This window comes from Domibacillus mangrovi (genome assembly GCF_001906925.1).
In the GTDB taxonomy this organism is placed as follows: domain Bacteria; phylum Bacillota; class Bacilli; order Bacillales; family Domibacillaceae; genus Domibacillus; species Domibacillus mangrovi.
This window is the reverse complement of record NZ_MRWQ01000001.1, coordinates 343,235-458,577: the sequence shown is the minus strand read 5'-3', so window position 1 is coordinate 458,577 and position 115,343 is coordinate 343,235. Positions and strand designations below refer to the sequence as shown.

119 protein-coding genes, 1 tRNA gene, 1 other RNA gene, 2 pseudogenes and 3 other annotated features (2 of these 126 running past the window's edge) are annotated in these 115,343 nt (G+C 42.1%); of the genes and pseudogenes, 113 read left to right on the top strand and 10 right to left on the bottom strand.

Annotation, left to right across the window (positions count from 1 at the left end; genetic code table 11):
* The 14 genes from sdhB to yihA form a co-directional block, all read left to right on the top strand.
* Nucleotides 1–57, top strand: partial view of a succinate dehydrogenase iron-sulfur subunit gene (sdhB, locus tag BLL40_RS02350; protein ID WP_073710282.1) — the final stretch only. 711 nt of this gene lie to the left of the window's left edge; only the last 57 of its 768 coding nucleotides appear in the window; its start codon lies beyond the left edge, outside the window; its stop codon occupies nucleotides 55–57.
* Between the two features lie 208 nt (nucleotides 58–265).
* Nucleotides 266–472 (top strand): helix-turn-helix domain-containing protein, encoded by a 207-nt coding sequence (locus BLL40_RS02345; protein WP_018394100.1) that lies wholly within the window; start codon nucleotides 266–268, stop codon nucleotides 470–472.
* A 175-nt stretch (nucleotides 473–647) separates the two neighbouring features.
* Nucleotides 648–1,442, top strand: coding sequence for a glutamate racemase (gene racE, locus BLL40_RS02340; protein ID WP_073710281.1), 795 nt, complete (start codon nucleotides 648–650; stop codon nucleotides 1,440–1,442).
* Between the two features lie 75 nt (nucleotides 1,443–1,517).
* Nucleotides 1,518–2,537 carry a GerMN domain-containing protein gene (locus tag BLL40_RS02335; RefSeq protein ID WP_159434178.1) on the top strand — a complete coding sequence of 340 codons (1,020 nt, stop codon included), beginning with the start codon at nucleotides 1,518–1,520 and terminating at the stop codon, nucleotides 2,535–2,537.
* Nucleotides 2,538–2,607: 70 nt separating this feature from the next.
* Nucleotides 2,608–3,363 (top strand): ribonuclease PH, encoded by a 756-nt coding sequence (rph, locus tag BLL40_RS02330; RefSeq protein WP_073710391.1) that lies wholly within the window; start codon nucleotides 2,608–2,610, stop codon nucleotides 3,361–3,363.
* A complete protein-coding gene (locus BLL40_RS02325) occupies nucleotides 3,360–3,968 on the top strand; it encodes an XTP/dITP diphosphatase (protein WP_073710279.1) in 609 nt (202 codons plus the stop codon). The genes rph and BLL40_RS02325 overlap by 4 nt, the downstream gene beginning before the upstream one ends.
* Complete coding sequence (locus tag BLL40_RS02320) at nucleotides 3,965–4,474, top strand: metallophosphoesterase (protein WP_073710278.1); 510 nt, start codon at nucleotides 3,965–3,967, stop codon at nucleotides 4,472–4,474. The genes BLL40_RS02325 and BLL40_RS02320 overlap by 4 nt, the downstream gene beginning before the upstream one ends.
* A 161-nt stretch (nucleotides 4,475–4,635) precedes the next feature.
* Nucleotides 4,636–4,712, top strand: a tRNA-Arg gene (locus tag BLL40_RS02315).
* A 405-nt stretch (nucleotides 4,713–5,117) separates the two neighbouring features.
* Nucleotides 5,118–6,272, top strand: a complete 1,155-nt coding sequence (locus tag BLL40_RS02310; protein WP_073710277.1) for an aminotransferase class I/II-fold pyridoxal phosphate-dependent enzyme — start codon at nucleotides 5,118–5,120, stop codon at nucleotides 6,270–6,272.
* Nucleotides 6,273–6,518: 246 nt separating this feature from the next.
* Complete coding sequence (locus tag BLL40_RS02305) at nucleotides 6,519–7,490, top strand: tetratricopeptide repeat protein (protein WP_073710276.1); 972 nt, start codon at nucleotides 6,519–6,521, stop codon at nucleotides 7,488–7,490.
* Between the two features lie 120 nt (nucleotides 7,491–7,610).
* Nucleotides 7,611–8,897 carry a trigger factor gene (gene tig / locus BLL40_RS02300; RefSeq protein ID WP_073710275.1) on the top strand — a complete coding sequence of 429 codons (1,287 nt, stop codon included), beginning with the start codon at nucleotides 7,611–7,613 and terminating at the stop codon, nucleotides 8,895–8,897.
* A gap of 194 nt (nucleotides 8,898–9,091) precedes the next feature.
* Nucleotides 9,092–10,357, top strand: a complete 1,266-nt coding sequence (clpX, locus tag BLL40_RS02295; protein ID WP_073710274.1) for an ATP-dependent protease ATP-binding subunit ClpX — start codon at nucleotides 9,092–9,094, stop codon at nucleotides 10,355–10,357.
* A gap of 155 nt (nucleotides 10,358–10,512) precedes the next feature.
* Nucleotides 10,513–12,837 carry an endopeptidase La gene (gene lon / locus BLL40_RS02290; RefSeq protein ID WP_073710273.1) on the top strand — a complete coding sequence of 775 codons (2,325 nt, stop codon included), beginning with the start codon at nucleotides 10,513–10,515 and terminating at the stop codon, nucleotides 12,835–12,837.
* Nucleotides 12,834–13,460 (top strand): ribosome biogenesis GTP-binding protein YihA/YsxC, encoded by a 627-nt coding sequence (gene yihA, locus BLL40_RS02285; RefSeq protein ID WP_073710272.1) that lies wholly within the window; start codon nucleotides 12,834–12,836, stop codon nucleotides 13,458–13,460. The genes lon and yihA overlap by 4 nt, the downstream gene beginning before the upstream one ends.
* Nucleotides 13,461–13,534: 74 nt before the next feature.
* Here yihA and BLL40_RS02280 read toward each other — a convergent pair whose 3' ends face one another.
* Nucleotides 13,535–14,041, bottom strand: a complete 507-nt coding sequence (locus tag BLL40_RS02280; RefSeq protein WP_342743108.1) for a hypothetical protein — start codon at nucleotides 14,039–14,041, stop codon at nucleotides 13,535–13,537.
* A gap of 311 nt (nucleotides 14,042–14,352) precedes the next feature.
* Here BLL40_RS02280 and hemA point away from each other — a divergent pair, with 311 nt between their 5' ends.
* From hemA to hemL, 6 genes are read left to right on the top strand one after another with little or no spacing between them, the layout of a single operon-like run.
* Nucleotides 14,353–15,699 (top strand): glutamyl-tRNA reductase, encoded by a 1,347-nt coding sequence (gene hemA, locus BLL40_RS02275; protein WP_073710271.1) that lies wholly within the window; start codon nucleotides 14,353–14,355, stop codon nucleotides 15,697–15,699.
* Between the two features lie 13 nt (nucleotides 15,700–15,712).
* Nucleotides 15,713–16,546, top strand: a complete 834-nt coding sequence (locus BLL40_RS02270) for a cytochrome C assembly family protein (protein WP_073710270.1) — start codon at nucleotides 15,713–15,715, stop codon at nucleotides 16,544–16,546.
* A gap of 31 nt (nucleotides 16,547–16,577) precedes the next feature.
* The gene (hemC, locus tag BLL40_RS02265) at nucleotides 16,578–17,504 is read left to right on the top strand and encodes a hydroxymethylbilane synthase (protein WP_073710269.1); all 927 of its coding nucleotides are present in this window, start codon (nucleotides 16,578–16,580) and stop codon (nucleotides 17,502–17,504) included.
* A gap of 2 nt (nucleotides 17,505–17,506) precedes the next feature.
* Nucleotides 17,507–18,274, top strand: coding sequence for a uroporphyrinogen-III synthase (locus tag BLL40_RS02260; protein WP_073710389.1), 768 nt, complete (start codon nucleotides 17,507–17,509; stop codon nucleotides 18,272–18,274).
* A gap of 5 nt (nucleotides 18,275–18,279) precedes the next feature.
* A complete protein-coding gene (hemB, locus tag BLL40_RS02255) occupies nucleotides 18,280–19,257 on the top strand; it encodes a porphobilinogen synthase (RefSeq protein WP_173799876.1) in 978 nt (325 codons plus the stop codon).
* Between the two features lie 18 nt (nucleotides 19,258–19,275).
* On the top strand, nucleotides 19,276–20,565 hold the full coding sequence (gene hemL / locus BLL40_RS02250) for a glutamate-1-semialdehyde 2,1-aminomutase (protein ID WP_073710267.1): 1,290 nt from the start codon (nucleotides 19,276–19,278) through the stop codon (nucleotides 20,563–20,565).
* A gap of 152 nt (nucleotides 20,566–20,717) precedes the next feature.
* Here the strand turns inward: hemL and BLL40_RS02245 are convergent, their stop codons facing one another.
* Nucleotides 20,718–21,620 (bottom strand): MerR family transcriptional regulator, encoded by a 903-nt coding sequence (locus tag BLL40_RS02245; RefSeq protein ID WP_073710388.1) that lies wholly within the window; start codon nucleotides 21,618–21,620, stop codon nucleotides 20,718–20,720.
* A gap of 190 nt (nucleotides 21,621–21,810) precedes the next feature.
* On the opposite strand from BLL40_RS02245, the gene BLL40_RS17055 reads away from it, so the two are divergent.
* Complete coding sequence (locus tag BLL40_RS17055) at nucleotides 21,811–22,272, top strand: hypothetical protein (protein WP_143180074.1); 462 nt, start codon at nucleotides 21,811–21,813, stop codon at nucleotides 22,270–22,272.
* A gap of 28 nt (nucleotides 22,273–22,300) precedes the next feature.
* Here the strand turns inward: BLL40_RS17055 and BLL40_RS02235 are convergent, their stop codons facing one another.
* Nucleotides 22,301–23,284 (bottom strand): EAL domain-containing protein, encoded by a 984-nt coding sequence (locus BLL40_RS02235; protein ID WP_073710266.1) that lies wholly within the window; start codon nucleotides 23,282–23,284, stop codon nucleotides 22,301–22,303.
* A 179-nt stretch (nucleotides 23,285–23,463) separates the two neighbouring features.
* Here BLL40_RS02235 and BLL40_RS02230 point away from each other — a divergent pair, with 179 nt between their 5' ends.
* The 4 genes from BLL40_RS02230 (at nucleotide 23,464) to BLL40_RS02215 (ending at nucleotide 27,514) form a co-directional block, all read left to right on the top strand.
* Nucleotides 23,464–24,780 carry a globin-coupled sensor protein gene (locus BLL40_RS02230; RefSeq protein WP_095532811.1) on the top strand — a complete coding sequence of 439 codons (1,317 nt, stop codon included), beginning with the start codon at nucleotides 23,464–23,466 and terminating at the stop codon, nucleotides 24,778–24,780.
* Nucleotides 24,781–24,843: 63 nt separating this feature from the next.
* The gene (locus BLL40_RS02225; protein WP_073710265.1) at nucleotides 24,844–25,911 is read left to right on the top strand and encodes an ABC transporter permease; all 1,068 of its coding nucleotides are present in this window, start codon (nucleotides 24,844–24,846) and stop codon (nucleotides 25,909–25,911) included.
* Between the two features lie 3 nt (nucleotides 25,912–25,914).
* Nucleotides 25,915–26,604, top strand: coding sequence for an ABC transporter ATP-binding protein (locus BLL40_RS02220; RefSeq protein ID WP_073710264.1), 690 nt, complete (start codon nucleotides 25,915–25,917; stop codon nucleotides 26,602–26,604).
* A 295-nt stretch (nucleotides 26,605–26,899) separates the two neighbouring features.
* Nucleotides 26,900–27,514: a hypothetical protein gene (locus BLL40_RS02215; protein ID WP_073710263.1), complete on the top strand. Its 615-nt coding sequence runs from the start codon at nucleotides 26,900–26,902 to the stop codon at nucleotides 27,512–27,514.
* Here BLL40_RS02215 and BLL40_RS02210 read toward each other — a convergent pair.
* Nucleotides 27,474–27,659 (bottom strand): hypothetical protein, encoded by a 186-nt coding sequence (locus tag BLL40_RS02210; RefSeq protein ID WP_083566206.1) that lies wholly within the window; start codon nucleotides 27,657–27,659, stop codon nucleotides 27,474–27,476. The genes BLL40_RS02215 and BLL40_RS02210 overlap by 41 nt on opposite strands.
* Nucleotides 27,660–27,856: 197 nt before the next feature.
* Between BLL40_RS02210 and BLL40_RS02205 the strand changes: the two genes are divergently transcribed.
* The 40 genes and pseudogenes from BLL40_RS02205 to pheA all read left to right on the top strand — a co-directional run bounded on the left by BLL40_RS02205 (nucleotide 27,857) and on the right by pheA (nucleotide 62,945).
* Nucleotides 27,857–30,502: a valine--tRNA ligase gene (locus tag BLL40_RS02205; protein ID WP_073710262.1), complete on the top strand. Its 2,646-nt coding sequence runs from the start codon at nucleotides 27,857–27,859 to the stop codon at nucleotides 30,500–30,502.
* A gap of 69 nt (nucleotides 30,503–30,571) precedes the next feature.
* Complete coding sequence (locus tag BLL40_RS02200; protein WP_073710261.1) at nucleotides 30,572–31,885, top strand: bifunctional folylpolyglutamate synthase/dihydrofolate synthase; 1,314 nt, start codon at nucleotides 30,572–30,574, stop codon at nucleotides 31,883–31,885.
* Nucleotides 31,886–32,064: 179 nt separating this feature from the next.
* A complete protein-coding gene (locus BLL40_RS02195) occupies nucleotides 32,065–32,484 on the top strand; it encodes a type IV pilus modification PilV family protein (protein ID WP_073710260.1) in 420 nt (139 codons plus the stop codon).
* 15 nt (nucleotides 32,485–32,499) lie between these two features.
* Complete coding sequence (locus tag BLL40_RS02190) at nucleotides 32,500–32,949, top strand: PilW family protein (RefSeq protein WP_073710259.1); 450 nt, start codon at nucleotides 32,500–32,502, stop codon at nucleotides 32,947–32,949.
* A gap of 9 nt (nucleotides 32,950–32,958) precedes the next feature.
* Nucleotides 32,959–34,200 carry a DUF7305 domain-containing protein gene (locus BLL40_RS02185; RefSeq protein ID WP_073710258.1) on the top strand — a complete coding sequence of 414 codons (1,242 nt, stop codon included), beginning with the start codon at nucleotides 32,959–32,961 and terminating at the stop codon, nucleotides 34,198–34,200.
* A gap of 191 nt (nucleotides 34,201–34,391) precedes the next feature.
* The gene (locus BLL40_RS02180; RefSeq protein WP_073710257.1) at nucleotides 34,392–34,970 is read left to right on the top strand and encodes a hypothetical protein; all 579 of its coding nucleotides are present in this window, start codon (nucleotides 34,392–34,394) and stop codon (nucleotides 34,968–34,970) included.
* Nucleotides 34,971–34,999: 29 nt separating this feature from the next.
* Nucleotides 35,000–36,319: a G5 domain-containing protein gene (locus BLL40_RS02175; protein WP_073710256.1), complete on the top strand. Its 1,320-nt coding sequence runs from the start codon at nucleotides 35,000–35,002 to the stop codon at nucleotides 36,317–36,319.
* A complete protein-coding gene (locus BLL40_RS02170) occupies nucleotides 36,316–37,974 on the top strand; it encodes a GspE/PulE family protein (RefSeq protein WP_073710255.1) in 1,659 nt (552 codons plus the stop codon). The genes BLL40_RS02175 and BLL40_RS02170 overlap by 4 nt, the downstream gene beginning before the upstream one ends.
* Nucleotides 37,975–37,979: 5 nt before the next feature.
* The gene (locus tag BLL40_RS02165; RefSeq protein ID WP_073710254.1) at nucleotides 37,980–39,029 is read left to right on the top strand and encodes a type IV pilus twitching motility protein PilT; all 1,050 of its coding nucleotides are present in this window, start codon (nucleotides 37,980–37,982) and stop codon (nucleotides 39,027–39,029) included.
* A complete protein-coding gene (locus tag BLL40_RS02160) occupies nucleotides 39,022–40,230 on the top strand; it encodes a type II secretion system F family protein (RefSeq protein WP_073710253.1) in 1,209 nt (402 codons plus the stop codon). The genes BLL40_RS02165 and BLL40_RS02160 overlap by 8 nt, the downstream gene beginning before the upstream one ends.
* A 139-nt stretch (nucleotides 40,231–40,369) precedes the next feature.
* A complete protein-coding gene (locus tag BLL40_RS02155) occupies nucleotides 40,370–40,861 on the top strand; it encodes a pilus assembly FimT family protein (protein ID WP_073710252.1) in 492 nt (163 codons plus the stop codon).
* The gene (locus BLL40_RS02150) at nucleotides 40,858–41,601 is read left to right on the top strand and encodes a prepilin peptidase (protein WP_342743107.1); all 744 of its coding nucleotides are present in this window, start codon (nucleotides 40,858–40,860) and stop codon (nucleotides 41,599–41,601) included. The genes BLL40_RS02155 and BLL40_RS02150 overlap by 4 nt, the downstream gene beginning before the upstream one ends.
* 16 nt (nucleotides 41,602–41,617) lie before the next feature.
* Nucleotides 41,618–42,574: a type IV pilus biogenesis protein PilM gene (gene pilM, locus BLL40_RS02145; protein WP_159434177.1), complete on the top strand. Its 957-nt coding sequence runs from the start codon at nucleotides 41,618–41,620 to the stop codon at nucleotides 42,572–42,574.
* A 9-nt stretch (nucleotides 42,575–42,583) separates the two neighbouring features.
* Nucleotides 42,584–43,195: a hypothetical protein gene (locus BLL40_RS02140; RefSeq protein ID WP_073710250.1), complete on the top strand. Its 612-nt coding sequence runs from the start codon at nucleotides 42,584–42,586 to the stop codon at nucleotides 43,193–43,195.
* Entirely contained in the window at nucleotides 43,196–43,966 is a 771-nt protein-coding gene (locus tag BLL40_RS02135; RefSeq protein WP_073710249.1) for a hypothetical protein, read from the top strand.
* A gap of 184 nt (nucleotides 43,967–44,150) precedes the next feature.
* The gene (locus BLL40_RS02130; protein WP_073710248.1) at nucleotides 44,151–44,732 is read left to right on the top strand and encodes an SPOR domain-containing protein; all 582 of its coding nucleotides are present in this window, start codon (nucleotides 44,151–44,153) and stop codon (nucleotides 44,730–44,732) included.
* A gap of 96 nt (nucleotides 44,733–44,828) precedes the next feature.
* Entirely contained in the window at nucleotides 44,829–45,410 is a 582-nt protein-coding gene (locus BLL40_RS02125; protein WP_073710247.1) for a Maf family protein, read from the top strand.
* 21 nt (nucleotides 45,411–45,431) lie between these two features.
* Nucleotides 45,432–46,004, top strand: a pseudogene (radC, locus tag BLL40_RS02120) (RadC family protein); the annotation flags it as partial.
* A gap of 131 nt (nucleotides 46,005–46,135) precedes the next feature.
* Nucleotides 46,136–47,248, top strand: a complete 1,113-nt coding sequence (locus tag BLL40_RS02115) for a tyrosine-type recombinase/integrase (RefSeq protein ID WP_073710245.1) — start codon at nucleotides 46,136–46,138, stop codon at nucleotides 47,246–47,248.
* Nucleotides 47,223–49,136 carry a tyrosine-type recombinase/integrase gene (locus BLL40_RS02110; RefSeq protein ID WP_073710244.1) on the top strand — a complete coding sequence of 638 codons (1,914 nt, stop codon included), beginning with the start codon at nucleotides 47,223–47,225 and terminating at the stop codon, nucleotides 49,134–49,136. Before BLL40_RS02115 ends, BLL40_RS02110 begins: the two co-directional genes overlap by 26 nt.
* Before the next feature lies 1 nt (nucleotide 49,137).
* The gene (locus BLL40_RS02105; RefSeq protein WP_073710243.1) at nucleotides 49,138–49,503 is read left to right on the top strand and encodes a DUF6262 family protein; all 366 of its coding nucleotides are present in this window, start codon (nucleotides 49,138–49,140) and stop codon (nucleotides 49,501–49,503) included.
* 331 nt (nucleotides 49,504–49,834) lie between these two features.
* Nucleotides 49,835–51,139: a nucleotide-binding domain-containing protein gene (locus tag BLL40_RS02100; RefSeq protein WP_073710242.1), complete on the top strand. Its 1,305-nt coding sequence runs from the start codon at nucleotides 49,835–49,837 to the stop codon at nucleotides 51,137–51,139.
* Nucleotides 51,132–51,617: a Pycsar system effector family protein gene (locus tag BLL40_RS02095; RefSeq protein ID WP_073710241.1), complete on the top strand. Its 486-nt coding sequence runs from the start codon at nucleotides 51,132–51,134 to the stop codon at nucleotides 51,615–51,617. The genes BLL40_RS02100 and BLL40_RS02095 overlap by 8 nt, the downstream gene beginning before the upstream one ends.
* Before the next feature lie 54 nt (nucleotides 51,618–51,671).
* The gene (locus tag BLL40_RS17295; protein ID WP_159434176.1) at nucleotides 51,672–51,830 is read left to right on the top strand and encodes a hypothetical protein; all 159 of its coding nucleotides are present in this window, start codon (nucleotides 51,672–51,674) and stop codon (nucleotides 51,828–51,830) included.
* 119 nt (nucleotides 51,831–51,949) lie between these two features.
* On the top strand, nucleotides 51,950–52,174 hold the full coding sequence (locus BLL40_RS17290) for a hypothetical protein (protein ID WP_073710240.1): 225 nt from the start codon (nucleotides 51,950–51,952) through the stop codon (nucleotides 52,172–52,174).
* A 595-nt stretch (nucleotides 52,175–52,769) separates the two neighbouring features.
* Nucleotides 52,770–52,910: pseudogene (locus BLL40_RS02085) on the top strand (JAB domain-containing protein); the annotation flags it as partial.
* A 134-nt stretch (nucleotides 52,911–53,044) separates the two neighbouring features.
* On the top strand, nucleotides 53,045–54,055 hold the full coding sequence (locus tag BLL40_RS02080) for a rod shape-determining protein (protein WP_073710239.1): 1,011 nt from the start codon (nucleotides 53,045–53,047) through the stop codon (nucleotides 54,053–54,055).
* 104 nt (nucleotides 54,056–54,159) lie between these two features.
* Nucleotides 54,160–55,053, top strand: a complete 894-nt coding sequence (gene mreC, locus BLL40_RS02075) for a rod shape-determining protein MreC (protein WP_073710238.1) — start codon at nucleotides 54,160–54,162, stop codon at nucleotides 55,051–55,053.
* Nucleotides 55,050–55,562: a rod shape-determining protein MreD gene (gene mreD, locus BLL40_RS02070; protein ID WP_073710237.1), complete on the top strand. Its 513-nt coding sequence runs from the start codon at nucleotides 55,050–55,052 to the stop codon at nucleotides 55,560–55,562. Before mreC ends, mreD begins: the two co-directional genes overlap by 4 nt.
* 67 nt (nucleotides 55,563–55,629) lie before the next feature.
* Nucleotides 55,630–56,307, top strand: a complete 678-nt coding sequence (gene minC, locus BLL40_RS02065; protein WP_073710236.1) for a septum site-determining protein MinC — start codon at nucleotides 55,630–55,632, stop codon at nucleotides 56,305–56,307.
* A gap of 1 nt (nucleotide 56,308) precedes the next feature.
* Complete coding sequence (minD, locus tag BLL40_RS02060) at nucleotides 56,309–57,115, top strand: septum site-determining protein MinD (RefSeq protein ID WP_073710235.1); 807 nt, start codon at nucleotides 56,309–56,311, stop codon at nucleotides 57,113–57,115.
* A gap of 83 nt (nucleotides 57,116–57,198) precedes the next feature.
* A complete protein-coding gene (locus tag BLL40_RS02055; RefSeq protein WP_073710234.1) occupies nucleotides 57,199–57,648 on the top strand; it encodes a hypothetical protein in 450 nt (149 codons plus the stop codon).
* On the top strand, nucleotides 57,641–58,456 hold the full coding sequence (locus BLL40_RS02050) for a site-2 protease family protein (RefSeq protein ID WP_073710233.1): 816 nt from the start codon (nucleotides 57,641–57,643) through the stop codon (nucleotides 58,454–58,456). The genes BLL40_RS02055 and BLL40_RS02050 overlap by 8 nt, the downstream gene beginning before the upstream one ends.
* A gap of 47 nt (nucleotides 58,457–58,503) precedes the next feature.
* Nucleotides 58,504–58,577, top strand: a sequence feature (ribosomal protein L21 leader region).
* Between the two features lie 12 nt (nucleotides 58,578–58,589).
* On the top strand, nucleotides 58,590–58,898 hold the full coding sequence (rplU, locus tag BLL40_RS02045; RefSeq protein ID WP_073710232.1) for a 50S ribosomal protein L21: 309 nt from the start codon (nucleotides 58,590–58,592) through the stop codon (nucleotides 58,896–58,898).
* A gap of 12 nt (nucleotides 58,899–58,910) precedes the next feature.
* Nucleotides 58,911–59,243, top strand: coding sequence for a ribosomal-processing cysteine protease Prp (locus BLL40_RS02040; RefSeq protein WP_073710231.1), 333 nt, complete (start codon nucleotides 58,911–58,913; stop codon nucleotides 59,241–59,243).
* Nucleotides 59,244–59,256: 13 nt separating this feature from the next.
* Complete coding sequence (rpmA, locus tag BLL40_RS02035; protein WP_018394054.1) at nucleotides 59,257–59,541, top strand: 50S ribosomal protein L27; 285 nt, start codon at nucleotides 59,257–59,259, stop codon at nucleotides 59,539–59,541.
* 163 nt (nucleotides 59,542–59,704) lie between these two features.
* Nucleotides 59,705–60,247: a Spo0B C-terminal domain-containing protein gene (locus tag BLL40_RS02030; RefSeq protein ID WP_073710230.1), complete on the top strand. Its 543-nt coding sequence runs from the start codon at nucleotides 59,705–59,707 to the stop codon at nucleotides 60,245–60,247.
* Between the two features lie 15 nt (nucleotides 60,248–60,262).
* Nucleotides 60,263–61,552, top strand: a complete 1,290-nt coding sequence (gene obgE, locus BLL40_RS02025) for a GTPase ObgE (protein WP_073710229.1) — start codon at nucleotides 60,263–60,265, stop codon at nucleotides 61,550–61,552.
* Nucleotides 61,553–61,580: 28 nt separating this feature from the next.
* Nucleotides 61,581–62,042, top strand: a complete 462-nt coding sequence (locus BLL40_RS02020) for an ACT domain-containing protein (RefSeq protein ID WP_073710228.1) — start codon at nucleotides 61,581–61,583, stop codon at nucleotides 62,040–62,042.
* Between the two features lie 33 nt (nucleotides 62,043–62,075).
* Nucleotides 62,076–62,945, top strand: coding sequence for a prephenate dehydratase (gene pheA / locus BLL40_RS02015; protein ID WP_073710227.1), 870 nt, complete (start codon nucleotides 62,076–62,078; stop codon nucleotides 62,943–62,945).
* A 43-nt stretch (nucleotides 62,946–62,988) separates the two neighbouring features.
* Here pheA and BLL40_RS02010 read toward each other — a convergent pair whose 3' ends face one another.
* Nucleotides 62,989–63,522 (bottom strand): transcription repressor NadR, encoded by a 534-nt coding sequence (locus BLL40_RS02010; protein ID WP_073710226.1) that lies wholly within the window; start codon nucleotides 63,520–63,522, stop codon nucleotides 62,989–62,991.
* Between the two features lie 20 nt (nucleotides 63,523–63,542).
* Nucleotides 63,543–64,646 carry a cysteine desulfurase family protein gene (locus tag BLL40_RS02005; protein WP_073710225.1) on the bottom strand — a complete coding sequence of 368 codons (1,104 nt, stop codon included), beginning with the start codon at nucleotides 64,644–64,646 and terminating at the stop codon, nucleotides 63,543–63,545.
* A 95-nt stretch (nucleotides 64,647–64,741) separates the two neighbouring features.
* On the opposite strand from BLL40_RS02005, the gene nadB reads away from it, so the two are divergent.
* The 13 genes from nadB (at nucleotide 64,742) to yajC (ending at nucleotide 75,747) form a co-directional block, all read left to right on the top strand.
* Nucleotides 64,742–66,328: an L-aspartate oxidase gene (nadB, locus tag BLL40_RS02000; RefSeq protein WP_073710224.1), complete on the top strand. Its 1,587-nt coding sequence runs from the start codon at nucleotides 64,742–64,744 to the stop codon at nucleotides 66,326–66,328.
* Complete coding sequence (gene nadC, locus BLL40_RS01995) at nucleotides 66,282–67,142, top strand: carboxylating nicotinate-nucleotide diphosphorylase (RefSeq protein WP_073710223.1); 861 nt, start codon at nucleotides 66,282–66,284, stop codon at nucleotides 67,140–67,142. Before nadB ends, nadC begins: the two co-directional genes overlap by 47 nt.
* The gene (gene nadA, locus BLL40_RS01990; RefSeq protein WP_073710222.1) at nucleotides 67,129–68,238 is read left to right on the top strand and encodes a quinolinate synthase NadA; all 1,110 of its coding nucleotides are present in this window, start codon (nucleotides 67,129–67,131) and stop codon (nucleotides 68,236–68,238) included. The genes nadC and nadA overlap by 14 nt, the downstream gene beginning before the upstream one ends.
* A gap of 67 nt (nucleotides 68,239–68,305) precedes the next feature.
* Nucleotides 68,306–68,920 (top strand): LysM peptidoglycan-binding domain-containing protein, encoded by a 615-nt coding sequence (locus BLL40_RS01985; RefSeq protein WP_073710221.1) that lies wholly within the window; start codon nucleotides 68,306–68,308, stop codon nucleotides 68,918–68,920.
* 107 nt (nucleotides 68,921–69,027) lie between these two features.
* Complete coding sequence (locus tag BLL40_RS01980) at nucleotides 69,028–69,252, top strand: hypothetical protein (protein WP_073710220.1); 225 nt, start codon at nucleotides 69,028–69,030, stop codon at nucleotides 69,250–69,252.
* 237 nt (nucleotides 69,253–69,489) lie between these two features.
* Nucleotides 69,490–70,422: a 1-phosphofructokinase gene (pfkB, locus tag BLL40_RS01975; protein WP_073710219.1), complete on the top strand. Its 933-nt coding sequence runs from the start codon at nucleotides 69,490–69,492 to the stop codon at nucleotides 70,420–70,422.
* A gap of 91 nt (nucleotides 70,423–70,513) precedes the next feature.
* Nucleotides 70,514–71,320 carry a uroporphyrinogen-III synthase gene (locus tag BLL40_RS01970; RefSeq protein WP_083566200.1) on the top strand — a complete coding sequence of 269 codons (807 nt, stop codon included), beginning with the start codon at nucleotides 70,514–70,516 and terminating at the stop codon, nucleotides 71,318–71,320.
* A gap of 82 nt (nucleotides 71,321–71,402) precedes the next feature.
* Nucleotides 71,403–72,017 (top strand): Holliday junction branch migration protein RuvA, encoded by a 615-nt coding sequence (ruvA, locus tag BLL40_RS01965; RefSeq protein WP_073710217.1) that lies wholly within the window; start codon nucleotides 71,403–71,405, stop codon nucleotides 72,015–72,017.
* An 18-nt stretch (nucleotides 72,018–72,035) separates the two neighbouring features.
* Nucleotides 72,036–73,043: a Holliday junction branch migration DNA helicase RuvB gene (ruvB, locus tag BLL40_RS01960; RefSeq protein WP_073710216.1), complete on the top strand. Its 1,008-nt coding sequence runs from the start codon at nucleotides 72,036–72,038 to the stop codon at nucleotides 73,041–73,043.
* Entirely contained in the window at nucleotides 73,040–73,246 is a 207-nt protein-coding gene (locus tag BLL40_RS01955; RefSeq protein ID WP_073710215.1) for a DUF2905 domain-containing protein, read from the top strand. Before ruvB ends, BLL40_RS01955 begins: the two co-directional genes overlap by 4 nt.
* A gap of 14 nt (nucleotides 73,247–73,260) precedes the next feature.
* On the top strand, nucleotides 73,261–74,319 hold the full coding sequence (queA, locus tag BLL40_RS01950) for a tRNA preQ1(34) S-adenosylmethionine ribosyltransferase-isomerase QueA (protein ID WP_073710214.1): 1,059 nt from the start codon (nucleotides 73,261–73,263) through the stop codon (nucleotides 74,317–74,319).
* Nucleotides 74,306–75,445, top strand: coding sequence for a tRNA guanosine(34) transglycosylase Tgt (gene tgt / locus BLL40_RS01945; protein WP_073710213.1), 1,140 nt, complete (start codon nucleotides 74,306–74,308; stop codon nucleotides 75,443–75,445). Before queA ends, tgt begins: the two co-directional genes overlap by 14 nt.
* A gap of 32 nt (nucleotides 75,446–75,477) precedes the next feature.
* A complete protein-coding gene (gene yajC / locus BLL40_RS01940; protein ID WP_073710212.1) occupies nucleotides 75,478–75,747 on the top strand; it encodes a preprotein translocase subunit YajC in 270 nt (89 codons plus the stop codon).
* Between the two features lie 45 nt (nucleotides 75,748–75,792).
* Here yajC and spoVB read toward each other — a convergent pair whose 3' ends face one another.
* On the bottom strand, nucleotides 75,793–77,307 hold the full coding sequence (gene spoVB / locus BLL40_RS01935) for a stage V sporulation protein B (protein WP_073710211.1): 1,515 nt from the start codon (nucleotides 77,305–77,307) through the stop codon (nucleotides 75,793–75,795).
* Between the two features lie 98 nt (nucleotides 77,308–77,405).
* Between spoVB and BLL40_RS01930 the strand changes: the two genes are divergently transcribed.
* From BLL40_RS01930 to BLL40_RS01885, 10 genes are all read left to right on the top strand, one after another.
* A complete protein-coding gene (locus BLL40_RS01930) occupies nucleotides 77,406–77,720 on the top strand; it encodes a post-transcriptional regulator (RefSeq protein WP_083566196.1) in 315 nt (104 codons plus the stop codon).
* Nucleotides 77,721–77,835: 115 nt separating this feature from the next.
* Entirely contained in the window at nucleotides 77,836–80,100 is a 2,265-nt protein-coding gene (gene secDF / locus BLL40_RS01925) for a protein translocase subunit SecDF (RefSeq protein ID WP_073710209.1), read from the top strand.
* Nucleotides 80,101–80,381: 281 nt separating this feature from the next.
* Nucleotides 80,382–82,721, top strand: a complete 2,340-nt coding sequence (gene recJ, locus BLL40_RS01920) for a single-stranded-DNA-specific exonuclease RecJ (protein ID WP_073710208.1) — start codon at nucleotides 80,382–80,384, stop codon at nucleotides 82,719–82,721.
* On the top strand, nucleotides 82,721–83,236 hold the full coding sequence (locus BLL40_RS01915) for an adenine phosphoribosyltransferase (protein WP_073710207.1): 516 nt from the start codon (nucleotides 82,721–82,723) through the stop codon (nucleotides 83,234–83,236). Before recJ ends, BLL40_RS01915 begins: the two co-directional genes overlap by 1 nt.
* Before the next feature lie 117 nt (nucleotides 83,237–83,353).
* Nucleotides 83,354–85,552: a RelA/SpoT family protein gene (locus BLL40_RS01910; RefSeq protein ID WP_073710206.1), complete on the top strand. Its 2,199-nt coding sequence runs from the start codon at nucleotides 83,354–83,356 to the stop codon at nucleotides 85,550–85,552.
* Between the two features lie 17 nt (nucleotides 85,553–85,569).
* Entirely contained in the window at nucleotides 85,570–86,013 is a 444-nt protein-coding gene (gene dtd, locus BLL40_RS01905) for a D-aminoacyl-tRNA deacylase (protein ID WP_073710205.1), read from the top strand.
* Nucleotides 86,014–86,122: 109 nt separating this feature from the next.
* Nucleotides 86,123–86,331: a binding site (T-box leader), on the top strand.
* Nucleotides 86,332–86,392: 61 nt separating this feature from the next.
* Complete coding sequence (gene hisS / locus BLL40_RS01900) at nucleotides 86,393–87,670, top strand: histidine--tRNA ligase (protein ID WP_073710204.1); 1,278 nt, start codon at nucleotides 86,393–86,395, stop codon at nucleotides 87,668–87,670.
* Nucleotides 87,671–89,443, top strand: a complete 1,773-nt coding sequence (aspS, locus tag BLL40_RS01895) for an aspartate--tRNA ligase (protein WP_073710203.1) — start codon at nucleotides 87,671–87,673, stop codon at nucleotides 89,441–89,443. It abuts the gene before it with no gap.
* A gap of 92 nt (nucleotides 89,444–89,535) precedes the next feature.
* Nucleotides 89,536–89,722, top strand: a non-coding RNA gene (gene ssrS / locus BLL40_RS01890) — 6S RNA.
* 36 nt (nucleotides 89,723–89,758) lie between these two features.
* The gene (locus tag BLL40_RS01885; protein WP_073710202.1) at nucleotides 89,759–90,520 is read left to right on the top strand and encodes a tRNA threonylcarbamoyladenosine dehydratase; all 762 of its coding nucleotides are present in this window, start codon (nucleotides 89,759–89,761) and stop codon (nucleotides 90,518–90,520) included.
* A 188-nt stretch (nucleotides 90,521–90,708) separates the two neighbouring features.
* Here the strand turns inward: BLL40_RS01885 and BLL40_RS01880 are convergent, their stop codons facing one another.
* Nucleotides 90,709–91,980 (bottom strand): replication-associated recombination protein A, encoded by a 1,272-nt coding sequence (locus tag BLL40_RS01880; protein ID WP_073710201.1) that lies wholly within the window; start codon nucleotides 91,978–91,980, stop codon nucleotides 90,709–90,711.
* 195 nt (nucleotides 91,981–92,175) lie between these two features.
* Between BLL40_RS01880 and cymR the strand changes: the two genes are divergently transcribed.
* From cymR to mtnN, 17 genes are all read left to right on the top strand, one after another.
* Nucleotides 92,176–92,595 (top strand): cysteine metabolism transcriptional regulator CymR, encoded by a 420-nt coding sequence (gene cymR / locus BLL40_RS01875; RefSeq protein ID WP_073710200.1) that lies wholly within the window; start codon nucleotides 92,176–92,178, stop codon nucleotides 92,593–92,595.
* 12 nt (nucleotides 92,596–92,607) lie between these two features.
* Nucleotides 92,608–93,741, top strand: a complete 1,134-nt coding sequence (locus BLL40_RS01870) for a cysteine desulfurase family protein (RefSeq protein ID WP_073710199.1) — start codon at nucleotides 92,608–92,610, stop codon at nucleotides 93,739–93,741.
* 15 nt (nucleotides 93,742–93,756) lie between these two features.
* Nucleotides 93,757–94,869 (top strand): tRNA 2-thiouridine(34) synthase MnmA, encoded by a 1,113-nt coding sequence (mnmA, locus tag BLL40_RS01865; protein ID WP_073710198.1) that lies wholly within the window; start codon nucleotides 93,757–93,759, stop codon nucleotides 94,867–94,869.
* 196 nt (nucleotides 94,870–95,065) lie between these two features.
* The gene (locus tag BLL40_RS01860) at nucleotides 95,066–95,722 is read left to right on the top strand and encodes a tetratricopeptide repeat protein (protein ID WP_073710197.1); all 657 of its coding nucleotides are present in this window, start codon (nucleotides 95,066–95,068) and stop codon (nucleotides 95,720–95,722) included.
* Between the two features lie 8 nt (nucleotides 95,723–95,730).
* Nucleotides 95,731–98,118: an SF1B family DNA helicase RecD2 gene (recD2, locus tag BLL40_RS01855; RefSeq protein WP_073710196.1), complete on the top strand. Its 2,388-nt coding sequence runs from the start codon at nucleotides 95,731–95,733 to the stop codon at nucleotides 98,116–98,118.
* Between the two features lie 50 nt (nucleotides 98,119–98,168).
* Nucleotides 98,169–98,333, top strand: a complete 165-nt coding sequence (locus BLL40_RS17495) for a hypothetical protein (RefSeq protein WP_018394014.1) — start codon at nucleotides 98,169–98,171, stop codon at nucleotides 98,331–98,333.
* A 54-nt stretch (nucleotides 98,334–98,387) separates the two neighbouring features.
* Nucleotides 98,388–98,597: a binding site (T-box leader), on the top strand.
* A gap of 230 nt (nucleotides 98,598–98,827) precedes the next feature.
* Nucleotides 98,828–101,458: an alanine--tRNA ligase gene (alaS, locus tag BLL40_RS01850; protein WP_073710195.1), complete on the top strand. Its 2,631-nt coding sequence runs from the start codon at nucleotides 98,828–98,830 to the stop codon at nucleotides 101,456–101,458.
* A gap of 82 nt (nucleotides 101,459–101,540) precedes the next feature.
* A complete protein-coding gene (locus tag BLL40_RS01845; RefSeq protein ID WP_073710194.1) occupies nucleotides 101,541–101,816 on the top strand; it encodes an IreB family regulatory phosphoprotein in 276 nt (91 codons plus the stop codon).
* Nucleotides 101,813–102,229 carry a Holliday junction resolvase RuvX gene (ruvX, locus tag BLL40_RS01840; protein WP_073710193.1) on the top strand — a complete coding sequence of 139 codons (417 nt, stop codon included), beginning with the start codon at nucleotides 101,813–101,815 and terminating at the stop codon, nucleotides 102,227–102,229. Before BLL40_RS01845 ends, ruvX begins: the two co-directional genes overlap by 4 nt.
* Before the next feature lie 14 nt (nucleotides 102,230–102,243).
* On the top strand, nucleotides 102,244–102,531 hold the full coding sequence (locus tag BLL40_RS01835; protein WP_073710192.1) for a DUF1292 domain-containing protein: 288 nt from the start codon (nucleotides 102,244–102,246) through the stop codon (nucleotides 102,529–102,531).
* Between the two features lie 102 nt (nucleotides 102,532–102,633).
* Complete coding sequence (gene mltG / locus BLL40_RS01830) at nucleotides 102,634–103,737, top strand: endolytic transglycosylase MltG (protein ID WP_073710191.1); 1,104 nt, start codon at nucleotides 102,634–102,636, stop codon at nucleotides 103,735–103,737.
* Between the two features lie 110 nt (nucleotides 103,738–103,847).
* On the top strand, nucleotides 103,848–104,495 hold the full coding sequence (locus BLL40_RS01825) for an O-methyltransferase (RefSeq protein WP_073710190.1): 648 nt from the start codon (nucleotides 103,848–103,850) through the stop codon (nucleotides 104,493–104,495).
* Complete coding sequence (locus tag BLL40_RS01820; protein WP_073710189.1) at nucleotides 104,492–105,421, top strand: peptidase U32 family protein; 930 nt, start codon at nucleotides 104,492–104,494, stop codon at nucleotides 105,419–105,421. The genes BLL40_RS01825 and BLL40_RS01820 overlap by 4 nt, the downstream gene beginning before the upstream one ends.
* A 17-nt stretch (nucleotides 105,422–105,438) precedes the next feature.
* Entirely contained in the window at nucleotides 105,439–106,710 is a 1,272-nt protein-coding gene (locus BLL40_RS01815) for a peptidase U32 family protein (protein ID WP_073710188.1), read from the top strand.
* A 492-nt stretch (nucleotides 106,711–107,202) separates the two neighbouring features.
* Nucleotides 107,203–107,679, top strand: coding sequence for a transcription elongation factor GreA (greA, locus tag BLL40_RS01810; protein WP_073710187.1), 477 nt, complete (start codon nucleotides 107,203–107,205; stop codon nucleotides 107,677–107,679).
* Between the two features lie 106 nt (nucleotides 107,680–107,785).
* Nucleotides 107,786–108,415, top strand: a complete 630-nt coding sequence (locus BLL40_RS01805; RefSeq protein ID WP_073710186.1) for a DUF1510 family protein — start codon at nucleotides 107,786–107,788, stop codon at nucleotides 108,413–108,415.
* A gap of 62 nt (nucleotides 108,416–108,477) precedes the next feature.
* On the top strand, nucleotides 108,478–109,179 hold the full coding sequence (mtnN, locus tag BLL40_RS01800; protein WP_073710185.1) for a 5'-methylthioadenosine/S-adenosylhomocysteine nucleosidase: 702 nt from the start codon (nucleotides 108,478–108,480) through the stop codon (nucleotides 109,177–109,179).
* A gap of 139 nt (nucleotides 109,180–109,318) precedes the next feature.
* Here mtnN and sigK read toward each other — a convergent pair whose 3' ends face one another.
* Nucleotides 109,319–110,083, bottom strand: a complete 765-nt coding sequence (sigK, locus tag BLL40_RS01795; RefSeq protein WP_073710184.1) for an RNA polymerase sporulation sigma factor SigK — start codon at nucleotides 110,081–110,083, stop codon at nucleotides 109,319–109,321.
* Between the two features lie 47 nt (nucleotides 110,084–110,130).
* On the bottom strand, nucleotides 110,131–110,274 hold the full coding sequence (locus BLL40_RS01790) for a sporulation histidine kinase inhibitor Sda (RefSeq protein WP_073710183.1): 144 nt from the start codon (nucleotides 110,272–110,274) through the stop codon (nucleotides 110,131–110,133).
* A 288-nt stretch (nucleotides 110,275–110,562) separates the two neighbouring features.
* Between BLL40_RS01790 and BLL40_RS01785 the strand changes: the two genes are divergently transcribed.
* The 8 genes in view from BLL40_RS01785 to BLL40_RS01750 are tightly spaced (at most 16 nt apart) and all read left to right on the top strand, a layout consistent with a single transcriptional unit that may run on beyond the window.
* Nucleotides 110,563–111,084, top strand: coding sequence for a YqeG family HAD IIIA-type phosphatase (locus tag BLL40_RS01785; RefSeq protein ID WP_073710182.1), 522 nt, complete (start codon nucleotides 110,563–110,565; stop codon nucleotides 111,082–111,084).
* Nucleotides 111,081–112,181, top strand: coding sequence for a ribosome biogenesis GTPase YqeH (yqeH, locus tag BLL40_RS01780; protein ID WP_073710181.1), 1,101 nt, complete (start codon nucleotides 111,081–111,083; stop codon nucleotides 112,179–112,181). The genes BLL40_RS01785 and yqeH overlap by 4 nt, the downstream gene beginning before the upstream one ends.
* Before the next feature lie 16 nt (nucleotides 112,182–112,197).
* Entirely contained in the window at nucleotides 112,198–113,031 is an 834-nt protein-coding gene (locus BLL40_RS01775) for a shikimate dehydrogenase (RefSeq protein ID WP_073710180.1), read from the top strand.
* A gap of 7 nt (nucleotides 113,032–113,038) precedes the next feature.
* Complete coding sequence (gene yhbY / locus BLL40_RS01770) at nucleotides 113,039–113,332, top strand: ribosome assembly RNA-binding protein YhbY (RefSeq protein ID WP_073710179.1); 294 nt, start codon at nucleotides 113,039–113,041, stop codon at nucleotides 113,330–113,332.
* Nucleotides 113,329–113,901 (top strand): nicotinate-nucleotide adenylyltransferase, encoded by a 573-nt coding sequence (locus BLL40_RS01765; RefSeq protein WP_073710178.1) that lies wholly within the window; start codon nucleotides 113,329–113,331, stop codon nucleotides 113,899–113,901. Before yhbY ends, BLL40_RS01765 begins: the two co-directional genes overlap by 4 nt.
* A complete protein-coding gene (gene yqeK, locus BLL40_RS01760; protein WP_073710177.1) occupies nucleotides 113,888–114,457 on the top strand; it encodes a bis(5'-nucleosyl)-tetraphosphatase (symmetrical) YqeK in 570 nt (189 codons plus the stop codon). The genes BLL40_RS01765 and yqeK overlap by 14 nt, the downstream gene beginning before the upstream one ends.
* 15 nt (nucleotides 114,458–114,472) lie before the next feature.
* Nucleotides 114,473–114,808 carry a ribosome silencing factor gene (gene rsfS / locus BLL40_RS01755; protein WP_073710383.1) on the top strand — a complete coding sequence of 112 codons (336 nt, stop codon included), beginning with the start codon at nucleotides 114,473–114,475 and terminating at the stop codon, nucleotides 114,806–114,808.
* On the top strand, nucleotides 114,805–115,343 hold the 5' portion of the coding sequence (locus BLL40_RS01750) for a class I SAM-dependent DNA methyltransferase (RefSeq protein ID WP_073710176.1). 193 nt of this gene lie beyond the right edge of the window; the window shows 539 of its 732 coding nt (coding positions 1–539); its start codon is at nucleotides 114,805–114,807; its stop codon lies off the right edge, out of view. The genes rsfS and BLL40_RS01750 overlap by 4 nt, the downstream gene beginning before the upstream one ends.

The following is a 115,343-nucleotide window of genomic DNA, read 5'->3' as shown; positions in this document are numbered from 1 at the left end:
GAGGCAACAGTCCATTCATTCCGTAGATTCTTTGGAAGTGACCACGCAGTTGATTAATGATCAAAAAACCTTCAGCATTTGCTGAAGGTTTTTTTGTATGTGCAGCAGACGCATTAATGGGTAATAAGGCTTTCACTTCAAAATTTTAAGGAACCCTAATAAGGATAAGTGGAAATGGCCGCGACCAATTGGGAAGCGTAAGCATATGATATGGGTAGCGGCGGCTAACCGATAAAGGCCGACTTGTGAAAGGGTGACATTGTGTGTGGCTGCATCCATCTTAACGAAACGGGAAAAAGAGGTCTTTGACTGGCTTATTGTCGGAAAATCGACATATGATATTGCACAGCTTCTCGGGATTAGTGAAAAAACGGTGCGAAACCATATTTCGAATGGGATTCAAAAGCTAGGTGTAAAAGGACGTGCACAGGCGATTGTAGAACTGCTGCGACTTGGTGAAATTAATTTATGAGCAGTGCTGGTAAGCAGCACTGCTTTTCCTTGTTTCCGTTCTCTTGCATTTTAGACGAAAAACAGGGAAAATATACGTAGAAAGATGAAATTTTTTATGAAGAAGAAGGGAACAGGTTAAATTGTTTTCTTCGTAAAAGTATAAGTTGAAATGAAAGTGGAACGAGGCGGAATTGTTGAACAAACCAATTGGTGTAATTGATTCGGGTGTTGGTGGGCTGACGGTAGCAAAAGAAATGATGCGTCAGCTCCCGAAAGAAATGATTTATTATGTAGGTGATACGGCTCGTTGTCCGTATGGGCCACGGCTTCCAGGTGAAGTAAGGAAGTTCACATGGGAAATGACACGTTTTTTGGAATGTTACGATATAAAAATGCTTGTCATTGCCTGTAATACAGCAACAGCCGTTGTATTAGAAGAGATCAGAAGAGAAATGCCAATTCCGGTTGTCGGTGTCATTCAGCCGGGGGCACGTGCGGCGATTAAAGAAACGAAAAATCGCCATATAGCAGTCCTTGGAACGGTAGGAACGATTAAAAGTGGTGCGTATGAAAAAGCAATTAACGCGACAGATTCAGATGCGAAAATTTATCCGCTTGCCTGCCCAGATTTTGTACCGCTTGTCGAAAGCGGCGAGTATAGAAGTGAACGAGCAAAAAAAATTGTAGCTGCAACGTTGCAGCCGCTGAAAGAAACGCCTGCTGATACGGTTATTTTAGGGTGCACTCACTATCCATTATTAGAACCGATTATTGCTGAATTCATGGGGCCAGATGTATCGGTCATTAGTTCTGGTGATGAAACAGCGTACGGTGTCAGTTCAATTCTTGAATTTAATGATATGATGGCTGAAGGTGAAATGCCGGAACATCGTTTTTTTACAACTGGTCATACAAAATCATTTTATACAATAGCCTCTGATTGGCTTGGAGATACATTGATTCAAATTAAGAACATTAAGCTGGCATAATGCCGGCTTTTTTTGTTCTGCGAAAAAAAGCGGTTCATATACATGTACCATTGCATATTCAGGAGGGCGATCTGTGTGCGTTTATTTCGGAAAGCAGCATTTGTTGCCACGGTTATGGTCATGTCAGGCTGCAGTTATCCATTTGGACAGGACAGCGAAACAGATGAATTGCCGAAGCGCGTTGTCTATTCAGAATCAGAAATGGATAGTCCGGCATCGGCAGACGAGACGATCATGGCCGAACTGTATGTAATCGATGAGAATAATCTTGTTGTCCCACAGGCAGTACCTATTGAACAGGCCGATAACGAAGAAAAAGCAGCCTTACAGTACATGGCTACAGGGGAAATTGGGAATGGATTCCGCACACCGCTGCCTGAAGGGACGGTCATTGAAGATGTGAGGATAAAAGGGAAAACAGCTGTTGTGAGCGTGTCGGGATCGTTTGCTGATTATGCACCAGAAGATGAAGTGAATATTGCAGCAGCGATCACATGGACAGTAACAGGCTTTGAGAAAGCAGACCATGTTCAAATTGAATTAGACGGAAAAAGGTTGCAAACAATGCCGATCGGTGGAATGCCGATTGCAGCATCAGGTATGCAGCGGGAAGATGGTATTAATATGGAAGCAAGCTATGCGAAAACAGGTGCAACGAAACCATTAACCGTCTATTTTTCTGCACAAAATGAACAGGGGCCGTATTATGTACCGGTGACGCGTCGAATTTCGGCTGATACAAAGGATCTCGTTTCAGCAGCGGTAACTGAACTATCAAAAGGACCTGATACGGGAAGTGGTCTTGCTTCGGAATTCATGCCAGGAACGAAACTCGTCGAGGCGCCTACCGTACAAAAAGGACGGGCTGTGCTGCATTTTAATGATGCTATTCTAGAAAATAACGGAGAACCTCTTCTTTCTAGTCGTGTATTGAAGCCTCTTGCGTTAACACTTGCCGAATCAGCCGGCGTCGAGAGCATAGCCATTCAAGTAGATGGAAAATCAAATGTAAAGCTTGAAACGGGTAAACCAGTACCAGCTTCTATCGCAGCTCCATTGTTTGTCAATCAACAAAGTATTATTTCGGCAGAATGAAGATTTGACAGATGCGCGCAAATTCCGGAAAATGGACAACGGACGAAGTAAAAAACGGAGGTTATGAATGATGCGCGTAGATGGACGAACGGAATATGAACTGAGACCAGTAAAGATTGAAACTCATTTTTTAACAAACCCCGAAGGATCGGTTTTAATTTCAGTCGGTCAAACGAAAGTGATCTGTACAGCGAGCATTGAAGAACGCGTGCCTCCTTTTATGCGGGGGAGCGGCAAAGGATGGGTCACGGCGGAATATGCTATGATTCCTCGCGCAACAGGGCAGCGCAACATGCGTGAATCGACGAAAGGAAAAGTAACCGGACGGACAATGGAAATTCAGCGTCTAATCGGCAGAGCGCTCCGGGCTGTCGTCGACCTTGATGTCATAGGCGAACGGACTGTGTGGATCGATTGTGATGTCATTCAAGCAGACGGAGGAACGAGAACAGCAGCCATTACGGGGGCATTTATAGCGATGACTTTGGCACTTCACAGTCTCGCCATTAAAAAAGATTTTCAGGCGTATCCGATTACTGATTTTTTGGCAGCGACAAGTGTAGGAATCGTCAAAGAGCAAGGGGTCGTGGTCGATTTAAATTATGAAGAAGACAGCACAGCTGAAGTTGATATGAATGTCGTCATGACGGGCTCAGGCCAATTTGTCGAAGTGCAGGGTACCGGAGAAGAGGCGACATTTTCGATGAATGAGCTGCAGCAACTACTCGAAGCCGCACAATCTGGAATTCAAGAACTTTTCAAGATTCAGTCAGACGTTCTTGGCGTTGCGGCAGACCTTATCAACGAAAGGAAGACCGAAAAGTGAACGAAGTGATAATCGCCACGAAAAACAGTGGAAAAGCGAAAGAATTTATACAAATGTTCGAATCATATGGAATCACTGTCAAAACATTAATCGACTATCCAGAGCTGCCGGACGTAGAAGAAACAGGCGAAACGTTTGCAGAAAACGCACTCTTAAAAGCAGAATCAGCCGCCCGTTTAACTGGCCGGCCAGCCATTGCGGATGACTCCGGGCTCGTCATCGATGCCTTAGACGGCAGACCAGGCGTCTATTCTGCTCGATATGCAGGGATTGATAAGGATGACAAAGCGAACAATAGGAAAGTTCTTAAGGAAATGGCTGAAGTAGTAGATGATCAACGAAGCGCCCGCTTCAAATGTGTTCTCGCGGTTTCATTTCCAGACGATCGGGAATCTATAATAGTAGAAGGTGATTGTGAGGGCCGCATTGCTTATGAAGAAAGCGGCACAAATGGATTTGGATATGATCCGTTATTTATTCCGGAAGGATTTGATCAAACAATGGCGCAACTCGAGCCAAATATGAAAAATGAGATCAGCCATCGAGCGAAGGCCCTTCGAAAATTACAGGTGTCATTAACTGAATTGGACGGTGGAATGAAATGAAGCTGCTTGTTGTTAGTGATAGCCACGGGTGGAATACAGTGTTAACAGATTTGAAACGCCGCTACGCAAATAAAGTCGATGCAATGATTCATTGCGGGGACTCAGAACTTAGCGCGGATAATCCTGCTATAGAAGGCTATACGATTGTCCGAGGAAATTGTGATATGGAAGATCAGTTTCCAAATGATGTGTTAGAGAGCATTGAAGATGCCCGTGTATTCGTCACGCATGGTCATCGTTATGATGTGAAAATGACACTCTTGAATCTATCGTACAAAGCTAAAGAAAACAGCGCTGATTTCGTTTTCTTTGGCCATACACATACAGCGGGCGTTGAACAGCAGGATGGCATCATCTACTTAAACCCGGGCAGTATCTCGCTTCCTAAAGGCCGCCGTGAAAAAACATATGTCATCGTAGAAGTGGACAAGAAAAAAGCGGATATCCGTTTCTATGACGAAAAACATCATGAAATTGAAGAAATGCACACAAAATTTAGCCGCTGATCGCTGAATTGACTAGAAGTGGATGCCCCGCACGTCACAGGCGGGGCTTTCTATGATTAAGTGGTCGTAATCAAGATAAAATGCTTCCTGCTGTTTTTATATTTAAAAATGTATTGACATATATCCCGCTTATTGCTATTATAAGTATTGTCTTTAAGGATGTCCCAGTAGCTCAGCTGGATAGAGCAACGGCCTTCTAAGCCGTCGGTCGGGGGTTCGAATCCCTCCTGGGACGCCATACATAAGAAATCAAGAAGGCGGTCTGACACGTAATGGTGCGGATCGTCTTTTTTTCTTAAACACTTTCATTCATTTAGCGCAACGGTCAGTATAACGGTTATGTACGAAATTTGCCTGTTATTGACTTCGCTAATGATAGAGGTGTTTTTTTGTTATAAGGAATTGGGAAATTAGTATGGAATAAGTAATGCATCAAGGAGAATTAGTATAAGTATAAATTATTAGGAGAGGATTAAGATAAAAAACCTACCTAAGTAGGTAGTTATTGCTGTTTATGTCATCATCACATTTATATTAGGATATACGATTAGCAAAATTTTACATGGGTTTAGTATTCTTTCTTATTGGCTTATTTTGCATCTCTTAAAATACACAATAATTTGGAAGGGAGTGAGTGTATTTTATGAAAAATTTATTCAATAAAGATGTGCAGTCACTCGAAATTTCTGGGATCATAAAAATGTCTGAAATAATTAAAACATACGATGGTGTCGTGGCATTAACAATAGGCGAACCTGACTTTCAAACACCCTTTTTGATAAAAGAAGCAGGGAAGGCTGCCATAGACAACAATCGTACGTTTTATGCTCCAACGGCGGGGGAACCCGCACTGCGAAAAGCAGCGTCATCATTTATGGAACGGAGATATTATTTATCGTATAACCCTGACACTGAAATTATTGTCACGAATGGGACAACGGAAGCTGTGTTTCTTACGTTGAAGACCCTTTTGTCACCAGGCGATGAAGTGATCCTTGCAACACCCGCTTATCCAGGGTATGAGCCCGTTATAAAATTGTGCGGCGGTGTACTCGTGCCTATTGATGTGAGCGGCACCCGTTTTAAGTTAACAAAAGAACAACTGGAGCAAGCCATTACATCTAAAACAAAAGCAATCATTCTAACGTTCCCCTCTAATCCAACAGGCGCCATCCTAACAAAAGATGAGTTAATGGATTTGGCGAAAGTGATCGAAAAACATAATGTTTTTGTCATTTCAGACGAATTGTACAGTGAATTGGTTTTTGATCAACCTCATCAATCCATCGCTTCATTTCCTTCTATAAGAGAAAAGGTGATTGTTATTAATGGCGTGTCCAAGTCTCATGCGATGACGGGATGGAGAATCGGGTGTACGTTTGCGCCTTCCTATATCACCAATGAACTGTTTAAAGTTCATGAATACCTCAATACAAGTATCTCTTCCATCTCACAAGAAGCCGCTGCCTATGCCTTCAATCACGGAGAAAAAGAAGTGGAACAAATGAAACTAGAATATCAAAAACGGAGAGATTACTTGTGTAAACGATTAAATGCCTTGGGATTAGATACAATTGTGCCTGATGGAACGTTTTATGCGTTTCCAAGTATAAAAAGATTTCATCATGATTCGTATGCATTCAGCATGGAACTGTTGGAGCAAGCGAAAGTAGGTCTTCTGCCCAGTACCGTTTTTACAAAAGGAGGATCGGGTCGACTGCGTATCTCCTTTGCTTATTCGATGGAAAAATTGAATGAAGCGATGAATAGAATCGAGCAGTACTTAAAAAACAAATAAAAAAAGGCATTTAAAATGAAATCTGTTTTAAATGCTTTATTATGAACAGTGTTACAAATAAATGCCTTTGTATGAGCAGATAGACATGTTCAACGTCGGTCGGGGGTTCGAATCCCTTCTAGGACGCCATACGTAAGAAATCGAGAAGGCGGTCTGACACGTAATGATGCGGATCGTCTTTTTTCTGTTCTTTCGATTTATCGCGTGCTACACTTTATTTATTAAAAACACGGAGCGGGTGAAAAAATGAAAAAGAAAAAGCGCGTCAAAGATGGCAATGTGATTCAATTTCCGGGCACGCTAGGTCATCTAGAAAGACAGGGACAGTCGGCACTTGAAGAAAAGCGATTTGATGATGCGATCCGTCTATACACAGAAGCACTCCGTTTTAACACAGACGGCTCCGAAGAGCTCAAAATGGCATTGCTTATTGCGTATCATGAAAGCGGAAGCTATGATGAAGGGATTCAATTGTCAAGAAGTATGCTTCATGCCGGTGAAGGGCACTATTTTGATGTGCTCGATTTGCACGTCCTGATGCTTATTCAAAAAAAATGTTATCAAGAAGTGGCGGATGCGTTAGGTGTTCTTCTTGAAGAAGGGCTGCCCCCAGATCGGTATGAACATTTTGCTCATTTAAAAGCGCTCGCTGATCGGATGAGTGTGAAACAGAATTTTCCGTCAGCCGCCCTGTTTAAACAAGAGGATACGATGCAGGATAAAATGATGAAACTTGCGGAACTTGCGTCGCTGGATGCATCGCTGGATGCATCGCCTTATGAAACAGAATTGATCAAATTACTTGCAAATACGAAAGAGCATCCTTTTGTTCAATCGATGTCGCTTGAACTGCTTCGTGAAATGGGTACTGCTCAACATATAACCGTTCGGAAATTTCATTTTGAAAAAGAGATTATTCCATTGCTGACAGACGAAGTGTTCACACGCCCTTATTATAAGGAAACATCCGCACATCTTGATCAAACGATAGGCCAGGAAAATCCGGTTTTATTTGAGCAAGCAATGGAATTAATCAAGCAGCAGTTGTTTTTAATGCATCCATTTGATCCGGAAGTAGAACCATTTGTTTGGGCGGATGCTGCCGTTCTCCATATTGAATCGAGCTATCGTTCCGTGAACGTGTCCTCTAGTGTTGATCCAGAGACGGGGAAGGCCCTGTCGTTTATGAAAGAACTCGACGAAATTTTATCCTTTTAGTTGAAAGAAAGTAGCTATATGGTATAATGTAAAAGTCGTATTGTGTCCTTTTTGTATCAGAAAGAATATACATAAGGCGAACGTTCATCTTTATTAATAGATTGTTGGAGGGAATTTTTTATGTCTGCAAAGTGGGAAAAATTAGAAGGGAACCAGGGAGTACTCACTGTTGAAGTTGATGCTGAAACAGTTAAAAAAGGACTTGACACTGCGTTCCAAAAAGTCGTAAAAACAATTAATGTACCGGGCTTTCGTAAAGGTAAAATGCCTCGCCCGTTGTTCGAACAACGTTTCGGCGTTGAATCACTTTATCAGGATGCGATCGATGCGATTCTTCCAGAAGCATATGGAAATGCGATCGACGAAGCGGGAATTGATCCTGTTGACCGCCCTGAAATCGATGTAGAGCAATTCGAAAAAGGCAAACCATTTATCTTCAAAGCGACTGTTACAGTGAAGCCTGAAGTGAAACTGGGTGAATACAAAGGCCTTGAAGTAGAAAAAGAGAGCACAGATGTAACAGATGAAGACGTTCAAAACGAACTTCAAGGTCTTCAAAAGCGTCACGCTGAGCTAGTTGTAAAAGAAGATGGCGCTGTTGAAAATGAAGACACTGTTGTAATCGATTTTGAAGGATTTGTTAACGGTGAAGCGTTCGAAGGCGGACAAGCTGAAAACTATTCAATCGTTATCGGTTCTGGTACATTCATTCCGGGGTTTGAAGAACAGCTTATTGGCATGAAAACAGGTGAAGAAAAAGAAGTAGAAGTGACATTCCCTGAAGAATACCATGCGGAAGAGCTTGCGGGTCAGCCTGCTGTATTCAAAGTGAAACTTCATGAAGTAAAAGCACAGGAACTTCCTGAGTTAACTGATGATTTCGCGAAAGAAACAGACGAAGAAGTGGAAACACTTGATGCGTTGACAGAAAAAATTAAAGAACGACTAGCTGAGCAAAAGCAAAGCGCTTCTGAACAAAAGTTGCGTGATGACCTTGTTGAACAAGCGGTAGCGAATGCAGAATCTGATGTTCCTGATGTCATGATCAACAGTGAAATCGACCGTATGCTTCAAGAGTTTACACAAAACCTTTCAATGCAAGGTATGAACCTTGATCTTTATTACCAGTTTTCAGGTCAATCAGAAGCAGACCTTCGTGCACAAATGAAAGAAAATGCTGCAACGCGCGTGCGCACAAGCTTAACGCTTGAAGCAATTGCTGTTGCTGAAAACCTTGAGCCAACAGATGAAGATGTAGAAGCTGAAGTAAATAAAATGGCTGAGCAATTCGGTCTTTCAAAAGAAGATATTCAAAAAGCACTTGGCAGCCTTGATGGCATGAAAGCAGACTTGAAAATTCGCAAAGCAGTTGAATTTCTTGTCGAAAACAGCAAAACTAGTGCATAATAAAAGAACAAACTGACAAGGTACGACTCGATCGTGCCTTGTTTTCTACCATAAAACATGCGAAAAAGGCTTTTTCGTTTTTGTTTTATGGCAAATATGCTACAATGCGATACATAACTTACTTAAGGGGTAGTCAAAAAGTCGGTCTACTGAATTTTTCCGGCTGCACCAACATAGCATAAGGGGTGAACTAAATGTTTAAATTTAATGAAGAAAAAGGACAGCTAAAATGTTCGTTTTGCGGCAAATCACAGGATCAGGTGCGTAAACTCGTAGCTGGGCCAGGTGTATATATTTGCGACGAGTGTATTGAGCTTTGCACAGAAATCGTGGAAGAAGAGCTTGGTACAGAAGAAGAAGTTGAGTTTAAAGATGTACCGAAACCGACGCAAATTCGTGAAATATTAGGTGAATATGTTATCGGTCAGGAACGGGCGAAAAAATCGCTCGCTGTTGCCGTTTATAATCATTATAAGCGCATCAACTCTAACAGCAAAGTGGATGATGTAGAGTTGTCTAAATCAAACATTTGCTTAATCGGACCGACAGGAAGCGGTAAAACACTTCTTGCACAGACGCTTGCCCGTATTTTGAATGTACCATTTGCGATTGCAGATGCAACATCTTTAACAGAAGCAGGATATGTTGGTGAAGACGTTGAAAATATTTTATTGAAGTTAATTCAAGCGGCTGATTATGATGTGGAAAAAGCTGAAAAAGGTATTATTTATATCGATGAAATTGATAAAGTAGCCCGTAAATCGGAAAACCCGTCTATTACACGTGATGTTTCCGGTGAAGGGGTACAGCAAGCGCTTCTGAAAATTTTGGAAGGTACGGTCGCAAGCGTGCCGCCCCAAGGTGGACGCAAACATCCGCATCAGGAATTTATCCAGATTGATACGACAAATATCCTCTTCATTTGTGGCGGAGCATTTGATGGTGTTGAACAAATTATTAAACGCCGTCTCGGTCAAAAGGTGATTGGTTTTGGATCTGATACGAAAAAAGAAGAAGTAGAAGACAAATCACTTCTTTCTCATCTACTTCCAGAAGATTTGCTTCGTTTCGGCCTAATTCCAGAGTTTATCGGTCGTCTTCCGGTTATTTCAAGTCTTGAGCAGCTTGATGAAAGTGCACTTATTGAGATTTTGACGAAACCGAAAAATGCCCTTGTGAAGCAATATCAGAAAATGCTTGAGCTTGATGATGTTGAGCTTGAATTTGAAGAAGATGCACTTCGCGAAATTGCAAAAAAAGCAATTGAACGTAAAACAGGCGCGCGTGGACTTCGTTCTATTATTGAAAGCATTATGCTTGAAGTGATGTATGACCTGCCTTCGCGTGATGAAATTAAAAAGTGTGTCATTACAAGCGAAGCTGTGACCGATCACGTATCACCACGTCTTTTGGACGAAAATGGTAACGAAGTCGGTTCAGCTGATAAAACATCTGCATAATAAGGTGTTTTAAGGAGGGACAGTGCCTATTTAGGCGCTGTCCCTTCTTTTTCATCGACATCATTAGTCATTTTACGATAAGATAAGATAAAAGAAAGAGAAGCACCCCGGTGTTATATATGCTGGGTTGGTTTTTTTGCAGGGAGGGATATGTCATGAAGGCAGAAACAATGTACACAGTACCGCTTTTGCCGCTGCGCGGGATGCACGTGTACCCGACAATGGTACTTCATCTCGATGTTGGCCGCGATCGTTCCATTGAAGCGTTAGAGACCGCAATGATGAATGATCAGCTTGTTTTCTTATCCGCACAAAAGGATCCAGAACTCGATGACCCATCTGGAGAAGATGTATATGAGGTGGGTACTCTGACAAAAGTGAAACAGATGTTGAAGCTTCCGAACGGAACGATTCGGGTTCTCGTAGAAGGGCTCAACCGTGGAAAATTAATTTCCGTCGTTGACCAGACATCTTTTTACGAAGCAGTCGTTGAAGTTCATGAAGAAGAAAACGAAAAAGATGCCGAAATAGAAGCGCTTATGAGAATGCTTTTGAAGCAGTTTGAACAATACGTAAAACTGTCGAAAAAAGGTTCTTCTGATACGTTAAGCTCCGTTTCAGATATTGAAGAACCAGGCAGACTAGCTGATATTGCTACATCGCATATTTCACTTAAAGTGAAAGAAAAACAGGAAATTTTAGCAACATTTTCAGTAAAGGCACGTCTTGAGCGTCTCATCTCACTTTTACAAAATGAACGTGAAGTACTGAATTTAGAGAAAAAAATCGGTCAGCGTGTGAAAACGTCGATGGAAAAAACGCAAAAAGAATATTATTTACGAGAGCAGATGAAAGCAATTCAGCAGGAACTAGGCGATAAAGAAGGCAAAGTGTCTGAAGTGGAAGAGCTGACTGTGCGTATTTTAGCAGCGGCTATGCCGGAACATGTTGAAAAAGCAGCATTGAAAGAACTGGAACGCTATGAAAAAATACCACAAAGTGCAGCGGAAAGTGCTGTCATTCGCAACTACGTAGAGTGGCTTATCGTGCTGCCGTGGTCAAACGCAACTGAAGATGATCTGGATGTAATCAAAGCAGAAGATGTCTTAAACCGCGATCATTATGGTCTTGAAAAAGTGAAAGAGCGCGTGCTTGAGTTTTTAGCGGTTCGTCAATTAACGCAGACGCTGCGCGGTCCAATCCTTTGTCTTGGAGGGCCGCCAGGTGTCGGGAAAACAAGTTTGGCCCGTTCTATTGCCGAATCACTTGGACGTAATTTTGTTCGTATTTCACTTGGCGGTGTTCGCGATGAATCTGAAATTCGTGGTCACCGGCGTACATACGTCGGTGCAATGCCAGGACGGATCATTCAAGGAATGAAAAAAGCAGGTACTATCAATCCGGTTTTTTTACTGGATGAAATTGATAAATTGTCGAACGATTTTCGCGGAGACCCGTCATCTGCGCTTCTTGAAGTACTCGATCCGGAACAAAATGCAAACTTCAGCGATCACTATATTGAAGAAACCTATGATTTGTCGAATGTGATGTTCATTGCGACAGCGAATGATCTAAGTGCAATTCCGGGACCTTTGCGCGATCGGATGGAAATTATTTCGATTGCTGGTTATACGGAAGTAGAAAAAGTTCATATTGCAAAAGATCATTTATTTCCGAAACAAGTAAAAGAAAATGGATTAACAGGTAATCAAATTCGTTTGAAAGAAGAAGCCATTCTTGATATCGTTCGCTACTACACGCGTGAAGCGGGTGTTCGTAGTCTTGAGCGTCAGCTGGCAGCTATTTGCCGAAAAGCAGCAAAGAAAATTGTGTCTGGCGAGAATAAGCGGGTCTCCGTTACGAATAAAAATTTGCAGGAGTATTTAGGCAAACGCATTTTTCGTTATGGTCAGGCGGATACAGAAGATCAAGTTGGTGTGGCGAACGGTCTGGCGTATACGACAGTCGGTGGCGATACATTGCAAATTGAAGTATCCCTTTCACCTGGAAAAGGCAAACTGATTTTGACTGGTAAGCTTGGTGACGTGATGAAAGAATCGGCCCAGACTGCATTCAGTTATGTGCGTTCTAAAGCAACCGAGCTTGGGATTGAAGCGAATTTCCATGAGCATCATGATATTCACATTCATGTTCCAGAAGGTGCAGTCCCAAAAGATGGTCCATCTGCCGGTATTACGATGGCTGTTGCACTCATTTCTGCTTTAACGGGCCGCCCAGTGCGCCGTGACGTCGGGATGACGGGTGAAATTACACTGCGTGGACGTGTCTTGCCAATTGGCGGTGTAAAAGAAAAATCACTCGGTGCGCATCGTGCAGGACTAAAAACAATTATTTTACCAAAGGATAATGAAAAAGATATCGATGATGTGCCAAAAAGTATCCGGGAGGGACTGACATTTTTAACAGTTTCAACGATGGATGAAGTGCTGGACATCGCGATCGGAGGAAGCAATAAATGAAAGTAAATAACGTAGAACTGGTCATCAGTGCAGCGAAACCACATCAATATCCGGATATTGGATTGCCAGAGTTTGCACTGGCTGGCCGTTCAAATGTTGGGAAGTCATCATTTATTAATCGGATGATCGGCCGAAAAAGTATGGCGCGTATTTCATCGAAACCAGGGAAAACGCAGACACTCAATTTTTATAAAATTGAAGACACTCTGTTTTTCGTCGATGTTCCGGGTTATGGTTATGCGAAAGTGGCGAAGACGGAACGAGCATTATGGGGCCAAATGATTGAAACATATATGGCGAATCGTCCGCAGCTTGCGGCATGTATCCACATTGTTGATTTGCGGCATGCACCATCAGCAGATGATGTCGTGATGTATGACTTTTTGAAGCACAACGAAATTCCAGCGATTGTTATTGCGACGAAAGCGGATAAAATTCCAAAAGGCAAGTGGCAGAAGCATTTAAAAGTCGTCAAAGAAACACTTGACTTTGATCCACTTGATGAAATCATTGTCTTTTCATCCGAAACAGGGCTTGGAAAAGAGGAAGTGTGGAAAGCTGTTAAAAGAAGAATGTACAATGACAAAGAATATGAAAAAGCGAATCGTGAAGAAAATGAGTAAAAAAGCTGTTCCCGTTCATGGGGACAGCTTTTTCTTACTGATCAGAAATAAACATAAACAAACGACACAGGTCATCAATATTTCGATGATTTTCCTACACTCTTCTTTATAAATAGTAAATATCCGCCGGCTGCAATTAAAATGAACGGCCAGAACTGCCAGATGGCGAATGCTTTTTCTTCAAGAAGTCCGAACCAGCTCGTGATGGTATCGTAAAACAGCGCTACGGCAGCCAGCATTAAAAAAAGAATGCCATGAAACAAACCGCTGCCTGTTTTTTGATACTGTAATAAAAAACCAAGTGCAATCATTAAAATAAACACGCCAGTGTCATTGGCCCACCATCCGAGGTAGTCGATCACATAAAAATGAAGGCCAAATCCAGTTAACACAGTACCTGACAAAATGCCGTTCCCGTCACTTTTATAGCCTTCTGTCAAAAATGCGATACCTGTAATGAGTAAAAGTGCCGGCCAGCCAAGATAAGGTTTTATCCATAAAATAGCGGACTGCTGGAAAAAAAAGTACAAGCCGAATCCGATTAAAATCAGTCCTGGAAAAATACGCTGTCCATTCATCATCAACGTCCCCGCTTTCCAAATGATTCTGTTGCAAAAATCGTTTCTTTTTGATAATGTTTATAATGTAGAGGCCCACAGGATGTGGGTCACAAAGAAGTTGCGACAGGACGTCGCGGTCTTAGTCTTTGATCTTTTAAAAGGACGTGGGTCACAAAGATGTTGCGACAGGACGTCGCGGTGTTAAGTCTTTGACCTTTTAAAAAAAGTACTTTCTTTAATGTTAGCATATGTTCACAATTCGTGAATGAGAAAAATGATTTAAGTGTGGTATACTAAGAACAACAATGATTCGTTTTCGGGGGTGCAGTAACATGCATATCATTACGGTGGGATTAAATTATAAAACAGCCCCGGTAGCAATTCGCGAGCGTCTCTCTTTTCAAGAAGATGTACTTGCAGCAGCAATGACAGAGCTCCAAAAACAAAAAAGTGTGCTCGAAAATGTCATTATCTCGACGTGCAACCGTACTGAAATCTACGCGGTCGTTGATCAGTTGCATACCGGTCGTTATTATATTAAAGAATTTTTATCTAAATGGTTTCACATCGCACAGGAAGAATTTACGCCTTACTTGTTTATTTATGAACAGGAAGCGGCGGTTGAGCATCTTTTTCGCGTTGCAGCAGGTTTAAATTCAATGGTGCTTGGGGAAACACAAATACTCGGACAAGTTCGTCAAAGCTTTTTGCAGTCGCAGGAGATGAACACAACAGGCACCGTTTTTAATCAATTATTTAAACAAGCCATCACGCTTGCTAAACGTGCACATGCAGAAACAGAAATCGGTGCAAATGCCGTATCGGTAAGTTATGCAGCAGTTGAACTCGCAAAGAAAATTTTCGGGAAACTTGACGGGCGTCATATACTCGTTATTGGTGCCGGAAAGATGGGTGAACTTGCGATTAAAAACTTGCATGGAAGCGGTGCAACAAAAGTGACGGTTATGAACCGGACATTTGAAAAAGCGGAAACGCTTGCTAATCGTTTTGACGGGCAGGCTAAGACGATGAACGAACTGCAATGTGCGCTCGTTGAAGCAGATATTTTAATCAGTTCAACAGGATCAAAAGAATATGTCATTACGAAAGAATTAATGACAAGCGTGCAAAAAATGCGGAAAGGACGCCCGCTCTTTATGGTAGATATTGCAGTTCCGCGTGATATTTCCCCGGAACTTGCCGATCTCGACAGCGTCTTTTTATATGATATTGATGATTTAGAAGGCATTGTGCAGGCGAACCTGGCTGAACGCGAAAAAGCGGCGGCCAACATCGGTCTTATGATTGAAGGAGAAATCGTCGCGTTTAACGAATGGGTTAACCTGCTTGGTGTCGTGCCTGTTATTTCTGCTCTCCGTCACAAGGCATTAGCGATTCAGGCAGAAACGATGGAAAGCCTTGACCGCAAGCTGCCGCATATGAGCGAGCGTGACCGGAAAGTGTTAAGCAAGCATACAAAAAGCATCGTTAATCAAATGTTGAAAGATCCTATCTTGCAGGCGAAGGAACTTGCAGGCGATAAGCGTGCGGCGGAGAAGCTTGATCTATTCATGCAAATCTTCAATATTGAAGAAGATGTGAAAGGATTAAAGCAATCGCAGGCAAAAGAAAAGGAACGCGTTCAGGCAGTTCATGCAAAGCCGTTACTCCAGTTTTAAGTGAGGTTACGCAATGTTTGAACAGGGAATGACACGGCTTCATGAACTAATGATTATTTTATACGCAGTAAGCGTATTGCTCTATTTCCTTGATTTTGTACAACGAAACAAGAAGGCGAATAAAATCGCCTTCTGGATTTTATCGATTGTTTGGAGCCTTCAAACAATTTTTTTATGTCTTTACATGTATAACACTGGAAGACTACCGGTCCTCACATTATTTGAGGGACTTTATTTTTATGCATGGGTATTATTAACAATGTCACTTGTTTTAAATAAGTTACTTCGAATGGACTTTACCGTTCTTTTTACGAATGTGATCGGATTTTTAATTATGACAATCCATACATTTGCCCCGGTACAAGTGGAATCGGAGGCGGCGGCGGAAAAGCTTGTTTCGGAACTTTTACTTATTCATATTACGATGGCGATTTTATCATACGGTGCTTTTTCTCTTTCATTCATTTTTTCAGCACTATATTTACTTCAATATCGTCTGCTAAAAACGAAAAAATGGAATGAGCGTCTCTGGCGTCTTGGTGATCTCGGTCAGCTTCAAAAGTTGTCAGTCGTCTTAAATGCAATAGGTGTACCACTTCTCATGCTCAGTCTTATTCTTGGACTCGTATGGAAAACAATTAAATTGCCGGATGTTAGTTGGTTTGATTTGAAAATTATTGCATCATTTGTTTTACTATTGATATACAGTATTTTTTTATATGTAAAAGTACGAAAAGAATGCTCAGGAAGAACGCTTGCATTTATTAATGCGGCAGCGTTTTTCATTATTTTAATTAACTTTTTCCTCGGAAGCCGGCTGTCCACATTCCATTTCTGGTATTCGTGACATCCGGCTTTCGGTCTAGATGGAGGGTATTATGCGGAAAATTATTGTCGGATCAAGAAGAAGCCGTCTCGCGTTAACGCAGACGAATCAAGTTATCGATCAGTTGAAAACATTGTCACCTGAGACTGAATTTGAAGTGAAAGAAATTGTGACAAAAGGCGATCGGATTTTAGATGTCACACTATCTAAAGTCGGCGGCAAAGGCCTTTTTGTAAAAGAAATCGAGCAAGCAATGTTTGATCATGAAATCGATTTGGCTGTTCACAGCATGAAAGATATGCCGGCTGAACTTCCCGAAGGTCTTGTGATTGGTGCAGTACCAGAACGAGAGGACCCAAGAGATGCTTTTATTTCAAAAGGGCATGTAAAGTTTCACGACTTACCGGCCGGTTCAATTATAGGTACAAGCAGCCTTCGCCGCAGTGCTCAGCTGTTGGCTGTACGTCCTGACATTGAAATTAAATGGATTCGCGGCAACATTGATACGCGTCTTCAAAAGCTAGAAAATGAAGAATATGATGCGATTATTTTAGCAGCAGCCGGTCTTGCACGCATGGGCTGGTCATCTGATATCGTCACAGAATTTTTGGATGAAGGCTTGTCCATTCCTGCGGTTGGGCAAGGCGCACTTGCGATTGAATGCCGTGAAAATGATACGGAACTTCTTAACTTGTTAGCAAAATATACGTGCGAAAACACGAAAAAAACGACGACGGCAGAGCGTGCTTTTTTAGCGGCTGTCAATGGCGGATGCCAAGTACCGGTTGCAGGATTTGCCACAGCAGGTGATAAAACGATCTCTTTAACAGCACTTGTTGCGTCACCAGATGGCAAGACGATTCTAAAAGAAACTGTTGAAGGCCATGACGCAGAGCAAGTCGGTTTAGAAGCGGCTCGTCTATTAAAAGAACGCGGCGCTGTTGACTTAATTGAAGCAGCGAGAGCAGAATCAGAGTGAATATGGATCATCCGTTATCAGGAAAACGAATTGCTGTAACGCGTCCTGCGGGACAGGCGGCATCGTTTATTGATAAAATAGAAAAAGCGGGCGGCACAGCATACGCGGTGCCGCTGATCGCGTTTAGAATGTATGAAAACGTTCGGGACGAAGTTGTATTAAATCAGCTATTTACATATGACTGGATCATCATCACGAGTAAAAATGGTGTTGATTTTTTTATGAAGAAAGTGGAAAAGACAGGCGTGGATATAAAATCCATACCGGCTAAATTTGCGGCGATTGGAACAAAAACGGCTGAATCACTTGAGCGGTACGGTATAACGGTGTCCTATATTCCAAAGCGGTTTTCCGCAGATGATCTAGCAGAAGACATAGAAACAGGCCGGTTTGCGCCCAAAAATGCGCTTATTCCGAAAGGAAATCTTGCCCGTGACGTAATTAGTGAGACAATTCGCAAAACAGGAGCGGCAGCAGATGACTGGATTGTGTACGAAACGTATTTTCCGGAAAAAGAAAAAGCATCATTGCTTCATCTTATCCAGCATGAACAAATTGATATGTATACCTTTACGAGTCCGTCTGCTGTCCGTCACTTTATTCACACGTTAAACGAAGCAGAAGAGCCAATTCCAGAGGCTGACTTTGCCTGTATTGGACCGGTAACAAAAAAAGAAGCTGAGAAATATGGAATGAAAATTTCGATCTGTCCGGAGGAGTATACAACGGCTTCACTTGTTTCTGACATGATCTATTATTACGAGGAGTGAAAACAATGACAAATGAATTTGCAAGACACCGGCGCTTGCGCCAAAGCGCCAATATGCGTGCACTAGTACGGGAAACAGTGTTAAGTGTAAATGATTTTATTTATCCGTTATTTGTTGCAGAAGGAGAAAGTGTCCGGAATGAAGTATCTTCTATGCCAGGTGTGTTCCAGCTTTCCATTGATAACTTGAAAGCAGAATTCGATGAAATCGTCAACTTAGGCATTAAATCGGTCATTTTATTCGGTTTACCGATTGAGAAAGACGATGTTGGGACAGGTGCTTATCACAATCATGGGATCGTCCAACAGGCGACGCGTTATATTAAAGAACAGTATCCAGATTTGCTTGTCATCGCGGATACGTGCCTTTGTGAATATACAGATCATGGCCATTGCGGCATTGTCGAAAGCGGTAACGTGTTAAATGATCCGTCGCTTGATTTGCTTGTGAAAACGGCGGTAAGCCAGGCGGAAGCGGGTGCAGATATTATCGCGCCTTCGAACATGATGGATGGCTTCGTGACGGCGATCCGCCAAGGACTTGATGCAGCGGGCTATGCGCACATTCCAATCATGTCTTATGCTGTTAAATATTCATCTGCGTTTTATGGACCGTTCCGTGAAGCAGCCGATTCTACGCCGCAGTTTGGCGATCGGAAAACGTATCAAATGGACCCGGCAAATCGCCGTGAAGCGATGCGTGAAGCAGCGGCTGATATAGAGCAGGGAGCGGACTTCTTAATTGTTAAGCCGGCTCTCTCTTATCTTGATATTATTCGTGACGTACGCAATGAATTTGACGCACCGGTTGTGGCATACAACGTAAGCGGCGAATACGCCATGGTGAAAGCTGCCGCATTGAATGGATGGGTGGATGAAAAAGCGATTGTACTGGAAAAATTAACGAGTATGAAGCGGGCAGGTGCTGACTTAATCATGACGTATCATGCAAAAGATGCAGCGCGCTGGCTTAGCGAACAATAATTGGAAGGGGAGACATATATGCGTTCATTTGAAAAATCGAAAGCAGCGTTTGAAAAAGCCGTCAACATGATGCCGGGCGGTGTAAACAGTCCAGTTCGTGCGTTTAAATCAGTTAACATAGATCCAATCTTTATGGAGCGCGGCAAAGGCTCACGTATTTATGATATTGATGGCAATGAGTATATTGACTACGTATTATCATGGGGGCCTCTGATTCTTGGCCATACGGACGAACATGTAGTGGAAGCGTTGAAAAAAACAGCAGAAACGGGTACAAGTTTTGGGGCATCGACGTTACTTGAAAATGAAATGGCTGAACTTGTCATTGAACGTGTTCCATCCATTGAAGTGGTCCGTATGGTTTCAAGCGGTACAGAGGCAACCATGAGTGCCCTTCGCCTTGCACGCGGCTACACAGGAAGAAACAAAATTTTGAAATTTGAAGGATGCTATCACGGACACGGCGATTCGCTGTTAATCAAAGCGGGATCTGGCGTAGCAACACTCGGTTTGCCCGACAGCCCGGGTGTTCCAGACAGTGTGGCGAAAAATACGATTACAGTACCTTACAACGATTTAGAAAGCGTTCGTTACGCGTTTGAACAATTTGGAAATGATATCGCTTGTATCATCGTTGAACCGGTTGCTGGTAACATGGGTGTCGTTCCGCCTCAGCCTGGTTTCCTTGAAGGGCTGCGTGACGTCACAGAACAATATGGCGCATTACTCATTTTCGATGAAGTAATGACTGGTTTCCGTGTCGGCTACAACTGCGCACAAGGTCATTTTGACGTTACGCCGGATCTTACATGTCTCGGCAAAGTGATCGGCGGCGGTCTGCCTGTTGGAGCGTACGGAGGGAAAGCAGAAATCATGAATCAAATCGCTCCAGCCGGCCCGATTTATCAAGCGGGTACATTATCCGGTAATCCGATGGCGATGACAGCGGGGATTGAAACACTTCGCCAGCTCACGCCGGAATCGTACGATGAATTTGCGCGTAAAGCAGACTTGCTTGAAAAAGGATTGACAGAAGCAGCGCGAAAACAAGGCATTCCAATTACATTCAACCGTGCTGGCTCGATGATCGGCTTTTTCTTCCATGAGGGACCTGTTCGAAACTACGACGATGCAAAAAACTCTGACCTCGCTTTATTTGCGGATTATTACCGTGAAATGGCACTGGAAGGTGTTTTCCTGCCGCCGTCTCAATTTGAAGGACTATTTTTATCAACAGCTCATTCAGATGAAGACATTGAAAAAACAATTGCAGCCGCTGAAAAAGCATTCAGCCGGTTGAAAAAATAATTTATTAGAAGAGTTGTTTCTATAACGTAGATGTAATGAAATGACCTCGGCGTCTTGTGGCCGAGGTCATTTCGTTTTTGATTTAGATTTTACATATCGCATAGGAAAAAAGAGAACAATCCACAGGCTGCCAATAAACTAGAAGCAAAGTCTTAATTGATAATATCTTCGATTGAGTCGGTCACATGGATTGCACGTAAAGTCATACCTACAGTGTATTGTATGGAGCCGCTGCCGCCAAGATAGAAATCTATTTCCTTATTTTTGGAAGCGAATTCATCAAGGCTTTTTAAAAGATTGGGATCCTTTTCAAAAGGGATCGTCGTTGTGGCAGAGAGCAGGACTTTAGTAGGTTTGAGTTTTCGCACGAGCGATTCGATAGAGCCGGGAGCAGGAGAAGCTCCGATCAATATCGTTTTCCATCCTTTTAACATAAATTGCAGCAAAATGATATGCAAAGGTATTTCATGACGCTCATATGGAAGACATGCGCCTAAAATTAAAGAAGCATCATCCCTGCATTGATAGTTTCGACGGATTTGCACTAAAAAGTCCCGTACGACAAGACTTGAGATAGACTCTTGATATTCATCCCACTCGCCTTTTCCCCATCTATTTCCGACTTCTTTTAAAAAAGGAATGACGACAGATGTTAAAAACATAGCTAATCCTAAATGATGATAGGCTTGTTGTAACACGAGGTGTAATTCTAATTCGTCACAGTGAGTACCTTTTTCGAGAAGTTGAAAGACATAGTCATTCAGCTCTTCATAATGTAGGATCGATTCTTGATCAATCGAGAGATCTATCGTTTCGTTATCCTCTTTAACGATCACAACGGCTTGTCTAATTGAGTATCCCTTCTCGGAAAGTGTTTTGACTTTCAAAAGGATGTTTACATCTTTTTCACTATAAACTCTATAACCATTTGCTAATCTCTCCGGTTGTACAAGTTCATACCTCTCTTCCCATTTGCGGATGACTTGTTTTGAAAGCCCTGTCACATCTGCAACTTGTTGTATATAATAAGGCCCGCTTGCACGAGATTGATTCATGATTTTCATCCTTTCCATCATTGACTCCGATAGTACAAACCTTGTTTCGTATAAGCTTAAGCAGAGCAAATAGACAAATGTTGTACATTGTTAACGAAATAACATTATACAATACTATAACGTTTAAGCGAAACTATGATATAAATAAAAGAAATAATTCAATACGAAATAGGAAAGAAGGGAAGGGTTAATGATGTTGAACGAGCGACTAATACGAAAAGCTAGTCTATCTGGATTGATCGCAGGTATGATTTTAGCTGTATTCTTAAAAATGGTGGAGCAAACAACTCATTATAAAGTATATACACTTTTATTGAATGTCGATTATATCCCTATTCTCAAGCGATATACTTTTTCTGAATTTGTTGAAGTCGCGTTCCATCTCATCATTTCTATCGGATTAAGTGTGTGTCTGTACTTCGCAATAAGTTACATGAACATAACCTCCCATAAAAGAATAATTTCATTGTGCGTGTCTGTTTGTATAATAATCGGTCTCATTCTTTTTCCGACGACAGCTTTATCTGACAGGACACCTTCCATCACAAGTATGCCCGCTTTTTCTTATTGGTTAGCAGGTCACGTTGTGTACGGATATACGTTAGGCTTTTTAGTAGCAAGGTGGAAAACACGACATTTGAATAGAAAATGAGTGGGAGACGTTCAAACTGGCTCCTTTGCTATGCGCGGATGGGAGCCGGTTTTCCGAATAAATAACCTTGAAAGAGCTTATACCCACATTTTTTTAACCATACAAAATCGTCCCTGTCTTCAATTCCTTCTGCAAGAGGAATGGCGCCAACCTGTATGGCTGAATTCCATATCTTTCTAGCAGTCATCTGCTTAACTGGATCTGAAGAAATGCCTTGCACGAACTGCATGTCCAGCTTCATGTAATGTGGAGCCAATTGTTCCAACACTTCAACTGTGCTGAACCCTTCACCGACATCATCTAATGCATAATGAAATCCTTTCTCCCTGTAATACATTAATATTCTTTTTAAATGCTCCAGATCGCTCACTCTTTCTGTCTCCACTACTTCAAATACAAATCGGGAAGGTTCGATCCCGAGTTGGCCAGCGAGCTGAGCGGTCGATTTCAAACAATGTTCCGGTGAGTAAATAGAAGTTGGAATAAAGTTAATAAATACTTTCTTATCGACCATTGCGGCACTTCGAACAGCCGTCATCCGGCAAACACGGTCTAAAGCATACATCCGGTTGCGGTTTTTAGCTGCCGAGAAAACATGATAGGGAGCCACGGCTTGACCTGAATGATCTTCAAAGCGAGATAACATTTCATACGCGTAAACTTGCTCGTTCGTATCCACGATCGGTTGGATATGACATGTCACCAACTGTTCAAGGATGACCGTATCAATCCATTGGAATTCAAGCAATTCTACGACCTCTTGGATTGGTCTCCAATCACGCTCATCAATTCGAAATGAAATGTCCTTTAAATTCATATTGTCAGAGAAATAATCAAACAATCCAGCAACAGCAGCTTCTTTTACAACTAATCCATTATTACTGCCGTTAATCAGCAGTTTGTTCTTTTCGAGATAGGTGCGTATTTGCGGGATGTGATGCAAATTTTCTTGCCCGGAAAAGCGGATTTGATAGTAAAGTGCTGACGGATCACATGCTTTACATTGGTACATGTACGTTCCTCCAAACTATTTTTGTTTTTTTTATCATATAGCAAAATGGTTGATTTGTATAATCTTTTTATTCATACATTATACAAACATTTGACATAAATATAGTTTACTGTTATTAATAAGAGATAAGAAAGAATCATTTCTAGGATCATAATTATAATGAGCAGGAGGGATGAACGTTGGATAGACTTTTTAAATGGAAGAGTAATAGGAAAGAGAAGCAGTCCGTTTTGGGACAAGGACAACTGCTGAAACCAATGCCGACAATTGATTTGCATACGTATCCGGAATTAAAAAAGCAGATGGATTTGATCGAATTAACGGCACAAGATTTAGCACTTGTAAAATCATTTCAGCCGCTTGTAAGAGAACAGATCGATGAAATTGTATCTGTCTTTTATGACAAAGTGTTAGCGGTTCCATCGTTGCGCCAAATAATCGAGGAGCGCAGCACGATAGAGCGATTAAAGCAAATGTTGCGCACATATATTATAGAGATGTTCGATGGAGAGATTGACGAGGCATCGATCCAAAAGCGGATGAAAGTGGCACAGATGCATTTTAAGATTGGTTTAGAACCTAAGTGGTACATGGGTACGTTCCAACAAGTGCAAGAAGCCATTATCCGATTGATCAATAGAGAACTGTCTGTAAACGACATGCAGGAAAAGGCGATGTTAACCGTTTCAAAGCTGATCAACTTTGAAATGCAAATTGTTTTGGAAGAATATGAAAGAGAAAATATCAAATTGCGTGAATCGCAATATGACATTGTGAAAACCGAGCTGAAAAGTAAAATCTCTTCAATTAGCGAAGATTTAGCCAACCTGACAGTAGAAACGAATACATCCGTCAAACAAGTGGACGTACATGCCGGCAGGGTGCGTGAGAGCATCCATTTAAATGTAGAAAGTGTAAGACGAATCCAATCGGATGCTACCGAAGGAAATGAAATGGTTAAACAATTGAAATCACAAATGAAGTTTATTACGGGCGGGACAGAACAGATGGGGGAAATTATAGGGCAGCTTAAATCATCCTCCGATCAAATTATAAACATTATCATCATGGTGAAACAGATCGCCGAACAAACAAACTTATTGGCGCTGAACGCATCGATTGAGGCGGCGCGGGCGGGTGAACATGGAAATGGATTCGCAGTAGTCGCCCAAGAAGTCCGAAAATTGGCTGAGCAGTCTAAACAGTCGGTCGAGCAAATTACCAGTCTTGTTCATATGTCCACTGAACTGACGAATCAGGCTGTTGACACGATCTTTGATGTAAAAAAAAGCGTTGTACTCGGATTAGAAAGCTCTACAGAAACACAAACAAAGTTTAGGGAAATACTTCATTCAATTGAGGAAAATGATCGGCACATTAATCGTGTGGAGGAGGATGTAATGGAACTTGTTCAGGTAATTAAAGCGATTGGCAACGATACGAAGAACGTAGCCACAACTGCTGAAAGTCTTCATCACACGGCCACTCAACTATAAACAGCCATTCCAGATATTTGATGGATCGATCATTAATTTAATAAATTAATAGGATGTGAAACGATGTTTTTAGCTTGGAATGAAATAAAAAAGAATAAATTACGCTTTACGTTAATTACAGGTGTTTTAATGCTTGTCTCGTACTTAGTTTTCTTTTTATCTGGTCTTGCTACGGGTCTTGAAAGTTTGAATAGAGAATCAGTGGATAAATGGGAAGCGACAGCGATCATTTTAACTGAAGAATCGGATAAAAGTTTGCCTCAATCTTCAATGACGCTCGATGAGTTGAACGGTGTCGATGCAAAAGAAAGTGCCGTAATTGGTCAAATAAATGCCATCGCCGCAAATGGTGATCAAAAGAATAATGTGTCAATTTTCGGCATTGAGAAAGATGAATTTATTATGCCGAATGTAACGGAAGGCAAAGAATTTTCGAATACAAATGAAGTCATTGCCAGCGATTCATTAAAAGAAGATGGATTTAAACTAGGCGATAACTTACAACTATCATCTACAGAAGAACGCCTAACCATTGTTGGTTTTACAGATGAGGCACGTTTTAATGGAGCTCCTGTTCTTTATGGGGATTTATCTACTTTTCATCGAGTTAAATATGGCGAAGCCGCTGAACTAAATGCAGATCAAATAAACGGTATTGTTGTTCGGACAGATGGTCTCTCTTCTATTACTCAAAATGATGCACTGGAAGTAAGTGAGATCGAAACATTCATCCGAAATTTACCTGGTTATACGGAACAAAATTTAACGTTAAACTTTATGATTTATTTCTTGTTTGCTATTTCATCTGTCATTGTGGCCATTTTCTTATACGTCTTGACTGTTCAAAAAATAAGTATGTTTGGCGTCATGAAAGCACAAGGTATTTCAAATAGATATTTATCTCAATCGGTCATTGCTCAAACATTTATTTTAGCCGCCATTGGTGTAACGGTTGGTTTTGTATTAACGCTTATTTCAGGCGCTTTTTTACCAAGTGCGGTACCTGTGTCTTTTGATCTTGCAACAATGATTCTGTATGGACTAATACTGATCATCGTTGCAATACTAGGTGCTGTATTTTCTGTACTAACTATTGTGAAAATTGATCCATTAAAAGCGATAGGAGGCTAAATGATGGCTATTTTAGAATTAAATCAAGTAAAGAAGTCATTTGGCACAGGCCATAAAAAAGTAGAGGCACTTAAAGAAACAAATTTTCAAGCGAATAAGGGGGAATTAGTCGCTGTCATTGGTCCGTCAGGTTCGGGGAAAAGCACTTTTCTGACGATTGCAGGAGGTTTGCAAACCCCATCTAGCGGTGACATTATCATTAATAATCAAAACCTCACGGCGTTAAACGAAAAGAAGCGTTCTAAGATTAGGTTAAAAGAGATAGGTTTTATCTTACAGTCTTCTAATTTAATACCATTTCTGACGGTGGATATGCAAATGAAGCTATTAGATAAAGTGAAAAAAGGAAACATGACGAAAGAAGAATTGGAGCAGCTTTATGAAGATTTAGGCATTGGCGACCTTCGCAGCAAATACCCCGTCGATCTATCAGGAGGTGAACGTCAGCGGGCAGCTATAGCAAAAGCATTATACAGCAATCCATCGATTATTCTAGCAGATGAACCGACAGCATCACTTGACTCTGATCGTGCTTACGAAGTGATGGAACTTTTAAAAAGTGAAACAAAGAATAAAAATACAACGACCATTGTCGTCACTCATGACATCCGCTTAATCGGTTATTGTGACAAAGTGTATAATATGACAGACGGTGTCCTGACGTTAGAAAAAGAGAAACAGGCGGTTGAATGAACAAATAAAACAGTATCTAACGTAATGAAAGAAACGTTTTGAACAATCGTGTGAGGCCATCTTGGACAAACCCCATTTAATCGGAATGATACCGCAGCTCCAATCATAAAATAAGAAGCAGGATAAAGTGAAACTTCATTCAATGGGATTTTTCAACATCTCATTGAATGGTAGTTGAACCAATCGGGCTTTTACGGGCAGTTGATTCCCAAAGCGAAGCCTTCTGTTCTTTTTGATATTCTGAAGTGGGAATCTTACTGCCCGTTAATGCGGGATAAAAAAGGAGCTGATTTTGGTGGACGAATTATTTTTCGTATCCATTGAAGAAGGTGTCGTGTTCCCAGATGGAGAAAATGTGGAAGAATTGCTATCGATCTCGCTTGACCCACAAGTGACAATGGACTCAAATGAACGAGGCACGGCACTTACAGGTACAATTGAAGTGACGGGTGAATACTGCATCGCGACGGAAGAAGAAGAAAACATTCGGCAATTTTTCCGGCACATACCTGTTCATGCGTTTATCCCGCCAGATCGGCAACTAGCGGATGACACGGAGATTCAAATTCACTCATTTGATTACGACGTACAAAAGCCCGACCGTTTAGTGCTTACAGCCGAGCTCGCCGTTGCGGTTTCTCTGAAGGAAGAAGAAACGGTGTTTGAATTTGACTCACACGCAAATGAAGAACACGAAGATCATGTAGAAGAAGCGTCTGTCGAAGAGCCCGCTAGTATTGTAGAAGAAGCGTCTGTACAAGTTCAAAAAGGACACACAGAAGAGCCATCTATATTCAGCTGGCTCGAAGAACGGTCTGAACATCAGGCCGAATGGCGATTTTCAATCGAGCCGTCGGGCGATGTTGCACTTATATCCACTCAAGATGAAGTGCCGCCGCAAGAAGAATGAGAAGAGCCAGCAAAATGACGTCCATCGTTGTCGGGAAAAATAACGTGCGGAGTCCTTGAAAGCAGCATAACGGAATAATGATCCCGCATGCGATGCAACGGCAGCGCCGGAGCCAGGGCGGCCACCGATCATAATGACGCATCATAATTTATACACCTGCCTTTTTCATATTGTATGTAAAAAAGGAGGAAACGTGTGTGCAAGCATTGACGGGATTCGTCTATTTCGGATAAGATAATGGTATCAAAAGAAAAGTGTGGACCTGGAAAAGGTGGTACCGTGAACAATCCTCTTCGTCCTTTTCAAGACGAGAGGCTTTTTTTTGTTAAGGAGGAAAAATGAATGTTACAACAAAATGAAACAACGATGCCGACAAAATACGATCCAAAGACAATCGAAAAAGGACGATATGATTGGTGGACAGCCGGCCGATTTTTCGAAGCGAAAAGCGATGAAACAAAAGAGCCGTATACAATCGTTATCCCGCCGCCAAACGTAACAGGGAAATTGCACCTTGGCCATGCGTGGGATACGACACTGCAAGATATTTTAACGCGAATGAAGCGCATGCAAGGCTACGATGTACTCTGGCTACCAGGGATGGATCACGCAGGCATTGCGACGCAGGCGAAAGTCGAACAAAAGCTGAAAGACGAAGGAACGACACGTTATGACCTGGGCCGCGAGAAATTTTTAGAGGAATCGTGGAAGTGGAAAGAAGAATATGCGGCTCACATTCGCGAACAGTGGGCGAAACTAGGCCTCGGCCTTGATTACAGCCGCGAGCGCTTTACACTTGATGAAGGCTTGTCAAAAGCGGTTCGTGAAGTATTTGTGAAGCTATATGAAAAAGGATTAATTTACCGGGGCGAATACATTATTAACTGGGACCCGTCGACGAAAACGGCGCTGTCTGATATTGAAGTCATTTATAAAGACGTACAAGGTGCGTTTTATCATATGAAATATCCGCTAAAAGACGGTTCAGGCTATATTGAAGTGGCGACGACGCGTCCAGAAACGATGCTTGGCGATACAGCCGTTGCCGTTCATCCGAAAGACGACCGTTACAAGCATTTAATCGGCAAACATGTCGTGCTGCCAATAACAGGGCGTATTATTCCGATTGTTGGGGATGATTATGTTGATCAAGAATTTGGAAGCGGTGCAGTAAAAATTACGCCGGCGCATGACCCGAATGACTTTGAAATCGGTAACCGCCACAATTTATCGCGTATTCTTGTCATGAATGAAGATGGCACAATGAATGAGGAAGCAGGCAAATATAACGGTCTTGATCGTTTTGACTGCCGGAAACAAATTGTAAAAGACTTGCAAGATGAAGGTGTTCTATTCAAAATTGAAGAGCATCTTCATTCAGTTGGTCATTCTGAGCGGAGCGGAGCGGTCGTTGAGCCATATTTATCGACGCAATGGTTTGTGAAAATGGCACCGCTTGCTAGTGCTGCTGTTGATTTGCAAAAAACAGAAGAAAAAGTGAATTTTGTACCAGATCGTTTTGAGAAAACGTATTTGCACTGGATGGATAACATTCGTGATTGGTGTATTTCTCGTCAATTATGGTGGGGCCATCGTATTCCAGCCTGGTATCACAAAGAAACAGGTGAAGTGTATGTCGGGCACGAGGAACCGACTGACGCTGAAAACTGGGAACAAGATAACGACGTACTGGATACATGGTTCTCATCTGCACTGTGGCCATTTTCAACGATGGGCTGGCCGGATACAGAAGCGATCGATTTCAAACGCCATTACCCGACGGCCGCACTCGTAACAGGCTATGATATTATTTTCTTCTGGGTATCACGTATGATTTTCCAGGGACTTGAGTTTACAGGTAAACGTCCGTTTAATGATGTGCTAATTCACGGTCTCGTCCGTGATGCAGAAGGCCGCAAAATGTCGAAATCACTAGGCAATGGTGTTGATCCGATGGAAGTCATCGATCAATATGGCGCTGATTCACTGCGTTATTTCCTAGCGACAGGCAGCTCGCCGGGCCAAGATTTACGCTACACAACGGAAAAGGTAGAAGCGACTTGGAACTTTGCCAATAAAATTTGGAATGCCTCCCGTTTTGCTTTGATGAATATGAATGGCATGACGTATGATCAGATTGATTTGTCTGGTAAAAAATCCGTGGCGGACGAGTGGATATTAACCCGTTTGAACGAAACGATTGACAACGTGACGCATTTGTCTGAGAAATATGAATTTGGTGAGGTCGGCCGTACACTTTATAACTTCATTTGGGATGATTTCTGTGACTGGTACATTGAAATGGCGAAATTGCCATTGTACGGAGAAGATGAGCAAGCGAAGCAAATGACGCGTTCTGTTCTTGCATACGTGCTTGATCACACGATGCGTCTACTGCATCCATTTATGCCATTCATTACAGAAGAAATTTGGCAAAACTTGCCGCATGAAGGCGAAACGATTGTGGAAGCGAAATGGCCAGTAGCTGATCATTCTTTAACAAATAAAGAAGCGGCTACGGACATGAAATTGCTTGTCGATATCATTCGCGCTGTGCGTAACATCCGTGCGGAAGTAAACACACCAATGAGCAAAAAAGTGCCCCTCGTCATTAAAGCGAAAGATGAGTCTGTTTTGTCTACATTGACAGAAAACCGCTATTACATCGAGCGCTTTTGTAATCCGGACGAGCTTGTTATTGAACCGAATCCAGAAACTCCGGAGAAGTCCATGACCGCTGTTGTCACAGGAGCTGAATTATTTATGCCGCTTGCAGGGCTTCTCAATTTAGACGAAGAAATTGCTCGTCTTGAAAAAGAAAAAGCAAAATGGCAGTCAGAGGTAGACCGTGTGTTGAAGAAACTTTCGAATGAGCGGTTTATGTCAAAAGCTCCGCAAAAAGTGGTAGAGGAAGAACGTGCGAAAGAAGCAGATTACCGTATGAAACTTGCCGCTGTTGAAGCACGCATTGAAGATTTAAAGAATTAAGAAGCAGAAAAAGGCGGATCGCTCTGCAGAGCGGATTCGTCTTTTTCGTACATAAAGGGAGAAGTTTGAATGGACACATATGAAGAAGCATTATCATGGATACATGGACGGCTCCGCACAGGGATCAAACCGGGGCTTTCACGGATGGAATGGATGATGGAGCGTCTCGGTCATCCAGAACGGAGACTGAAAGCTGTTCATATCGGCGGAACGAATGGGAAAGGATCGACAACAGCCATGCTTCGGTCTATTTTAAGTGAAGCTGGGTATGAAGTCGGAACGTTCACATCGCCGTACATTGAACAGTTCAATGAGCGAATCAGTATAAATGGCAGACCGATTTCTGATGAAGAGGTAACAGGATTGGCTCAAAAAATCCGCGGACTGGCCGATGAAATGGAAGAGATGGCGTTCGGCGGACCGAGTGAATTTGAAATCATTACCGCTATGTCACTTTACTATTTTGCCTGCGTGCGGCCCGTTGATATTGTATTATTTGAAGTCGGTCTGGGCGGCCGTTTAGATTCAACGAACATCATTCATCCGGTTCTGTCCATTATTACGACAATCGGTAAGGATCATATTCAATTTCTTGGTGATACGCTGGCCGAAATTGCCTTTGAAAAAGCGGGTATTATTAAAAATGGAGTGCCTGTCATGACAGCGGTTGAGCAGCCGGAAGCACTTGACATCATTGAACGAGTCGCAAAAGAGAAAAAAGCCTCTCTTTACTTGAGAGGACGTGAATTTAGTGGAACATGGCTTTCATCGACGGAACATGGCGAACAATTCGAGTTTCAATCCCCATTTAGCACACGCGGTCCGATTGAAACGAGTTTAGCAGGGCTGCATCAAGTGAATAATGCCGCACTAGCCATTATGGCTGCCGACTATTTACGCACCTTTTATGCGTTTTTCATTGAAGATGAACATGTCGAAAAAGGACTAGGAAATATACACTGGCCAGGCCGTTTTGAAACACTTTATGAGTGCCCGCTCATTATTGCGGACGGTGCGCATAACGAAGAAGGGATCAGTGCACTAGTTAAAACGATCAATCAGCGGTTTCCCGACCGGAACATCACCATTTTATTCGCGGCGATGAAAGACAAACCGCTTGACGGTATGATTCAGCAATTAAAAGGTGTCGCACATCAATTGTATTTGGCCCCGTTTGATTTTCCGCGTGCGGCGCAGAGTGAAGAGTATGAACCGTATACAGATGAAAAATCTGACATTGTACAAGATTATCAAAAACAGATTAAACGATTCCAAAAAAATGGAAAAGGAACAGATGTTTTCATCATAACGGGCTCTCTTTATTTCATTTCTACTGTGAAAAAGGAGATAAAAACGCCCGGCTTTTTTAGTGAAAATGTATAGATTTGTTGAAAGTTAGAAGAAAGCCCTATTTTAAAAATAAACTTTAAAATAGGGCTTTCTTCTGTATTGCCTACGTCCATTTCACATATTCATCCTTTCTTAAATATGCTAAAATTAAATAATTAATGACTATTAATCTAGTAAAATAGCGGGAATAGAGAAGTGTAGATGGGGTGAGAATGTTGAAGAAAAGAGTGAAAAATCTTATGTCGAATGATGGAATGACTTTAATTGAAATACTGCTCTCCATAGTTATTCTTACGATTGTTGTCCTTTCTTTCTCGGCTATGTTCATTCAATCCGCTCGAACGAACCAACAGACGGAATCAGCAATGGATGCGACGTATGTAGCGCAAACGTGTATAGAAGAAGTGATCCATAAATCGATTGAAAACAGCATGGTATGTCCTGTAACGAAAGCAGTGACACCTGCTGAAGGATACGATCAAACGTACAGAGGAACGATTGATACCTTTTACGTTAATATTAATAAATCAAATCATGATGGAAAAGTGGTTGTGAAAGTATTTAGAAGCGAAGAAGAAGCAGAAGATCCAGAGCAAACCCCACAGGCGCAAATGGAAACGATTATAAGATAAAGGAGGGTATGGAACATGCAACAATGGCTGAAAAATGAGCGTGGTGTAACATTGATCGAAGTCATTGTTGCCTCTGCACTTCTTACTATAGTTCTTTTATTAATAAGCAATGTTCAATTGTCCGGACAGCGGCAGTTTACAGACCAAACGAAACAGATTGATGGCCAAGCAAATGTCCGGCTAGCATTTAAATGGATGACGACCGATGTCCGGAAGCAAGGGAATGTTCATGATGTAAATAAAGTCCAATCATCAATGGAAATTGGAGAGATTTCCTACACATACAGCAAAGCAGAGAAGGTAATTTTAAGGGACGGTGCAGTGATAGCAGAAAATATCGACGTGTTCACGCCAGAATATGATGAACCCCAAAATAAATTGACATTGACGATTAAAAGCGTAGAAACACCCCACCAAAAAAACTTGTCAAAAGAATTTAAAACGGTTATATACATAAGAAAGTAGGTATTACCGATGAAGTCTCCTCTATGTATTCAAAAAGCGATGTATAACGAGCGGGGCATGGCATTAATTATTGTACTGCTTGTGCTGACTGTTTTATCTGTGCTCGGCCTAGCTATTTTAGGGCTGTCGTTGAACAATATGAAAGCAAATCAGACTGAACAAAAATACGAAGCCGCTTATTATATTGCGGAAGCTGGAGCGGCCAAAGCTTATACAAAAATTAAAAACATCGCTGAAGATCTTCACCAGGATCATTTTTATAGAGAAGAGCCGAATCAAGCTTTATTTTACAGTGATTTGGAACAGCAGATTTTAGGCGGAGATCCATATTCATCACCGGTTTTTGAAAAAGCTTATGGCGAAATCCCTAGTGCTGAAATAGCGGTGCAAGGCAGCGGGGGGAACTACATGATCACATCTATGGGGAAAATAGGAAATCAAAAACGGGAAGTTAGACAGGCGATTAGCGTAAATTGGAGTTCTGGAGGAGGTCCAGGAACTCCGGATTCATCTAAGTATTCGAAGGAAACAGCTTTAATCATTAAGTCAACTCTTGATATAGGTGGGAATGTGACGATTAATGGAGACGTGTGGATAGGTGATAAGGCCAATCTTAAAATAGGTGGGAGTTCAGAAATTACTGGGAACGTTTATAGTTTGTCAGAAACAAATCAAGCAATACCGGAATTCCCTGTGTTTCCACAGAAGCCTGCTTTAGAAGAGGCAGAAGATTACAAAGTCAATAAAAATAAAGAACTGCTGCTTTCAAAAAATGTATCATATTTTAACCTTTTTCAGGTTAGCGGCAGCATAGTAACAATTAATACAGGGGAATCAGATAAAGAAATTGTTGTGAATAACTTGAATCTCGGCAAAGATGGGCAAATCTATATTAAAGGTACCGGTAAATTAACTATATATGTAAGCGGTGCATTCACAATGGATAACAAAAGTACAATAAACGACAACACAAAGCAGCCGGAGAAGCTCAAAATCTATTGGAAAGGATCAGGTATACTAAGCTTACAAAATAACCATCAAGAAATTTACGGGTTGCTGTATGCGGAAAATGGGACGATCGATCTTAATGGAGGTTTAATTAAAGGAACAATCGTAGCTGACAAATTCATTTCAAGAGGGAATGCGACAGTGGAGCATGGAACCGAGCTGCCTTTTACAAATGACAATAGCAATCTGTCTCTTCCACCAAATGGAATCGTCAACCCTAGTTCGATCCGCGAAAAAGAATGAAAACAGGTGATCTTCATTAGATACCTATTTTCATTCTTTTTTTCAGTTTCTGATAAAATTCGACACGTTCACTCATTCATTTCTTTCAAATTACACAATTGTACTATACAATAATTTTTAACTAGAACTTTCTTTAATTTGTATAATATAGCAAGTAGATTGACTACTTTTTTTGCTCGGAGGGATTGTAAATGATACATACAATCATGGCTTTTATTGCGTTCCTTCTCCTATTGCCTCTATTAATCTATTTGCCGATCGGATTAATGATGAAAGGAAAATTGATCATTGCGCTTCAATGTTTCGTTGTCGCCATAGGAGCAATCACGCTTTTTCCCTATGTGACGCTCTGGCAAACGGTTCTTCTTGTTTTTCTTGTGCTGCTCGTGGCCGGATACTTGACGGTGAAATATGGTGCTGCACACTGGGCTATTGACGATGGTGTTGATTTGGATGAAGAACGTGTAGAAAAATTTGCTATCGTAGAGCCGCCCCGTGAAGAGGTGAAACAACCGTATGAAGTGCCAGTGACGGATGAGATGGAAGAAGTGATTGAACCGTATGAACCGGTTTCCATGTCTACTCAAGAGGAAGAAGAGGGCTATATCGAGTCGTTGTTTTATGGTGAGGAGGAGGAATCCGAAATGGATGCATCGTCTATCCCGAATGAAGAAACGCATTATTTAGAAGAATTGTTTGATGAAGTGGATGACAGTGATGAAGAAATGGACATTCCGCTGCTTCACTTTGATGATAAGGAAAAACTGTAAAGCGTCACGGCAGATTGGAGCGCCCGCATATGAAGAAAAAAGACACAGTAAAAATCGCCGCTATGTTTACGATGCTGACGTTGTATTTCATCGGCTTTTCGTATTACGGAACAGCCGTGTACGAGAAGTTTTTTCAATCAAACGAGCGTTTTGATGAGGAAACGATGATAGGATCTGAATCGTTTGATCATGCGACAAAAGTGGAAGCGATGCGCACATTAACAGAAAAAGTAACAGCGTGGCAGCTGGACGCGGTGTTAACGTTTCAATACGTTGAAAAATCAGTGAATATAAGCACAAACTTAATCGAGTTTCAAATCGAAAAATCGATTGAAAAAGCCGTTACAGGACAAAAAAATGAATTGTACACGATTGTTTCGCGAGAGCGTCTTCAGGCGGAACTTGATGAACAATTTCCATTGCTTCGTGACACACCACTTGATCTGGAGACGCTCGCATCAGACATTGCAGATATCGGTGATTATTTAAAACCGGAAGAAACGGTGATTGATCTCACTTTATATGTGAATGAAGAAGCGAAGCAATCCATTGCAGCAGAAGTATTAACAGGAACTGTTACGGAGTCGCTTAGGGCATTTATTAAAACGAATCCGTCGATCCGGGTTAAAAGCGGGGGTGTTGTATCGTTTAATCAATGGTTCTCGGCTACCCAGTCAAGAGAGCTAACTAAAGAAAGCATCAATATCCTTTCATCTGCTTTATATCAGCTCGTTATGAAGACAAATTTCGCGGTGCTAGAGAAAAATCAAAGTATGGCGTTGCCTGACAAGATTGATCTCGGGTATGAAGCGAAAGTGGCGGAGGGGAACGGTCAAGATTTTATTTTTTTAAATGAAAACGAAACGAGTTATACCGTCGAGTGGCAAGTGATAGATGGGAAAGTATACAGCGTGTTAAAAGGGATTCCTTTTTATTATACGTACACACCTGTGCTTAAAAATAAAGCGGAGTTACGGCCGAGAACGATTTTGCGATTTGATCCAGATATGCCGTATGGCACGACGCGCGTTGAACAGTTTGGTGAAAGCGGTGTGATGATTGATGTGTATCGACAGACGAGAGAAGGGACGTTGAAACGAAAAGAAGAAAAAGTCGCGGAAGATTTTTATTTGCCGGTCCATCAAATTGAATGGCATAGTTCACAAGATCCACCGCCAGAACCTGAATTACAACCGCTTGACCCAAATACAGACACAACAGACGAAAATAAAGAAGCAAATGAAGAAACAAGTACAAACGCAGGAACAGATTCAATGACAGAACAAAATACAGTTGAAGAAAAACGAGAGCTACGGAGACAATCACAAACTAAGGATGATGGGCAATGAGAACGCAGCGAAAACGACTCGGAGACATACTCGTTGAAACGGGACTCGTAACAGAATCGCAGCTCGAATCGGCGCTGTCGGAAAAACCGTCTGATCAAAAGTTGGGGGATGCTTTGCTGCAACGCGGCTACATTACCGAGCAGCAGCTCATTGAAGTGCTTGAATTTCAGCTAGGCATCCCGCATGTCAGTCTGTACCAGTATCCGATTGATATGAAAATATTAATGCTCATTCCGAAAGAATTAGCGAAGAAAAACTTAATTATTCCGCTTAAAAAAGAAGAAAATCGATTGTTTGTGGCGATGGCAGACCCGATGGATTATTACACAATAGAAGACTTGCGGCTTTCAACCGGTTTTCAAATTGTATCGGCCATTGCATCAAAAGACGATATTATTCGAGCGATCAATAAGTATTATGATATCGATGATTCATTTGAAGAAATGATACAGGCAAATATTGAAGAAGCGGCGATTGAACAAGAAAACACGGACGATGATTCACCAATCGTTCGTCTCGTCAACCAAATTTTTTCTCATGCGCTGTCGGAAAAAGCGAGCGACATTCATATCGATCCTCATGAAACGAAAGTGATGGTTCGTCTTCGCGTGGATGGGATGCTGCACGTTGAACGGCAGCTGCCAAAGCATATGCAAAGTATGCTCATTGCACGCATTAAAATTTTAGCGAATCTTGATATTACGGAGCACCGTATTCCACAGGATGGACGGATTAAAACAAACATTGAATTTCGTCCGATTGATTTGCGCGTATCGACATTGCCGACTGTGTACGGAGAAAAAATCGTCATGCGGATTTTGGATTTAAGCAGCTCACTAAACGATTTGAATCGGCTTGGATTTAATAAAGTCAATTTGCAGCGTGTTGAAAAAATGCTCGAACGGCCGAACGGGATTATACTCATTACCGGTCCGACTGGTTCTGGAAAATCATCAACTCTTTATGCGGGACTGAACAAGCTGAACAAAGAAGAAGTCAATATCATTACGATTGAAGATCCGGTTGAATATCAACTAGAAGGCGTCAATCAAATTCAAGTCAATCCAAATGTCGGTTTAACATTTGCTGCGGGTCTTCGTTCCATTTTACGGCAAGATCCAAACATCATTATGGTCGGCGAAATACGTGATAAAGAAACGGCTGAAGTCGCAATTCGAGCATCATTGACTGGGCATCTTGTATTAAGCACTCTTCATACGAATGATTCCATCTCAAGCATTACCCGTCTCATTGATATGGGTGTCGACTCGTTTCTCGTCGCATCATCCGTAAGCGGCATCGTGACTCAGCGTTTAGTACGGAAAGTATGCCGTGACTGCGGCCGTGATGAAGAAGCGACGAAGCGGGAAATCGATATTTTCAGCAAACGTGGATTAAAGATTGAGAAAATCAAAAGAGGTGATGGCTGTGCTTCCTGCAATATGACCGGCTACAAAGGACGGATTGCCATTCATGAAGTGCTCACGGTAACAGAAGAAATGAAACGAATTATTTTAAATGAAGAACCCCTTTCAAAATTAAAAGAAGCAGCGCAAAAGCAAAAAACGATTTTTCTGCTCGATGACGGCTTGCTGAAAGTGCGGCAAGGAGTTACGACGACAGAAGAAATATTGCGCGCTGTTTTAATGGAGTAGACAGGATGAGAGAAAAACTTGAATTTTTATTACGTTCAGCATATGAATTGCAAGCATCGGACATTCATTTGACTGTAGGAACAGCACCGGTTTTCCGCATTCATGGTGATTTGAAACGGTACGGGAAAGAAGTACTTACACCGGAAGACACGGAACAGATGGCCAAAGCGATTATTTCGGAACGATTGTGGGCGTCGTTTAAAGAGCAAGGAGAAATTGATCTTTCATTCGGTATACCGAAAGTGTCGCGCTTCCGGGTAAATGCGTTTCATCAGCGTAATTGTGTGTCGATTGCGATCCGTGTCATTCCGACGAAGATTCCGTCACTCGAAGATTTATCTATGCCGCCGGTGCTGAAAAAAATCGTCAGTCGGCCGAACGGACTTGTCCTCGTCACCGGTCCGACCGGAAGCGGGAAATCAACGACGCTTGCAAGTATGATTGATTATGTAAATAAAGAAACGAAAAAGCACATTATTACACTCGAAGATCCGATTGAGTATTTGCATAAGCATGGGAAAAGCATCATTGATCAACGGGAGGTCGGATACGATACGAAAAGCTTCGCTAACGGGCTGCGCGCGTCACTGCGGCAAGACCCGGATATCATTCTCGTCGGAGAAATGCGCGATTTAGAAACGATTCAAACGGCAATCACTGCCGCTGAAACAGGCCATCTTGTGCTGGCGACGCTGCATACATCGAGCGCACCGGCGACAATTGAGCGGATTATTGACGTGTTTCCAGCCGAACAGCAGCCGCAAATTCGAACGCAGCTGGCGACCGTATTGGCCGCAATCGTCTCACAGAGGCTATTTCCGACGCCTGATTTGCGAGGCAGACGGGCAGCTGTTGAGGTGCTGATGAATAACCCCGCCGTTTCCAACTTAATCCGGTCTGAAAAAGTACATCAAATTGTGAATGTTATGCAAACGTCAAAAGCATCCGGTATGCAGGTGATGGCCGACCATGTGCACGATTTAGTCGAACAAGAAGCGCTCTCCCGTGATGCTGCTCTCCCTTATTTAAGAGAAAGAGAAAAAGAGAATGGCTAAATTTCACTATAAAGGCCGGGACCGAAGCGGAGCGAGAAAAGGGACAATTACAGCAGAAACGAAAAAAGAAGCACTGGCTAAATTGCAAAAAAACGGGATACGTGTAACCGACATCGAGCAGCAAGCAGAAACGATTTTAAATCGTGATCTTGTGATCGGAAGACAAGTAAAGCTTGAGCATATGGTCATGTTCCTCCGCCAGTTTTCCGCGCTGTTAGCAGCAGGTGTGACGGTTATTGATGCTACAGCGATTTTGTCACAGCAAACAGAAAGCAAAGCATTGAAAAAAACACTTCGTAAAATGGAAGGCGAAATACGCGAAGGAAGGCCACTCTCAGACGCCGCTGCCCGTCAACGCAAAATATTCGAACCGCTGTTTATTAATATGCTACGGGCCGGCGAAGCGACAGGGAATCTCGACGAAACGTTTCATGATATGGCCGAATATTACGAGCGTCAGCACCGGACACGTCAAAAAGTCGTTTCGGCACTTGCCTATCCTGCTGCTGTCGGTGTTGTGGCCGTTGCCGTCGTCATCTTTTTACTCGTCTCGGTCGTACCGACATTTGTCGGGATGTTTGCCGATTTTGGCGGCGAACTGCCGGCCATTACGCAGTTCGTTCTTTCATCGAGTGAATGGATGCAACATTACTGGTATGTTGTGATCGGTCTAATAGTACTTACTGTTTTTTTCTTTTGGGGTGTCAGGCAGCGGAAAGAAACGAAATATTATTATGATTATGCGATGTTAAGAATGCCAATTATCGGAAACCTTATGCAAAAAGCGGTACTAGCCCGGATGACACGAACACTCAGTTCGTTATTTTCAAACTCAGTGCCGATTATTAGAGCGATGGAAATGGTTGGCGAAGTTGTTGAGAATGAAGTGATTGAGCGTGTCATAAAACAATCACGGGACGCATTGGAACGGGGAGAATCATTGACCGGACCGATGAAAAAACATTGGGCTTTCCCACCGCTCGTTCATCATATGATTTCAATCGGCGAAGAAACAGGCTCACTCGATTCCATGCTTTCTAAAGTAGCGGACTTTTACGAACGGGAAGTGGAAGCCACGACCGACCGGCTAAAATCATTAATTGAGCCGCTCATGATCGTTCTGCTAGCGGGGATTGTTGGTACGATCGTCACGTCAATCCTTATACCTATGTTTGAGATTTTTAATAACGTACAGGCATAAAATAAGTAGGGGAATCATGATAAATTCACTAAACATTCATTGATAGTAGACGATAAACGGAGTAAGGTGAAGGTAGAAAGTAAGAGATTCATAGTTTGGTAGAAATGAACAAAATAATAGATATTCAGGAGGAGAAAACATGTTAGCAGTAATGAAACGAAACATGAAAAATGAAAAAGGGTTAACGTTAATTGAATTGCTCGCCGTCGTCGTCATTCTCGGTATTATTGCAGCCATTGCAGTTCCATCTATTGGCGGTTTAATTGATAACTCGAAAAAAGACGCACATGTCGCAAATGCACAGCAAATGGTGAACTCTGCCAAAACGTGGGTGGCGGGAAATGCGAGTGAAATCGCAGCCGGCGGCTCTAAAACGCTCAGTTTAACAGATTTTTATACTGAAGGTTTGGTTGATAATCCAATGAAAGATCCAGATGGCGAAACTTACACTAAAGGGACAGCTGGCACTACTGATGGTTCTTACGTCACGATTACGAAATCAGCAACAAATCAGTATACGTATGAAGTAAAGTTAATGAACGGAACGAGAGGCATTTGGGTAGATGATCCTACAAATGAATTAAAACGTGCTAATGTCGTACCTGTTGCTGGACTAACAGCTGCTAAATGATGTTAACATTAATCTTCCTATACGGCCTCGTCTTCGGCTCATTTTATAATGTCGTTGGTCTCCGGGTCCCGGTCGGGAAGTCCATTGTGAAACCGCGCAGCGCTTGTTCGCTGTGCGGTCATCAATTGACTGCATTCGATCTGATTCCGGTCGTTTCATACATAATATTAAAAGGAAAGTGCCGCAAATGTGGGGCACGTATATCCCCTATTTATCCTTTAACAGAGCTCATGACGGCGCTGTTATTTTTGTATGCGTATCTTTATTTCGGGTTAACGATGGACTTTCTGCTCGCTCTTCTCTTCATTTCGATGCTGATCGTTATCGTCGTCTCCGATCTTGCTTACATGCTGATCCCAGATAAAATAGTGTTGTTCTTTTTTAGTTTGTTTCTCATCGTTCGAATGATACACCCGCTCACATCGTGGTGGAATTCGCTCCTCGGTGCTGCGGCAGGCTTTTTCCTTCTTCTGATCATTGCGATCGTGTCAAAAGGGGGAATGGGCGGCGGGGATATTAAATTGTTCGGTGTTCTTGGATTTATGATGGGGACGAAACTCGTACTACTGACTTTTTTTTTATCGTGTGCATTTGGCGCTGTCATCGGGCTTGTCCTCCTGATTTTTGGTATAGTAAAAAGAGGGAAGCCGATGCCGTTTGGACCGTATATTGCGATGGCAGCGATCACCGTCTATTTTCACGGTGAAGGGCTGCTCTACTGGTATCTCCAGTTTTTTTAAAGAAGGAGAAATGTACATGGCGTTTCGATTATTTTCAAAAAAAGATAAAACGATTAATCTTGTGTTTACCGATTATGCCATCCGCTACGTGGAAATAAAGCAAACGTCTCCGCTTATTATTGAACGTTGTGGTGAACGTTTCATTCCGGATGGACTCATACGAAGAGGGGAAATTGTCGATTTTGATGCGTTGCTGACCGTTTTGGAAAACTGTGTCGACGATTGGAAAATAAAACATCGTATGGCCCGCTTTATCGTGCCCGATCATTTCGTCGCGATGCGAGAAGAAAAAGTCGATGCGGATTTACAGGATGATGAAATTAAAAATTACATTTTCATGCAAATCGGGTCTACCATTCACTTGCCGTTTGAAGAACCGGTATTTGACGTTGCGGTGATTGGAGAACAAGATGGAAAAAAAGACGTACTATTAATTGCGGCGCCAGAAGAAAAAGTACGTGACTATATGAATGTAATGGAAGAAGCGAAATTAAAACCCGTTGCAGCGGATATCGGGCCGCTTAGCTTGTACCGTCTTTACCACCAAGAAGACATTACGAATGCGAAGGCGCACGAGCTTATGATTCATTTAACGGAAAACGTCATGATGCTGTCGATCTTTCATGAACAGCAGCCGAAGTTCATGAAGCCAGTCTTTATCGAAAAAAATGAAGACATCGTAGAGGTGTTAGGAAGAGAAAAGGATGAAGCAGGCGAATTGACGGATGTGCTGAACGAGTTGGAAAAAGTAATCAATTTTTATGAAAATTCACTTCATAAAGGCCGAGTTCGCATTGATAAAGTTTTTTTTAATGGTGATCATCCGCAGTCTGATTTCGTTCATCATCATTTAGAGACGAGACTCGCCCTTCGCGTTTATGACAATGACGCTGTCGAAGCTGTAACGAAAGATGGACGTGCACTGTCCCCCTCTTTTTACGAAGCAGCAGGACTTGGATTAAAAGAGGGGTGACCGCTGATCATGTTAATTGAGATTAATTTATTGCCTCAAAAAGAGAAGAAAAGAGTGCCATTGTTCCTTATCTTCCTTTTCATTGCACTGCTTATAACGGCATCAGCCAGTGCTTTTTTTGTCTTGTATACGAAAAATAAAGAGCTTGACAATGTGGAACAGCAGCTGTCTAATGCCGTACAACTAAGGGAAGCACTTGAAATGAATGCTGCGGGTAACAGCGGAGCAGCTGCGAGCAGCGCTGAAATGTTAAATGAGGCGATTGCTTGGGCAGACCGTATAAAAGTGCCCGTATCGCCGATCATAGCGCATTTAATTGAGCGGCTTCCAGAACGAGGCTTTTTCCAAGCTCTGTCCTATACGAGTGAGGAGTCGCTGATCGTCACGATTCAATTTGATACGAGCCGTGACGCGGCCTATTATTTAAGTGAACTGAAATCATCCAAATGGGTTAACTCAGCGAAAATTTTAACATTGAATACGTCGATTGAAGAAGGCGAAGAAGATGAACAAGCCATTTTGGATGCCACGGAGGTACTGCCCCGTTACGCAGCTGAATATGAAATCGTGTTTAATACGGAAGCGGTCAATGAAACATTAGCGCAGGAGGGAAGCAAATAAATGAGCAGAACACGTCTTTATACAGTACTCATTTTACTTGTTGCCATCGTACTGTTTGCTTATATGTATGTTGTCCTGTATCGACCAGTTGCTTTCAACATTAAGACGACGAATCAGCAGCTGCAGTCAGAAGAAGAATTGATCGCGGTACTCGAGCAGCAGGCCGGATCGACGGTGAGCGGGCCATCTGTTGCAACAGGCACGCTACAACAGAAAGTACCAGTCAAACCGATGAGTGATAGACTTTTGCTTGATTTTGAAAAAGCTGAATTGCTGTCAAGCAGCTTAATTACCGCGATTGTGTTTACTGAAGGCGAAGAAGAAACACTCCCGACGACGCCGGAAGAAGACATTGCTCAATTAGAAAATAGAGAGACGGCGCCAGGGGAAAAATCAATGGATGAAAGGATGACAGATGCAGCGAAAGAGGAGATAGATTCATCTAAACAGTTGGTTCATGAAGAAGTGCTTCCAAAAGGCATACGCAAAATTCGTGCACAAATGACCGTTGAATCGTCGGGGTATGCAGAAATGGACATGTTCATTGACACGCTTGAAAATCAAATGCGCATGTTAAAAGTGGAGCAACTTACATTTACAGGGCCGGAAGAAGCACAACAATTAGCTGGTGAAGCAGAACCGATTACGTACAATATAACAGTTGCGGCGTACTACATGCCAGAATTGCTTGATTTGCTGCAAGATACACCTGAATTTGACACACCGGATCCAGCGAATAAAAAAGACCCGTTCATCACAGTTGAAGAGTGAAAGCAAGTGTGTATTGAATAGGATTACATAAGATAAAAAAAGAACAGAACGCCTGTCGTTCTGTTCTTTTTATGGGGGAAAATCGTATATATAATAAAGTGAAACTTCATTTATCGTAAACGGAGCCTTCTTTTCGATATCTTAAAGCGGGGCCTTATTACAGGATAAATATGGGGGGATGAAGATGGACGAGCTGGACTGGACAAGGCCAAACAGTGATGTTCTCGTCTGGAAAATGCCAGGAGAAGAAGGGCCCGCTGTCTCGGAAAAAAAGAAATCCATCATCCGGCCGGCTACTGGAGTGGCCATTGTCTTATCCGCGCTGATTACCGGTACACTATTTGGCGTGACGATGATTCGCGCTGTAAATTTGGAAGAGGAAAAACCGCCAACAGCTGCTGTGAGTGAGGTACCTGTGCAAGAGGTACCAGTACAGGGAACGAAACGAGTAGACGTAACGTTTTCAGTGATTCAAGGAGGTCTTTTTTCGACAGAGGAAGCGGCGAAAAAAAGTGTTGGAAACGCAAGAGCGAAGAAAATTCCGGCAAACTATGTTTCATCAGAAGGGCAATACATGGTTCTTTACGGTGTGTTTTCGTCGTCGGATGAAGCAAAAAGTGCTGCGGCGCTGTTAGAAGAAAAAGGAACGGCTGTTTATGTGAAAGACGTGACCGCTTCTATGACAGAAAATGCTGAAAAAATGATGACAGAAGAAATCGACCCACAGAAAAAACTAGATCAATTAAAAGAAGCCATGTCGCCATAACCTGCCGAAAGAGGCAGGTTATTATTGTTGGATTTACGTACATTTGATATGATGGATTCGTATTCTCCCAATCCTCCAACAGAAAGGTGATCCTCTTTGACCAATATCGTTCTTGCTTCATCGTCACCCCGTAGAAAAGAACTGCTGTCTCAAGTTTTCATCCCGTATACTGTCCATGCTGCTGATGTGGACGAAACGATTTTAGAAGGAACCATGCCGTCGGATGCAGTTGAACAACTCGCTCTCCGTAAAGCAGAGGAAATTTTTGCCCTTTATCCAGATGCGGCTGTGATCGGTGCAGACACAGTCGTTGTCCATAACGGGCATATTCTTGGCAAACCGGCAGATGCAGTGGAGGCTCGCGCAATGATTACTGCGCTGTCTGGTACGATTCATTCTGTCTATACAGGCGTCGCGATCAAGACACGAAATGAACAAATCATTTTTCATGAAAAAACAGATGTTGAATTTTGGGATCTATCGGAGGAAGAAATAGCTAGCTACATCGAGACGGGCGAACCGTTTGATAAAGCGGGTGGCTACGGCATTCAATCAGCCGGTGCGCTGTTCGTTAAAGCGATTCAAGGCGACTATTTTACTGTTGTTGGCCTCCCTATATCCTCTTTGTACCGCCATCTAAAACGTCTAGGAATCGTAACAGGCACGTTTTCTTCTTAAATGAGAAAGGAGAATGAACGAATGACAAAGGATCAACAGTTGCCAGCGAAGCCTATAATGATTAGAGACGTACCACCCCATGACCGCCCGCGTGAGCGAATGATCGCGAATGGGGCGCGAAGCTTATCCACCCACGAACTCCTTGCTATCCTACTCAGGACAGGAACGAAAGAAGAGTCGGTCCTGCAGTTATCCAACCGCATATTAAACGAATTTGAAGGGCTGCGTCTATTAAAAGATGCTTCTCTTGAAGAAATAACCTCTATACGTGGAATCGGAAGCGCAAAGGCTATTCAATTGATGGCCGCTGTCGAAATCGGCCGCCGAATCGGGCGATTGAAATATGAAGATCGGTTTATGATTCGTTCTCCTGAAGATGCAGCGAATTATATGATGGAAGAAATGCGTTTTCTTAGTCAAGAACATTTCGTTTGTCTATACTTAAATACGAAAAACCAGGTCATGCATAAGCAAACATTGTTTATTGGCAGCTTAAATGCCAGTATCGTGCATCCGCGCGAAGTGTTCAAGGAAGCATTTAGACGTTCCGCAGCATCAATCGTCTGTTTGCATAACCACCCGAGTGGTGATCCTTTAAACATAGTATCCTAAACTAGAGTACTCTAAGTATTCAAAGTTTAGGATTTTTTTATTTTAGAACTATAACTATTAAATATATAGAGGTAATATTCATAGTAGTTAAAGTATTTAAAGGTGGTGGAGAAATGAAGGTTCAGAAAGTATTGGTGGAGGACAAACCATATCCATTATACATATTGCTAGATAAAAACTTTGAAGTGGTGGAACCAGTTAAGAAATTTATAAAGTACCTGGATAATACGGGTAAAGCTCCAAATACGATTAAAACATATAGTTATCATCTTAAACTGTTCTATCAATTTATGAGTCAACAAAGGATTGAATTAGATGACTTACAATTTGAGGAATTAGCGAATTTTGTAGGATGGTTAAGAAATCCGACAGGGGATGTAAAAGTAATTGATTTAAAACCAAAGAAGGCTAAAAGAGAGGAAACATCAGTCAATTCCATACTTAATGCTGTAATTAGTTTCTTAGAGTATTTAAATCGGACAGAAGATTTTAAAGCCATAGAAATGTCTAAAGAGGTAAGGGGAAGAAGCTTTAAGGGGTTTCTTCATCATATAAATAAAGGCAAATCTTATAAAAAAAATGTTTTAAAGCTCAGGGTCAAAAAGAAACTAGTAAAAGCATTAGAGCATGAGCAAGTTATAGTGATATTAAATGCATGTCATACAAAACGAGATAAGTTACTTATTATGCTTATGTATGAGGGTGGCCTTCGAATTGGTGAGGTGTTATCCCTCCGTATCGAAGATATTTCTACATGGGATAACAAGATTTATATCACGCCAAGAGACCACAATGAAAACGGTGCTTATATTAAGCTAAAAAAAGAACGGACAATTGATGTTAGTAAGGAATTAATGGGCTTATATACCGATTACTTAGTTCATGAGTACGGGGAAGATTTAGAGCATGATTATATATTTATAAATCTTAAAAATACTTATTTTGGTCATCCCCTAAAGTATCAAAGTGTATTGGACCTTATAAGGCGCTTAGTAAAACGGACAGGGATTACTTTCACTGCCCATATGTTACGTCATACACACGCCACTGAACTGATTAGAAATGGTTGGGATGCTGCTTATGTACAGAAGAGATTAGGCCATGCACATGTACAAACAACAATTGATACATATGTTCATCTTTCCGATCAAGATATGAAAAATGAATATAAAAAGTATCTACGAGGGAGAGAACATATTAATGAAATTACCAAGCGTAGCAACTAATCGGAAGCTTATTACTAGTACAGCTATTAGTGAGAAAATAGCAGATATGAATAGCGTGTTAAAAGGGTTTTGGGCAGCTGATAGATGGGATATAAGACTCTGTCCACATCCTAGTGCGGTTGAATTAAGTAAAAATCCATCATTAAGAAATCGATGGGTGAATTTCGATAAAGTCGAAAATATATGGTTAAGAACAGAATTAAAATACTTTTATTATGTTCACTTAAATAATGGAACTTGGAATGCAAAATCTGTTTGGATCAGAAAAGGAACGGTGATAAGCCGAATGTTGGGTTTTTTAAATTTAAAATACCCTGGCATTATGTCTATAACTGAAGTTCCCATAGCAAAAGCTTTGACGGAATACCGAACTTATTTAACAGAACAGGGAGTAAGAACAACAACTACAAATTATAAACTTGATATTAATCAACAAAAAACTCCTGTTCTTGCGAACTCTTATTATGTTACTAATCTGAAACAATTTATGGAATTCTATGAAGATTTCTATTTCGATGGAGAAGAATGGGACAAAGATGTTTGGAATAGAAAGAATCTTTCATTACCGGAAGATAAAGTAAATCCAACATCCTATGAATATACAATCAATTTTAGGGGCTTTGAAAATGATTATTTTAAAGAAGTGGTTAAGCGTTTTTGTAAGTTGAAATTAAATACACATAGCTTCTCGCATGTTAGTGATGTAGCCTCAAAACTAAAAGAGTTCTTCAATTTCATATATAAAAACTTTAAAAATATCCGAAAGATAAATCAACTAACCAGAAAAGAAATCGAACTATATTTAACTGAAATTAATTTAAAGGGTTTAAGCCCTAGTACCGTAACTGGAAGAATATCTACTTTAGAAGTTTTTTTCTCCACCATCAAGAGGTTTGACTGGGTAGATTCCCCTTCTAAAACATTAATTTTTCAAGAAGATTATCCTAAAGTGCCGAAGGCACAACCACGATATATCGATGAACATGTGCTTGAACAATTAAACCGGAAATTAGATAAATTGGAACCTTATATAGCTACAATGGTTATGGTATTACAAGAATGTGGAATGCGTATCAGTGAACTTTGTACATTAAAAAAAGGGAGCGTTATAACAGACAAAGAGGGAGATTGTTTTTTGAAATATTATCAATGGAAGATGAAAAAAGAACATATCATTCCTATTTCTAAAGAAATTGCAGCATTAATACTAGTTCAAGAGCAAAGAGTAGCTGATAATTTTGATAATGATTGTGTATATGTATTTCCAAGAAAAGACGGCTCTCCATTGAAGCAAGACACCTTTAGAGTTAAATTAAATGAATTGGCTTATGAAGAAAAGATAATCGATAAAACAGGCAATGTTTTTCGGTTTCACGCCCATGCCTTTCGGCACACAGTTGGAACTAGAATGATAAATAATGGAGTACCACAGCATATTGTACAAAAGTTCCTAGGTCATGAATCTCCGGAAATGACAGCGAGATATGCGCACATTTTTGATGAGACCCTAAAGAAAGAATTTACAAAATTTAAAGAAACCTTGGTGACGAACAACGGTAGCATTCTGGAATTAAATGAAGAAGAGGGTGAAGCTAACAATACAGATCTTCAATGGTTTAAAAAGAATATCAATGCACAAGCACTTCCTAATGGTTACTGTCGTTTACCAGTGATTGCTGGACCTTGTCCTCACGCGAATGCTTGTTTAGATTGTACAAATTTTTGTACGAGCAAACAGTTTTTAATTGAACATGAACAACACTTAGAACGTACTAAACAGGTATTAGATAGAGCTAGGCAGAACCAATGGCAGCGTCAGGTTGAAACTAACGAACGTGTTAAAAACAGGCTAGAACAGATTATTCACTCGTTAAAGGAGACTAATTAGGATGACACGAAAAAATAGCACAACTGCCATAATTAAACTATCAAAAGAGAAGTCGGAAAAAACAAGAATTAGAGTTGAAAAGGCTATTTCAGAAATGGCACTAAAAAATGAGAAAATTAACTTTAATACGGTTTCACAAAAAGCAAATGCTTCAAAGTCATGGCTTTATAAACAAGAAGACATTAGGACTAGAATAGAAAGATTAAGAGGGCAGCAAATTAGTGAATTAATTCCCCGTAAACAAAGTAAAAGTATCCGTTCCGAGGATGTATTAGTAAAGACCTTAAAAACCCGTATTAAGGCATTGGAAGAAGAGAATAAGCAATTAAAAGATCAAGTTCAAAAGTTATATGGCAAGTTGTTTTAGCTTTTTCGTATATTTTTATGATGGTTTTCTTACTTTCATATAGAAGTTCAATGATGAGGTACTATCTTCAGCTCAGTATATCTTTTTTAAAAGTTTGATCAATAACACCGACGGTGTTATTCCAGAAAAGGGCCATTATATGGAATAACACTTTAAAGAAAATTGGATATCTATGTTAGAGTTTAAAAGAGATTGTGAAGGTTTATACTCAAACCAATGTAACCAATTGAATAAGGTATGGTACAATTTATATAGACTTAATAATCAAAATTGAAAAAAAACTAAACTGAAGGAATCGTTTTCCTTTTTATTAAGGTGGATATGGATAAAAATGGATAATTTGAAAAATATATTAGATGATATGTTTACTCAAAAGATGCCTAAAGAAGTGTTACAAGAGTCACATTATGAAGTATTTGAAAAAGCGGCTGCTAATATAAAACTTGAAGCTGTACGGCCTGGTAAAGAACGATTAAGGAATCTATTTGGAAAAGAGGGGCAATGTTTTTCCAGTAAGATTGGTCCTCATCCAGACATGGAGGATTTAGGAGAGGAAGAGTCAAGAAATCAATACATATGCTCTTTGTTTTTGGATATTTCCGGTTCCACTAGACTAGGTTTGAAGTTTCCTTTATCTACTGTGCGTCTGTATAAAAATGCCATTTTAAGGACAGCTATTGAGATATTCCAGGTATTTGATGGACATATACATCGATTACAAGGAGATGCTGTGTTTGCCTATTTTGGTCACAAAGAGATGAAGAAATCTGAAGCCATTATTAATGCGTTAAATGCAGCTTCTGTGATGCAATCTTATAATAAATATACATTAAGCGAGTTTTTTAAAGAAAATGACTTAGAGCCATTAAAAATAAGAATAGGTATAGATATTGGGGATGACCATCATGTTTTGTGGTCTTCTTATGGCTTAGATTATACAAAAGAAATCACCTCAACGAGTATCCATACAGATTTAGCAGCTAAATTACAGAATAGAGCTGCTAAAAATAATATTATGATCGGAGAAAATGTTTACTCTTACTTGGATTTGCCCGACGAGTTCATAAAAGTAAAGACATTTACGAAGGATGGAATTACAGAAGAGGATAAGTATATTTTAAATGTGTCTAACTCAAGCTCTTATTATCAAATGCGGGTTTTTGATTGGCAACAATATTTGAAATCCTTTGCCTTTTTACCGAAGGAAACAAGTTTAAAGTTTACTTCACCAGAGAATTTCGAGATTATTTGTGAAGTGTCAGAGGATTTGAAAACTATTGTTCCTTATAAAAGTAATAGTAGGCCCATTTCAAAAGATGCATCCCTTACTTTTAAATTAGTTCTTAAAAAGCATCTTGCACAATTAAAACCTAGTCAGATTACATGGAAAGTAATTAACAGAGGAAAAGAAGCTCTGGCGGCTGAGGATAGGGTGGAGTACGTTATGGATAAATACCAAAATAAAGGTATTTGTCGGCAAAGTACAGCATATAATGGTCATCATTATATGGAATGTAAATTTTATGATTCGCAGGGTAAATTAATTGGGAAGGATCGTTTCGGTATATATGTAAGCGATGAAAAAAGCGAAATGAAAGAACTTGGGGTTCCGGAGGTAGAGGTTCTAAATGTTTAGTGAAAAAGTTGATTTTATTAAACACCACCACAATTATTTAATTGATCAGATTAAATTTGCTGATGTAAAAGCAGCCGGGTTAATTACCGTAAATGGATTAATCATTAACCTTTTATTTAAGAAAATATCGAGTGATATTTATGAAACTATCCATTTTTTCTCCCTTTTTGGTTGCTTGATGCTTCTTTTAGCTATTGTATTTTCTTTATTAGTAGTGTTTCCAAGAACTAATGCCAAAGCTCCTAAGGGATTAATTTTTTGGGACAATATTACTGCAATGAGTAAAGATGCTTATATTAAAGAGATGAAGGAAATCTCATTAGATGATTTAGCTGAAAAGATGACAGAACAGAACTACTTCTTGGCTAATACAGCAAAAAGAAAGTTCTCAGTTCTTAAAAGGGCTTTTTATGTGTCGTTTTTAGGGTATTTGTTACTAATGGTTGCGGCCATTTTCTGGTTTGTCCAGAGTTCATAATGATTTTGATATGCTAAGGCGAAAAAGTTCCCTTTTTAGAGGGGGCTTTTTTATATGAAAGAGAAGAGTATTAAGTACAGTATGGATAATGAATGGCCGGCTTCTCTTTTTTATTTAATCACTATTTATTCAGATAAAAAATTATCAATATTGCACAAACGGGCGCGAGAATTGCACAATGATGGACTGTTTCAGCAGTCCATTTTTTCTTAATTAGATCTTTAATCAGTTAAAGGTCAGTTTAATGAAATAAGGAGTAAATTACCATTGAACATAGTTAAAATATTCTGAGATAATTTAAGGTATGTATAATGCTTAACTGAGGTGTAAGAATGAATAAATTTCCGATAAAGCCATCAATAGTTTTTTATGCATTTTTTATTGTAAGTACGATAACAACGCTTGTCATTGTGTATATGGATTTGGATAATACAATTGCAAATGCTTTTGTGATTGGATATGTAATATTTATCCTTCTTTTTTTTCTTTATTCCATCATTGTGACTTTGGTTAATTTGGGAAAATTAAAGTGGTTTGAGATAAAAAAAGAATGTTAAAGTTTATCATTTTGTTCTTAGGCATATGTTTTATACAATATCTTTTTAAAAACTTCAGTACTTATTTAAACATAAATGGTTTGAATTTCGGAAATTCATTAGGTGAAACACTAGTACCTCCATTAGTAATTTCATTTACAATAGTGTTGATGGATTTAATGTCAAGAAAAATTAAGAATTGATCGACAATGGGGACGATTGCTGCATGAGGTGATCGTCCTTAAGTTACTCCAGAAAAGGGCGCGAAAATTGAACAAGTGAGCAAGAGTTGACCAACAAGACCAATGTTGAGTCAGCTCTTTTTACTTAATTATTGAGTAGAATAATTTAATAAATTATATGGATTTTTATGGTAATATATAGCAGTGGTTACAAAAATCAAATTATGTTGCTTCACTAAAGGGTACTATAATGTAGAGAGGATTACAGAAATGATCAAACTTTCTTATTAAGTTTCAAATACCGTCCATATTCACGGACGGTGTTATGTACATTATTTTTGATCAGAAGTTCTATAGAAGAGTACACATTAAATATATGTCCTCAAAGTAAGGGTATTGATTTTCATGGTTTTTGTCACATTTACTATTGATAAAACCCCGCACCGAGCAGGGAGGATATCGATGTCACAAAACGACTTGTTGAGTGCGGCAAAATTCTAGGGGTTGATGTGCTTGATCATCTCATTATAGGAGAGAAGAAATATGTGAGTTTGAAAGAAAAAGGTTATTTATAACGCTATGCTTTTTTTTTTCGTTCCGCTATAATATAAGTTATGGTTTTTGAGACGCTTTTCATACAATTTAACAACCATCCATAGAGAATTAATTACGATAAAAAGGATCTGCTGAGGAAAGGGAGATACACTACATGTTTGGAATTGGGAGCCGTGATTTAGGCATCGACCTAGGTACTGCAAATACACTTGTTTATGCGAAAGGAAAAGGCGTCATCGTTCGTGAACCATCCGTTGTCGCATTGCAGACAGACACGAAGCAAATTGTCGCCGTTGGGAATGATGCGCGAAATATGATCGGAAGAACGCCAGGTAATATTATTGCCACACGTCCGATGAAAGACGGCGTTATTGCTGATTACGAAACCACTGCTACGATGATTAAGTACTACATTAAACAGGCAACAAAAGGCACATCGAGTTTTCTTTCAAGCAAGCCGTATGTTATGGTGTGCGTACCATCAGGGATTACAGCGGTTGAAAGACGTGCGGTTATTGATGCGACACGTCAGGCCGGTGCGCGTGATGCGTATCCGATTGAAGAGCCATTTGCTGCAGCAATCGGTGCGAATTTACCTGTATGGGAACCGACAGGCAGTATGGTTGTGGACATTGGCGGTGGGACAACAGAAGTGGCGATTATCTCACTTGGCGGCATTGTGACAAGTGAATCACTTCGGATTGCCGGCGATGAGATGGATGATGCGATCGTGGCATATATCCGCAAGCAATACAACTTGTTAATCGGCGATCGTACATCAGAAATGATCAAGATGGAAATCGGCTCAGCAGGTGATACGGATGATATTCCGAATCTGGAAATTCGCGGCCGTGATTTATTGACAGGATTGCCGAAAACAATTGAAATTACGGCGAAGGAAATTGCAGATGCATTGAAAGATACCGTATATGCAATTGTTGATACGGTGAAAAGCACGCTTGAAAAAACCCCCCCTGAACTGGCGGCAGACATTATGGACCGCGGCATCGTTTTAACAGGCGGCGGTGCACTTCTTCGCAACTTGGATAAAGTGATCAGTAAAGAAACGAATATGCCAGTGATTATCGCTGAAAACCCGCTTGACTGTGTAGCTATTGGAACGGGTCTTGCGCTAGACCATATCCATTTATTTAAAAACAAATAATTTATTGACGGTGAGGCGGGTTCTCCGCGCGTTCTAACCGGTTTTTTCTGGTGCGCTGGACCAGCCTCACCGTTTTGAATGCTTAGAAAACTGAGGTGGAATTCATGCCGCAATTTTTAACAAACAAGCGCTTGATCATTTTGCTCGGCAGCATCATTATTCTTGTGGCATTGATCGGCTTTTCCATTCGCGACCGAGGGAATATTACATGGCCTGAAAAGTTTGTAAAAGATGTGACTGGCTTTGGACAGAACATTATATCGAAACCAGTTAGTGTAGTAGAAGAGTTTTTTGACAATGTCGGGCGTTTGCGGAATACATACGAAGAAAATGAAAAACTGCGAACGAACCTAGATAAATTAGCTCAGTTGGAAAGCGATGTTATCCGCTTAGAAAAGGATAACGTAGAACTGCGAAAGTTACTTGAAAAAGAGGAAAGTTTAGCAGACTACGAGCCGGTACAGGCAACGGTAATTGCCCGCAATCCTGATCGCTGGTATGACTTGATTACGATCGATCAAGGTGAATCAAATGGCATTGAACCAGATATGGCTGTCATGACAGCAAGCGGCCTCGTTGGGAAAGTGAAAAGTACGTCTAAATTCACATCAACTGTGCAGCTGCTATCCGCAAACGACGCACAAAATCGTGTCTCAGCTTTGATACAATCGGATAAATCGAATTACGGATTGATTGAAGGATATGATGAAGAGAAAAGAATGCTCAAAATGACAAAAATCCCATCTGATGCAAAAGTGGAAAAAGGACAGTTTGTGACAACGTCAGGTCTCGGCGGCGTGTTTCCGAAAGGGCTTGTCATTGGAAAAGTAATGGACCTTGTGCCGGATGAATTTGGCTTAACGCAAACAGCACTTGTAGAACCTGCAGCAAGCTTCTATGATCTTGAGCATGTCATGGTGTCCAAACGTACCATGACGGAAGTGCTTCCAAAAGAAGAGAGCCGTCAGCAAGTATTGATAGAGGAGGAAGGGCTGTGAAAAAAGGACTTCTTCCTCTTTTAATGATTGCACTTTTTTACAGTGACAGCATCTTTATGATCTTTTTCCCAGAAAATGCGTTTGATGGTGCATACATACCGGCACCGCATTTCTTTATCATCGGGCTTTTATTTATGTCGGTCTTCTATGACCGGAATGCGGCGATTAAATATGGCTTCTTATTTGGCTTTTTATTTGATCTGTTTTATACAGAGCTGCTCGGAGCCTATTTGTTTTTCTTGCCGTTAATTGTCTATATTACGTCAAAACTAACGAAATGGCTGCAAAGCACGTTCATTACTTTTTTCATTATTATCTTATTTGACATTGCGTTGTTTGAAATGATTGTGTATGGATTGAACCTGCTTGTTCAGCGGACAGAAGTATCATTTGAACCATTTGTTTCTATGCGCCTCTACCCAACACTTGCATTAAACGCACTCTATTATATTCTGTTCGCCATTCCGCTCCGAAATGCCTTTCAAAAATTAAAAAACATATTCGGCTAACTCGTTAAAAAAAGGAACTTGGCATTGTGTTGTCGAATAATGAGACGTACAGAGGTGGAAACTAGCTATGAAAATGGGACAAAATGTAGTTATTAAAGGCACGAAAGACGGCCTCACTCTTCAATTAAATGATAAATGTGCGTATAATGAATTAATAGAAGAATTAGTAGAAAAACTGGATACCGTTACGAATGATAGGCAGGATGCACTTATTACCGTAACGGTGCAGACTGGTAATCGTTACGTAACAGAAGAAGACAAAGAAATATTAAAAAATGTTATTCGAAAGCGTCAGCACCTCGTAGTTGAGGACATTAAATCAAATGTGATAACGCTTGATGAAGCGGTGCGCTGGAAAGAAGAAGAAGAAATTGTCTCTTATGCGGGTCGGATACGCTCGGGACAAGTTCTTGAAGTGCCAGGTAATCTGCTATTAGTCGGGGATGTAAACCCGGGAGGTACGATTAAGGCTGGGGGAAGTATTTATGTGATGGGTGCATTAAAAGGCGTCGCGCATGCCGGATGCTATGGAAACGACAGGGCCGTTATTACAGCGGCGAAAATGATGCCAACGCAACTTCGCATCAGTAATCATTTGACAAGATCTCCTGACCGTTATGACGAAGAAGAAATAACAGAATCTGAATGCGCTTTTATTAATGAAGCGGATCAACTTGTCATTGACCGGCTGCAAGTGCTGAAGTATTTGCGGCCTGATATATCGACGTTTAAAGGGGGATTTTGAAGTGGGTGAAGCAATTGTCATTACTTCCGGAAAAGGTGGTGTCGGCAAAACAACAACGACAGCCAATCTAGGAACAGCGCTCGCGCTGCAAGAAAAGAAAGTGTGCCTCATAGATACAGATATTGGTCTTCGGAATCTCGATGTGGTCATGGGGCTTGAAAACCGCATTATTTATGACCTTGTCGATGTTGTCGAAGGGCGCTGTAAAATACATCAGGCACTTGTGAAAGATAAGCGTTTTAATGAACTTCTGTACTTGCTTCCAGCCGCGCAGACGACGGACAAGTCAGCTGTAGCTCCGGAGCAGATGAAAAAGTTAATAGAAGAATTAAAACAAGACTATGATTACATATTAATCGACTGTCCGGCCGGCATTGAGCAAGGCTATAAAAACGCCGTAGCTGGTGCAGATCGTGCGATTGTTGTGACGACGCCTGAGAAGTCCGCTGTACGTGATGCAGATCGAGTCATCGGTCTTCTCGAAAAAGAAGAAGGTATGGCACCGCCGAAACTCGTTGTCAATCGAATTCGGAGTCATATGGTGAGAGAGGGGGACATGCTCGATGTTGATGAGGTAGCATCGCATTTGTCGATTGAATTAATCGGGATAGTTGCAGATGACGATGAAGTGATTAAATCATCTCATAATGGAGAGCCGGTTGCCCATAATCCGAATAACCAGGCGTCTATTGCATACCGCAATATTGCGCGGCGCATTTTAGGTGAATCTGTGCCGCTCCAGCAGCCGGATCAACAGCAAGAAACCATTTTCACGAAATTTAAACGATTTATTGGCATCAGCCAATAATAAGGAAACCGCTTATTGAAGCGGTTTTTTTCGTATTTTCCCTTGTTTTTGCATACACTTAAGAAAAGGCAGGAGGAGTCATTGTGAGGAAGAAAATAGCGGGTACATTGCTTCTATTTTTATTCGTGTACGCAAATCGAGACCATGCGGCTGTCATTTGGTTGTTTACGGATGATTTCACATTTGCCCGTACTGCTTCTATGTATGAAGAGCATCTCGGTACATTGCTTCCATCCTTAGATAAAGAAACAGATCGAGCTATTATGGCTTCCAATGTTTCAAATGGGTTAAAAGCAGATAGAGAAGGCATAGTCGTACGAATCAATCGAAAAGATCATTTAATTGTGCTCCAGCATAAAGATGATAGCGAAACGGAAGTGAGTGGCCTGTATGTACATGATTTTCGGCTGTTTGAAAAAGTGAATAAAGGGGAATGGATCGGGGAAGCAGCAATAGAATCGGTCCATATTATTGTACGTAAAAATGGAGAGGTAATTTCAGAAAAAGTAATGGAGCTTGAAGAAATTGATTAGCGTTCATCCGCTTACGTGGCTGCTAGCAGCAGCTGCTGCTGGGATAGGAATGTTTGCGGAAGCTCTTTGTTTATTACTAATTGTTTTTATACACGAACTCGGTCATGCGGCAGCGGCAAAATATTGCGGTTGGCGTATTGTAAAAATTGAATTGCTTCCGTTCGGCGGAAAGCTAGAAACGAGTGAACATGCCGGCCGGCCGCTGACAGAAGAATGGCTTGTCGTCCTGGCCGGTCCAATGATGCACATTCCGATGATGGGTATAGCCATTTTGCTTCTGAAAGCAGGTATAATGGAACCGGCGATCTATTCATTGTTTTTTCAATTGAATGCTCTTATTCTTTTCTTTAATTTATTGCCAGTGCTGCCGCTTGACGGTGGGAAAATGGTTTTGCTTCTATTATCGGCCGTTCGGCCTTGTTATGCTGCATATAGGCTGGCCATCCACATTTCTTTTTTTATGCTTGTTTGTCTGTTTGGTGCAGCGGTCTATTTGCTTCCATTTTATATACAATTAATTATGACCGTTTCTTATGTTGCTGTACAGCTTCTCGTCATGTGGAAGGAAAAAGAGTATATGTTCATCCGATTTTTAACAGCGCGTTTTTACGAACCTGTACCCCTTCGAGTGATGCGCATTCATATTGGCAGCCGGCAGTCTTTACTTGAGATGGTTCGTATGTTTCGACGAAATCGAACACATCTTTTTATTGTGAACCGGGAAGAGAATATCACGGAATCGCGGCTATTAGCTTATTATTTTAAAGGCAATAAAAAGGTCGATGAGATCATGGAAAATAACGATTGACATAAAAACCTAAAAGTGATAGAATTCATATGTTATTGTTTGTAGCACCTGTGCTACAACCGCACATAGCAGGTTCAAGTATCGAAAGATCACCTGTCAAGTGGCGAGTCTGAGTAACTAGGGAGGTGCAGGAATGTACGCAATTATTGAAACAGGCGGCAAGCAGATCAAAGTTGAAGAAGGCCAAGAAGTCTACATCGAAAAATTGAACGCAGCAGATGGTGACTCTGTCACTTTTGATAAAGTTCTTTTCGTTGGCGGCGACGACGTAAAAGTTGGAAGCCCGATCGTAGAAGGCGCAACGGTAACGGCGAAGGTTGAAAAGCAAGGACGCGCGAAGAAAATCATCGTTTTTAAATTCAAAGCGAAGAAAAACTACCGCAGAAAGCAAGGACACCGTCAGCCTTACACAAAAGTAGTCATTGAAAAAATCAACGCATAAGGCGATGATCTGATGATTTATGTAAACGTCAAAAAAGATCAATCCGGCTTTATTTCATCATTTACAATGGAAGGACATGCCGGTTACGCTGAAAAAGGCGAAGACCTTGTCTGCGCCGGTGCGTCGGCTGTTTCATTCGGTTCACTGAATGCAGTCATAGCACTGACAAACGTAACGCCTGATATTGATCAAGGCGAAGATGGTGGTCTGCTTTCATGCTTCATCCCGGAAGACTTGCCGGTTGAAGTTAGAGAACAGGTGCAGCTTCTTTTAGAAGGTATGATCGTTTCATTGCAGACGATTGAACGAGAGTATGGACAGTATATTCAAATAAACTTCCAATAGGAGGTGAAAACATATGTTGAAATTAAATCTTCAATTTTTCGCATCCAAAAAAGGGGTAGGTTCTACTCGGAACGGACGTGACTCACAGTCGAAGCGTCTTGGCGCTAAGCGTGCAGACGGTCAATTCGTAACAGGCGGATCCATCCTTTACCGTCAACGCGGTACGAAAATTCACCCAGGTGAAAACGTAGGACGTGGCGGAGATGATACATTGTTCGCAAAAACGGACGGTATCGTTCGTTTCGAACGCGTTGGACGCGATCGAAAAAAAGTAAGTGTTTATCCAGCTGCTCAATAATCAGACTGGCAAATGGAGGTGTTCTGAAAGTCATACTTTCGGAACACCTCCATTTTTTATGCATTGCCGTCGATCTTTCCCGTTCAAACTGTAAATCTTTCTGCTATACTAACAGAAAGGAATTGGTTGTTTTGGATCGGACAAGGGAGGTGCACAAATATAGATGAAAGAAAAAAATTGGACCGTTATAGAAACACTTCGTCATGCGCGGCATGATTGGATGAACGATATACAGCTGATTAAAGGTTTTCTAGCTTTAAATAAAATAGATGAAGCGGCCCGTGCAGCCGATCATATTATTGTCAAAGCTGTGCAGGAATCGAAACTGTGCAATCTTGGTATGCCAGAGATGGCGGAGATGTTTATCACATTTAACTGGAAGAAACATAAATTTGTGCTTGAATTTGAAATAAATGATGAAATCGTTATAGAAAAAGTGGATGATCAACTGGTGACTCGTTTTTTTCAATCCATCTTTTCATTGTTAGACCAGCACATTTCACAATATAGCGGTCAACATGTATATACTGAGTTTTTTGAAAAAGAAGGACGTCTGGCTGTAAGGATTGAATGGGACGGAGAGCTTGTCGACCGATCTTGTTTAATAGAACAGATCCAGCAATTGCTCCAGTCTGGTGCTGGTGTAATGAACGGCGGAATCATGAAATCAGATGATCAGGATATACTAATAGAAGTGAAATTTTAGGAGGAAAAAAACAATATGTTTGTAGATCAGGTCAAGATATATGTAAAAGGCGGCGATGGTGGGAATGGCATGGTAGCATTCCGCCGTGAAAAATATGTGCCAAATGGCGGTCCAGCTGGCGGTGACGGCGGAAACGGAGCAAATGTTGTATTTGAGGTGGAAGAAGGTTTACGCACACTGATGGATTTCCGTTATCAGCGTCATTTTAAAGCACCTAGAGGCGAACACGGCATGAGTAAAGGGATGCATGGTAAAAATTCAAAAGATATGATTGTTAAAGTACCGCCAGGAACAGTCGTGACAGATGATGTAACAGGCGAAGTCATTGCGGATTTAGTGGAGCATGGACAGCAGGCCATTATTGCTCGTGGCGGACGCGGTGGGCGTGGTAACAGCCGTTTTGCGACACCGGCGAATCCAGCACCGGAAATTTCAGAGAATGGTGAGCCTGGTATCGAACGCGACATTACACTAGAATTAAAATTGCTGGCAGATGCCGGTCTTGTCGGTTTTCCGAGCGTTGGTAAATCAACACTGTTATCAGTCGTCACAGCAGCGAAACCGAAAATTGCGGCGTATCATTTCACGACGCTCGTACCGAATCTCGGCATGGTAGAGACGGAAGATGGACGCAGCTTTGTTCTCGCTGATTTACCGGGATTAATTGAAGGAGCACATGAGGGGACAGGCCTTGGACATCAGTTTTTGCGCCACATTGAGCGGACGCGTGTCATCATTCATGTACTGGATATGTCTGGGATGGAAGGTCGTGATCCGTATGAAGATTACATCACGATTAATAATGAATTGAAAGAATACAATCTCCGTTTGACGGAGCGTCCGGAAATTATTGTCGCCAATAAAATGGATATGCCGGATGCGGAAGATAATTTAGCGGCATTTAAGAAAAAAATTGATCCAGATGCAGTTATTTTTCCGATTTCAGCGTTAACACAAAGCGGTTTACGCGATCTATTATTTTCTATTGCTGATAAAGTGGATGAAACACCGGAATTCCTGCTTGATCACGAAGAAGAAGATTTGTCTGTAAACCGTGTTGTATACCGTCACGAAAAACAGGAGGCGGAATTTGTTATCTCTCGTGGTCTGGACGGAGCATTCGAATTGACAGGCAGCAAAATTGAAAAGCTGTTTAAAATGACCGATTTTTCACGCGAAGAATCAATTCGCCGATTTGCACGGCAGCTTCGTTCAATGGGAGTCGATGATGCTTTGCGTGAACGCGGAGCAAAACATGGTGAGATCGTACGTCTTATGGACTATGAGTTTGAATTTATTGACTAACAGCTGACAGCGGTTTGGAAAATGGGGGATGGACTTGGGAAAGAAAGAGCAAAATGAAAAATTTTATCTCGTACGTGAAGATGTGCTTCCAGAAGCGATGAAAAAAACACTCGACGCAAAAGAGCTGATTGAGCGAAAAAAAGCCGATTCAGTATGGGAAGCTGTTCAGAAAGTGGACTTGAGCCGGAGCGCTTTTTATAAATACCGAGATACGGTGTTTCCTTTTCATACGATTGTTAAAGAACGGATTATTACGCTGTTTTTTTATCTGGAAGACCGGTCCGGTACCCTATCTGAACTGCTGGCGCTTGTAGCGGGCTGCGGTGGTAATATCTTGACGATACATCAGACTATTCCACTGCAGGGGCGCGCAAACGTAACGATTTCTTTAAATGTTACCGATATGAAAGTGGGGCTTGATGAACTGTTAGCTCGCTTGAAAAAACTTGAATTTGTCGATACGGTGGAAGTGCTCGGTTCGGGTGCTTAACGTGTTTTAACAGAGACTATAGGAGTGAATGGTTTGAGAAAGATTGCTTTTTTAGGACCAGCAGCGACATTTACTGATATCGCTGTGTCAGACGCATTTCCGCATGATGAACGTATTCCCTGTGTCACGATTCCAGAATGTATGGATTTTGTGTTACAAGGAAAAGCGGATCTGGCTGTGGTACCCATTGAAAATGCACTTGAAGGCACAGTCAATATGACGATTGATCATCTTTTTCATGAAGCAGATTTGACGATTGTCGGAGAGTTGACAGCGCCGATTCAGCAGCACTTACTCGTGCATCCTGATCATGTGCAGCAGTGGAAAGAGGTAGGGCGTGTGCTGTCGCATCCCCATGCTATTGCACAATGTCATAAATTTTTGAATCGTGAATTTTATGGAATACCTTCTCAACAAATGACATCAACGGCCGCTGCCGCGAAATATGTAAGTGAACATCCAGAGCAATGTATTGCAGCTATCGCGAATTCATTGTCAGCAGAAGAGTATGGTCTTGTTATTGTACAGACCGATATTCATGATTATCATTTTAATCATACACGTTTTCTTGTGCTATCGAAAACGCATGAAGAATTGACGTTTCCTTTGCCGCGAACGGGTGGGAAAACGACGATCGTTGTGACGTTGCCGACAGACCGTCCGGGTTCGCTTCATCAAGTGCTAGCTACGTTTGCATGGCGTAACTTAAACTTAGAAAAAATCGAGTCGCGGCCGCTTAAAACGGGTCTCGGTAACTATTTTTTCATTATCGATGTCGCACAGCGAATTGATGATGTGCTCGTTCCGGGCGCATTCGCTGAAATGGAAGCGCTCGGGTGCAAAGTGCAAGTACTTGGCAGCTACTACGGATATGAAGTAGGACAAACTCCAAGCAAAATATAAAATAAGACTGCCTGGAAAATGGCAGTCTTATTTTTTGAATAACTTACTTCAGCAAAAGCCCCGCTTTATCCAGCGCCTGTTCTGCTTCATCAAGTGTCGCTTCATCTTTTGCAGAAATGGTGTGCAAGTGAACACCGCTTGTTAGTTCGGACAAATAAGCAGCGTTTGTTTCATTAATTGTTTCTAAAAAGCGGAGAGCTTCTTTCCGGTTTGAGACCATAATAGAAGCCGTTAAATCTCCATAAACAGGATGTTCAATTTTTACATCTTTCACAAGAACGCCAAGGTCGACAAGCAGAAGCAGTTCTTCCTTTGTCTTGTCTGGTGGATGAACACAGGCGATAATTCGTTCATATCCGGTTTCTTCTTGGTTAGTTAAGTACACATACCCTTGACTCGTTGCCATAATCGGTATACCACGTGCTTTTAATAATGTGATATCGCCAACGATTACTTGACGGCTTACGCTTGCTTTTTTAGCTAACTCACTGCCAGTCAGAGGTTTTTTTTCATGTTGAAGCCAGTTTAAGAGCAACGAACGCCGCTCCTCACCAACGAGTTTCTTCTTATCTATCATCCGTTATCCCTCCGCTATTATCATAACATAGCTGCTTCCGTTGCAACATGAGCGAGTGATCGAGCCAGTACCATCACTTCTTCTTCTGTCGTCCCGTATCCAAGTGAAATACGGAAAAACTGTCGTGCTTCATCGATTGACAGCCCCATTGCGATGGCTGCTTTTGTCCCTGCCGCAGCAGATGTATCGCACGCACTTCCAGTCGATATATGTAGATCTTGTGCATTTAATGTGAGCATAACGAGCTGACCTTCAATGCCAGGTATACACATCCCAATCACACCAGGAAACTGTTCTGCTTCATTAGCTTCAATCCATTTACACATCGTCCCCTTTAGTTCTTTTTTTAACACATTTCTTAAGTAGGAGAGTTGTTTCAGATCAATAGTAAATTGGGAAGCTTCGGCAAATGCAGCGATCGCAGGGGTATCTACTGTACCGCCTCTTACTCCTTTTTCATGTGTTAGACCGGGAAAGACTGGTGTGATTAAACAATGCGGTGACAAATAAATGGCACCGCATCCTTTAGGTCCGCCAATTTTATGAGCTGAAAAGGTCATTGCATCGGCTTCAATCTCCGTTATATCCACTTTTCCAAAAGATTGTACACAATCTGTGTGGAATAAAATACCATGTTTTTTTGCTAAACGAGCGATTTTTTTAATAGGCTGAATGGTGCCGATTTCGGGATTAATGTGTTGAATCGAAATGAGTACCGTATCAGGGCGAATCGCAGCAAGAACATCCTCTACAGAAACAACACCTTTTTCATTCATTGGTAATTTTGTTACTTCAAATCCTTCAGATTCAAGCAACGTCATCGCAGAATGAACGGATGTATGCTCCGCCATCGATGTGATCACATGCATTCCTTGTCGATTTCTAGCCATCGATAAAATGGCCAGTATATTTCCTTCCGTGCCGCTTCCTGTAAAATAAATCCCATCTGCCGGCACACCCGCTTTTTTGGCGAGTTGTTCACGGCATCGTTGCAACAGGAAATGAGCTTTCGTTCCTTCATCGTGAGGACTGGATGTATTCCCAGGAAAATGCAGTGCCGCTTCTCTATATACATCAATCGCTTCTTTTCGCATTGGTGAAGTAGCTGCATAGTCAAAATACATTAATTACACTTCTCTCTATTGTAAATTTAATCTTGTCATATTGTTTATTTTATGTGAAGATAGGTGTCAAGACAACTGTAAAGTGAGGGTAAGCGATGAAATTTACGTCACAGGTCGTCATTATTGGATCAGGCATTGCCGCTTTGCAGGCAGCCAAACATTTAGCAACGCAATTAAATGTGATTATTATCACAAAGTCAACGATCAGAGACAGTAATTCGTATTATGCACAGGGGGGCATCGCTGCTGTGATGTCCATAAATGATACGTACGGTTCTCATATAGAAGATACAGTAAAAGCAGGAGAATATCATCATAGCTTGTCTGCTGTCGAGCAGCTTGTTGAAGAAGGTACACAAGGCGTACAACAACTTTTAAATGAGGGATTTCCAGCAGATCGCCATTCAACTGGCACGCTTTCACTCGGTTTAGAAGGGGCGCACAGTGAACATCGAATTGTTCATTCTGGCGGTGATGCGACTGGGAAAGTAACGATCGAGTATTTATTAAAGTCAATGCCAGATAATGTACGCATTGTGGAACAGGAAATGGCCTTTGAACTTATCGTGTCAAATGAATTATGTACGGGTGTGAAAACGAAAACGATTGATGGTGCGGTACACACATATGAAGCAGATCATACGGTGTTGGCAACAGGCGGAGCAGGAGCACTTTATCCATTTACGTCAAATAGGAAAATGTTGACGGGTGACGGGATTGCGCTTGCTTACCGTGCAGGAGCTGTCGTGACAGATATGGAGTTTGTACAGTTCCATCCGACTCTTTTATATATAAATGGTGAAGCGAAAGGGCTTGTATCAGAAGCGGTTCGCGGAGCAGGAGCAGTACTTGTGGATGAAACCGGGCGCCATATTATGGAAGGAGTTCATCCGATGAAAGATCTTGCTCCTCGGCACATTACCGCGTTTGAACTATACAAAGCACGCCAAAACGGTCATGATGTGCTTCTCGATATTTCCATGATTGATCATTTTGAGGAGTGTTTCCCGACTATTACTGCTCTGTGTACTAAAAATGGGATTGATATAAAAAAAGGCTTCATTCCTGTTGCACCAGGCAGCCATTTTTTAATGGGGGGAGTAAAGGCAGATTCATGCGGAAAAACGTCGATTAATGGCTTATACGCAGTCGGTGAAACAGCCTGTACAGGTGTGCATGGAGCCAATAGGCTTGCAAGCAATTCTCTTTTAGAAGGAATCGCTTTTGGAAAACGGATGGCCGCGTATATATTGTCTTGTGATCAAAATGTACAGGTCAAAAAGAGAGCCACAATTGCTTTTCCACTTACGGTACCACCGCTTTTTGAAATAGCTGAATTGCAGGCGATGATGATGGAAAATGCAGGTATGATACGGACAAAAGAAGGACTCAATCGTCTAGTAGATTGTTTAAAGGTTGTCGAAAATACGAACGGAGATATAAGTCATTTGTCTGTTTCAGAAATAGAACGATTATTTATGCATACGACGGCGTATTTAATTGCAAGGTCAGCACTTGAGCGGACTGAGACGCGAGGCGCCCATATTCGTGCAGATTTTCCAGAAGCACGAGACCAGTGGGGGCAAAGCTGGGTGACAGTTGAAAAAGGAAAAATATCGGTGAGGAGTGGGGAACATGAATGGAATCAAACTCGATCAACTGCTTACAGCATTTTTTATTGAAGATATTGGGGATCGGGATGTATCAGGAGAAAGCATCTTTTCTGAAGAAGAAATGGGGTCCTTTACATTTACAGCAAAAGAAGCCGGTATTTTTTGCGGACGAGCGGTCATTGAAAGAGGATTTCGATTAGTCGATGAACATGTCACGGTGTCGGTTTTGAAAAAAGATGGTGACGTTGTAAGGCAAGGTGAAGTGATTGCTCGTATTCAAGGTTCATTACGCTCGCTGCTTTCTGGGGAACGGGTCATATTAAATCTTGTGCAACGAATGTCAGGAATCGCGACAGCAGCGGCGCAGGCTGTGAAAGAAACAGAAGGAACGAATGCGCGTGTCTGTGATACGAGAAAAACGGTGCCGGGATTGCGTATGATAGAGAAATACGCAGTGAGAACAGGTGGGGCTTTTAATCATCGCACCGGTTTATACGATGCTGTTATGTTAAAAGATAATCATATTGCTTTTGCTGGAAGCATTTCGAGTGCTGTAGAAAAAGCACGTTCTGCTTGCGGCCATACGATGAAAATTGAAGTGGAAATTGAAACGAAAGAGCAGCTTATAGAAGCAGTGGAAGCGGGGGCGGATATTGTCATGTTTGATAACTGCACGCCGCAGCAGATCAAATCATGGCTGCCGATTGTACCGGCGCATATTGCAACAGAAGCGTCCGGTGGGATTACGATTGAAAATATACGGGACTATGCGTTAACAGGTGTTGGCTGGATTTCTCTCGGTGCATTAACGCATTCAGTGAAAGCACTTGATATAAGCGCACGAGTGGATACGAAAGGGGCTGTTTTAAATGACATTAAATGAACTGTTAAAGACGAATGAAGGAATGCTTCCAGAAATATACCGGCATATGGAACGTGGAGCGATGGAACAGCGGGTTCGTGAGATTAAACAAGAACTGGGCTCTGCTTTGTTCATTCCAGGTCACCATTATCAAAAGGATGAAGTGATTCAATTTGCTGATGCAATCGGGGATTCATTACAGTTAGCGCAAGTATCCGCAGCGAACCAGGCAGCTGAGCACATTGTCTTTTGCGGTGTGCATTTTATGGCGGAAACAGCTGATATTTTAACGAACGACAACCAAACGGTTTATTTACCTGATATGCGTGCGGGCTGCTCAATGGCGGATATGGCGGATATATATCAAACTGAACGAGCGTGGACGACTCTTCAACAAACATTCGGTGATACGATCATTCCGCTCACGTACGTCAATTCAACCGCTGCTATTAAAGCATTTACTGGAAGAAACGGCGGTTCATGCGTCACATCATCGAATGCACGCTCGATGGTAGAATGGGCATTTACGCAAAAACAACGTATTTTATTTTTACCAGATCAGCATCTTGGCCGGAATACGGCGTTTGACATCGGTGTGCCGCTTGATCATATGGCGGTTTGGAATCCAATCACAGATACGCTTGAATACGAAGGTGACATCGCGAACATTCAAGTTATTTTGTGGAAAGGACATTGCTCTGTTCACGAAAACTTTACCGTTTCTAATATTGAAGAACTACGCCGGACGAGACCTGACATGAAGATCATTGTGCACCCGGAATGCCGCCGGGAAGTGGTGGAACTGTCTGATGATAACGGGTCCACGAAATACATTATTGACGTAATCGAACAGGCGGAGCCCGGAACGTCTTGGGCGATTGGAACAGAAATGAATCTAGTGAAACGGATTATTGCAAATCATCCTGATAAAGACATTGTCTCGCTGAATCCAAATATGTGTCCATGTTTAACGATGAATCGAATTGATTTGCCACATTTGCTCTGGTCGCTAGAAACAATTATGGCAGGCAAGAAAGGCAATATTATTAAAGTAGACGAGAAAACAGCGTTACAGGCAAAGATGTCTCTCGATCGGATGCTGGCACGGGCAAACTGACAATTTTCCGGCACAGCAGGGTACCGGGCGCATACAATATGTTGAATGCTCATTGAGGAGGGAAACAATGAAAATCCATATTGTTCAGCGCGGTGACACACTCTGGTCGATTTCTGAAAAGCACGGTGTTTCGTATGAAGAAGTGAAGAAGCTAAACGCTCATCTTGCGAATCCGGATATGATTGTGCCGGGTATGAAAATTAAATTGCCTGATACTGTCGGTCATAAGGGTAGCGAGCGTCCATATAAGGGCAGTGAGCATCCATATTCGAATGAAAAACCGAATGGCCGTCCGCCGGAACTAGAGTCGGAAATGGAGGAGAAGGAGGAAAAATCGATGCCGGTTCCGCCGATGTCAGAGTCGTCCATGCCAATGCCATCGATGCCAGAATCGACAATGCCATCTCCACCGATGCCAGGACTAACAATGCCAGAACAATGGATGACACAACCGGCTCCAGCACCGTCACCTGCTGAACATGAACACGAAATGATGATGATGCCATGTATGCCAATGCCATGCTATTTTTACCCGATGCCTTTTCCGATGCCATGCCCAATGCCTCATGTAATGCCTTATATGCATGAGATGCAACCAGAGCATGAGGAAGAAAATGAAAATGAAATGAAAGAACATGGGTTTCCACACATGATGCCGCATTGTCCATACTGCAATCGATAAAGTGAAACGTAATGGTGAAGACGCGCGATATGCGCGTTTTTTCTTTTGTGTAAATGCTCAATTGAAGGGAATACTACCTTTAAATGAGCATTAGAGGAGGCAGTAAAATGAAAACAGTATATGCCGAATTAACATTTGATGAAACGAAAATTTCAGGGGATATTCAATCTGAATTAAAAAGTACTCTTTCGAAACAGGGGATAACAGTTGTCGATGTAACAGATAAACAGTCAGGGGGTACGTCCTGTGAAAGTGGAATAGACAAAAAAGGCGGCTTTCAAGTGCAGTCTGATTTGAACTCAACAGGTGTAGGAGGCATGGTTTCACCTTAATACATAAGAGGAAGTCGATCAGCATCATGCTGATCGGCTTTTTTTAGGTAAGCAATCAATAGACACAGATTATTGGTTTTTTAAATAGGTTTTCAATTAATTTGATTGATAATGAATGTTTTCTTATGGAAGCGCTTGTATAATGAAGGAAACAAAAAGAACGGGGATGCAGGCAGTGTTGACAGAAGAATGTCATTTAAGAGAAGCACTAAAAACGAGCATTAAGGAGGCGTTAACATGATTTATACGTGTACGTTAAATCCAGCCGTCGACTATGTCGTACGAGTGGAGAACTTTCAAACAGGTGACTTAAATCGATCAGAAAGCGCCGATTTATATGCCGGTGGGAAAGGGATCAACGTGTCACGCTTATTAAAGCGGCTTGGCCACGAAACGTGCGCGATCGGATTTGTGGGCGGATTTACAGGTGAGTTCATTAAAAGTGAACTGGACCGTGAAGGTGTTTTCCATCGGTTTACATCTGTTAATGGCGTCACACGCATTAACGTAAAATTAAAATCAGGCACCGAAACAGAAATTAATGGGCCCACTCCAACTATTTTAGAAGAAGAGTCCAATCGACTTGTGCAGCTGACGGGAGAGTTGACAGAACATGACTGGCTTCATATTGGTGGCAGCATACCATCGTGCCTTCCTGCAGAATATGCAGGTACATTAATAGCCACTGCGCGTAAAAAGGGGGCACGTGTCGTCGTGGATACGAGCGGTGCGGCATTGAAAGCATTACTTCCCTATCACCCATTTTTTATTAAACCAAATCATCATGAGTTGAGCGAACTATTTAATACAAATGTTAACACGAAAGAAGAAGCGGCATTTATGGCGAAAAAATTAGTCGATGGCGGCATTGAAAATGTTATCGTTTCTATGGGTAGTGATGGAGCGGTTTTTGTGAACAATGAATCAATTTATTTTGCTACATCACCAAAAGGAAAGGTGAAAAATACAGTCGGAGCAGGCGATTCAATGGTTGCCGTGTTTATGGCGAAAATCGATGCTGGCCTTGAATCTCATGAAGCATTTCACTGGGCAGTTGCGGCTGGCAGTGCGACCGCATTTTCTGATGATTTATGTACGAAAGAAGAAGTAGAAGATGTCTATAGCCGTGTGGAAATTATAAAGGTAGAGCAAGAGGGATGGGCACACTGAAACGGTTCGACAAAAGGTTGAACCGCCTTTTTCATGGAAAAATGCAAGCGAAAAAGATAGTATTAAAAGAAAAGAGAAACGGGGAAAAAATGTGGGAAACTTATATGAGAAGCGAATAGCGATTACGGGTTCAAGAAAAATGGATGAAATGTGCACGATGGTTGAAAAAAAAGGCGGCATCCCGCTTGAGCGTCCGTTGCAGGAAACAATCAAGTGCACACCGGAAGAAATGAAAGCAGCTATTAAGTCTGTTACGCAAAATGGAACGGACTGGAGTATTTTCACAACAGGTATTGGTACCCATACGTTATTTGAAGCAGCTGAATCAATCGGATTGCTTGATGAATTCATACAAGTTATTGGCGCATCACGTATTGCCAGTCGTGGATATAAAACGGTTCAGGCATTGAAAAAGTATGGATTCACACCTGAAATTGTCGATGGGGATGGAACAAATGCAGGACTGCTTCACGCTCTTCAGGACGTTTCATTTAGCGGCCGCAATGTTTTTTTGCAATTGCATGGCGAACCTGTCCCTGCTCTTGAAAATACGTTGGTCGAAAAAGGAGCAAATTTATCATGCGTACTGCCCTATAAAACGACTGTTCCGAATCCAGCGATGGTCAGACAGCTTGTCGATGAGGTAATTGCAGGTGAGATTGAAGCAGTACTATTTACGGCTACCCCACAAGTACGCGTGCTGTTTCAAGAGGCGGAAAAACGCCAGTTGTCAACTGATTTGGCAAAAGCATTTAATGAAATAGCCTTAGCTGGATCCGTTGGAAAAGTGACGACAGGGACGTTACACGAGCATGGGGTCACACGTGTCGTCGCACCAGAGCATGAACGGATGGGCGCATTAATTGTCGCTATCGATGAGTATTATAAAGCTAATTGACTATTTTAGGAACAAACGTTTCCTTCTTAGCCCGTGTATGGTATGATAGAATGAACGAATCGTGTTTAAAGGAGACGAAAAATTGTACGAGTACATAAGAGGTTCTATTTCATTCATTGGACCAGAATATATTGTGATCGAAAACAGCGGCATTGGATACCGTCTTTTAACGCCAAATCCGTTTGCGTTTTCAAAATATGAACAAACAACTATGACTATTTATGTGTATCATCATGTGCGGGAAGATGCACAGCTTTTGTTTGGATTTATGACATCAGAGGAAAAGCGGCTGTTTGAAAAGCTGATCAGTGTATCTGGCATCGGACCAAAAGGAGCGCTTGCCGTACTTGCATCAGGGGAGCCATCACATGTAGTCGGCGCCATTGAACGGGAAGACGAACCCTATTTAATAAAGTTTCCGGGTATTGGTAAAAAAACAGCGCGCCAGATGATTCTTGATTTAAAAGGAAAGTTGGACGGTGTAACATTTGACGCGTCTTCAGGTCTATTTCAGCTTGAAAAAGAAGCAGTGGCCTTAGAGCCAGGGAATATGGAGTTGGAAGAAGCGCTTCTCGCACTGGAAGCACTTGGATACTCTGTGCGGGAAATTAAACGTATTTCCGCACGCCTTGAAAAAGAAAGCGTGATGTCAACGGATGACTACATTCGAAAAGGGCTGCAGCTGTTGCTTGGATAAAAGGGGAGGGCTTTCTATATGCTGGAGGATAATCGCGTACTCTCAGGTGGTGCTGGAGCTGATGAGCGGTTTGAAGAACAGTCGCTCCGTCCGCAAACACTAAATCAATATATTGGACAGGATCAAGTAAAACAAAATTTGTCTATTTTTATCGAAGCGGCTTTAAAAAGAGAAGAAACACTGGATCATGTATTATTGTACGGACCACCGGGACTCGGGAAAACGACGATGGCTGCCGTCATTGCGAACGAAATGGCTGCCGGATTCCGAACAACGTCGGGACCAGCAATTGAACGACCGGGGGATCTGGCTGCTGTATTAACGGCTCTTGCACCGGGTGATGTGCTGTTCATTGATGAAATTCATCGTCTGCCCCGCTCAATAGAAGAAGTATTGTATCCAGCGATGGAAGATTTTTGTCTTGATATTGTGATCGGCAAAGGGCCGGAAGCGCGCTCTGTCCGCCTTGATTTGCCGCCGTTTACGCTCATTGGTGCGACGACGCGTGCAGGTGCCTTGTCTGCCCCGCTTAGGGACCGATTTGGTGTTCATTCACGGCTTGAATATTATACGACAGAACAGTTGACGGATGTCGTGCTGCGGACGGCTGATATTTTCGGTACCATGATCGAAGAAGAAGGAGCGGAAGAACTGGCACGCCGCTCACGTGGCACGCCGCGAATAGCGAACCGCCTATTAAAACGTGTACGTGATTATGCGGAAGTGCGCGGTGATGGGAATATTACGCTTGATAAAGCAAATGAGGCACTTGAACTGCTGCAAGTCGATCGTCTTGGGCTCGATCATATTGACCATAAACTGCTCACGACCATTCTTAGCCGTTTTAAAGGAGGGCCAGTTGGACTTGATACGCTTGCGGCGAGCATCGGAGAAGAATCAACAACGATTGAAGATGTGTATGAGCCGTATTTATTACAAATCGGCTTCCTGCAAAGAACGCCGCGTGGGCGTGCTGCGCTGCCGGCTGCCTATGAACATTTTCATATGGAGATACCGGCACAATGACTGGAATGGGTAAACTATTCATGATCATTGGCGCTATTCTGCTTGTCGTTGGTATTTTGATGCAATTTACAAAACTTGGCCGGCTGCCCGGCGATATTATTATTAAAAAAGAAAATGCAACCATATATTTTCCAATTGTCACATCGATTGTTGCAAGCATTGTGCTGTCGCTTATATTTTATCTGGTTGGAAAATGGAAATAATTAGAGGTGTGAACATGAAAGTAGAAGATTTTGATTTTGATTTGCCGGAAGAGCTTATTGCGCAGACACCGCTCCTGCAACGTGCGGAAAGCCGGATGATGGTGCTGGACAAACAAACGGGCGACATCCAACATGACGTATTTAAACATATTGCTGATTACGTACAGCCTGGCGATTTGCTTGTTTTGAATAATACAAAAGTACTTCCGGCTCGTCTTCATGGGGTAAAAGAAGGAACTGGTGCGAATATCGAAGTCCTTCTTTTAAAACAGGACGAAAAAGATGTATGGGAAACGCTTGTGAAACCGGCGAAGCGTATTAAAGAAGGCAGCATCATTTCGTTCGGCGATGGAAAACTTCGCGCTGTGTGCACCGCTGAAAAAGAACATGGCGGCCGTATGCTTCACTTTGAATACGAGGGTATTTTTTATGAAGTGCTTGATGAACTTGGCGAAATGCCGCTTCCTCCTTATATAAAAGAACAGCTTGAAGAAAAAGACCGCTATCAGACAGTTTATGCAAAAGAACGTGGATCTGCAGCTGCACCGACGGCAGGGCTTCATTTTACAGAACAGCTGTTAAATGAATTAAAAGTACGAGGCGTACGCGTTGAGTTTATTACGCTGCACGTCGGTCTCGGAACATTCCGCCCAGTATCAGTGGATACGATTGAAGAACATGATATGCATGCGGAGTATTATACCATTTCGAAACAGACGGAAGATGCGATTCGTGAAACGAAAGAGAACGGCGGACGTGTGATTGCTGTCGGAACTACGTCTGTCCGCACGCTAGAAACAGCAGCGCGTGATGACGGTGCTGTAAAAGAATCGAATGGATGGACAAATATTTTTATTTATCCAGGGTTTGAATTTCGTGCAATTGATGGGATGATTACGAACTTTCATTTGCCAAAATCAACGCTTATTATGTTAATAAGTGCGCTCGCAGGACAAAAAGAAGTGCTAAAGGCATACGCTGAAGCCGTAAAAGAACAGTATCGCTTCTTCAGCTTTGGTGACGCGATGCTTATTATCGATACGAAAGGTGAGACTGACGATGACAGCCATTAAATATGAACTGATTAAAACGTGCAAGCAGACGGGTGCACGGCTAGGCCGCGTTCATACGCCGCACGGAAGCTTTGAAACACCCGTATTTATGCCAGTCGGCACGCTCGCAACGGTAAAAACAATGTCACCAGAAGACATTAAGCAAATGGGCGCGAACATTTTACTGAGTAACACGTACCACTTATGGCTTCGCCCGGGTCATGACATTGTGCAAGAAGCAGGTGGCCTCCATAAGTTTATGAATTGGGATGGCGCTATTTTAACGGATTCTGGCGGCTTCCAAGTCTTTTCATTAAGTAAATTCCGACAAATTGAAGAAGAAGGCGTTCATTTCCGCAACCATATAAACGGAGACAAATTATTCTTATCCCCAGAAAAAGCAATGGATATCCAGAATGCACTCGGTTCTGACATTATGATGGCGTTTGATGAGTGTCCGCCGTACCCAGCTGAATATGAATACATGAAAAAATCGGTTGAACGTACATCTCGCTGGGCAGAACGCTGTTTAACTGCGCATAAGCGTCCTGAAGACCAAGGATTGTTTGGCATTGTGCAGGGTGGAGAATACGAGGAACTACGTCGTCAAAGTGCGCGTGATCTCGTATCGCTTGATTTCCCAGGCTATGCGATTGGCGGTTTGTCCGTTGGGGAACCGAAAGACATTATGAATCGTGTGCTTGATTTTACAACGCCACATTTACCGGCAGATAAGCCACGTTATTTAATGGGTGTCGGTTCACCTGATTCATTAATTGATGGAGCGATGCGCGGCATTGATATGTTTGACTGCGTGCTGCCAACACGCATTGCCCGCAATGGCACATTAATGACAAGTGAAGGCCGTCTCGTTGTAAAAAATGCAAAATATGCGCGTGATTTTGGTCCACTCGATCCAAATTGTGACTGTTATACGTGTAAAAATTATTCACGTGCTTATATTCGTCATCTGCTTCATTGCAATGAAACGTTTGGAATTCGACTTACTACTTATCATAATCTTCATTTTCTGGTAAACTTAATGGAAAACGTACGTCAAGCGATCCGTGAGGACCGGCTTGGTGATTTCCGCGAGGAGTTCTTTGAGCAATACGGTTTCAACCGTCCGGATGCAAAAAACTTTTGACGTCTTCTGTTTTTGGAAAGGAGTGAAAAAATATGAATCAATTATCACAGTTTTTACCATTAATTGTTATGTTTGCGCTGTTTTATTTCTTGTTGATCCGTCCACAACGAAAGCGCCAGCGCCAAGTGTCAGAAATGCAAAACAACCTGCAAAAGGGAGATAAAATCGTCACGATTGGTGGACTTCACGGTAGAATCGAATCCTCTGATGAAAAAACGATCACGATCGTATGCGGTGACGGTACACGCTTAACGTATGACCGCGCATCTATACGGGAAGTTGTCGATAAAGGCAGCATTTAATCCTAAAACAGCCTCTAGAGCTATTGCTTCTAGAGGCTGTTTTTGTTACGAACGCCAGAACAGCAGTGTGGAAATATCTTTTTTCTTGAAAATACCAAGAGCAGCCGCGCCCAATACATACATAATGAAACAAGAGAGAATGCCGCTTAAAAGGTGGGGAACGGGTGGTTTATATAAAAATGGCGTAACTGCGTCCATTGCCAAATATGTAAAGACAACAAGGAGCATCATTTTTATATAAAGACCGTATTGCAATTTCATCGGAACAGCTTTTAGCATGGATGCTGTATGAAGAAGTGTGACGAGCACAATACTTGATGCAATTCCGATGGCGGCACCGGTAATGCCGAACTGGGGCTCCTTAGCGAATAAAAAGATGACGCATAGTTTTACAGCATTACCGAACAAGCTGTTCATCATCGCAGCACGGGACAAATTTAATGCTTGCAGGACAGCTTGCAGAGGTCCTTGGCAGTAATATAAAAGGAAAAATGGCGCCATAAGTTGAATTAAATCGGCTCCTTTTTCAGTATGATACATAATGGACATGAGCGGTTTTGAAAATAAAAATAGAACAATCACCGCAAAGCCGCCTGAAAAAAAACAAAACCGGATGGATTCATTAATACGCCAGGCAATCGCGCTGTACTTTTTTTTACTGAATGATTCACTAATGTCTGGAACGAGTGAAGAAGATAGTGCAAGTGTTAAAAAAGACGGCAAAAACATAAGTGGGAGTGCGTAGCCCGTTAACACACCATATTCTTTCATGGCTGCGCCTGCAGTCAGTCCGGCAATGGCTAGACTTTTGACGACAACGATCGGCTCCAAAAACCAGGCACCTGATCCGATCAGTCGACTGCCAACTGCCGGCAGAGCGGTTTCAGCTAATTCATTAGTCAACCGACGATTTGTTCTTTTCCCAGGCCATTTCCGCAGCTTCTGCCAATCTGGACGAAACGCCCCAAGCAAATAAAGAAGTGAAGCGAGTTCACCGGCAGAAGCAGCAGCCATCGCTCCGGCGGCCGCATATTCAATCCCGTATGGCAGAAGCATGCGTCCGGAGACAATAATAAGCGCAATCCGCACGACCTGCTCGATTAGTTGTGATAGTGCAGCAGGCTTCATATTCATCATGCCCTGAAAATAACCACGTAAAATCGATGAAATGGCTATAATCGGAATAGATGGTGCAATCGCATAAAGAGGAAAAACAGCACGTTTGTCATGAAAAAGCGTTTCAGCAAGATGTGGTGCAAGCAAGCAAAGAAGCGGTGTGAAAATGCATGCAAGCGATAAGGTGAAAAAAAGAGAACTCATTAAAATGTGTTTTCGCTGCTGATCATTTTCAGCAGCTGCAACACTTCTTGTGACAGCAATAGGCAATCCAAATTGGACAGCTGTGACGGTTAAAATAAATGCGGGAAATACGGCCATATACAGGCCGATCCCTTCTTCGCCAATTAAACGGGCAATGATCATTCTGTTTACGAAACCGAGTATTTTTACGAGGAAAATGGCCCCTGCCAGCCACATCGTTCCTTTTATAAATGATGACAATGTGCCACCGCCTTTTCTTGGAAAGTAATTGTAAAGAAAATATTGTATAATGAGATATATGTACAAAGAGGGACGAGCATGACAGGGGGGCATGATTGATGGACAAACATCCGTATGACACATATTACCGAAACCTTTTACCTGCATTGGTTAGTAAAGTGGAAGAATTTAAGCTATTTGATTATCATACAGTCAGTATTCAAACGCTTTGGCATTATTTAACGAAAAAGAAATGGGAAATTGTACAGGAAAAACCGGCAGTTTCTAAACTAGTTTCGGATATATTATCCGTGAAGCCGGGTGATTATATGAGTTTCACACAAGTAAGCGCTTATAAATCACCAGAATGGGGTACACCGCTTTCAGATGAAGAAATGACGAAACTATTTGAACCGCGTAAAAATAGTGTGTAAATTGACAGTCTCTTTTTTCTCATTCATAATGAATTGTGCTGATGAATTCTGGTGTTCGTTACCGGAATTTTTTTAATTAACTGGTTTTTAAGTCTGTTAAGGAGTGAAGATTGAAATGGTAAAGCGAAGCCGGATCATTGCCTTTTTTCTTGTTGTACTTGTCCTATTTGGTACGATGAGTGGAACAGCAAAAGATATTGTCAAAAATATTAAACTCGGTCTTGATTTGCAGGGCGGATTTGAAGTGTTGTATGAAGTGCAGCCTGCGAAAGAGGGACAGAAAATAACCGAGAGTGTTGTTTCTGACACATCAAAAGCGCTTGATCAGCGAATCAATGTGCTCGGCGTAAGTGAACCGAGCATTCAAGTGGAAAATGGAAACCGAATTCGTGTTCAGCTCGCGGGTGTGGAAGATCAGGAAGAGGCCCGCAGTATTCTTTCTACACAGGCGAATCTTTCATTTCGTGATGTGAATGATAAATTGATGCTGGATGGAAGTGATTTAGTAGAAGGAGGGGCTGATCAATCTTTTACTCAAACGGGCCAGCCTAACATTGTACTAAAGTTAAAAGATAGCAACAAGTTCAAAAAGGTAACAGAAGAAATATTAGCGAAGGCTCCAAATAATCAGCTCGTAATTTGGCTTGATTTTGAAGAGGGAGTCGACTCTTACGCATCGGAGATCCAAAAAGAAAATCCGAAATTTTTATCCAATCCTAATGTGAATGAAGTATTGAGTTCTGACCAAGTTACGATCGAAGGAAGTTACACAGTTGAAGAAGCCCAATCTCTTGCTGATTTATTGAATGCGGGTGCCCTTCCAGTAAAACTGAATGAAATTTATTCGACATCTGTTGGTGCTCAGTTCGGTGAACAGGCGCTTGATCAAACGGTCTTTGCCGGTATTGTTGGGATAGCGATCATTTTCTTATTTATGCTGTTGTATTATCGCGTACCTGGTGCCGTCGCTATTGTGACATTATCCGTCTATATTTACCTTGTTCTGCTTATCTTCGATTTAATGAATGGTGTGTTAACATTACCTGGTATTGCCGCACTTATTCTCGGTGTCGGGATGGCTGTCGATGCGAATATTATCACGTATGAGCGGATTCGAGAAGAATTAAAAATTGGCCGTTCGGTGAAAGCTGCCTTCCATACAGGCAGCCAAAATGCATTTTTAACGATTCTCGATGCGAACGTGACAACACTCCTTGCCGGCGGCGTACTCTTTTATTTCGGGACAAGCTCGGTTAAAGGGTTTGCAACAGTCCTTATTATTAGTATTTTAATGAGTTTTATTACTGCCGTATGGGGATCGCGTTTACTTTTGGACCTCCTTGTGAACAGCAATTGGCTGAAAGATAAACCGGGATTGTTTGGAGTGAAGAAATCCGATATTCACCCGATCAGTAAAGGGTACGATGCGCTCGATTTGACGACAAAATTTGACAAGATCGATTTTGTTCGACATCATCGAAAACTGTTTGTATTGTCTGCAGTGGCGATTGTAGCTGGAATGATTGTACTCGGTGTTTTTCGCTTAAATCTTGGCATTGATTTCTCAAGCGGTTCACGCATGGAATTGCTTTCAAATAAGCCGCTGACTGAACAGGTGGTCGAAGCGGAACTCGATAAGCTCGGTTTTGTAGCAGAAAAAATTACGATTGGCGGCGAAGATGACACTATTGCTTCCGCTCGATTTAAAGAAACGTTGTCGCAAGATGATATCGCGATAGTGAAAACCGCTCTCGGTGAGACGTTTGGTGCTGATCCAAATGTAAGTACCGTTTCACCTATTGTCGGAAAAGAACTGGCGAAAAACGCTATGATGGCACTTGCAATTGCAGCAGTTGGGATTATTTTATATGTGGCTTTACGCTTCGAAATCTACATGGGTGTAGCCGCGATCCTTGCGCTCTTGCATGATGTGTTTTTCATCATTGCTTTCTTTAGCATAACGCGTCTGGAAGTCGATATTACATTTATTGCGGCGGTCTTGACGATTGTCGGATACTCGATTAATGATACGATCGTGACATTTGACCGGATACGGGAAAACTTAGCGAAAAAACGAGTCATTAAAGCGCCAGAAGAACTGGATGAAATTATCAATAAGAGTTTGCGTCAAACGTTGGCACGTTCTATCAACACAGTCTTAACGGTTGTCATTGCGGTTATCGCACTGATTATTTTCGGCAGCCCGTCTATTTTGAACTTCTCGATTGCGCTGCTTATCGGTTTAATCGGTGGTGCGTATTCATCTATTTTTATTGCTGCTCAATGCTGGCTCATTTGGAAAAAGAAAGAATTGAAGAAGAAAGGAAAGCTCATTACGTATAAAGAAAAAAATATGAATAAAGATGAGCTTCAAGTATAAGCAAAAAGCGAGGGGGATTAACGGCCCTCGCTTTTTTTATTTGAACAAATGGTTCATTTGAATCGATTATCCGGATGGACAATGAAAAAAGACATGCATGACTTGAGGCTAGAGTACGGTAAAATGGATTTTCCTAAAGCAAATTCAACTCGGTTAATCTGGGGTGGTGAATAATAAACCGGTGTCAAGACGAATAAAACCCTGTTTTGACACCGGTTTTTTCTCGTTGTTGTCAATTGGGAAAGTGCGCCGTATAATGAGAGGGTTATGGGGTGAAATTTATGTTGAAATCGAAAATGCGCTGGATCGTTCGTGATATGGATCGGCAAAAAAATGAAAAATTCGCTACGGAAATCGAGATGAGCCCACTTGCGGCTTCATTGCTTTTAAGCCGCGGCATTGATAATGTTTCAGAGGCACGTGCATTTTTATATGAAGAAGGAGTTTCATTTCACGATCCATATTTATTAAAAGATATGGACAAAGCAATTGGACGAATGAAGCAGGCGAAAGAACACAATGAGCCTGTTCTTGTTTTTGGTGATTATGATGCCGATGGTGTAAGCAGTACGGCTGTCTTAATGACAGCTCTTCGCGATTATGGCATTCAGGCAGATTATTACATACCAAACCGATTTACAGAAGGGTATGGACCGAATGAACAGGCTTTCCGCAATGCGAAAGAAAGTGGATTCGGTTTAATTATAACAGTTGATACAGGTATTTCAGCTGTTCATGAGGCGCAAGTAGCCAAAGAAATTGGCATTGATTTAATCATTACCGATCACCATGAACCAGGTCCCAAATTACCTGAAGCACTTGCAATTATTCATCCGAAACATCCTGATGGATCGTACCCATTTGGTTATTTAGCAGGTGTGGGTGTTGCATTCAAAGTGGCCCATGCACTGTATGGACAAGTGCCGGAGCAATTACTGGATCTTGCAGCTATCGGTACGATTGCAGACCTTGTGCCATTGAATGGGGAGAACAGATTGCTGGCGAAAAAAGGGCTAGCAGCTCTTCGCCAATCCGATCGTCCGGGCATCATTGCCATGTGCAAGCAAATGGGGACAGAACAGTCTTCGATTAACGAAGAAACAGTCGGTTTTATGATCGGGCCACGGATTAATGCAGCTGGGCGTCTAGATGATGCTGGACCTGCCGCTGATTTAATGATGACCGAAGATATGGAAGAAGCGCTCATGCTTGCAGAAGAAATTGATGCAATGAATAAAGAACGGCAGTCCATTGTCAACGAAATGGCGAAAGAAGCGATTGACATCGTGAACCGTGATTATCCACCTGATCAATTTCCAGTTATTATTGTTGGCAAAGAAGGCTGGAATCCAGGTGTCGTCGGCATTGTCGCTTCACGATTGACGGACACGTTTTATCGCCCGGCAATCGTGCTTGGCTTTGATCGTGAAAAAGGCATCGCGAAAGGTTCGGCCCGAAGTATTAAAGGGTTTGATTTATTTCAAAGCTTATCTGCTTGTCGTGATATTTTACCTCATTTTGGCGGCCATCCAATGGCTGCAGGGATGACATTATCGATTGATGATGTGGATGAATTGCGCAGTAGAATGGTGAAAATGGCTAAAGAAACATTAACAGAAGAAGATTTTATACCCATTGTGAATGTTGATGCGGAGGCGGATATAGTTGATGTATCCGTACAGAGCATTGAAGAACTGCAAAAATTAGCACCATTCGGTATGAATAACTCGAGGCCACTTTTTTTTATTAAAGATGTGAAACTGGCAACGATGAAAAAAATCGGAGCGAACCAGACGCATTTAAAAGTAGCACTGGAACGAGAGGGGCAGACGATTGACGGTGTCGGATTTGGCATGGGTGAATATGCTGATCAAATTGCCAAAACGTCCGACGTTTCAGTAATCGGTGAGCTGTCAATCAACGAATGGAATAATATGCGCCGTCCGCAGCTTATGCTTCGTGATATGCGTGTGGATGATTGTCAATTGTTTGATATGCGCGGTGGACAGCCGGTATCAAAATGGTATGCGGATGTACCGGAAAACCGAATGGGCATTGTATTTTCAACAAAAATAAAAACAGCAGATCCATCTATTTATACGTTGACAACAATCGCTGAAGCGGCTGCCTTATCAATTGATGAAAAGAATGTTGTATTCATTGATTTACCGGAAGACGAATCGATCATTCAAGCTCTTCTCAGAGGTAAAAATCCGGCTCGTATTTATGCGCATTTTAATAGCCGGGAAGGCCATTTTTTCAGTACAATACCGACGCGTGATCATTTCAAACGATATTATGCCTTTTTGAATCAACGAGAATCGTTTGATGTGAAAAATCAAGGTGATTTATTTGCCAAAAAGCAAGGCTGGTCGTATGATACAATTCGTTTCATGTCAAAAGTGTTTTTAGAGCTTGGGTTTATTAAAATAAACGAAGGAAAGATTGAAGTGCAAAAAGGGGCAGAAAAGCGTGATTTAGGCGAATCACCTGCATACAACCGTAAGCAGACGCAATATAAGCTAGAACAGAAGCTTCTATATTCGTCTTATCGTGAACTGAAAGACGTGATCGATGAATGGATCAAACAGCCTGCTTCATACAGGGAGGAACGAACGTAATGAATTTACAAGACTATATTAACATCGTGCCGGATTGGCCAAAGCCAGGCGTGCAATTTAAAGATATTACACCGTTAATGGGCAATGGCGATGCGTTCCGTTATGCGACGGATCAAATTGTTGAGTATGCGCGTAAAAAAGAAATTGATCTCGTAGTTGGTCCGGAAGCGCGTGGTTTTATCGTCGGCTGTCCAGTAGCATACTCTCTTGGTGTTGGTTTTGCTCCTGTTCGTAAAGAAGGCAAATTGCCCCGTGAAACGATCAAAGTAGAATATGGCCTTGAGTATGGAAAAGATGTATTGACGATTCATAAAGATGCGGTGAAACCTGGCCAGCGCGTATTAATCACGGATGATTTACTTGCAACAGGCGGTACGATCGATGCAACAATCAAACTGGTTGAGCAGCTAGGCGGCGTCGTAGCCGGCATTGCATTCTTAATTGAATTAAATTATTTGAATGGCCGTGCGAATCTGGATGGATATGATATTTTAACCCTCCTTACTTACGAGTGATTTGACAAAATAAGCCCGAATCATAAAAAAAGTGCAGGATAGCTTTACATCCTGCACTTTTTTTTCGATAATAAGAACAATTAGTTTTTTCTGAAAGGGCGAAGGTGAACAAAGCATATGGCGAAAGACCAGATATTAACCGCCGATCAGGTCATTGACTTGACTCGTAGCTATTTGAACGCGGAACACGTCGAATTTGTCCGTAAAGCATATGAATATGCAAAAGAGGCTCATAAGCATCAGTTCCGCAAATCAGGTGAGCCATATATAATTCACCCGATTCAAGTAGCCGGTATTCTTGCTGATTTAGAAATGGACCCGGCGACGGTGGCTTCAGGCTTTCTTCATGATGTGGTGGAAGATACAGAAGTTACACTGCAGGATTTGACGGATGTGTTCAATCCGGAAGTAGCGATGCTTGTCGACGGTGTAACAAAGCTAGGAAAAATTAAATACAAATCAAAAGAAGAGCAGCAGGCGGAAAATCACCGGAAAATGTTTATCGCTATGGCACAAGATATCCGGGTTATTTTAATTAAGCTCGCTGATCGTCTTCATAATATGCGGACATTGAAACATTTGCCGCAGGAAAAACAGCGCCGCATTTCCAATGAAACATTGGAAATTTTTGCACCGCTCGCTCATCGTCTCGGAATGTCGAAAATTAAATGGGAACTTGAAGATATAGCACTCCGTTATTTAAATCCGCAGCAATATTACCGGATTGTGAATTTAATGAAGCGAAAGCGCGATGAACGAGAGCAATATTTAGACGATGTTATTGATGAGATGCGGACTGGTCTTAAAAATATGGATATTACAGCGGAAATTTCTGGTCGACCTAAACATATTTATAGTATTTACCGGAAGATGGCAATTCAGCATAAGCAATTCAATGAAATTTATGATTTGCTCGCAGTCCGGATCGTTGTAGACAGCATTAAAGACTGCTATGCAGCACTCGGCATTATTCATACGTGTTGGAAACCGATGCCTGGAAGGTTTAAAGATTATATTGCGATGCCGAAAACAAATATGTACCAGTCGCTTCATACGACGATCATCGGTCCAAAAGGGGACCCGCTTGAAGTACAGATCCGCACGAAAGAGATGCATCGTATTGCTGAGTTTGGGGTAGCGGCACATTGGGCGTATAAAGAAGGCCGCACAGTAGATGAACATTCATCGTTTGAAAAGAAAATGACCTGGTTCAGGGAGATTCTTGACTTCCAGAACGAATCACAGGATGCCGAAGAATTTATGGAATCATTGAAAATTGATTTATTTTCCGATATGGTGTTTGTTTTTACACCGAAAGGCGATGTGTTGGAACTACCTGCGGGTTCTGTGCCCATTGACTTTGCGTACCGAATTCACTCGGAAATTGGCAATAAAACGATCGGTGCAAAAGCGAATGGTAAAATGGTTACACTTGATTATAAATTAAAAACAGGCGATATTATGGAAGTGCTCACATCGAAACATTCGTACGGTCCAAGCAAAGATTGGATTAAAATGGCTCAGACATCGCAGGCGAAAAATAAAATCCGCCAGTTTTTCAAAAAGCAAAACCGTGAAGAAAATGTGGAAAAAGGCCGCGAAATGGTGGAACGTGAAATTAAAGCCATGGAATTTGATGTGAAAGAAGTCATCACGCAGCAAAATTTAAAACGTGTCGCAGAAAAATTCAACTTTTTAAATGAAGAAGATATGTATGCGGCAGTTGGTTACAATGGCGTTACTGCCTTACAAGTCGCAAACCGACTAACAGAAAAATTGCGGAAGCGGCGCGATTTAGAAGTGGCTAATCAAGAAGTCGTCAAAGAAATTAAAGCACCGCCGAGTCCCTCCGCTCAAAAGAAAAATGCTGGCGTAACAGTGAAAGGGATCGACAATTTACTTATTCGTTTATCTCGCTGCTGTAATCCAGTTCCCGGTGATGAAATTGTTGGGTATATTACGAAAGGTCGCGGTGTTTCTGTTCACCGTAAAGATTGTCCGAACGTCAAGGCAGAGGAAGATACGGAAAACCGGCTTATTTCAGTTGAATGGGAATCGGGTGCCGCAAACCAGAAAGAGTATTTGGTGGATATCGAAATTTCTGGCTATGACCGCCAGGGACTACTCAATGAAGTACTTCAGGCAGTCAGTGAAGCAAAAACGAATATTTCCGCAGTGTCTGGACGGTCTGATCGCAATAAAATGGCGAAAATTGATATGTCCATTTATATACGCAACGTGAATCATTTGCAAAAAGTGGTTGAACGTGTGAAGCAAATTCCAGAGATTTATGCAGTCCGTCGAATTATGAATTGATAGAAGGTGTTATGCAAATGAAAATTGTCTTACAGCGAAGTAAACAAGCATCTGTAGCAGTAGATGGAGAAGTAGCAGGGAGCATTGAATCGGGCCTTGTTTTGCTTGTTGGTATTACACATGACGATACAGACAAAGACGCTGCCTGGCTTGCAGAAAAAGTCATCAACTTGCGTATTTTTGAAGATGAAAGCGGCAAAATGAATGAATCGCTGCTTGACCGTGGCGGTTCGATTTTATCTGTTTCACAATTTACGCTTTATGGTGACTGCAAAAAGGGCCGCCGTCCGAATTTTATGGCGGCAGCTGGCGGTGAACAAGCGAATCTTTTATATGAACAGTTTAACAATATGATACAGGAAAAAGGTGTACACGTGGAAACGGGTGTATTTGGTGCTATGATGGATGTATCGCTTGTCAACGATGGACCTGTCACGCTCATTCTCGATAGCAAAGCGTAAATCGTGCTTGAAAAATAGGCAAAAGTTTTTTATAATTCTTTCATTGGGCTTTGCAGGTCGCAGGTTATAAAGGCGTTGTGACAGGAAGTCATGATCATGTATCTAATTATAAAAGCCATTGATGAAGAAAAGTAATGAAAGCTTGACCGGACAGAGAAAAATGCCAAGACTGAGAGCATTTACGGTGCATCTTCATGAAAAGACACTTCTGAGGCGTTTTTCTGAATAATAGTAGGAAAAACCGCGTATTGCGTTATCAAAAAAGTGAAAGCTTCGGCTTTAACGAGGGTGGCACCGCGGAAAACTTCCGTCCCTGCAAATATTTGTAGGGATGGAAGTTTTTTTATGTGCTTATATACATACATGAGGAGGAATGAACATGTCAGTGAAGGTTCCACGCGGCACACAAGATATTTTACCAGGGCAATCGGAAAAATGGCAGTATATTGAATCGATTGCAAAAGATGTATGCCGCCGTTATCACTATAAGGAAATTCGGACACCAATATTTGAGCATACAGAACTATTTACGAGAAGTGTCGGGGATACAACCGATATTGTTCAAAAGGAAATGTACACGTTTGAAGATCGTGGCGAAAGAAGTTTAACTCTTCGTCCAGAAGGTACGGCAGCTGTTGTCCGTTCATTTGTTGAAAATAAAATGTTCGGCATACCAGATCAGCCGACTAAATTATTTTATACAGGTCCGATGTTCCGCTACGAACGTCCGCAATCTGGCCGCTATCGTCAGTTTGTCCAGTTCGGTGTCGAAGCAATAGGCAGTGAAGACCCGGCGATTGACGCTGAGGTAATAGCGCTTATCATGGATATTTATAAGTCAGCGGGACTGAAAAAGCTCAAACTTGTCATCAATTCACTGGGCGATGCTGAAAGCCGGAATGCGCACCGAGAAGCGCTCATTGCACACTTTGAGCCACGCATCGATGAATTTTGTACAGACTGCCAGACGCGTCTGGCAAAAAATCCGCTTCGCATTCTTGATTGCAAAAAAGATCGTGATCATGAACTTATGGCAACGGCACCGTCGATTCTTGATTACTTAAACGATGAATCAAAAGCATATTTTGCGAAAGTGACGAGTTATTTGGATGCAATTGGCATAGCGTATACGATTGATCCGAAGCTCGTTCGCGGTCTTGATTATTACAATCACACCGCTTTTGAAGTGATGAGCGAAGCGGAAGGGTTTGGTGCGATTACGACGCTTTGCGGCGGCGGCCGTTACAATGGCCTCGTACAGGATCTTGGCGGACCAGAATCACCAGGTATCGGATTTGCATTCAGTATTGAACGGTTTATTGCTGCAATGGAAGCAGAGAGGACCGAGTGGCCAGTTGACAGTGGATTGGATTGTTTTATCGTCGCAATCGGTATGGAGGCAAAGGACCATTCTGTCGCTCTCGTACACGAACTTCGAACAGCTGGACTTTCAGCAGACCGCGACTATCAGGACCGGAAAATGAAAGCACAGCTGAAAGCATCTGACCGTCAAAAAGCAAGATTCACGGCTATTCTCGGTGAAGACGAGCTAGCTGAAAAAAGGATTACAGTAAAAGATATGGCAGAAGGATCACAGGACAATGTTTTACTTTCAGAGCTGACAGATTATTTGAAAACAAAAATGGAGGCGAACTAAATGTTTGGAAGATCATATTATTGCGGTGAAATGACCGAGCAGCATATTGGAGAAGAAGTAACATTAAAAGGATGGGTGCAGCGCCGCCGTGACTTAGGAAGCGTCATTTTTATCGATTTACGCGACCGTACAGGCATTATGCAAATCGTGTTTAACCCAGAAATTTCTGGAGAAGCACTTGCCATCGCTGAAAAAGTACGCAATGAATACGTGCTTGATATTAAAGGGAAAATTGTGAAGCGTGACGCGGAAACGATTAATGAAAACATTGCAACAGGTACGATTGAAGTACATGTAACAGAAATCAATGTATTAAGCGAAGCGAAAACACCGCCATTTATGATTGAAGATGGCATGGAAGTATCAGAAGACATCCGTTTGAAATACCGTTACATGGATCTTCGCCGTCCGGTTATGTTTGATACGTTGAAAATGCGCAGCGACGTAACAAAAACAATCCGTGATTATTTAGATGACGGTGGCTTTCTTGATGTTGAAACACCGATTTTAACAAAATCAACACCAGAAGGCGCCCGTGACTATTTAGTGCCAAGCCGTGTTCATCCAGGTGAATTTTATGCATTGCCGCAGTCGCCGCAAATTTTCAAACAGTTATTGATGGTATCTGGTGTTGACCGTTACTATCAAATCGCCCGCTGCTTCCGTGATGAAGATTTGCGTGCAGACCGTCAACCTGAATTCACACAAGTAGATATTGAAGCGAGCTTTATGAGTCAGGAAGATATTATGCAAATGACAGAAGAAATGCTAAAACGTGTTGTGAAACGTGTGAAAAATATTGACATTACGGATTCATTCCAACGCATGACATACGCCGAAGCGATGAATCGTTTCGGATCTGACAAGCCTGATACACGTTTCGCTCTTGAACTTATTGATATGGCGGATGTTGTTCGCGGCTCCGGTTTTAAAGTATTTGCGCAGGTTGTTGAATCTGGAGGTCAAGTAAAAGCACTTAACGTACCAGGCGGCGGTGTGAAATATTCACGTAAAGACATCGATCATTTGACTGAATTTGCAGCGATATATGGCGCAAAAGGTCTTGCTTGGCTTAAAGTCGAAGAGGATGGATTAAAAGGTCCGATCATTAAATTCTTTACAGAAGAAGAACAGGCAAAAATGCTTGAAACAGCCGGCGCCAAAACAGGAGACTTAATTATGTTTGTAGCGGATAAAAAGCAAATCGTTGCGGATGCTTTAGGTGCTCTTCGTTTGAAACTTGGAAAAGAACTGGGCATGATCGATGAATCAAAATACAACTTCCTTTGGGTGACAGACTGGCCGCTTCTTGAGTATGATGAAGAAGAAGGACGTTACTATGCGGCTCACCATCCGTTCACGATGCCTGCCCGTGAAGATTTGGATAAACTCGAATCAGATCCAGGTGCTGTTCATGCGCAAGCGTATGATATCGTCTTGAATGGTTATGAACTCGGGGGCGGTTCAATCCGTATTTTTGAACGCGATATTCAAGAAAAAATGTTTAAACTACTTGGATTTACAGACGAACAAGCGAGAGAGCAATTTGGATTCTTACTTGAAGCATTTGAATACGGTACACCTCCGCATGGCGGGATTGCCTTAGGTCTTGATCGTATGGTTATGCTTCTTGCCGGCCGTACAAATTTACGTGACACGATTGCTTTCCCGAAAACGGCGAGTGCTTCATGTGTCTTGACAAATGCACCGGGTGAAGTATCTGAAGGACAGCTGGAAGAATTACATTTGCGTGTACGTCAAACAGCTAAATAAGAAAGAAGAAGTAAATATTTTAAATTTTCTGATTAATTAAGTTTCTAGAGTTGACTGCTGAAAAAACGTATGATAGTATGTAATCAGAAAGGCGAATCCTGATGTGTACGTTAGTTTTTCTATCTGTTTTGACCGAACGCAATATGTTTAGGGAGTCCGGGTTTTTGGACAGCGCACATGCCCTTTGCGGGGACTTGCAACGACTAAAGCAGGGCACCCACCTGCGAGTGAGCGGGTTCAAAACATATAATCTTACACGACGGCATAATTGGGATTCGCCGTCTTTTTTTATGTCCAAAACAGGAGTGAGTGTACATGCTTCATCAATTTTCACGAAATGAACTAGCCTTCGGAAAAGAAGGGCTTGATTTATTAAAACATACAACAGTGGCCGTGCTCGGAATTGGCGGCGTTGGCTCGTTTTCAGCAGAAGCCCTTGCCCGTTCGGGTGTTGGTCGTTTAATTCTCGTTGACAAAGACGTTATTGATATTACAAATATAAATCGCCAGCTGCCTGCACTATTATCAACAGTCGGCCAGCCAAAAGCGGATTTAATGAAAGAGCGTATTGCGGATATTAATCCAGACTGTGAAGTTATCGCGCTGAAAATGTTTTATACAGAAGAAACGTATGAACAATTTTTTAATTATAATCTTGATTTTGTTGTGGATGCATCTGATACAATTTCATACAAAATTCATTTAATGATAGAATGTTTAAAACGTGATATACCGATTATTTCAAGCATGGGTGCAGCCAATAAAATGGATCCAACCCGTTTTACCATTGCAGATATTTCCAAAACGCACACGGATCCTCTTGCAAAGGTGATTCGGACACGCCTTCGGAAAGAAGGCATTAAAAAAGGCATACCTGTCGTCTTTTCTGATGAAAGCCCAATTGTTATTCGCGAAGATGTACGCAAGGTTGTTGGCAATGATGACGCGGAAATTCGCAAAGCGAAAATGCCGCCGGCGTCCAACGCATTTGTTCCATCTGTCGCTGGATTAATTATGGCGAGCTATGTCGTACGGGAAGTGTTAAAAGACATTAAAATAGCCCGCGTAAATGATTAATGCCATCCTTTAAAACAGGATGGTTTTTTGTTCATGTTCCATCTCATTCTGTTTATTTCAATTCCATCTGAGTTTTCGTTTTTTTTCAAAACGTGATGTCGCAGCATAATGAAAACCCTGGATGCGGTATACAGCGTCCAGGGTTTTATTGTTTACGCTTATTTAAATTTAGTCATAAAGCTATTTGTTCACACTTTTTTTCCTTTTTCAATTTTCTCGTATACACTGGCTAATGCCTGTTCAAACTTACCGGTCATTTTTGGATCATAGTAGCGCTTGTTTTTTAGTGTATTTGGTAAATATTGCTGAGGGACCCAGCCGTTTTCAAAATCATGCGGGTACTTGTAATCTACACCGCGTCCAAGTTTGCTGGCACTTTTATAACTTGCGTCTTTTACGTGAGCAGGTATTTCGCCTGCGCGTCCAGCACGGATGTCCGCAATGGCTGCATCAATCGCTTTATAAGCCGTGTTTGATTTTGGAGATAAACAAAGTTCAATAACGGCATTGGCAAGTGGAATGCGTGCTTCGGGAAAGCCCGTCCTTTCTGCCACTTCAATAGCCGCAAGCGTACGGGGACCTGCCTGAGGGCTTGCAAGGCCGATATCTTCATAGGCGATGATTAGTAAACGACGGGCAATACTGACGAGATCACCCGCTTCAATCAGCCGCGCCAAATAATGAAGTGCTGCATTGACATCGCTGCCCCTAATTGATTTCTGCAAGCCGCTTAACACATCATAGTGTGCATCCCCATCTTTATCGTGCGCAAAGCTTTTTTGCTGCAAACATTCTTCGGCTGCTTCAAGTGTAATCGGAATGACACCATCCGAGTTTGGCTGTGTTGATGTGACGGCAAGCTCGAGCGCATTTAATGAACTGCGCACATCACCTCCAGATGCTTCGGCAAAATGATTGAGTGCTTCGTCTGTTACATCGGTTTTGTAGGAACCGAGACCGCGTTCTGAATCGTCAAGTGCGCGCAAAATCAGCTTTTTCACTGCATCAGGTGTGAGCGGCTTCACCTCGAAAATTTGACAGCGGCTGCGGATCGCTGGGTTGATCGCATGATAAGGGTTGCTTGTCGTCGCACCGATCAGCGTAATCATCCCATTTTCTAAAAAAGGCAGTAAATAATCCTGTTTCGCTTTATCCAAACGATGCACTTCGTCTAATAGCAAAATGACTTTGCCTGACATTTTTGCCTCAGCTGCCACAATTTCCATATCTTTTTTGTTACTGGTGACGGCATTTAGCATCCGGAACGCATATTTCGTGCTGCCGGCAATCGCACCGGCAATGGACGTTTTCCCGGTGCCGGGTGGTCCATATAAAATCATCGATGACAATTGCTTTGCATCTGTCATGCGGCGAATAATTTTCCCCTCTCCAGTTAAATGATCCTGGCCGGCGACTTCATCAATCGTACGCGGCCGCATCCGGTAGGCAAGCGGCTTCATAAAAACCCTCCCAATCATTGTATATTGTCTCACTGTATCATAATCCATAGTATTCCGGCATGTTTTTTGTTTATATGAAATGGTATACTATGATAAGCATGTGATTAGAGTTATTATGTAATAAATAAAAATCGTGAACGAATGATGGATAAAATAATAGCTAAATGCTCGAATTGAAAAGAAGAGGTGTGAAATATGAGAATATCTACTAAAGGACGTTACGGATTAACGATTATGATTGAACTCGCCAAAAGACACGGTGACGGACCGACATCATTGCGGGTGATCGCGGGAGCACACAATTTATCAGAACATTATTTAGAGCAGCTTATTGCGCCGCTCCGCAATGCAGGATTTGTTCGCAGTATTCGTGGTGCATACGGGGGTTACGTACTCGGTCATGAGCCGGAAACGATTACAGCAGGCGACATCATCCGTGTGCTTGAAGGGCCGATTACGCTCGTTGAAGGAATTGAAGAAGAAGAACCGGCGAAACGTGAGCTTTGGATTCGGATTAGTGAGGCCATTAAAAATGTGCTTGAAAATACAACGCTCGATGATCTGGCGAACCATACGGCAACCGATGAATCTGATGCGTACATGTTTTATATTTAACGGGGTGTGAAAATGGAACGAATTTATTTAGATCACGCCGCCACGTCACCCGTTCATCCGGATGTTGCAAAAGTGATGCTTGATGTGTTATCGAGCACATACGGCAATCCATCAAGCATCCATACTTTTGGACGTGATGCGCGCCGTATTATCGACGGAGCACGGACGGTGATTGCCGGCACAATACATGCAGAACATAATGACATTATTTTCACGGGAAGTGGTACAGAAGCAGACAACTTAGCTATTTTTGGTACAGCTCGTTTGAAAAAAGCGGGTCATATCATTACAACAGCGATAGAACATCATGCTGTCTTACACGCGTGCGAAGCGCTTGAAAAAGAAGGGTTCGACCTTACATATTTGCCAGTAGATGAATCGGGTGTCGTCAGCGCTCAGGATGTAGAAAAAGCACTCCGTGAGGATACGATTCTCGTTTCAATTATGTATGGAAACAACGAAACAGGCGCCATACAGCCTGTGAAAGAAATTGGCGATCTACTCCGAGAACATTCGGCCGTATTTCATGTAGATGCTGTTCAAGCGTATGGTGTATTACCAATTAATGTTCAGGAATTAAATGTTGATTTTCTAGCCATCTCGGGCCACAAAATTAATGGCCCAAAAGGGATCGGCGTCTTGTATGCAAAGGCAGGATTACCACTGTTGCCTCTTTTATATGGAGGTGAGCAAGAGCGAAAACGCCGGGCTGGAACGGAAAATGTCGCAGCCATTGCTGGGATGGCTACGGCTGCTTCCATTGCTGTTCAGTTGATGGAAAAGCGAACGAATCAATACAAAGAATTAAAATCGATATTCATTGAAACATTAGCGCAACAGGGCATCGACTTTTCTGTAAACAGCAAAGTTGAACAGTCACTTGCACATGTGCTAAACTTATTTTTTCCAAGGGTGGATATTGAAGCCTTTCTCGTTAATCTTGACATGGAAGGAATCGCAGCATCGAGCGGTTCGGCGTGTACAGCAGGGTCTATAGAGCCATCTCACGTATTAACGGCGATGTTCGGTATAGATTCTGATAAATTGCGCTCATCGATCCGGTTCAGCTTCGGATTAAATAATACAAAAGAACAAATTGAGCGGGCTGCGGTAAAAACGGCTGAAATTGTCAAGCGGCTAGCATAGAAAGAGAGTGAAGAAATGAAAGCACCGAAAGATACACGAGTTGTAGTCGGCATGTCCGGTGGTGTCGATTCTTCGGTTGCGGCTCTGTTACTCAAAGAGCAAGGGTACGACGTTATCGGTATCTTCATGAAAAACTGGGATGATACAGATGAATTTGGCGTCTGCACGGCGACAGAAGATTATGATGATGTCATCCGAGTCTGCAATCAAATTGACATTCCGTATTATGCAGTCAATTTTGAAAAACAGTACTGGGATAAAGTGTTTACGTACTTTTTAGAAGAATATAAAGCAGGGCGTACGCCGAATCCGGATGTCATGTGTAATAAAGAAATTAAGTTTAAGGCCTTTTTAGACCACGCGATGAAGCTAGGTGCTGATTATCTTGCGACAGGTCATTACGCAAGAATTGACCGGAGCGGCGACGAAGTCAAAATGCTCCGAGGCGTTGATAACAATAAGGACCAAACGTATTTTTTAAATCAATTATCGCAAAGCCAGCTTGATAAAGTCATGTTTCCGATCGGTGAACTCGAGAAAAAACGGGTTCGTGAAATTGCGGCTGAAGCAGGACTTGCAACTGCCGCGAAAAAAGATTCAACAGGCATTTGTTTTATCGGTGAACGAAATTTCAAAGAATTTTTAGGGCAGTATTTGCCAGCACAGCCTGGTAATATGGTGACCTTTAAAGGCACAAAAATGGGCCGTCACGACGGGTTAATGTACTACACAATCGGTCAGCGCCATGGTCTTGGTATCGGTGGCTCTGGTGATCCCTGGTTTGTCGGCGGAAAAGATCTTGAAAAAAATGAATTGTACGTTGTGCAAGGGTTTGACCATGAAAAGCTATACTCTGATTCATTGACTGCTGTAAATGTTGGCTTTACAACAGAGCGGAATATGCCGGAAACCTTTCAATGCACAGCAAAATTCCGCTACCGCCAGGCAGATACAGGCGTGACGGTTCAGATGATCGCAGGCGGCAAGGCAAGTGTTACATTTGACGAACCAGTACGTGCCATCACACCGGGCCAGGCTGTCGTCTTTTACGACGGAGATATCTGTCTTGGCGGTGGTACGATTGATGAAGTATTTAAAGAAGGAAAACAGCTTGATTATGTCGGCTAAAGTGAAACTCCCATTGGTGAGGGGTTTTACTGCTCGTTAATTTGCGATAAAGTAATCCCGTCCCGTCACTTATGTTGGCGGGATTTATCCATTTCATGGCGAAATAACGAATCTGCCATCCTAAAGTATTTTTGGGGCATTTACTTGTCTTTGTTATAATGAAAGAAACAACTAACAACTTTTTTCGGAGGATACGATGGATAAAAACCAGCAAGGTATTGAGTTTTTACAAGAAGGAAAATGGGAAGAAGCACTAAAATTATTTACAGAGCAAATTGAAGAAGAACCGAATGATCCGGCGGCATACATTAATTTCGGCCATGTATTAGCTGAAATGGGTGACTACGTGCGTGCAGTCAAATTTTATGAAAAAGCAGTAGAAGTGAATCCGGCTGCTGGAGCTGCTCATTACGCACTAGGTTCTTTTTATTTTAGTCAGGAGCAGTTTGAAGAAGCGGCAAAGTCGTTTGAAAAAGCAACCCGAAATGGCATGGACGAAGCAGATGCCTTTTTTATGCTAGGGATGTCATTTGTACAGCTTGAACAGACCGTCATGGCGCTTCCCTTTTTAATGCGGGCCGTTGAATTGAATGAAGAAGATATAGAAGCCCGTTTTCAATTTGCATTAGCCCTTGCCAAAACGGAGCAATATGCAGAAGCGACAAGTCAGCTTGAGACCGTTATCGAACAGGATCCAGATCATGCAGATGCGTATTATAATCTTGGTGTCTTATTTGCGGGGCACCATGAAAATGCAGAACAAGCATATGAATGTTTCGACCGTGCACTGGAGATTCAGCCGGATCATATGCTTGCGGGATATGGAAAAAAACTGCTTGAAAAAGCAGAATAACGGAGTGGATGTACGTGGCGGAGGCGAAAAGAGATTTATTTACAGAAGGCGAACAGTTTCTTAAAGGCCGGCATATAGTGACGGTTTTTCGGAATGCTGAAAACTTTTACACTGTTCTTCGTGTCCGCGTCACGGAAACGGATGGGAATTATGAAGAAAAAGAAGCAGTCGTGACCGGCTATTTCCCCGCTGTTCATGAGCAGGAAATGTATATGTTTCACGGCCAATTTAAAGATCATCCGCGGTTTGGCCGCCAGTTTATTGCCCGGACGGCACAAAAAGAAATGCCACAGACGAAACAGGGCGTGATTACGTATTTATCCGGTGATTTGTTTAAAGGAATCGGCAAAAAAACAGCAGAAATGATTGTTGAAACACTCGGTGAACAAGCCATTTCGAAAATTATCGCAGACCGGACCTGTTTAAAAGAAGTGCCGCGGCTCCCCGCAGAAAAAGCCGACACGTTATATGACACGTTAATGAAACACCAAGGTCTTGAACAAATCATGATTGCGCTAAACGACTTCGGTTTTGGTCCTCAGCTTTCGATGAAGATTTATCAAATGTATTTCCAAGAGTCATTGAATATCATTCAAGAAAATCCGTATAAACTTGTGGAAGACATTGATGGGATCGGATTTATCCGTGCAGATGAAATTGGGGCGAAAATCGGGATTAGCGGGGCGCATCCGGATCGGTTGAAAGCGGCGATTTTATTTACCCTTGAACAGCAATGCTTGCAGGACGGTCATTGTTATGTGGAAGCGGACATACTTTTAACACATATAAAAGAATTGCTCGACAAAAGTGCGAATGGCACCGCTGAATTCGATGTCATTGCATCGCGTCTGATTGAACTTGAAGAAGAAGGGAAAGTGTCGGGTGAAGATAAGCGTGTCTACATGCCGTCTCTTTATTTTTCGGAAAAAGGACTCGTGACGAATGTACAGCGTGTACTCGAACAAGAATCGAATTCGTTCCCTGAATCTGAATTTTTACTAGCGCTTGGTGAACTTGAAGATCGTACCGGCATATCATACGCTCCTTCGCAAAAGCATGCGATCCAAACGGCACTGTCGTCTCCGCTCATGATTTTAACAGGAGGGCCTGGTACGGGAAAAACAACCGTTATTAAAGGAATCGTCGAATTATACGGCGAATTGAACGGATTGTCACTTGATCCGAAGCGCTACGATAAGGAAGAGCCATTTCCGATTAAATTGTGCGCGCCGACTGGACGTGCAGCCAAACGGATGATGGAATCGACTGGTCTGCCTGCCGTCACCATTCATAGGCTGCTCGGCTTTAATGGACAGGAAGAGCCAGAAGAAGAAGGCAAAGATATTGCAGGGCGGCTGCTTATTGTCGATGAAATGTCGATGGTTGATATTTGGCTTGCACATCAATTGTTTAAAGCAGTGCCAGACGATATGCAAATTGTACTCGTCGGTGATGAAGATCAGCTGCCCTCTGTCGGTCCTGGGCAAGTGTTAAAAGATATGCTAGCGTCCCAAGTGATTCCATCTGTCCGCTTAACGGATATTTATCGTCAGGAAGAAGGCTCGTCTATTATTAGTCTGGCGCATAGCATAAAAGATGGACGTGTGCCAGATACGCTCATGCAGCCGCAAAAAGACCGGTCATTCCTTCGCTGTCGGACCGAACAAATTCCGGAAGTCATTGAAAAAGTAGTCAAAAATGCAGCTGGAAAAGGATACGAACCGCGCGACATTCAAGTGCTCGCACCGATGTATAAAGGGCCTGCAGGCATTGATAAATTAAATGAAGTGCTGCAAAATGTACTGAATCCCAATGTAGATGGCCGACGGAAAGAACTTCCATTTGGTTCTGTCAAATATCGAATTGGCGATAAAGTGCTGCAGCTTGTCAACCAGCCCGAACAAAATGTCTTTAACGGTGATATTGGCGAAATTATTTCAATCTTTTTTGCAAAAGAAAATACGGAAAAAGAAGATATGGTCATTGTCTCATATGAAGGAAATGAAGTAACGTATACACGTAATGACTTAAATCAAATAACGCACGCATTTTGCTGTTCGATTCATAAATCGCAGGGAAGCGAGTTCCCAATCGTCATTTTACCGGTTGTTAAAAGCTATTATCGTATGCTGCGGCGCAATTTGCTTTACACAGCGATTACGCGAAGCAAACAATTTCTTATTTTATGCGGGGAAGAAGAGGCCTTTAACATAGGTATCGCAAGAAACGACGACCTCATTCGAAAAACGGCGCTGGCAGAGCGGCTTACAGAAGAGGAGCCTTCCTCTGTGCTTCATGCTTCCGGGAAGTTAACCGAAGAGACATGGATGAATGTCGATCCGATGATCGGCATGGATCATGTCACGCCATACGATTTTTTGCAGAATGAAGCATAAAAACGTGTCGTTCGGACATACTGCATTTAAAAGAAGTAGGAGTGAACAGTATGATATCTTGTCCGAACTGTGGCAGCCGGGAAGTTGGGAGAATTGGAGCTGGCCAGTTTTATTGCCACGACTGTTGTGTAGAAATGTCTGAACTAGAAGGGGGTCTCGTTATTCATCAAGTGGAAGAAGACGGTTCGCTTAGTCCAATTGACGAATGGTCGTGAGTTTCATTGACAAACGGGGCAATCCTTTTTATAATTCGGTTATCAATCTATTTTGACAAATCGGAGAAGGACAAAAGTACATCATAGCCCATTCGACTAGAGAAGAGTTCCCTAGGCTGAAAGGAATTCTGAATGAAGAATGATGGAAAGCTAGGTCTTGAGTGCAGGAATTACTGTCGTATGCCGCGTTAAGGCGTTTGAGAGGCGAGTCTTCAAGTTGATTCGCAATCAGGGTGGTACCGCGAAGAAGCCTTCGTCCCTGTTAGGGGATGGGGGCTTTTTTTGCTGTCTTTTCGTTCTTTTCCGGGATTTATCCCGCATTAACGGGCAGTAAGACCCCCACTTCAAAATTTCGAAAAGAAAAGAAGGATAAGCGGGGGATCCACTGCCCGTAAAAGCCCGATTGGTTCAATTAACATTCAGTGGGAGATGAAGAAAACCTCCACTGAATGAAGTTTCACTTTATGTATACATATTTTGAGGAGGAATTTTTCATGAAAACATTAACTGGCGCAGATATTCGCCGCCTGTATTTAGACTTTTTCCAGGAGAAAGGCCATCGCGTAGAACCGAGCGCACCGCTCGTTCCAATTGACGATGCCAGCCTGCTCTGGATCAATAGCGGAGTGGCGACATTAAAGAAATATTTTGACGGACGAATTATTCCTGATAATCCACGCATCACGAATGCGCAGAAATCGATTCGTACGAACGATATTGAAAACGTCGGAAAAACAGCTCGACATCATACGTTTTTTGAAATGTTAGGTAACTTTTCAATTGGAGAATACTTCAAAACAGAAGCCATTCACTGGGCTTGGGAGTTCCTTACAGATGAAAAGTGGATGGGCTTTGAAGCGGATAAGTTGTCTGTGACGATTCATCCGGAAGATGAAGAAGCCTATTTAATCTGGAAAAATGAAGTTGGTGTGCCAGATGAACGTATTATTCGCCTTGAAGGAAACTTTTGGGATATTGGAGAAGGTCCAAGCGGCCCAAATACGGAAATCTTCTACGATCGAGGCGAAGAATATGGTGCGGATGAAAATGATCCCGAATTGTATCCTGGGGGCGAAAATGATCGTTATTTAGAAGTATGGAACCTCGTCTTTTCTGAGTTTAACCATAATCCAGACGGTACATATACACCGCTTCCGAAGAAGAATATTGATACAGGAATGGGTCTTGAGCGAATGGCATCGGTCGTTCAAAATGTGCCAACAAACTTTGATACGGATTTATTTATACCGATCATCCGTGCGACAGAACGTATTTCTGGCGAAAAATATCACGTAGATGCAGAAAAAGACACAGCGTTTAAAGTGATTGCCGATCATATTCGTACGGTTGCTTTTGCCATCGGCGACGGTGCGCTTCCATCGAATGAAGGGCGCGGCTATGTCCTTCGCCGCTTACTTCGCCGTGCGGTGCGTTATGCAAAACAAATTGGCATTAACCGTCCGTTCATGTATGAACTTGTGCCGGTTGTTGGCGACATAATGAACGATTATTATTCCGAAGTGACGGAAAAGTCGGCGTTCATTCAAAAAGTGATTAAAAATGAAGAGGTAAGATTCCACGAAACGCTGAACGAAGGGCTTGCCATTTTGTCATCTGTCATTGAAAAAGCGAAAGCATCCGGATCTGATACTATTGCGGGTGCAGATATATTCCGTTTATATGATACGTATGGTTTCCCGGTTGAGTTGACAGAAGAATATGCGGAAGAAGAAGGCATGAAAGCCGATCACGCAAGCTTTGAACAAGAAATGAAGCAGCAGCGTGACCGTGCCCGTGCAGCTCGTCAAGATACAGATTCGATGCAAGTTCAAGGTGGCATTTTATCAACGATTACGACAGAAAGCACGTTCACATACGATCGTTTCACTGTTGACACGACAGTAGCTGTCATCATGAAAGACGGTGTGCTGATTGATGAAGCACATGAAGGCGATGACATTCAATTTATTTTGAAGGAAACACCGTTTTATGCTGAAAGCGGCGGACAAATTGCCGATAAAGGTGTGCTTGAATCGGATGAAGTACGCGTTGTGGTGAAAGATGTGCAGAAAGCACCAAATGGTCAAAATGTGCATAATGCAGTTGTAGAAAGCGGTATATTAATAGCAGACAGCAGCGTTACAGCGAAAGTAGACGTATTGTCACGCGGGAAAATTGTTAAAAATCATACAGCGACACATTTAATGCATCAAGCGTTAAAAGATGTGCTTGGCACACATGTGAATCAGGCAGGATCACTCGTCGATCCAGACCGTCTACGTTTTGACTTCTCACATTTCGGACAAGTAACAGCGGAAGAACTTGCGCAGGTTGAGACAATCGTCAACGAAAAAATTTGGCAGGGGATAGCAGTAGAAATAGCCTTTAAACCAATTGCAGAAGCGAAAGCAATGGGCGCGATGGCACTGTTTGGTGAAAAATATGGAGATATCGTCCGTGTTGTATCGATAGGCGATTACAGCTTAGAGTTGTGCGGCGGCTGCCATGTCATCAATACAGCAGAAATTGGTCTATTTAAAGTGCTATCTGAAAGTGGTATTGGCGCAGGTACACGTCGTATTGAAGCGGTGACCGGTGAAGGGGCGTTCCTTTATTTGAATAACCAGGCACAAGTGTTGAAAGAAGCAGCAATGAAACTAAAATCAAACACGAAAGATATTTTAGTGAAAGTAGAGAGTATTCAGACAGAGTTAAAAGAATTGCAACGTGAAAATGAATCACTTTCAAAGAAATTGTCAAATATAGAAGCAGGAAGTTTAACAGATCAAATACAAACGATTAACGGTGTTCAATTGCTTGCAGTGAGCGTACAGGCCCCGGATATGAATACATTGCGTACAATGGCGGATGAACTGAAACAAAAAGTGACTCCTGGCATCATTGTCCTTGTTGCTGAAGCAGAGGGCAAAGTGAATGTCGTGACCGCCGTTACTGGGGATCTAACAGAAAAAGGATACCATGCCGGTAAACTTGTGAAAGAAGTAGCAGGCCGTCTTGGCGGCGGCGGCGGCGGGCGTGCAGATATGGCACAGGCCGGTGGAAAAGATCCGTCAAAAATCGACGAAGCATTAAAATGTGCTGAGGAATGGGTTAAATCCATTTGAATATGTCGTTATTTGTTGTACAATGAACATAACGTACAGGAAGCGGGTTACATTCACCCCCGCATGAAGTGAGGTGCTGACAGTGAGTTCTTTTGACAAGACAATGCGGTTTAACTTTTCTGAAGAACCGTATGACGAAAATGTAAAAGAAGTATTGTTTAAAGTGCATAGCGCGCTTGAAGAAAAAGGCTACAATCCGATCAACCAAATTGTCGGATATTTGCTTTCTGGTGACCCGGCCTATATTCCGCGCCATAATGATGCGCGCAACTTAATCCGGCGTTTGGAACGGGATGAAATTATTGAAGAACTTGTCAAAACGTACTTAAAAGAACAGCAGGAGGATCCAACATCATGAGAACGATGGGCCTTGATTCCGGCACGAAAACAGTAGGCATCGCGATCAGTGATGCCTTTGGCTGGACAGCGCAGGGCATTGAAACAATAAAGATCAACGAAGAAGCCGGTGAATTTGGCATTGAGCGGATCGGCGAACTTGTACGCGAGCATGACGTGAGCAAATTTGTCGTTGGCTTTCCAAAAAATATGAATAATACAGTAGGTCCCCGTGGAGAAGCAGCACAGCGCTTTGCGGATCTGCTTGAAGGGGAATTTGGGTTTCCTGTTATTCTTTGGGATGAACGATTAACGACAATGGCAGCGGAACGTGTATTATTGGAAGCGGATGTCAGCCGGAAAAAACGTAAAAAAGTGATCGATAAAATGGCAGCGATGATGATTCTTCAAGGATATCTCGACAGTCAAAAATAATGAGGTGACCATTAATGGAACATGGCGAAAAACAAATTACAGTAATCGATGAAAATGGTAACGAGCAGCTTTGTGAAGTACTTTTCACTTTTAATTCAGATGAATTTGAAAAATCATACGTTCTTTATTTTCCTATAGGCGCAGAGGAAGATGATAATGAAGAAATCGAAATTCATGCATCATCGTTCCTTCCAAAAGAAGACGGAGAAGACGGTGAACTTGAACCGATTGAATCGGATGAAGAGTGGGAAATGATCGAAGAGATGCTCAACACATTCCTTGATGACGAAGAGCAGGAATGATTTTTGGAGGAACAGGCAGCTATTAAGCGCCTGTTCTTTTTCTTTTGATCACGTTCTTGTATAATAAGAAAAAATGCAAGATGTTGTCGAAAGGGGATCTTTATGTCGAATAAGCTATATCCGCCAGCCGGTCGAAAAAAAAGGCGGCTGAAACGGGCTGTATTATTTGTGCTTGTTTTTTTCCTTCTAATTATGGCAGGAGGAGCAGCGGGTGCGTATTATGTATGGCAAAGTGCCGTTAAACCGGCCGATGAAATAAGCGAGGAAAAAGTAGCAGTATCCATTCCATTAGGATCCAGTTTATCATTCATCTCGCAGAAACTTGAAGAAAGTGGAATTGTTAAAAATGCGACTCTCTTTAAATATTATGTGAAGTATATAGGAGAAGGTAATTTTCAGGCGGGTGAATACATGTTGTCACCTTCAATGACACCTAAAGAAATTATAGCAGCGTTAAAAGAGGGCAAAGTGATGGGCTTAGCAGATGGAAAAGTCTCGATTCCGGAAGGCTATCAATTAACACAAATAGCGGAGGTCATAGCGGCTGCGACCGATCATGATCCGCAAGATGTGCTGAAGTCAATTAATGATGATGCATTCGTCAAAAAAATGATAGCAGCTTATCCAGCCGTCGTCACAGAAGCAGTACTCAATGAAAATATACGCTATCCGCTTGAGGGCTATTTATACCCGGCAACATATGAAGTGCCGCACGGGGAGCAATCTGTTGAAGAACTTGCGGAAGAAATGATTGCGAAGACAGATGAAGTTGTCAAAAGCTATACGGATCAAATTAAAGCATCTGGCATGAAGATTCATGAGTTTTTAACGATTGCTTCGCTTGTTGAAGAAGAAGCAACGGGCAAAACAGACCGTAAAAAAATCGCCAGTGTCTTTTTCAACCGAATGAAAATAGATATGCCATTGCAAACAGACCCTACGGTTTTATACGCAAAGGGTGCACATCAAGATCGCGTTTTATATAAAGATCTTGAAGTCAATTCACCTTATAACACATACAAAGTAAAAGGGCTGACGCCAGGACCAATCGGCAACAGTGGAAGGGACTCCATGGAAGCCGTGCTAGAACCGGCACAAACGGATTATTTATACTTCCTCGCTTCATCTGCAGGGGATGTATATTATTCAAAAACATTAGATGAACACAATGCATTGAAACGAAAATATATTACAAATAATCAATAAGAAACGTGCATGGATTTTCTTTCTTTTCTATGATAGAATAATTCGGGCACAGAAGACTCGAGAAAGCTAATGCAGCTTTCTCTTTTTCTTAGAAAAGAGGTCATTTTTTCATGAAAGACGATATACACGGCTACATCGAATCATTGTTGCCGCCACGCGCGGAATTGTTTGCGGAAATGGAGCAGTACGCATTAAAACACGGCGTACCTATAATGGAGCCTGTTGGTATGGAGACGTTAATTGCCATGTTAAAGCTGCAAAAGCCTGCACGCATGCTTGAAATCGGAACAGCGATTGGCTACTCAGCTCTCCGAATGGCAGACGCTATGCCTGATCTTCGCATTACGACAATGGAGCGGGACAGTGAGCGATATGAGCAGGCACTTCAAAATATCGTCCGCTCAAACGATCAGGAACGCATACACGTATTGTTTGGTGATGCGCTAGAACTGGCAGAAGAAGCGGAAAAGTATGGACCGTTTGATGCGATTTTTATTGATGCAGCAAAAGGACAATACCGACGCTTTTTTGATTTATACGTACCGATGCTTGCACCGAACGGCGTCGTTTATTCCGATAATGTATTATTTAAAGGATATGCTGCAGGAATAGAAACACCGTCGAAACGAATAGAAAAGATGGTACAAAAAATTAAGGATTATAATGAATGGCTGATGACACATCCTAATTATCAGACAATGATTTTGCCATCTGGTGATGGGATTGCCATTAGCATAAAACGGAGTGAGGAAAAGTGACAAAACCAGAATTACTAGTGACGCCGGGCAGTGTCAGTGAGATGAAACGACAAATTGAAGCAGGTGCCGACGCTTTTGTCATTGGTGAGCAGCGGTATGGTCTTCGCCTTGCTGGAGAATTCAGCCGCGCACAAATACAAGAAGCTGTTACATTGGCACATGAGCATGGGAAAAAAGTATACGTCGCAGTGAATGCGATTTTTCATAATAAAATTGCTGATGAATTGGATGAATACGTACAGTTTGTAAGAGAATCAGGAGCTGACGCCATTGTGTATGGCGATCCGGCTGTCTTAATGGCAGTTCGCGCGTCTGCGCCAGGTTTTCCTCTTCACTGGAGTCCTGAGACGATTGCGACGAACTGGTATACAGCAAACTATTGGGGGAAACGTGGTTCTGTCCGTGCCGTGCTTTCACGCGAACTTAGCATGGATGCGATTATTGAAACGAAAGAAAATGCTGAAGTCGCAATTGAAGTGCAAGTACATGGCATGACATGCATGTTCCAGTCAAAACGGCCGCTTCTCGGTCATTACTTTGAATATATGGGCAAAAACATGGAAATCAAAAAGCGGCAAGGTGCGCAAAATATGCTTCTGCATGACGAAGAACGAAGCAATAAGTACCCTATTTATGAAGATGAAAATGGCACGCATATTATGAGTCCCAATGATATGTGTATTATAGATGAGCTGCAGGAGATGATTGAAGCAGGCATCGATTCATTTAAAATTGACGGTGTTCTTCAAACAGAAGAATATCGCATTGCATCAACAAAATTGTATCGAACAGCAATCGATTTATGCGTTGAGAACCCCGATCAATACGAAGAAGAAAAAGAAGAATTGCTTGAGGCAGCTGAAGCTCTTCAGCAAGATCATCGGCCGCTGGATTCAGGCTTTTTCTTTAAGGAAACGGTTTATTAAGGAAGGAGGAAACAATGATGGCAGCACTAAAAAACGACAGCATTTCAGCCATTGTCGATGGTAAACGAGTCATTGTGAAAAAACCGGAACTGCTTGCCCCCGCCGGAACACTTGAAAAACTGAAAATTGCTATCCGCTATGGGGCAGATGCCGTGTATATCGGTGGCCAGGAATACGGTCTCCGTTCCAATGCAGGTAACTTTACATTTGATGATATGAAAGAAGGCGTTGCATTTGCACAGCGTTATGGAGCAAAAGTATATGTGACCACGAATATCTTTGCACACAATGAAAATATTGACGGTCTTGAAGATTATTTGCGCGGTCTCGGAGAAGTAGGTATAGCAGGCATTATCGTTGCGGATCCCCTTATTATCGAAACGTGCCGCCGCGTTGCACCAAATGTGGAAGTACATTTAAGCACACAGCAATCGCTGTCTAATTGGCGAGCAGTTCAATATTGGAAAGAAGAAGGGCTTGACCGTGTTGTTTTAGCACGTGAGACGACGGGGGAAGAAATGCGTCTTATGAAAGAAAAAGTCGATATTGAAATCGAAACGTTTATTCATGGTGCTATGTGTATCGCGTATTCGGGGCGTTGTGTGCTAAGCAATCACATGACGGCACGCGATTCAAATCGCGGTGGCTGCTGTCAGTCATGTCGATGGGATTACAATCTTGTTGAGATGGAAGATGGCGAAGAAACGGCTTTGACGACAGGCGAAGATTCACCATTTGCGATGAGTCCGAAAGATTTACGATTGCTCCAATCGATCCCAGGGCTTGTTGAACTTGGTATTGACAGCTTGAAAATTGAAGGACGAATGAAATCGATTCATTACGTCGCAACCGTTGTCGGTGTGTACAGGAAAGTGATTGATGCTTATTGCGCGGACCCGGAAAACTTCACCATTCAGCCTGAATGGTTAGAAGAACTTGAAAAGTGTGCAAATCGTCCAGCAGCACCAGCGTTCTTTGAAGGTATACCAGGTGCAGATGAGCAGCTGTTTGGCGTGCATGGTAAAAAAGCGTCTCATGACTTTACCGGTCTTGTTGTAGATTATGATGCAAACACACAAATCGTCACGTTGCAGCAACGTAACTTTTTTCGTCCGGGCGATACAGTTGAATTTTTCGGACCTGACATGGACACCTTTACACAAGTCGTTGGAACCGTTGTCGATGAAGAAGGCAATGAGCTCGACGCTGCTCGTCATCCACTTCAAATTGTTAAATTCAAAGTGGAACGCCCTGTATCAAAAGATGATATGATGCGGAAAGGGCTGTGACATTTATCCCGGATTAACAGGCAGTAAGACCCCCGCTTCAAGATTTCAAAAAAAGAAGGATAAGCGAGGGGATCCACTGTCCATAAAAGCCCGATTGGTTCGGGCCGGCTGAAGCCGGTCACTCAGGTATGGCCGCAGGACGCGGCGCTCTTTACCTGAGTTCCTGTTTATTCAGTGTAGGATAGCGGAACGCAGACTAAGATCGTTACGTCCTGTGACAACGTCTGTATGATTCACATCCTGTGAACCTACCCCTCACTGAATGAAGTTTCACTTTATTTGTATAGCATAATGAATAGTAAGTTGTTTATAAATATGGATGTTGATCTGCGGTATATTACGTGCAAAAATACAAACAAATCTTGAACAAAAAGATATTTTATAGTATGTTTTTATGAAACAGGCATATAATTTGGAAAACGCGCGCCCTCTTTAAGAGGGTGCGCGCTCATATTTCAATGCCTTTTTTGAACATTAAAGGAGTGGAAAAAGTTGTCGAACGAAAAAGTATACATGATGACACTGGTAGGTAAAGAAAAATTAGAACAAGAGCTGGAACACTTAAAATCAGTAAAGCGTAAAGAAGTAGTCGAGCGCATTAAAATTGCCCGCAGCTTCGGCGACCTGTCTGAAAACTCCGAATATGATTCGGCAAAAGAAGAGCAGGCGTTTGTAGAAGGACGGATTGGTACGATTGAAACAATGATCCGTAACGCGAAAATTATTGAAGAAAATTCGGTGAATTCCGACGAGGTTTCACTTGGCAAGACTGTTACATTCATTGAGTTGCCGGACGGTGAAGAAGAAAGTTATACAATTGTCGGCAGTGCAGAGGCGGATCCATTTGAAGGGAAGATTTCAAATGATTCACCGATTGCGAAAAGCATGATTGGCAGACGTGTCGGTGACAAAGTAATCGTCCAAACACCAGCAGGCGAAATGAAAGTGAAAATTGTTTCAATCGGTTAAATAAAAAAGCGCTTAAGGCTTGAGCCTTTTGCGTTTTTTTTATGCAAATTCATTTAACCTGTAAAGAAGACGTGTTAAAATGGAGGCGTAACGAGGAGGAGAAAAAATGGAACAAACGTCGCGTGCAGAACGCAAAACAAAGCGGAGAAAAACAAACCGTATTTTAAATACAGCTATCGCAGTTGTCGCGATGCTTATCATTATTGTCGGATTTACGATTTTTGCGGGGGGAAATAATGAAGAACCGGTCGCTACAGAAGAAGCAAAAAGGGCACAAGAGCAGACAGCTGCTGTAACAGATGATGAAAAGAAAGAAGAGGAACCAGAATCAGCTGCAACAAAAGAACCTGTTAAAGAAGAGTCTGTTAAAGAAGAGGAACCGACTGAGAAAGTGATTGTAAAAGAAGGTTCGGAGCCGAATGTAGAAAAAGATATTGTTGATCCGAATTGGGAAGGTGTTGGTACATCTCAATCAGGTACGCATACATCTTCATTTGAAATGAATTCAACAGACTGGCAGGAAAAAGTAAAGGCAATTTCCTACGCAACAGGCATCGCTTCGGATGACATGACAGTTTGGTACATAAGTGGAAATGGACCTAAAGGAGCGATTGGTACCGTTTCGCCTAAAGCGGATCAAAATGATGCGTACCGAGTTTACATTGAATGGGTAGAGGGACAGGGATGGAAACCGGTCAAAGTGCAGAAGCTAGAGCAAAACGATAAAGGACATTAATAAAGGGCCCGCTTTGACGGCGGGTTTTTTTGTGGGAAAAAGAGAAGAGGGAGTGGTTTATAATGAAAATAGCTATTATTGGTGCTATGGAAGAAGAAGTATTGATTTTACGTAAAGCGATGGAAAATAAAGAAGTGAAGACAATCGCAGGCAGCGAGTATACAACAGGTACATTATGTGGTGTTGACGTCATCTTGCTTCGTTCGGGAATTGGGAAGGTAAACGCGGCGATGACGACTTCTGTACTTATTCACGAATTCCAACCGGATATCATCATTAATACGGGATCTGCAGGTGGACTCTCTCCAGAATTACAGGTTGGCGATATCGTTATTTCATCTGAAGTGCGTTATCATGATGTTGATGTGACAGCATTTGGATACGAGTATGGCCAAGTACCGCAGCTACCGGCGGCGTTTATAGCAGACGCGCGTCTCATTCAAATCGCTGCTGCTTGTGCAGAAGTGGATCAAAATGTAAAAACAGTGAAAGGATTAATTGCGACAGGAGATTCATTTATGAATGATCCGGTGCGTGTACAGGCTATTGCTGAAAAATTTATGAATTTGCAGGCGGTTGAAATGGAAGCAGCAGCGATCGCACAAGTGGCCCATCAATTTAATGTTCCATTTGTCATCATTCGTGCGCTTTCTGATATTGCGGGAAAAGAATCGGATATTTCATTTGAACAGTTCTTGCCAAAAGCAGGTCTTCATTCGGCGAATCTCGTCATGAAAATGACAGAAGAACTCGGAAAAGAGTAAGAAAACGATAACAAAACGGTTAATTTATGATAAAGTAGTAGAAATGATAGAAGTGGAATTGAAAAGGAGTGTTGCTAGAATGGTTATGATGATTTTAGGGTTGTTGCTGGCGACTGTAACAGGTGTTATGATTTCTGCATCAATCGACTGATGGCAGACGAGTGGATGGGTGCTCCAAAAGAGTTTCTTTGGAGCCTCTTTTTTGTTTTGTCGAAAGTTTCTTGAATTCTTGCATCATTTTGGCTAGTGCCCGCTTTTCGATTCGTGACACATAGCTACGTGAAATATTCATCTCGGCGGCAATTTCCCGCTGTGTTTTATCACTGCCGTTACCGATCCCGTAACGAGCAGCGATGACTGCTGTTTCTCGTGCATCTAAAACAGCAAGACAGCTTTTCATCTGTTCGATATCCATCTCAAGTGACAGACGTGCAGCGATGTCTTCATCTTCTGTTTTTAATAGATCAAGCAAGCTGATTTCATTACCTTCTTTATCGCGTCCAACGGGGTCGTATAAAGAGATGTCCTTTTTCGTTTTCTTCAATGTGCGAAAATACATGAGAATTTCATTTTCAATACATCGCGCTGCATAGGTCGCCAGTTTCGTCCCTTTTTTGCCAGAGTAGCTTTCAATGCCTTTAATTAACCCGATCGTGCCGATAGAAATCAAATCTTCTGTGTCTTCATTTGTCTTTTCAAATTTTTTGACAATGTGAGCTACGAGTCGCAAGTTATGCTCAATCAGCTTTGTCCGGGCATGGCGGTCACCTTGCTCATGGAGTGCCAGATATTTCTTTTCGTCTTCGGCAGAAAGTGGGTGTGGAAAAGCATTATGTTTCACGTACGAAACGAAAAAAACCGCTTCTTTCAATAAAAAAGAGAGAGCGGCAGCCAGTTCAATCATGAAGATCCCCCCTTTATCGATTATCGTATGCGGGAGATCTGGTTATATTACTTTTTAGGTTGTTTTTCTTGTTGATGAACAATACGGCGTTTCATTTCTTGTTCTATTAAAGCAATGAAATCAGCACTTAATTTAAGCTTGGTCGCTTTTTTATAGGAAAAAAGAAGTAAATGATCGGACAGTGTACGCATAGATACTCATCTCCAAAAAAAGTAATAGTGAAGCTTTGTTCTAGTTTATCAAAAAAACAATTATAGAACAATCGTTCCTTTTTCCACAGGCAGGCGTGGATAAGTAATGGTGAACTGTATAATAAATGGCAGGAGTCTTTATATATCAGTTGTGGATTTGTGCATAAAGTTATCCACAAAATAGGAAATAGAAAATTGTCGAAACATTTTTAGACTTATTATTGTTTTGTCACATATGAAAAAATCAGCTATGATAGGATGGTAAGACTGAAATTAGAGGTGTAAATTGTGTTAAAATTATTTTTGCCAAATGAGCAAGTGAAAAGTATTCTGGAAATAGAACCGGAACATCTGGCGCAAAAAGGGATTAAAGCGATTATTACGGATCTAGATAACACGCTTGTAGCATGGGATCGTCCAGATGCAACACCGGAATTATTAGAATGGTTTAATAAAATGCGCGATGCAGGCATTAAAGTGCTCATCGTTTCCAATAATAATCAAACCCGGGTCAGTTCGTTTTCAACACCGCTTGATTTGCCCTACATTTTTGAAGCGCGAAAACCGATGGGGCATGCATTCAGAAAAGCGATCAAGTTGTTGAATGTACAAAAAAGTGAAACGGTTATGATTGGTGATCAGCTGCTAACCGATGTATTCGGTGGTAATCGGAGCGGGATTCACACAATTTTGGTTATTCCTATCGCGGCAACGGACGGTTTCTGGACGCGAATTAACCGGAAAATTGAACGTCAGTTAATGAACTTTTTTCGCCGTAAAGGAATGATTCAATGGGAGGAAAGACAGTGAACAATGAACAAATAACGTGTGATGGATGCGGTGTTACCATTCAAACGACAAATCCGGATGGTCTTGGCTATGCACCAGCATCAGCACTTGAAAAAGAAGTTGTTGTCTGTAAACGTTGCTTCAGACTGAAACATTACAATGAAGTGCAAGATGTCGCCCTTACAGACGATGACTTTTTAAAGATTTTAAACACGGTTGGCGATACAGAATCATTGATCGTGAAAATTGTTGATATTTTTGACTTTAACGGAAGCTGGCTACCAGGTCTGCATCGTTTCGCTGGAAAAAACCCGGTGCTTTTGATTGGGAATAAATCTGATTTACTGCCGAAATCTGTGAAACAGGAAAAACTGATTCATTGGATGCGCCATGAAGCAAGTCAACTCGGTTTAAAACCAGTCGATGTACTTCTGATCAGTGCGTCGCAAGGAAAAGCCGTTCGCGATGCGGCGGATGCCATTGAGCATTACCGGAATGGAAAAGATGTATACGTTGTCGGTTGTACAAATGTTGGGAAATCAACGTTTATTAACCGCATTATTAAAGAGATTACCGGTGAAGGGGATATTATTACAACATCTCATTTTCCAGGTACGACGCTTGATATGATCGAAATTCCGCTTTCGGACGGCCATGTACTTGTGGATACACCAGGAATCATTAACCATCATCAAATGGCTCATTTTGTTGACAAAGAAGAGTTGAAAGTACTTTTACCAAAAAAAGAAATTAAGCCGAAAGTCTTTCAATTAAATGAAGGACAAACACTTTTTTTTGGCGGTCTTGCCCGGTTTGACTATATAAGCGGCGGAAGACGTTCATTTATTTGCCATACGTCTAATGATATTGACATACACCGGACAAAAATAGATAAAGCTGATGATTTATATGAGAACCATGCAGGCGAGCTTTTAAAACCGGCTGGAAAAGATAGAAAAGCACTTGAGTTTGTACGGCAGGAATGGACAATTAAAGAAGCGAAAACGGATATTGTTTTCTCCGGTCTTGGCTGGATCACGGTGAATGAAGCAGGAGCAAAAGTAGCCGCGTACGTGCCAAAAGGAGCAGCGATCACACTTCGCAAATCGTTAATTTAAAGGTGGAGAAAGTCACATGGGAAAATTGTATGGAGTAATCGGGGATCCAATCGCGCATTCGTTGTCTCCAGCGATGCACAATGATGCTTTTTCATCGCTTGGAATCAATGCACATTATCAGGCATTTCATGTTAACAGAGAAAATTTGCCGGCAGCCATCAAAGGGATGAAAGCGATTGGTGTTGCTGGTTTTAACGTAACTATACCTCATAAAACAGCGATTATACCTCTTCTGGATGAAGTAGATCCTTTGGCTACAGCGATTGGCGCTGTCAATACGGTTGTGAATATAAATGGACGCTTCATAGGCTATAATACAGACGGTGAAGGGTTTATTCGCGGTTTGCATGAAGAGTATGGCCAGCCTGTTTTGGATAAACGCATTTTAATTATTGGTGCAGGCGGCGCGGCGCGGGCCATTTATTACACATTTGGACAGCAGGGTGCTAAACAAGTTGATATTGCAAATCGTACGCCTGATAATGCGCTTCAGTTAAAAGAAAGCTGCCCATACTTGGTCGAAACAGCTGCTTTTACAATGGAAGAAGCAGAAAGGAACCTGGCTAACTACGATATAATTATTCAAACAACGTCTATTGGCATGTCTCCGAAAGTAAACGCGTCACCGCTTCAATTAACGAACATTCGCTCGGATGCTTTTTTATCAGATATTATTTATAATCCTGCTGAAACATTCATTATGAAAGAGGCTAAAAAGCACGGTGCTCGTGTACAAAACGGTATGAAAATGTTTGCATATCAAGGAGCACTTGCGTTTGAAAAATGGACAGGTACATATGCAGATCCGAAACGGATGATGAAAATAGTGCAAGAAAGACTTGGAGGATAAACATAACATGTTAACAGGAAAACAAAAACGATTTTTGCGTGCAGAAGCGCATCATATTACACCTATTTTTCAAGTAGGCAAAGGCGGCGTGAATGATAACATGACGGCCCAAATCGCGGAAGCACTTGAAGTGCGCGAACTCATTAAAATTAGCATTTTACAAAACAATGAAGACGATAAACATGACGTTGCAAAAGCACTTGCAAAGGGTGCAAAAGCAGAGCTCGTTCAATTAATCGGCCATACGGTCGTACTATATAAAGAATCAAAAGAAAACAAAAAAATCGCCTTGCCGAGATGAGAAAAGTCGGGATAATGGGCGGAACATTTAATCCGCCTCATATCGGACATTTAGTGATGGCAAACGAAGTGCTGCATACGTTAGATCTTGAAGAAGTGCGGTTTATGCCGAACTCGGTACCGCCGCATAAAAAGTTAGACGGTCATGTAAGCGATGAAGCAAGACTACGTATGACGGAACTTGCGATAAAAGGAAATGATTTTTTTCGGTTGGAAACAGCTGAAATAAACCGTGCCGGTGTCTCGTATACAATTGATACGATGAGGGAATTATTGATGAAAGAACCGGATACGTCATTTTATTTTATTATTGGCGCAGACATGATCGAATATTTGCCGAATTGGCAAGAAATTGATGAATTAGCCCAAATAATCAACTTTGTCGGTGTGAAGCGTCCAGGCTATTCGAGAGAAACCCCATACAGGATTACGCTTATTGAGACGCCGGAAATTCATCTGTCATCTACTGTTCTGCGTGAAAGAGCAGCGAATGGAGACTCGCTTTTGTATTTACTACCAGACGATGTCATTCGCTATATAGAGGAGAATGGTCTTTATGAAGCAGAGTAAGGCGCTTGAACTTGTCAAAGCACAGTTGACAGATAGAAGGTATGAACATACAGTCGGTGTAATGGAAACAGCGGTCCAGCTCGCTCAAACATATGGAGCAGATATGAAAAAAGCAGAACTAGCGGCTATTTTTCATGATTACGCGAAATTCCGTCCAAAAGAAGAAATGAAGCAGTTATTAATTGAGGAACAGATGGATGAACGACTGTTGCACTTTCATCATGAATTGTGGCACGCACCGGTTGGAGCATTTCTCGTTCAAAAAGAAGTGGGGATCATGGACGAAGAGGTATTATCAGCCATTCGTTGGCATACAACTGGACGCCCAGGCATGACGCAATTAGAGAAAATCATTTATCTTGCTGATTACATTGAACCGGGCCGCCGCTTTCCAGGAGTAGATGATGTTCGCGCTTTGGCACCTCTTCATTTAGAGAAGGCCGTCCTTGCCGCTGTGAAAAATTCAATCCTTTTTTTAATAGGCAAACAACAACCGGTATTCCCGGTGACAATAGATACGTACAATGACTTTATTCAGAATGGAGACGATGGTTAATTGACAGAACAACAAATGATTTTACATGCAGTGACAAAAGCAGCAGATGATAAGCGGGCGGAAAACATTACCGCATTGGATATGGAGGGAATCTCACCAGTTGCTGATTATTTTGTTATTTGCCACGGTAATTCCGACAAGCAAGTGCAGGCCATTGCCCGTGAAGTAAAAGATAAAGCAGAAGAATTTGGCGTAGGCATTAAGCGTATGGAAGGGTTCGACGAAGCGCGTTGGGTATTAATTGATATTGGAGATGTCGTCGTTCATGTTTTTCACCGCGATGAGCGCGTGTATTACAATTTGGAACGTCTATGGGGCGATGCACCGCACGTCGATGTTTTAACGTCATGAGTTACAATCGGTTTGCGTCTGTCTATGATTCGCTTATGAAGGACGCGCCGTACGAAGAGTGGACAGCAATGCTTTGTTCAGAAGCACAAGCAGGACGCTTGCTCGATATTGGCTGCGGAACAGGGGAACTGGCTGTCCGTTTTGTGCAAGCAGGCTTTGATGTGACGGGTATTGATTTATCAGATGATATGTTAGCGATCGCCCGCGAAAAAGTAGATGAACAAAAGCTGTCTATTCCTCTTTATCAACAAGACATGAGAGAACTTGACGGTATCGGTCTATTTCAAACGGCGGTAATTTTTTGCGATTCACTTAATTATTTAGAGACAGAAGATGATGTAAAAAAAACGTTTCAATCTGTGTATAATCATCTTGAAAAGGACGGATTGTTTTTATTTGATGTACATTCCACACATAAAATCAATCACGTATTTCAATCACAGACATTTGCGGATGCAGCGGAAGATATTTCGTTTATATGGAATGCCTTTCCCGGGGAAGTAGCAAATAGTATTGAGCATGAATTAACATTTTT

What these genes read in the sequence shown, in the direction of transcription:
- lon (WP_073710273.1), top strand. Translation starts at nt 10,513, where the DNA reads ATGAAGGCAGAAACAATGTACACAGTACCGCTTTTGCCGCTGCGCGGG.
- BLL40_RS02140 (WP_073710250.1), top strand. Translation starts at nt 42,584, where the DNA reads ATGTTAATTGAGATTAATTTATTGCCTCAAAAAGAGAAGAAAAGAGTG.
- yihA (WP_073710272.1), top strand. Translation starts at nt 12,834, where the DNA reads ATGAAAGTAAATAACGTAGAACTGGTCATCAGTGCAGCGAAACCACAT.
- BLL40_RS01805 (WP_073710186.1), top strand. Translation starts at nt 107,786, where the DNA reads ATGGAACAAACGTCGCGTGCAGAACGCAAAACAAAGCGGAGAAAAACA.
- dtd (WP_073710205.1), top strand. Translation starts at nt 85,570, where the DNA reads ATGAAAATTGTCTTACAGCGAAGTAAACAAGCATCTGTAGCAGTAGAT.
- BLL40_RS01955 (WP_073710215.1), top strand. Translation starts at nt 73,040, where the DNA reads ATGACTGGAATGGGTAAACTATTCATGATCATTGGCGCTATTCTGCTT.
- BLL40_RS01885 (WP_073710202.1), top strand. Translation starts at nt 89,759, where the DNA reads ATGCTTCATCAATTTTCACGAAATGAACTAGCCTTCGGAAAAGAAGGG.
- yhbY (WP_073710179.1), top strand. Translation starts at nt 113,039, where the DNA reads ATGTTAACAGGAAAACAAAAACGATTTTTGCGTGCAGAAGCGCATCAT.
- BLL40_RS01765 (WP_073710178.1), top strand. Translation starts at nt 113,329, where the DNA reads ATGAGAAAAGTCGGGATAATGGGCGGAACATTTAATCCGCCTCATATC.
- BLL40_RS02020 (WP_073710228.1), top strand. Translation starts at nt 61,581, where the DNA reads ATGGACTTGGGAAAGAAAGAGCAAAATGAAAAATTTTATCTCGTACGT.
- queA (WP_073710214.1), top strand. Translation starts at nt 73,261, where the DNA reads ATGAAAGTAGAAGATTTTGATTTTGATTTGCCGGAAGAGCTTATTGCG.
- BLL40_RS02010 (WP_073710226.1), bottom strand. Translation starts at nt 63,522, where the DNA reads ATGATAGATAAGAAGAAACTCGTTGGTGAGGAGCGGCGTTCGTTGCTC.
- recD2 (WP_073710196.1), top strand. Translation starts at nt 95,731, where the DNA reads ATGTACGTGGCGGAGGCGAAAAGAGATTTATTTACAGAAGGCGAACAG.
- nadA (WP_073710222.1), top strand. Translation starts at nt 67,129, where the DNA reads ATGACATTAAATGAACTGTTAAAGACGAATGAAGGAATGCTTCCAGAA.
- BLL40_RS01870 (WP_073710199.1), top strand. Translation starts at nt 92,608, where the DNA reads ATGGAACGAATTTATTTAGATCACGCCGCCACGTCACCCGTTCATCCG.
- secDF (WP_073710209.1), top strand. Translation starts at nt 77,836, where the DNA reads ATGGTAAAGCGAAGCCGGATCATTGCCTTTTTTCTTGTTGTACTTGTC.
- rplU (WP_073710232.1), top strand. Translation starts at nt 58,590, where the DNA reads ATGTACGCAATTATTGAAACAGGCGGCAAGCAGATCAAAGTTGAAGAA.
- BLL40_RS02160 (WP_073710253.1), top strand. Translation starts at nt 39,022, where the DNA reads ATGGCTAAATTTCACTATAAAGGCCGGGACCGAAGCGGAGCGAGAAAA.
- BLL40_RS02225 (WP_073710265.1), top strand. Translation starts at nt 24,844, where the DNA reads ATGTTTTTAGCTTGGAATGAAATAAAAAAGAATAAATTACGCTTTACG.
- ruvB (WP_073710216.1), top strand. Translation starts at nt 72,036, where the DNA reads ATGCTGGAGGATAATCGCGTACTCTCAGGTGGTGCTGGAGCTGATGAG.
- BLL40_RS02005 (WP_073710225.1), bottom strand. Translation starts at nt 64,646, where the DNA reads ATGTATTTTGACTATGCAGCTACTTCACCAATGCGAAAAGAAGCGATT.
- ruvX (WP_073710193.1), top strand. Translation starts at nt 101,813, where the DNA reads ATGAGAACGATGGGCCTTGATTCCGGCACGAAAACAGTAGGCATCGCG.
- BLL40_RS02210 (WP_083566206.1), bottom strand. Translation starts at nt 27,659, where the DNA reads ATGATGCGTCATTATGATCGGTGGCCGCCCTGGCTCCGGCGCTGCCGT.
- BLL40_RS02220 (WP_073710264.1), top strand. Translation starts at nt 25,915, where the DNA reads ATGGCTATTTTAGAATTAAATCAAGTAAAGAAGTCATTTGGCACAGGC.
- alaS (WP_073710195.1), top strand. Translation starts at nt 98,828, where the DNA reads ATGAAAACATTAACTGGCGCAGATATTCGCCGCCTGTATTTAGACTTT.
- hemL (WP_073710267.1), top strand. Translation starts at nt 19,276, where the DNA reads ATGCGTTCATTTGAAAAATCGAAAGCAGCGTTTGAAAAAGCCGTCAAC.
- BLL40_RS01775 (WP_073710180.1), top strand. Translation starts at nt 112,198, where the DNA reads ATGGGAAAATTGTATGGAGTAATCGGGGATCCAATCGCGCATTCGTTG.
- BLL40_RS01915 (WP_073710207.1), top strand. Translation starts at nt 82,721, where the DNA reads ATGAATTTACAAGACTATATTAACATCGTGCCGGATTGGCCAAAGCCA.
- BLL40_RS02270 (WP_073710270.1), top strand. Translation starts at nt 15,713, where the DNA reads ATGTTTGAACAGGGAATGACACGGCTTCATGAACTAATGATTATTTTA.
- BLL40_RS01930 (WP_083566196.1), top strand. Translation starts at nt 77,406, where the DNA reads ATGGACAAACATCCGTATGACACATATTACCGAAACCTTTTACCTGCA.
- BLL40_RS02205 (WP_073710262.1), top strand. Translation starts at nt 27,857, where the DNA reads ATGTTACAACAAAATGAAACAACGATGCCGACAAAATACGATCCAAAG.
- rph (WP_073710391.1), top strand. Translation starts at nt 2,608, where the DNA reads ATGCGCGTAGATGGACGAACGGAATATGAACTGAGACCAGTAAAGATT.
- BLL40_RS01980 (WP_073710220.1), top strand. Translation starts at nt 69,028, where the DNA reads ATGAAAACAGTATATGCCGAATTAACATTTGATGAAACGAAAATTTCA.
- BLL40_RS02115 (WP_073710245.1), top strand. Translation starts at nt 46,136, where the DNA reads ATGAAGGTTCAGAAAGTATTGGTGGAGGACAAACCATATCCATTATAC.
- BLL40_RS02150 (WP_342743107.1), top strand. Translation starts at nt 40,858, where the DNA reads ATGATGTTAACATTAATCTTCCTATACGGCCTCGTCTTCGGCTCATTT.
- rsfS (WP_073710383.1), top strand. Translation starts at nt 114,473, where the DNA reads ATGATTTTACATGCAGTGACAAAAGCAGCAGATGATAAGCGGGCGGAA.
- minC (WP_073710236.1), top strand. Translation starts at nt 55,630, where the DNA reads ATGAAAATGGGACAAAATGTAGTTATTAAAGGCACGAAAGACGGCCTC.
- BLL40_RS02095 (WP_073710241.1), top strand. Translation starts at nt 51,132, where the DNA reads ATGTTTAGTGAAAAAGTTGATTTTATTAAACACCACCACAATTATTTA.
- BLL40_RS02260 (WP_073710389.1), top strand. Translation starts at nt 17,507, where the DNA reads ATGGATCATCCGTTATCAGGAAAACGAATTGCTGTAACGCGTCCTGCG.
- clpX (WP_073710274.1), top strand. Translation starts at nt 9,092, where the DNA reads ATGTTTAAATTTAATGAAGAAAAAGGACAGCTAAAATGTTCGTTTTGC.
- mtnN (WP_073710185.1), top strand. Translation starts at nt 108,478, where the DNA reads ATGAAAATAGCTATTATTGGTGCTATGGAAGAAGAAGTATTGATTTTA.
- BLL40_RS02170 (WP_073710255.1), top strand. Translation starts at nt 36,316, where the DNA reads ATGAGAACGCAGCGAAAACGACTCGGAGACATACTCGTTGAAACGGGA.
- BLL40_RS02185 (WP_073710258.1), top strand. Translation starts at nt 32,959, where the DNA reads ATGAAGTCTCCTCTATGTATTCAAAAAGCGATGTATAACGAGCGGGGC.
- BLL40_RS02200 (WP_073710261.1), top strand. Translation starts at nt 30,572, where the DNA reads ATGGACACATATGAAGAAGCATTATCATGGATACATGGACGGCTCCGC.
- BLL40_RS02305 (WP_073710276.1), top strand. Translation starts at nt 6,519, where the DNA reads ATGAAAAAGAAAAAGCGCGTCAAAGATGGCAATGTGATTCAATTTCCG.
- BLL40_RS01880 (WP_073710201.1), bottom strand. Translation starts at nt 91,980, where the DNA reads ATGAAGCCGCTTGCCTACCGGATGCGGCCGCGTACGATTGATGAAGTC.
- BLL40_RS02175 (WP_073710256.1), top strand. Translation starts at nt 35,000, where the DNA reads ATGAAGAAAAAAGACACAGTAAAAATCGCCGCTATGTTTACGATGCTG.
- hisS (WP_073710204.1), top strand. Translation starts at nt 86,393, where the DNA reads ATGTCAGTGAAGGTTCCACGCGGCACACAAGATATTTTACCAGGGCAA.
- BLL40_RS01860 (WP_073710197.1), top strand. Translation starts at nt 95,066, where the DNA reads ATGGATAAAAACCAGCAAGGTATTGAGTTTTTACAAGAAGGAAAATGG.
- BLL40_RS17495 (WP_018394014.1), top strand. Translation starts at nt 98,169, where the DNA reads ATGATATCTTGTCCGAACTGTGGCAGCCGGGAAGTTGGGAGAATTGGA.
- BLL40_RS17295 (WP_159434176.1), top strand. Translation starts at nt 51,672, where the DNA reads ATGAAAGAGAAGAGTATTAAGTACAGTATGGATAATGAATGGCCGGCT.
- BLL40_RS01835 (WP_073710192.1), top strand. Translation starts at nt 102,244, where the DNA reads ATGGAACATGGCGAAAAACAAATTACAGTAATCGATGAAAATGGTAAC.
- mreC (WP_073710238.1), top strand. Translation starts at nt 54,160, where the DNA reads ATGCCGCAATTTTTAACAAACAAGCGCTTGATCATTTTGCTCGGCAGC.
- pfkB (WP_073710219.1), top strand. Translation starts at nt 69,490, where the DNA reads ATGATTTATACGTGTACGTTAAATCCAGCCGTCGACTATGTCGTACGA.
- aspS (WP_073710203.1), top strand. Translation starts at nt 87,671, where the DNA reads ATGTTTGGAAGATCATATTATTGCGGTGAAATGACCGAGCAGCATATT.
- BLL40_RS02245 (WP_073710388.1), bottom strand. Translation starts at nt 21,620, where the DNA reads ATGAATCAATCTCGTGCAAGCGGGCCTTATTATATACAACAAGTTGCA.
- mltG (WP_073710191.1), top strand. Translation starts at nt 102,634, where the DNA reads ATGTCGAATAAGCTATATCCGCCAGCCGGTCGAAAAAAAAGGCGGCTG.
- BLL40_RS02105 (WP_073710243.1), top strand. Translation starts at nt 49,138, where the DNA reads ATGACACGAAAAAATAGCACAACTGCCATAATTAAACTATCAAAAGAG.
- BLL40_RS02320 (WP_073710278.1), top strand. Translation starts at nt 3,965, where the DNA reads ATGAAGCTGCTTGTTGTTAGTGATAGCCACGGGTGGAATACAGTGTTA.
- recJ (WP_073710208.1), top strand. Translation starts at nt 80,382, where the DNA reads ATGTTGAAATCGAAAATGCGCTGGATCGTTCGTGATATGGATCGGCAA.
- yajC (WP_073710212.1), top strand. Translation starts at nt 75,478, where the DNA reads ATGAATCAATTATCACAGTTTTTACCATTAATTGTTATGTTTGCGCTG.
- sigK (WP_073710184.1), bottom strand. Translation starts at nt 110,083, where the DNA reads ATGATTGAACTGGCTGCCGCTCTCTCTTTTTTATTGAAAGAAGCGGTT.
- nadB (WP_073710224.1), top strand. Translation starts at nt 64,742, where the DNA reads ATGAAATTTACGTCACAGGTCGTCATTATTGGATCAGGCATTGCCGCT.
- hemA (WP_073710271.1), top strand. Translation starts at nt 14,353, where the DNA reads ATGCATATCATTACGGTGGGATTAAATTATAAAACAGCCCCGGTAGCA.
- obgE (WP_073710229.1), top strand. Translation starts at nt 60,263, where the DNA reads ATGTTTGTAGATCAGGTCAAGATATATGTAAAAGGCGGCGATGGTGGG.
- BLL40_RS02030 (WP_073710230.1), top strand. Translation starts at nt 59,705, where the DNA reads ATGAAAGAAAAAAATTGGACCGTTATAGAAACACTTCGTCATGCGCGG.
- BLL40_RS02235 (WP_073710266.1), bottom strand. Translation starts at nt 23,284, where the DNA reads ATGTACCAATGTAAAGCATGTGATCCGTCAGCACTTTACTATCAAATC.
- nadC (WP_073710223.1), top strand. Translation starts at nt 66,282, where the DNA reads ATGAATGGAATCAAACTCGATCAACTGCTTACAGCATTTTTTATTGAA.
- BLL40_RS02080 (WP_073710239.1), top strand. Translation starts at nt 53,045, where the DNA reads ATGTTTGGAATTGGGAGCCGTGATTTAGGCATCGACCTAGGTACTGCA.
- BLL40_RS02110 (WP_073710244.1), top strand. Translation starts at nt 47,223, where the DNA reads ATGAAATTACCAAGCGTAGCAACTAATCGGAAGCTTATTACTAGTACA.
- BLL40_RS02180 (WP_073710257.1), top strand. Translation starts at nt 34,392, where the DNA reads ATGATACATACAATCATGGCTTTTATTGCGTTCCTTCTCCTATTGCCT.
- BLL40_RS02040 (WP_073710231.1), top strand. Translation starts at nt 58,911, where the DNA reads ATGATTTATGTAAACGTCAAAAAAGATCAATCCGGCTTTATTTCATCA.
- BLL40_RS02310 (WP_073710277.1), top strand. Translation starts at nt 5,118, where the DNA reads ATGAAAAATTTATTCAATAAAGATGTGCAGTCACTCGAAATTTCTGGG.
- BLL40_RS01985 (WP_073710221.1), top strand. Translation starts at nt 68,306, where the DNA reads ATGAAAATCCATATTGTTCAGCGCGGTGACACACTCTGGTCGATTTCT.
- BLL40_RS01815 (WP_073710188.1), top strand. Translation starts at nt 105,439, where the DNA reads ATGGCAGCACTAAAAAACGACAGCATTTCAGCCATTGTCGATGGTAAA.
- BLL40_RS02155 (WP_073710252.1), top strand. Translation starts at nt 40,370, where the DNA reads ATGTTAGCAGTAATGAAACGAAACATGAAAAATGAAAAAGGGTTAACG.
- BLL40_RS02135 (WP_073710249.1), top strand. Translation starts at nt 43,196, where the DNA reads ATGAGCAGAACACGTCTTTATACAGTACTCATTTTACTTGTTGCCATC.
- pilM (WP_159434177.1), top strand. Translation starts at nt 41,618, where the DNA reads ATGGCGTTTCGATTATTTTCAAAAAAAGATAAAACGATTAATCTTGTG.
- BLL40_RS01910 (WP_073710206.1), top strand. Translation starts at nt 83,354, where the DNA reads ATGGCGAAAGACCAGATATTAACCGCCGATCAGGTCATTGACTTGACT.
- hemC (WP_073710269.1), top strand. Translation starts at nt 16,578, where the DNA reads ATGCGGAAAATTATTGTCGGATCAAGAAGAAGCCGTCTCGCGTTAACG.
- BLL40_RS17055 (WP_143180074.1), top strand. Translation starts at nt 21,811, where the DNA reads ATGATGTTGAACGAGCGACTAATACGAAAAGCTAGTCTATCTGGATTG.
- BLL40_RS17290 (WP_073710240.1), top strand. Translation starts at nt 51,950, where the DNA reads ATGAATAAATTTCCGATAAAGCCATCAATAGTTTTTTATGCATTTTTT.
- yqeK (WP_073710177.1), top strand. Translation starts at nt 113,888, where the DNA reads ATGAAGCAGAGTAAGGCGCTTGAACTTGTCAAAGCACAGTTGACAGAT.
- BLL40_RS02130 (WP_073710248.1), top strand. Translation starts at nt 44,151, where the DNA reads ATGGACGAGCTGGACTGGACAAGGCCAAACAGTGATGTTCTCGTCTGG.
- BLL40_RS02195 (WP_073710260.1), top strand. Translation starts at nt 32,065, where the DNA reads ATGTTGAAGAAAAGAGTGAAAAATCTTATGTCGAATGATGGAATGACT.
- tig (WP_073710275.1), top strand. Translation starts at nt 7,611, where the DNA reads ATGTCTGCAAAGTGGGAAAAATTAGAAGGGAACCAGGGAGTACTCACT.
- BLL40_RS02100 (WP_073710242.1), top strand. Translation starts at nt 49,835, where the DNA reads ATGGATAATTTGAAAAATATATTAGATGATATGTTTACTCAAAAGATG.
- rpmA (WP_018394054.1), top strand. Translation starts at nt 59,257, where the DNA reads ATGTTGAAATTAAATCTTCAATTTTTCGCATCCAAAAAAGGGGTAGGT.
- tgt (WP_073710213.1), top strand. Translation starts at nt 74,306, where the DNA reads ATGACAGCCATTAAATATGAACTGATTAAAACGTGCAAGCAGACGGGT.
- BLL40_RS02280 (WP_342743108.1), bottom strand. Translation starts at nt 14,041, where the DNA reads ATGATGAATGGACAGCGTATTTTTCCAGGACTGATTTTAATCGGATTC.
- mnmA (WP_073710198.1), top strand. Translation starts at nt 93,757, where the DNA reads ATGAAAGCACCGAAAGATACACGAGTTGTAGTCGGCATGTCCGGTGGT.
- hemB (WP_173799876.1), top strand. Translation starts at nt 18,280, where the DNA reads ATGACAAATGAATTTGCAAGACACCGGCGCTTGCGCCAAAGCGCCAAT.
- BLL40_RS02190 (WP_073710259.1), top strand. Translation starts at nt 32,500, where the DNA reads ATGCAACAATGGCTGAAAAATGAGCGTGGTGTAACATTGATCGAAGTC.
- BLL40_RS01790 (WP_073710183.1), bottom strand. Translation starts at nt 110,274, where the DNA reads ATGCGTACACTGTCCGATCATTTACTTCTTTTTTCCTATAAAAAAGCG.
- cymR (WP_073710200.1), top strand. Translation starts at nt 92,176, where the DNA reads ATGAGAATATCTACTAAAGGACGTTACGGATTAACGATTATGATTGAA.
- BLL40_RS02165 (WP_073710254.1), top strand. Translation starts at nt 37,980, where the DNA reads ATGAGAGAAAAACTTGAATTTTTATTACGTTCAGCATATGAATTGCAA.
- BLL40_RS01825 (WP_073710190.1), top strand. Translation starts at nt 103,848, where the DNA reads ATGAAAGACGATATACACGGCTACATCGAATCATTGTTGCCGCCACGC.